Origin of the sequence: Aeromicrobium sp. Leaf245 (assembly GCF_942548115.1) — a bacterium.
Classification (GTDB): Bacteria; Actinomycetota; Actinomycetes; order Propionibacteriales; family Nocardioidaceae; genus Aeromicrobium.
In genome coordinates this window covers 112806-224432 of the sequence record NZ_OW824151.1, presented here as the reverse complement: position 1 = coordinate 224432, position 111627 = coordinate 112806, and the positions used below count along the sequence as shown (strand labels likewise).

At 71.0% G+C, this 111627-nt stretch carries 113 protein-coding genes and 2 tRNA genes (2 of these 115 running past the window's edge); 67 read left to right on the top strand and 48 right to left on the bottom strand.

The genetic code is table 11. The annotated features are described in order from the left end of the window. Nucleotides 1–330 carry the start of a glucose-1-phosphate thymidylyltransferase RfbA gene (gene rfbA, locus NBW76_RS01095; RefSeq protein ID WP_055961624.1) on the bottom strand. Its footprint begins 534 nt before the window's first position, so only the first 330 of its 864 coding nucleotides appear in the window; its start codon is at nucleotides 328–330; its stop codon lies off the left edge, out of view. A gap of 79 nt (nucleotides 331–409) precedes the next feature. On the opposite strand from rfbA, the gene rfbB reads away from it, so the two are divergent. Next, on the top strand, nucleotides 410–1423 hold the full coding sequence (gene rfbB, locus NBW76_RS01090; protein ID WP_056553683.1) for a dTDP-glucose 4,6-dehydratase: 1014 nt from the start codon (nucleotides 410–412) through the stop codon (nucleotides 1421–1423). A gap of 212 nt (nucleotides 1424–1635) precedes the next feature. Here the strand turns inward: rfbB and NBW76_RS01085 are convergent, their stop codons facing one another. Continuing rightward, nucleotides 1636–3183, bottom strand: coding sequence for a sigma-70 family RNA polymerase sigma factor (locus NBW76_RS01085; protein WP_056553656.1), 1548 nt, complete (start codon nucleotides 3181–3183; stop codon nucleotides 1636–1638). Between the two features lie 177 nt (nucleotides 3184–3360). Between NBW76_RS01085 and NBW76_RS01080 the strand changes: the two genes are divergently transcribed. After that, the gene (locus NBW76_RS01080; protein WP_156364733.1) at nucleotides 3361–4062 is read left to right on the top strand and encodes a hypothetical protein; all 702 of its coding nucleotides are present in this window, start codon (nucleotides 3361–3363) and stop codon (nucleotides 4060–4062) included. Between the two features lie 179 nt (nucleotides 4063–4241). Here the strand turns inward: NBW76_RS01080 and NBW76_RS01075 are convergent, their stop codons facing one another. Beyond that, nucleotides 4242–4562 carry a hypothetical protein gene (locus NBW76_RS01075; protein WP_055961615.1) on the bottom strand — a complete coding sequence of 107 codons (321 nt, stop codon included), beginning with the start codon at nucleotides 4560–4562 and terminating at the stop codon, nucleotides 4242–4244. Between the two features lie 67 nt (nucleotides 4563–4629). Beyond that, nucleotides 4630–5055: a hypothetical protein gene (locus tag NBW76_RS01070; RefSeq protein WP_056553663.1), complete on the bottom strand. Its 426-nt coding sequence runs from the start codon at nucleotides 5053–5055 to the stop codon at nucleotides 4630–4632. Nucleotides 5056–5282: 227 nt separating this feature from the next. On the opposite strand from NBW76_RS01070, the gene NBW76_RS01065 reads away from it, so the two are divergent. From NBW76_RS01065 to NBW76_RS01045, 5 genes are all read left to right on the top strand, one after another. Next, nucleotides 5283–7121 carry a phosphoenolpyruvate carboxykinase (GTP) gene (locus NBW76_RS01065; RefSeq protein WP_055961608.1) on the top strand — a complete coding sequence of 613 codons (1839 nt, stop codon included), beginning with the start codon at nucleotides 5283–5285 and terminating at the stop codon, nucleotides 7119–7121. Nucleotides 7122–7125: 4 nt separating this feature from the next. Beyond that, entirely contained in the window at nucleotides 7126–7422 is a 297-nt protein-coding gene (locus tag NBW76_RS01060; protein WP_056553665.1) for a helix-turn-helix transcriptional regulator, read from the top strand. Between the two features lie 150 nt (nucleotides 7423–7572). Continuing rightward, nucleotides 7573–8205 carry a hypothetical protein gene (locus NBW76_RS01055; protein ID WP_200932656.1) on the top strand — a complete coding sequence of 211 codons (633 nt, stop codon included), beginning with the start codon at nucleotides 7573–7575 and terminating at the stop codon, nucleotides 8203–8205. Beyond that, nucleotides 8202–9362: a PrsW family intramembrane metalloprotease gene (locus NBW76_RS01050; RefSeq protein WP_056553668.1), complete on the top strand. Its 1161-nt coding sequence runs from the start codon at nucleotides 8202–8204 to the stop codon at nucleotides 9360–9362. The genes NBW76_RS01055 and NBW76_RS01050 overlap by 4 nt, the downstream gene beginning before the upstream one ends. A 177-nt stretch (nucleotides 9363–9539) precedes the next feature. Further along, nucleotides 9540–10874: an HNH endonuclease signature motif containing protein gene (locus tag NBW76_RS01045; RefSeq protein WP_250246808.1), complete on the top strand. Its 1335-nt coding sequence runs from the start codon at nucleotides 9540–9542 to the stop codon at nucleotides 10872–10874. Nucleotides 10875–11225: 351 nt separating this feature from the next. Here NBW76_RS01045 and NBW76_RS01040 read toward each other — a convergent pair whose 3' ends face one another. After that, entirely contained in the window at nucleotides 11226–12392 is a 1167-nt protein-coding gene (locus tag NBW76_RS01040) for a nucleotide sugar dehydrogenase (RefSeq protein ID WP_056552097.1), read from the bottom strand. A gap of 273 nt (nucleotides 12393–12665) precedes the next feature. Then, nucleotides 12666–13109, bottom strand: coding sequence for a hypothetical protein (locus NBW76_RS01035; RefSeq protein WP_055961551.1), 444 nt, complete (start codon nucleotides 13107–13109; stop codon nucleotides 12666–12668). A 117-nt stretch (nucleotides 13110–13226) separates the two neighbouring features. On the opposite strand from NBW76_RS01035, the gene ppc reads away from it, so the two are divergent. Beyond that, nucleotides 13227–16070: a phosphoenolpyruvate carboxylase gene (gene ppc / locus NBW76_RS01030; protein WP_082481046.1), complete on the top strand. Its 2844-nt coding sequence runs from the start codon at nucleotides 13227–13229 to the stop codon at nucleotides 16068–16070. Nucleotides 16071–16154: 84 nt separating this feature from the next. Next, nucleotides 16155–16766, top strand: a complete 612-nt coding sequence (locus NBW76_RS01025; RefSeq protein WP_055961547.1) for a hypothetical protein — start codon at nucleotides 16155–16157, stop codon at nucleotides 16764–16766. A gap of 78 nt (nucleotides 16767–16844) precedes the next feature. Here NBW76_RS01025 and NBW76_RS01020 read toward each other — a convergent pair whose 3' ends face one another. Beyond that, entirely contained in the window at nucleotides 16845–18713 is a 1869-nt protein-coding gene (locus NBW76_RS01020) for a hypothetical protein (RefSeq protein ID WP_156364634.1), read from the bottom strand. Between the two features lie 195 nt (nucleotides 18714–18908). Between NBW76_RS01020 and NBW76_RS01015 the strand changes: the two genes are divergently transcribed. Beyond that, nucleotides 18909–18981, top strand: a tRNA-Arg gene (locus tag NBW76_RS01015). A gap of 42 nt (nucleotides 18982–19023) precedes the next feature. Here NBW76_RS01015 and NBW76_RS01010 read toward each other — a convergent pair. The 6 genes from NBW76_RS01010 to NBW76_RS00985 all read right to left on the bottom strand — a co-directional run bounded on the left by NBW76_RS01010 (nucleotide 19024) and on the right by NBW76_RS00985 (nucleotide 24148). Next, nucleotides 19024–19893: a glycosyltransferase family 2 protein gene (locus NBW76_RS01010; protein ID WP_056552094.1), complete on the bottom strand. Its 870-nt coding sequence runs from the start codon at nucleotides 19891–19893 to the stop codon at nucleotides 19024–19026. Continuing rightward, complete coding sequence (locus NBW76_RS01005) at nucleotides 19890–20918, bottom strand: glycosyltransferase (protein ID WP_056552091.1); 1029 nt, start codon at nucleotides 20916–20918, stop codon at nucleotides 19890–19892. The genes NBW76_RS01010 and NBW76_RS01005 overlap by 4 nt, the downstream gene beginning before the upstream one ends. Beyond that, nucleotides 20915–22039: a glycosyltransferase gene (locus NBW76_RS01000; RefSeq protein ID WP_235492844.1), complete on the bottom strand. Its 1125-nt coding sequence runs from the start codon at nucleotides 22037–22039 to the stop codon at nucleotides 20915–20917. The genes NBW76_RS01005 and NBW76_RS01000 overlap by 4 nt, the downstream gene beginning before the upstream one ends. Next, the gene (locus tag NBW76_RS00995) at nucleotides 22009–23175 is read right to left on the bottom strand and encodes a glycosyltransferase family 4 protein (RefSeq protein WP_056552089.1); all 1167 of its coding nucleotides are present in this window, start codon (nucleotides 23173–23175) and stop codon (nucleotides 22009–22011) included. Before NBW76_RS00995 ends, NBW76_RS01000 begins: the two co-directional genes overlap by 31 nt. 171 nt (nucleotides 23176–23346) lie before the next feature. Then, nucleotides 23347–23661, bottom strand: coding sequence for a hypothetical protein (locus NBW76_RS00990; protein WP_056552086.1), 315 nt, complete (start codon nucleotides 23659–23661; stop codon nucleotides 23347–23349). 4 nt (nucleotides 23662–23665) lie between these two features. Next, nucleotides 23666–24148 (bottom strand): pyridoxamine 5'-phosphate oxidase family protein, encoded by a 483-nt coding sequence (locus NBW76_RS00985; RefSeq protein WP_055961525.1) that lies wholly within the window; start codon nucleotides 24146–24148, stop codon nucleotides 23666–23668. Between the two features lie 118 nt (nucleotides 24149–24266). Here NBW76_RS00985 and NBW76_RS00980 point away from each other — a divergent pair, with 118 nt between their 5' ends. From NBW76_RS00980 to NBW76_RS00965, 4 genes are all read left to right on the top strand, one after another. Then, nucleotides 24267–24698, top strand: a complete 432-nt coding sequence (locus NBW76_RS00980) for an SRPBCC family protein (RefSeq protein ID WP_056552084.1) — start codon at nucleotides 24267–24269, stop codon at nucleotides 24696–24698. Nucleotides 24699–24869: 171 nt separating this feature from the next. After that, entirely contained in the window at nucleotides 24870–26357 is a 1488-nt protein-coding gene (locus tag NBW76_RS00975) for an MDR family MFS transporter (RefSeq protein WP_055961521.1), read from the top strand. Nucleotides 26358–26420: 63 nt separating this feature from the next. Continuing rightward, the gene (locus NBW76_RS00970) at nucleotides 26421–27140 is read left to right on the top strand and encodes a sulfite exporter TauE/SafE family protein (RefSeq protein WP_056552082.1); all 720 of its coding nucleotides are present in this window, start codon (nucleotides 26421–26423) and stop codon (nucleotides 27138–27140) included. A 226-nt stretch (nucleotides 27141–27366) separates the two neighbouring features. Continuing rightward, nucleotides 27367–29511, top strand: coding sequence for a DEAD/DEAH box helicase (locus NBW76_RS00965; protein ID WP_055961514.1), 2145 nt, complete (start codon nucleotides 27367–27369; stop codon nucleotides 29509–29511). A 90-nt stretch (nucleotides 29512–29601) separates the two neighbouring features. Here the strand turns inward: NBW76_RS00965 and NBW76_RS00960 are convergent, their stop codons facing one another. After that, nucleotides 29602–31527, bottom strand: coding sequence for a glycoside hydrolase family 15 protein (locus NBW76_RS00960; protein ID WP_056552079.1), 1926 nt, complete (start codon nucleotides 31525–31527; stop codon nucleotides 29602–29604). Further along, the gene (gene zwf, locus NBW76_RS00955) at nucleotides 31524–32933 is read right to left on the bottom strand and encodes a glucose-6-phosphate dehydrogenase (RefSeq protein WP_056552076.1); all 1410 of its coding nucleotides are present in this window, start codon (nucleotides 32931–32933) and stop codon (nucleotides 31524–31526) included. Before zwf ends, NBW76_RS00960 begins: the two co-directional genes overlap by 4 nt. Before the next feature lie 309 nt (nucleotides 32934–33242). On the opposite strand from zwf, the gene NBW76_RS00950 reads away from it, so the two are divergent. Continuing rightward, nucleotides 33243–34952, top strand: a complete 1710-nt coding sequence (locus tag NBW76_RS00950; RefSeq protein WP_156364633.1) for a hypothetical protein — start codon at nucleotides 33243–33245, stop codon at nucleotides 34950–34952. Here the strand turns inward: NBW76_RS00950 and NBW76_RS00945 are convergent. The 4 genes from NBW76_RS00945 to NBW76_RS00930 all read right to left on the bottom strand — a co-directional run bounded on the left by NBW76_RS00945 (nucleotide 34933) and on the right by NBW76_RS00930 (nucleotide 39897). Beyond that, nucleotides 34933–37410: an ATP-dependent DNA ligase gene (locus tag NBW76_RS00945; protein WP_235492843.1), complete on the bottom strand. Its 2478-nt coding sequence runs from the start codon at nucleotides 37408–37410 to the stop codon at nucleotides 34933–34935. The genes NBW76_RS00950 and NBW76_RS00945 overlap by 20 nt on opposite strands. Nucleotides 37411–37445: 35 nt before the next feature. Continuing rightward, the gene (locus NBW76_RS00940) at nucleotides 37446–38288 is read right to left on the bottom strand and encodes a Ku protein (protein WP_055961499.1); all 843 of its coding nucleotides are present in this window, start codon (nucleotides 38286–38288) and stop codon (nucleotides 37446–37448) included. A gap of 111 nt (nucleotides 38289–38399) precedes the next feature. Next, nucleotides 38400–38942, bottom strand: a complete 543-nt coding sequence (locus NBW76_RS00935) for a hypothetical protein (protein WP_056552068.1) — start codon at nucleotides 38940–38942, stop codon at nucleotides 38400–38402. A 202-nt stretch (nucleotides 38943–39144) separates the two neighbouring features. Next, nucleotides 39145–39897 carry a CatB-related O-acetyltransferase gene (locus NBW76_RS00930; RefSeq protein ID WP_056552066.1) on the bottom strand — a complete coding sequence of 251 codons (753 nt, stop codon included), beginning with the start codon at nucleotides 39895–39897 and terminating at the stop codon, nucleotides 39145–39147. Between the two features lie 137 nt (nucleotides 39898–40034). Between NBW76_RS00930 and NBW76_RS00925 the strand changes: the two genes are divergently transcribed. After that, nucleotides 40035–40994 carry a GGDEF domain-containing protein gene (locus tag NBW76_RS00925; protein WP_162239194.1) on the top strand — a complete coding sequence of 320 codons (960 nt, stop codon included), beginning with the start codon at nucleotides 40035–40037 and terminating at the stop codon, nucleotides 40992–40994. On the opposite strand, the gene NBW76_RS00920 is transcribed toward NBW76_RS00925, so the two are convergent. Further along, nucleotides 40985–41395: a DUF3817 domain-containing protein gene (locus NBW76_RS00920; protein WP_082481037.1), complete on the bottom strand. Its 411-nt coding sequence runs from the start codon at nucleotides 41393–41395 to the stop codon at nucleotides 40985–40987. The genes NBW76_RS00925 and NBW76_RS00920 overlap by 10 nt on opposite strands. 56 nt (nucleotides 41396–41451) lie before the next feature. On the opposite strand from NBW76_RS00920, the gene NBW76_RS00915 reads away from it, so the two are divergent. Further along, nucleotides 41452–42093 carry a hypothetical protein gene (locus NBW76_RS00915; protein WP_056552060.1) on the top strand — a complete coding sequence of 214 codons (642 nt, stop codon included), beginning with the start codon at nucleotides 41452–41454 and terminating at the stop codon, nucleotides 42091–42093. A 22-nt stretch (nucleotides 42094–42115) separates the two neighbouring features. On the opposite strand, the gene NBW76_RS00910 is transcribed toward NBW76_RS00915, so the two are convergent. Both NBW76_RS00910 and NBW76_RS00905 read right to left on the bottom strand, forming a co-directional pair. Continuing rightward, nucleotides 42116–43036: a short-chain dehydrogenase/reductase gene (locus NBW76_RS00910; RefSeq protein WP_056552057.1), complete on the bottom strand. Its 921-nt coding sequence runs from the start codon at nucleotides 43034–43036 to the stop codon at nucleotides 42116–42118. Between the two features lie 65 nt (nucleotides 43037–43101). Then, nucleotides 43102–43629, bottom strand: coding sequence for an SRPBCC domain-containing protein (locus NBW76_RS00905; RefSeq protein ID WP_056552054.1), 528 nt, complete (start codon nucleotides 43627–43629; stop codon nucleotides 43102–43104). A gap of 73 nt (nucleotides 43630–43702) precedes the next feature. On the opposite strand from NBW76_RS00905, the gene NBW76_RS00900 reads away from it, so the two are divergent. Then, entirely contained in the window at nucleotides 43703–44647 is a 945-nt protein-coding gene (locus NBW76_RS00900; RefSeq protein WP_056552050.1) for a 1,4-dihydroxy-2-naphthoyl-CoA synthase, read from the top strand. A 120-nt stretch (nucleotides 44648–44767) separates the two neighbouring features. Then, nucleotides 44768–45463, top strand: a complete 696-nt coding sequence (locus NBW76_RS00895; protein ID WP_056552046.1) for a hypothetical protein — start codon at nucleotides 44768–44770, stop codon at nucleotides 45461–45463. A gap of 65 nt (nucleotides 45464–45528) precedes the next feature. Here NBW76_RS00895 and NBW76_RS00890 read toward each other — a convergent pair whose 3' ends face one another. Both NBW76_RS00890 and NBW76_RS00885 read right to left on the bottom strand, forming a co-directional pair. Beyond that, nucleotides 45529–46542: a hypothetical protein gene (locus NBW76_RS00890; RefSeq protein WP_056552043.1), complete on the bottom strand. Its 1014-nt coding sequence runs from the start codon at nucleotides 46540–46542 to the stop codon at nucleotides 45529–45531. Continuing rightward, a complete protein-coding gene (locus NBW76_RS00885) occupies nucleotides 46539–46886 on the bottom strand; it encodes a PadR family transcriptional regulator (RefSeq protein WP_056552040.1) in 348 nt (115 codons plus the stop codon). The genes NBW76_RS00890 and NBW76_RS00885 overlap by 4 nt, the downstream gene beginning before the upstream one ends. A gap of 248 nt (nucleotides 46887–47134) precedes the next feature. Here NBW76_RS00885 and NBW76_RS00880 point away from each other — a divergent pair, with 248 nt between their 5' ends. The 5 genes from NBW76_RS00880 to NBW76_RS00860 all read left to right on the top strand — a co-directional run bounded on the left by NBW76_RS00880 (nucleotide 47135) and on the right by NBW76_RS00860 (nucleotide 51571). Next, nucleotides 47135–47797, top strand: a complete 663-nt coding sequence (locus NBW76_RS00880; protein ID WP_082481081.1) for an HNH endonuclease family protein — start codon at nucleotides 47135–47137, stop codon at nucleotides 47795–47797. Between the two features lie 120 nt (nucleotides 47798–47917). Continuing rightward, on the top strand, nucleotides 47918–49468 hold the full coding sequence (locus tag NBW76_RS00875) for a Re/Si-specific NAD(P)(+) transhydrogenase subunit alpha (protein WP_056552038.1): 1551 nt from the start codon (nucleotides 47918–47920) through the stop codon (nucleotides 49466–49468). After that, nucleotides 49465–50862, top strand: a complete 1398-nt coding sequence (gene pntB, locus NBW76_RS00870; protein WP_369814934.1) for a Re/Si-specific NAD(P)(+) transhydrogenase subunit beta — start codon at nucleotides 49465–49467, stop codon at nucleotides 50860–50862. Before NBW76_RS00875 ends, pntB begins: the two co-directional genes overlap by 4 nt. Before the next feature lie 89 nt (nucleotides 50863–50951). Next, nucleotides 50952–51254 carry a helix-turn-helix transcriptional regulator gene (locus NBW76_RS00865; RefSeq protein ID WP_056552032.1) on the top strand — a complete coding sequence of 101 codons (303 nt, stop codon included), beginning with the start codon at nucleotides 50952–50954 and terminating at the stop codon, nucleotides 51252–51254. Then, entirely contained in the window at nucleotides 51251–51571 is a 321-nt protein-coding gene (locus tag NBW76_RS00860; protein WP_055961454.1) for a hypothetical protein, read from the top strand. The genes NBW76_RS00865 and NBW76_RS00860 overlap by 4 nt, the downstream gene beginning before the upstream one ends. Nucleotides 51572–51587: 16 nt before the next feature. Here the strand turns inward: NBW76_RS00860 and NBW76_RS00855 are convergent, their stop codons facing one another. The 3 genes from NBW76_RS00855 to NBW76_RS00845 are packed head-to-tail and all read right to left on the bottom strand — an operon-like array spanning nucleotide 51588 to nucleotide 55048. After that, nucleotides 51588–53045, bottom strand: a complete 1458-nt coding sequence (locus NBW76_RS00855; RefSeq protein ID WP_055961451.1) for an MFS transporter — start codon at nucleotides 53043–53045, stop codon at nucleotides 51588–51590. Nucleotides 53046–53093: 48 nt separating this feature from the next. Continuing rightward, nucleotides 53094–53735, bottom strand: a complete 642-nt coding sequence (gene upp, locus NBW76_RS00850; RefSeq protein ID WP_056552030.1) for a uracil phosphoribosyltransferase — start codon at nucleotides 53733–53735, stop codon at nucleotides 53094–53096. A 56-nt stretch (nucleotides 53736–53791) separates the two neighbouring features. After that, nucleotides 53792–55048: a D-arabinono-1,4-lactone oxidase gene (locus NBW76_RS00845; protein WP_200932634.1), complete on the bottom strand. Its 1257-nt coding sequence runs from the start codon at nucleotides 55046–55048 to the stop codon at nucleotides 53792–53794. Nucleotides 55049–55253: 205 nt separating this feature from the next. Here NBW76_RS00845 and NBW76_RS00840 point away from each other — a divergent pair, with 205 nt between their 5' ends. The 22 genes from NBW76_RS00840 (at nucleotide 55254) to NBW76_RS00735 (ending at nucleotide 76830) form a co-directional block, all read left to right on the top strand. Further along, nucleotides 55254–56246 (top strand): ABC transporter substrate-binding protein, encoded by a 993-nt coding sequence (locus NBW76_RS00840; RefSeq protein WP_056552025.1) that lies wholly within the window; start codon nucleotides 55254–55256, stop codon nucleotides 56244–56246. 134 nt (nucleotides 56247–56380) lie between these two features. Beyond that, nucleotides 56381–58063 (top strand): sugar ABC transporter ATP-binding protein, encoded by a 1683-nt coding sequence (locus NBW76_RS00835; RefSeq protein WP_082480587.1) that lies wholly within the window; start codon nucleotides 56381–56383, stop codon nucleotides 58061–58063. After that, entirely contained in the window at nucleotides 58056–59087 is a 1032-nt protein-coding gene (locus NBW76_RS00830; RefSeq protein WP_200914451.1) for an ABC transporter permease, read from the top strand. The genes NBW76_RS00835 and NBW76_RS00830 overlap by 8 nt, the downstream gene beginning before the upstream one ends. After that, nucleotides 59084–60088: a galactofuranose ABC transporter, permease protein YjfF gene (gene yjfF, locus NBW76_RS00825; protein ID WP_056552022.1), complete on the top strand. Its 1005-nt coding sequence runs from the start codon at nucleotides 59084–59086 to the stop codon at nucleotides 60086–60088. Before NBW76_RS00830 ends, yjfF begins: the two co-directional genes overlap by 4 nt. Beyond that, entirely contained in the window at nucleotides 60085–61128 is a 1044-nt protein-coding gene (locus NBW76_RS00820; RefSeq protein ID WP_056552018.1) for a LacI family DNA-binding transcriptional regulator, read from the top strand. Before yjfF ends, NBW76_RS00820 begins: the two co-directional genes overlap by 4 nt. Beyond that, complete coding sequence (araB, locus tag NBW76_RS00815; protein ID WP_056552015.1) at nucleotides 61125–62831, top strand: ribulokinase; 1707 nt, start codon at nucleotides 61125–61127, stop codon at nucleotides 62829–62831. The genes NBW76_RS00820 and araB overlap by 4 nt, the downstream gene beginning before the upstream one ends. Further along, the gene (locus NBW76_RS00810) at nucleotides 62828–63502 is read left to right on the top strand and encodes an L-ribulose-5-phosphate 4-epimerase (RefSeq protein WP_056552012.1); all 675 of its coding nucleotides are present in this window, start codon (nucleotides 62828–62830) and stop codon (nucleotides 63500–63502) included. Before araB ends, NBW76_RS00810 begins: the two co-directional genes overlap by 4 nt. A gap of 19 nt (nucleotides 63503–63521) precedes the next feature. Continuing rightward, nucleotides 63522–65027 (top strand): L-arabinose isomerase, encoded by a 1506-nt coding sequence (gene araA, locus NBW76_RS00805; RefSeq protein WP_056552010.1) that lies wholly within the window; start codon nucleotides 63522–63524, stop codon nucleotides 65025–65027. A gap of 197 nt (nucleotides 65028–65224) precedes the next feature. Then, on the top strand, nucleotides 65225–65695 hold the full coding sequence (tadA, locus tag NBW76_RS00800) for a tRNA adenosine(34) deaminase TadA (RefSeq protein WP_255353956.1): 471 nt from the start codon (nucleotides 65225–65227) through the stop codon (nucleotides 65693–65695). A 226-nt stretch (nucleotides 65696–65921) separates the two neighbouring features. Then, complete coding sequence (locus NBW76_RS00795) at nucleotides 65922–67058, top strand: ABC transporter substrate-binding protein (protein WP_056552007.1); 1137 nt, start codon at nucleotides 65922–65924, stop codon at nucleotides 67056–67058. A 36-nt stretch (nucleotides 67059–67094) separates the two neighbouring features. Beyond that, nucleotides 67095–67991: a branched-chain amino acid ABC transporter permease gene (locus NBW76_RS00790; protein ID WP_055961390.1), complete on the top strand. Its 897-nt coding sequence runs from the start codon at nucleotides 67095–67097 to the stop codon at nucleotides 67989–67991. Further along, a complete protein-coding gene (locus NBW76_RS00785; protein ID WP_082481031.1) occupies nucleotides 67988–68878 on the top strand; it encodes a branched-chain amino acid ABC transporter permease in 891 nt (296 codons plus the stop codon). Before NBW76_RS00790 ends, NBW76_RS00785 begins: the two co-directional genes overlap by 4 nt. Beyond that, nucleotides 68875–69693 (top strand): ABC transporter ATP-binding protein, encoded by an 819-nt coding sequence (locus NBW76_RS00780; RefSeq protein WP_055961384.1) that lies wholly within the window; start codon nucleotides 68875–68877, stop codon nucleotides 69691–69693. Before NBW76_RS00785 ends, NBW76_RS00780 begins: the two co-directional genes overlap by 4 nt. Further along, a complete protein-coding gene (locus tag NBW76_RS00775; RefSeq protein WP_055961381.1) occupies nucleotides 69638–70330 on the top strand; it encodes an ABC transporter ATP-binding protein in 693 nt (230 codons plus the stop codon). Before NBW76_RS00780 ends, NBW76_RS00775 begins: the two co-directional genes overlap by 56 nt. Next, on the top strand, nucleotides 70327–71133 hold the full coding sequence (locus NBW76_RS00770) for an IclR family transcriptional regulator (RefSeq protein WP_055961378.1): 807 nt from the start codon (nucleotides 70327–70329) through the stop codon (nucleotides 71131–71133). The genes NBW76_RS00775 and NBW76_RS00770 overlap by 4 nt, the downstream gene beginning before the upstream one ends. Nucleotides 71134–71152: 19 nt before the next feature. Continuing rightward, nucleotides 71153–72022, top strand: a complete 870-nt coding sequence (locus tag NBW76_RS00765) for an oxaloacetate decarboxylase (RefSeq protein ID WP_056552004.1) — start codon at nucleotides 71153–71155, stop codon at nucleotides 72020–72022. Between the two features lie 2 nt (nucleotides 72023–72024). Beyond that, nucleotides 72025–73293, top strand: coding sequence for an aconitase family protein (locus NBW76_RS00760; RefSeq protein WP_200931180.1), 1269 nt, complete (start codon nucleotides 72025–72027; stop codon nucleotides 73291–73293). Then, a complete protein-coding gene (locus NBW76_RS00755; RefSeq protein ID WP_200914449.1) occupies nucleotides 73290–73826 on the top strand; it encodes a hypothetical protein in 537 nt (178 codons plus the stop codon). The genes NBW76_RS00760 and NBW76_RS00755 overlap by 4 nt, the downstream gene beginning before the upstream one ends. Nucleotides 73827–74113: 287 nt before the next feature. Continuing rightward, nucleotides 74114–74623, top strand: a complete 510-nt coding sequence (locus NBW76_RS00750) for a hypothetical protein (protein ID WP_156364631.1) — start codon at nucleotides 74114–74116, stop codon at nucleotides 74621–74623. A gap of 146 nt (nucleotides 74624–74769) precedes the next feature. Beyond that, nucleotides 74770–75882, top strand: coding sequence for an LLM class flavin-dependent oxidoreductase (locus NBW76_RS00745; protein WP_055965995.1), 1113 nt, complete (start codon nucleotides 74770–74772; stop codon nucleotides 75880–75882). After that, entirely contained in the window at nucleotides 75879–76487 is a 609-nt protein-coding gene (locus NBW76_RS00740; protein ID WP_056551998.1) for a CE1759 family FMN reductase, read from the top strand. The genes NBW76_RS00745 and NBW76_RS00740 overlap by 4 nt, the downstream gene beginning before the upstream one ends. A gap of 40 nt (nucleotides 76488–76527) precedes the next feature. Beyond that, nucleotides 76528–76830, top strand: coding sequence for a DUF2277 domain-containing protein (locus NBW76_RS00735; protein ID WP_056551995.1), 303 nt, complete (start codon nucleotides 76528–76530; stop codon nucleotides 76828–76830). A 487-nt stretch (nucleotides 76831–77317) separates the two neighbouring features. On the opposite strand, the gene NBW76_RS00730 is transcribed toward NBW76_RS00735, so the two are convergent. Next, entirely contained in the window at nucleotides 77318–78538 is a 1221-nt protein-coding gene (locus tag NBW76_RS00730; protein ID WP_082481018.1) for a S9 family peptidase, read from the bottom strand. Between the two features lie 82 nt (nucleotides 78539–78620). Here NBW76_RS00730 and NBW76_RS00725 point away from each other — a divergent pair, with 82 nt between their 5' ends. After that, nucleotides 78621–79688 (top strand): hypothetical protein, encoded by a 1068-nt coding sequence (locus NBW76_RS00725; RefSeq protein WP_055961360.1) that lies wholly within the window; start codon nucleotides 78621–78623, stop codon nucleotides 79686–79688. A gap of 4 nt (nucleotides 79689–79692) precedes the next feature. Here the strand turns inward: NBW76_RS00725 and NBW76_RS00720 are convergent, their stop codons facing one another. From NBW76_RS00720 to NBW76_RS00710, 3 genes are read right to left on the bottom strand one after another with little or no spacing between them, the layout of a single operon-like run. Beyond that, on the bottom strand, nucleotides 79693–81369 hold the full coding sequence (locus NBW76_RS00720; protein WP_304438616.1) for an AMP-binding protein: 1677 nt from the start codon (nucleotides 81367–81369) through the stop codon (nucleotides 79693–79695). A 31-nt stretch (nucleotides 81370–81400) separates the two neighbouring features. Then, nucleotides 81401–82486 (bottom strand): dipeptidase, encoded by a 1086-nt coding sequence (locus NBW76_RS00715; RefSeq protein ID WP_082481015.1) that lies wholly within the window; start codon nucleotides 82484–82486, stop codon nucleotides 81401–81403. Nucleotides 82487–82518: 32 nt separating this feature from the next. Beyond that, a complete protein-coding gene (locus tag NBW76_RS00710; RefSeq protein ID WP_056551986.1) occupies nucleotides 82519–82935 on the bottom strand; it encodes a hypothetical protein in 417 nt (138 codons plus the stop codon). Between the two features lie 83 nt (nucleotides 82936–83018). On the opposite strand from NBW76_RS00710, the gene NBW76_RS00705 reads away from it, so the two are divergent. Together NBW76_RS00705 and NBW76_RS00700 are read left to right on the top strand one after the other, a co-directional pair. Further along, a complete protein-coding gene (locus NBW76_RS00705) occupies nucleotides 83019–84167 on the top strand; it encodes a MalY/PatB family protein (RefSeq protein ID WP_056551983.1) in 1149 nt (382 codons plus the stop codon). A 16-nt stretch (nucleotides 84168–84183) separates the two neighbouring features. Beyond that, on the top strand, nucleotides 84184–85029 hold the full coding sequence (locus tag NBW76_RS00700) for a hypothetical protein (protein WP_056551980.1): 846 nt from the start codon (nucleotides 84184–84186) through the stop codon (nucleotides 85027–85029). Nucleotides 85030–85033: 4 nt separating this feature from the next. Here the strand turns inward: NBW76_RS00700 and NBW76_RS00695 are convergent, their stop codons facing one another. Then, complete coding sequence (locus NBW76_RS00695; RefSeq protein ID WP_235492842.1) at nucleotides 85034–85663, bottom strand: nucleoside/nucleotide kinase family protein; 630 nt, start codon at nucleotides 85661–85663, stop codon at nucleotides 85034–85036. 94 nt (nucleotides 85664–85757) lie between these two features. Here NBW76_RS00695 and NBW76_RS00690 point away from each other — a divergent pair, with 94 nt between their 5' ends. The 3 genes from NBW76_RS00690 to NBW76_RS00680 all read left to right on the top strand — a co-directional run bounded on the left by NBW76_RS00690 (nucleotide 85758) and on the right by NBW76_RS00680 (nucleotide 87212). Next, entirely contained in the window at nucleotides 85758–86099 is a 342-nt protein-coding gene (locus NBW76_RS00690) for a PadR family transcriptional regulator (RefSeq protein WP_056551975.1), read from the top strand. Next, nucleotides 86096–87082: a permease prefix domain 1-containing protein gene (locus NBW76_RS00685; protein ID WP_056551972.1), complete on the top strand. Its 987-nt coding sequence runs from the start codon at nucleotides 86096–86098 to the stop codon at nucleotides 87080–87082. Before NBW76_RS00690 ends, NBW76_RS00685 begins: the two co-directional genes overlap by 4 nt. A 43-nt stretch (nucleotides 87083–87125) precedes the next feature. Next, a tRNA-Ser gene (locus NBW76_RS00680) sits at nucleotides 87126–87212 on the top strand. A 258-nt stretch (nucleotides 87213–87470) separates the two neighbouring features. On the opposite strand, the gene NBW76_RS00675 is transcribed toward NBW76_RS00680, so the two are convergent. The 11 genes from NBW76_RS00675 to NBW76_RS00625 all read right to left on the bottom strand — a co-directional run bounded on the left by NBW76_RS00675 (nucleotide 87471) and on the right by NBW76_RS00625 (nucleotide 96943). Further along, on the bottom strand, nucleotides 87471–88271 hold the full coding sequence (locus tag NBW76_RS00675; RefSeq protein WP_056551969.1) for a hypothetical protein: 801 nt from the start codon (nucleotides 88269–88271) through the stop codon (nucleotides 87471–87473). A gap of 5 nt (nucleotides 88272–88276) precedes the next feature. Continuing rightward, nucleotides 88277–90523, bottom strand: coding sequence for a site-specific integrase (locus tag NBW76_RS00670; RefSeq protein ID WP_056551966.1), 2247 nt, complete (start codon nucleotides 90521–90523; stop codon nucleotides 88277–88279). 924 nt (nucleotides 90524–91447) lie between these two features. Beyond that, nucleotides 91448–91642 (bottom strand): hypothetical protein, encoded by a 195-nt coding sequence (locus NBW76_RS00665; RefSeq protein ID WP_055961325.1) that lies wholly within the window; start codon nucleotides 91640–91642, stop codon nucleotides 91448–91450. 102 nt (nucleotides 91643–91744) lie between these two features. Then, a complete protein-coding gene (locus NBW76_RS00660) occupies nucleotides 91745–92239 on the bottom strand; it encodes a GNAT family N-acetyltransferase (protein ID WP_056552128.1) in 495 nt (164 codons plus the stop codon). Nucleotides 92240–92258: 19 nt separating this feature from the next. Then, complete coding sequence (locus NBW76_RS00655) at nucleotides 92259–92471, bottom strand: hypothetical protein (RefSeq protein ID WP_156364630.1); 213 nt, start codon at nucleotides 92469–92471, stop codon at nucleotides 92259–92261. Nucleotides 92472–92586: 115 nt separating this feature from the next. Then, nucleotides 92587–93438: a hypothetical protein gene (locus tag NBW76_RS00650; RefSeq protein WP_056551961.1), complete on the bottom strand. Its 852-nt coding sequence runs from the start codon at nucleotides 93436–93438 to the stop codon at nucleotides 92587–92589. A gap of 66 nt (nucleotides 93439–93504) precedes the next feature. After that, nucleotides 93505–94155 (bottom strand): thioredoxin domain-containing protein, encoded by a 651-nt coding sequence (locus tag NBW76_RS00645; RefSeq protein ID WP_056552125.1) that lies wholly within the window; start codon nucleotides 94153–94155, stop codon nucleotides 93505–93507. 34 nt (nucleotides 94156–94189) lie between these two features. After that, on the bottom strand, nucleotides 94190–95101 hold the full coding sequence (locus tag NBW76_RS00640; protein WP_055961315.1) for a cation diffusion facilitator family transporter: 912 nt from the start codon (nucleotides 95099–95101) through the stop codon (nucleotides 94190–94192). Further along, nucleotides 95101–95829, bottom strand: a complete 729-nt coding sequence (locus NBW76_RS00635) for a cation diffusion facilitator family transporter (RefSeq protein WP_056551958.1) — start codon at nucleotides 95827–95829, stop codon at nucleotides 95101–95103. The genes NBW76_RS00640 and NBW76_RS00635 overlap by 1 nt, the downstream gene beginning before the upstream one ends. Next, nucleotides 95826–96185 carry a helix-turn-helix transcriptional regulator gene (locus tag NBW76_RS00630; protein ID WP_055961309.1) on the bottom strand — a complete coding sequence of 120 codons (360 nt, stop codon included), beginning with the start codon at nucleotides 96183–96185 and terminating at the stop codon, nucleotides 95826–95828. Before NBW76_RS00630 ends, NBW76_RS00635 begins: the two co-directional genes overlap by 4 nt. 71 nt (nucleotides 96186–96256) lie before the next feature. After that, the gene (locus tag NBW76_RS00625; protein ID WP_235492840.1) at nucleotides 96257–96943 is read right to left on the bottom strand and encodes a DUF4396 domain-containing protein; all 687 of its coding nucleotides are present in this window, start codon (nucleotides 96941–96943) and stop codon (nucleotides 96257–96259) included. A gap of 141 nt (nucleotides 96944–97084) precedes the next feature. On the opposite strand from NBW76_RS00625, the gene NBW76_RS00620 reads away from it, so the two are divergent. The 8 genes from NBW76_RS00620 to NBW76_RS00585 all read left to right on the top strand — a co-directional run bounded on the left by NBW76_RS00620 (nucleotide 97085) and on the right by NBW76_RS00585 (nucleotide 102404). After that, entirely contained in the window at nucleotides 97085–97537 is a 453-nt protein-coding gene (locus NBW76_RS00620) for a hypothetical protein (RefSeq protein WP_156364628.1), read from the top strand. 79 nt (nucleotides 97538–97616) lie between these two features. Next, a complete protein-coding gene (locus NBW76_RS00615) occupies nucleotides 97617–98198 on the top strand; it encodes a DUF305 domain-containing protein (protein WP_235499084.1) in 582 nt (193 codons plus the stop codon). A 70-nt stretch (nucleotides 98199–98268) separates the two neighbouring features. Continuing rightward, on the top strand, nucleotides 98269–99087 hold the full coding sequence (locus NBW76_RS00610) for an exo-alpha-sialidase (RefSeq protein WP_156364627.1): 819 nt from the start codon (nucleotides 98269–98271) through the stop codon (nucleotides 99085–99087). Continuing rightward, a complete protein-coding gene (locus NBW76_RS00605) occupies nucleotides 99084–99851 on the top strand; it encodes a DUF3152 domain-containing protein (protein ID WP_308200642.1) in 768 nt (255 codons plus the stop codon). Before NBW76_RS00610 ends, NBW76_RS00605 begins: the two co-directional genes overlap by 4 nt. Before the next feature lie 206 nt (nucleotides 99852–100057). Next, complete coding sequence (locus tag NBW76_RS00600; protein ID WP_156364626.1) at nucleotides 100058–101026, top strand: GNAT family N-acetyltransferase; 969 nt, start codon at nucleotides 100058–100060, stop codon at nucleotides 101024–101026. Between the two features lie 11 nt (nucleotides 101027–101037). After that, the gene (locus tag NBW76_RS00595) at nucleotides 101038–101697 is read left to right on the top strand and encodes a DUF4396 domain-containing protein (RefSeq protein WP_055965983.1); all 660 of its coding nucleotides are present in this window, start codon (nucleotides 101038–101040) and stop codon (nucleotides 101695–101697) included. Nucleotides 101698–101892: 195 nt separating this feature from the next. Continuing rightward, nucleotides 101893–102192, top strand: a complete 300-nt coding sequence (locus NBW76_RS00590; protein ID WP_055961297.1) for a hypothetical protein — start codon at nucleotides 101893–101895, stop codon at nucleotides 102190–102192. Next, the gene (locus NBW76_RS00585) at nucleotides 102189–102404 is read left to right on the top strand and encodes a hypothetical protein (protein ID WP_055961295.1); all 216 of its coding nucleotides are present in this window, start codon (nucleotides 102189–102191) and stop codon (nucleotides 102402–102404) included. The genes NBW76_RS00590 and NBW76_RS00585 overlap by 4 nt, the downstream gene beginning before the upstream one ends. A 203-nt stretch (nucleotides 102405–102607) precedes the next feature. Here the strand turns inward: NBW76_RS00585 and NBW76_RS00580 are convergent, their stop codons facing one another. Next, nucleotides 102608–102916 (bottom strand): hypothetical protein, encoded by a 309-nt coding sequence (locus tag NBW76_RS00580; RefSeq protein ID WP_156364625.1) that lies wholly within the window; start codon nucleotides 102914–102916, stop codon nucleotides 102608–102610. Nucleotides 102917–103398: 482 nt separating this feature from the next. Between NBW76_RS00580 and NBW76_RS00575 the strand changes: the two genes are divergently transcribed. Both NBW76_RS00575 and NBW76_RS00570 read left to right on the top strand, forming a co-directional pair. Further along, entirely contained in the window at nucleotides 103399–104178 is a 780-nt protein-coding gene (locus NBW76_RS00575; protein WP_156364624.1) for a hypothetical protein, read from the top strand. An 8-nt stretch (nucleotides 104179–104186) separates the two neighbouring features. Next, the gene (locus NBW76_RS00570) at nucleotides 104187–105278 is read left to right on the top strand and encodes an ImmA/IrrE family metallo-endopeptidase (RefSeq protein ID WP_055961286.1); all 1092 of its coding nucleotides are present in this window, start codon (nucleotides 104187–104189) and stop codon (nucleotides 105276–105278) included. Between the two features lie 415 nt (nucleotides 105279–105693). On the opposite strand, the gene NBW76_RS00565 is transcribed toward NBW76_RS00570, so the two are convergent. From NBW76_RS00565 to NBW76_RS00550, 4 genes are all read right to left on the bottom strand, one after another. Beyond that, the gene (locus NBW76_RS00565; RefSeq protein ID WP_056551953.1) at nucleotides 105694–106674 is read right to left on the bottom strand and encodes an aldo/keto reductase; all 981 of its coding nucleotides are present in this window, start codon (nucleotides 106672–106674) and stop codon (nucleotides 105694–105696) included. Nucleotides 106675–106733: 59 nt separating this feature from the next. Next, nucleotides 106734–107576: an SDR family oxidoreductase gene (locus tag NBW76_RS00560; protein WP_055961280.1), complete on the bottom strand. Its 843-nt coding sequence runs from the start codon at nucleotides 107574–107576 to the stop codon at nucleotides 106734–106736. Between the two features lie 43 nt (nucleotides 107577–107619). After that, nucleotides 107620–108369 (bottom strand): NADPH-dependent F420 reductase, encoded by a 750-nt coding sequence (locus NBW76_RS00555; RefSeq protein ID WP_055961277.1) that lies wholly within the window; start codon nucleotides 108367–108369, stop codon nucleotides 107620–107622. 137 nt (nucleotides 108370–108506) lie between these two features. Then, nucleotides 108507–109418 carry a helix-turn-helix transcriptional regulator gene (locus NBW76_RS00550; RefSeq protein WP_055961274.1) on the bottom strand — a complete coding sequence of 304 codons (912 nt, stop codon included), beginning with the start codon at nucleotides 109416–109418 and terminating at the stop codon, nucleotides 108507–108509. 148 nt (nucleotides 109419–109566) lie between these two features. On the opposite strand from NBW76_RS00550, the gene NBW76_RS00545 reads away from it, so the two are divergent. From NBW76_RS00545 to NBW76_RS00525, 5 genes are all read left to right on the top strand, one after another. Further along, on the top strand, nucleotides 109567–109971 hold the full coding sequence (locus NBW76_RS00545) for a VOC family protein (RefSeq protein ID WP_056551949.1): 405 nt from the start codon (nucleotides 109567–109569) through the stop codon (nucleotides 109969–109971). Continuing rightward, nucleotides 109968–110246, top strand: coding sequence for a helix-turn-helix domain-containing protein (locus tag NBW76_RS00540; RefSeq protein ID WP_056551945.1), 279 nt, complete (start codon nucleotides 109968–109970; stop codon nucleotides 110244–110246). Before NBW76_RS00545 ends, NBW76_RS00540 begins: the two co-directional genes overlap by 4 nt. A 39-nt stretch (nucleotides 110247–110285) precedes the next feature. Further along, nucleotides 110286–110561 (top strand): hypothetical protein, encoded by a 276-nt coding sequence (locus NBW76_RS00535; protein ID WP_056551942.1) that lies wholly within the window; start codon nucleotides 110286–110288, stop codon nucleotides 110559–110561. Nucleotides 110562–110612: 51 nt separating this feature from the next. After that, the gene (gene yidC, locus NBW76_RS00530; protein ID WP_056551939.1) at nucleotides 110613–111425 is read left to right on the top strand and encodes a membrane protein insertase YidC; all 813 of its coding nucleotides are present in this window, start codon (nucleotides 110613–110615) and stop codon (nucleotides 111423–111425) included. A gap of 65 nt (nucleotides 111426–111490) precedes the next feature. Further along, a protein-coding gene (locus NBW76_RS00525; protein WP_162237317.1) for an SDR family NAD(P)-dependent oxidoreductase crosses the window boundary here: on the top strand, nucleotides 111491–111627 show its 5' end (the start). Its footprint extends 760 nt past the window's final position; 137 of the gene's 897 nt are visible here — the first part of the coding sequence; its start codon is at nucleotides 111491–111493; its stop codon lies beyond the right edge, outside the window.

Sequence of the window (111627 nt, the reverse complement as noted above, 5' to 3'; positions counted from 1 at the left end):
GATGTTGTCGCCGAGCACGAGGGCGCTGTGCTCACCCCCGATGTGCTCCTCGCCGATGAGGAACGCCTGCGCCAGCCCGTCGGGGCTGGGCTGCTGGGCGTACGTGAGCCGGATGCCGAACTGGCTGCCGTCGCCCAGCAGCCGCTCGAAGCCGTCGGCCTCGTGCGGGGTGGTGATGACGAGGATGTCGCGGATGCCGGCCAGCATGAGCGTGGACAACGGGTAGTAGATCATCGGCTTGTCGTACACCGGCATCAGCTGCTTGCTGATGCCCTCGGTGATCGGATGCAGGCGCGTGCCGGTGCCGCCGGCCAGGATGATGCCCTTCACGACTCGCTCCCTCGCCACATGTCCGGACCAACGATCGCATCTGGGCGTGGTCACGGTCGCGGGCCGATACGCTCCGGCCATGCGTTCGTTCTTGGTGACCGGGGGCGCCGGCTTCATCGGCTCCAACTTCGTGCATAGCGTGCTGGAGACCACCGACGCGTCGGTGACGGTGCTCGACAAGCTGACCTACGCCGGCAACCGCGCGTCCCTGGAGGGACTGCCGGCGGAGCGCCTGCGCTTCGTGCAGGGCGACGTGGCGGACGCCGCCCTGGTCGACGAGCTGCTGCCCGGCCACGACGTGGTCGTGCACTTCGCGGCCGAGAGCCACAACGACAACTCGCTGCGTGATCCCCGCCCGTTCGTGGACACCAACCTCGTGGGCGCCTACACGCTGCTCGAGGCGTGCCGCAGGCACGACGTCCACCTGCACCACGTCTCGACGGACGAGGTGTACGGCGACCTCGAGCTCGACGACCCGCAGCGCTTCACGGAGGCGACCCCCTACAACCCGTCGAGCCCGTACTCGTCCACCAAGGCCGGGTCCGACCTCCTGGTCCGGGCGTGGGTGCGGTCGTTCGGCATCCGGGCCACCATCAGCAACTGCTCGAACAACTACGGACCCCGCCAGCACGTGGAGAAGTTCATCCCGCGCCAGATCACGAACATCCTGACGGGGCGCCGGCCGAAGCTCTACGGCGCCGGCCAGAACGTACGGGACTGGATCCACGTGGACGACCACAACGACGCCGTCCTCACGATCATCGAGAAGGGCGAGAACGGCCGCACCTACCTGATTGGTGCCGACGGTGAACGCGACAACCTCACGGTCCTGCGCACCATCCTGCGGACGATGGACCAGCCCGAGGACGCCTTCGACCACGTGACGGACCGACCTGGTCACGACCTGCGCTACGCGATCGACCCGACCCGGCTGCGCGAGGAGCTCGGCTGGGCTCCCCGCCACCAGGACTTCGAGGCCGGTCTCGCCGCGACGATCGAGTGGTACCGGACCAACACGGCGTGGTGGGCCGCCACGAAGGACGGCATCGAGCAGGCGTACGAGACGCCCGCTCCCACCGAGCCCCCGCGCTGAGGCTCACGTCGAGCCGCCGCCCGAGGCCCACGTACGGGCCCGCCTGAGGGGTCCGGCGTTTTAGACCTTCCTCCAGGTGTGGAACATTCGATGACAACCGCTTGAACGGGCGAGTAATGTTCCTGATGAAGCCCCGCTGACTCACCCCCCGAGGTCAGCGGGGCTTTCTCGTGCCCGGCGGGCCCGTCGCCCGTGGCCGGCGGTGAGGACTCTCAGCCGAGGGAGACCGAGTCGTTCGCCGGGTTCGGGTCGACGTTGTCGGGCGCGCTGACCGTCGCCGAGAAGCCCACCGGTTCGCCCGGGCTCCACCAGAACCGGATCGGCTGCGGGTTCGGGCCCGACGCCTGGCACGATCCGCCCGTCCCGATGCCGGTGCACGTCCAGCCCTCGCCGCCCCACAACGACACCTCGGTGCCGGAAGGCAGCTCGACCTGCAGCCGCGGGGTGAGCGTCGGCGACGCCACGGCCAGCGTCACCTCGTAGACGTCGCCGGGAACGGCCTCGAGCACCGAGACGGCCAGGTCCTCGCCCACCTCCACCGGTGGTGTCGTCGTCGGGGGCGTCGTGGGGACCGATGGCGTGGGTCCAGGTGACGTCGTCGCCGTGGGCTCCGGCACGCTCGGTCCAGCCGGCGGGACCACGACGGGCACGGAGAGCGCGGCAGCGAGGACGGGGACGACGGTGGTGAGCGGTGCCACGACGGGAGCCCTCCAGGGCTCCGGGGCCGGATCGTCGCGGTCGTCGGCGCGAGGGGGCGAGCCAGTACCGGGGGCGCCGGTGGCGGCCGCGCTCGGCGGGGTGGCGTCGTCGGAGGGGCCCAGCCGGGACACCCCCACGGCTGCGACGGTCACGAGCACCGCCACGGCAGCGACCCCGACGGCGATCGCCCCGGCGGTCCCGGCGACCCCCAGGGCGGCGGAGCCCGCGCCGGGTGTGCCCGAGCCCTGGGAGCCTCGCGTCCCGCCTCCGTCCACGACGAGGACCCTCGTGTCCCCGAATGCCGCGACCCCCGGAGCGCCGAGGAGAGCCGGCAGCAGCAGGAGGCCGAGGTCGGCCGTGATGCCGCCGACCAGGGCCGCCGCCTCACGGCAGTCGTCGCACACGTCGAGGTGCGCCTCCACTCTGGCGCGGGCACGCGGCCGCAGCCGACCCCGGTCGTAGGCGGGCAGCAGCTCGCGCACCTCGCGGCACTCGGGATCGTCCGTCTGGCCCAGGTGGGCCGTGAGGTACGCGTTGCGCAGACCCTCGCGAGCCCGCAGGGCGAGCGACGACACCGCGTTCGGCTTGATGCCCAGCACCCGGGCCACCTGCTCGGGGGACTCGTCGTGGATCGTCGTGTGCCACAGCACTGCCTGCCAGCGTTCCGGAAGCGTGGCGAAGGCCTGCGCCAGAAGGCTCGACTCCTCGCGCAGGGCCGTGCCGTCGGCCACCGTCGGCGCGTCGGGAGAGGCCTCGAGGTCGTCGTAGAGATCCTGGCGCGACGCGGCCCTCGACGCCGCGTAGAAGCCGTTGCGCACCGACGTGAGCAGGTAGGGGCGGAAGGCGAACTGCGGGCCCGCGCCGTTGCGCACGGCGCGCAGCACCGCCACGAACGCGTCCGACGCCAGGTCCTCGGCGGCCGGCGCGCCCGCCAGCGCACCCGCGAGGCGCACCGCAGCGGGGTGGTGCCGCTCGAACAGCAGCCCTGCGGCGTCGTCGTCACCGTCGCGGTAGCGCTGCAGCAGCTCGGCGTCGCTCGGGTCGAGGAAGAGGTCGGTCATCGTTCGCATTCAGCCGGTGAAGATGGGTCTTCTTCCAGGAGACGGTAGTGCCCTGTTCGTCACGCACCTTCGGCCGAGAACTTTTCTCGCGGTCGTGCGTGACCGGTGTGCCGGTTCCCACTCCTACTTCGTGCGACGCACCACGGCGCCGCCGCCAGGAACGAGGAGATGGTCCGCGTGAGGATCCGACCCGTCCGTTCGACGGACACCGAGACGGACGACAGCAGCGAGGCGGACGTGCAGCACGTGCGCGGCCTGCTGGCGCGGTGCTCCCCGGACGGGCACTGGCAGCCGTTGCTGGCCGGACGCCTCGGCCAGCTGCAGGCGCGTCACGGCTCGGACCTGCACGTGCTGCTCGCCTCCGTCGACGAGACGCTGGTGGAGGCGGGGCACGGCCCGGCCTCTCCTCAGGTGGCCTGCGCCGCCCTGACGGCTTGGACCGACGAGCGGGTGCGCCAGGGCCGCGGCGTCGACGACACCCTGACCGGTCTGCCGGGCGCCGACCAGCTCCGTCATCAGCTGGACGGCGGGAGCGAGCTGCAGGTGCGCCGGGTCCTCGTGGCCGAGGTGCTCCTCGACGAGCCGGCCCAGGGTGCGCGCGGACCACTGCGCGACCTGGAGTCCGAGCTGAGCCTCGCGCTGGTCCGGACCGTCCTCGACGACGGCATCGCGCCGTGCACCGTGTGGTCGCGGCTCGGCACCCATCGCCTGGGCGCCGTGGTCGACGACGGCGGCGTCGCCGGACTCGCCGCCTCGGTGGGCCGCGCCCGACGCTGGCTCGCGCGGTGGCGCGACGACGTGGACGTCGCCGTCTGGTTCGAACCGGTGCCTCCAGATCCCGGCGCGCGCGGCGCGCTGGTCAGGGACCTCGCCATGTAGGGCGAGCGGTCGTCGTCCACGGACCCGTACAGGGGTCGGGTCCGCGGTGGGCAGGTGGGAGACCTGCCCCTCGGGGGGACGGCGACCAGGACCGGCGGTGGCGCGGCCCTGGGGTGCCGATCTGGAGGATCGGCGTCAGCGGGCCCGCGCCGCTGTCGCTCCGATGGACGGGCGGCCGGTCAGCTGCCGACGTCGAACGTCGGGCTCGGCGCCGCGGCCGGGTGGTCGGTCGCGGGCTTCTTCTTCGACGGGGCGATGGAGGTCGGGCGGTCCCGCACGAACTCCTTCTCCATCCAGTGCGCACGGTCCTTGCCGGTGCGCGGGTCCCAGAAGTCGCACAGGATCAGGTCGCCACAGGTGGCGGTGGCGGTGGCCGGGACCATCTCCTTGACCTGCTCGTCGCCGTGGTCCCAGAGGCAGCCGACCCACACCGGCCGGGGGTCGAGCAGCGCCGTCACCGTCCCGGTCGGTTCGGGCTGCTCGTTGATCAGGAGACTCATGCGCCAAACGTAGGTTGCGAACACCTTTTGAACAAGTATGGGCAGGCTGGCTCGGGCTGCGCTCAGGTCAGGTCAGCTCGCGGTTGGCGAACTGCTCGAGCTTCTCGCACACGAACGACACGTGCCGGTGCAGCCAGACGGTGGCGGACGGGCCGAAGGAGTCCGAGGTCGCGTCGACCGAGTAGGTCACCAGGCTGCCGCCCAGGTGGTCCCTGAGCACCAGCTTCTCCTCCAGGTCCGCGATCGGCGTCGCGGTGCGGAGGGCGAGGCACTCGGCCTCCTCGAAGTCGGTCACCTCCACCGTGGCGTCGACGCCGTGCAGGCCGTTGTGGTGCTTGCACACGTACGACGACGTCGGCTCGAGCAGAGGACCGTCGGTGGACGTGCACTCCTCGAGCGCGCTCCACTGCGAGATGGTCTCCAGTGCCACCAGCTCGGCCCAGAGCCGCTCGCGGTCCAGGGAGGACTTGATCTGATAGCCGTCGACCAACATTCCTCGACGGTAGGGGCGGGTCGCGCATCGCGCTTCCCCACACGACGCCGACATTTCGCGTTCCGAACCACAAATTGCCTGCAACGCCAGTGCGCGGGTGACATTTCCCACTTGTTACATCCCGGTAGATGAAAAGTTCTTCAACTCCGGTACGGTCGCTCCAACCCATGGCGGGGCAGACCCGCCAGAACGTGTCCCCGAACGGGGCAACGAGAGGAAACGACACGATGGCAGACGTGGCGGCAGCGCTCGACCAGGCTGGACTCACCAACGAGCACGTGCGCGAGTACGTGCAGCACTGGGCGGGGGTGACGGGTGCCGCGCGGGTCGAGGTCGTCTCGGCCGCTGACGACGCCCGCCTGATCGAGGAGGCGCTCGAGGCCGGGGAGCTGCTCCCCGCCGGCGAGGGTCGCTACTACTCGCGGTCCTACTTCAAGGACACCGCCCGCGCCGAGGAGCGCACCATCGTCGCCACCAGCGACGAGAACGACAAGGGCATCTACAACAACTGGCGTCCGTCCTCGGAGATGAAGGACAAGCTGGTCGGCCTCATGACCGGCGCGTCCGAGGGCAAGACCATGTACGTCATCCCCTACCTCATGGCACCGAAGGGCTCGCCGCTCAGCGAGTACGCCGCCGGCGTCGAGCTCACCGACAACCGCAACGTCGTCATGCAGATGATCCGCATGGCCCGTGTCGGTGCGGAGTACGTGAACGACCTCGGTGACTCCTTCGTGCGCGCCGTCCACGTGACCGGCGACCTCGAGAACCTCGGCCAGGGCACCCCCGACGACAAGCGCTACTTCGTCACCGTCGCCGACGAGCGCACCATCTTGCACTTCGGCTCGTCCTACGGCGGGAACGCGCTGCTCGGCAAGATCGCCCACGGCCTGCGCCAGGGTTCCTACGACGGCTGGAAGAACGGCTTCCTCGTGGAGCAGTTCATGCTGCTCGGCATCGTCGACAAGGAGACCGGCAAGAAGTACCACATCTGTGGCGGCTTCCCGTCCGCGTCGGGCAAGACCAACCTGGCCATGACGCTCGCGCCCGACGCCCTCGGCGACCGCTACTACGTCGAGTTCTACGGCGACGACATCGCGTGGCTGTGGGTCGGCGACGACGGCAAGCTCTACGGCATGAACCCCGAGAACGGTGTGTTCGGCGTCGCCAAGGACACCAACGAGAAGACCAACCCGACCGCCGTGGACTCCATCGTCGACGGCACCGGCGCCATCTTCACGAACGTCGCCTACAACACCAAGACCCAGGAGGTCTGGTGGGAGGGCAAGGGTGACAAGCCCACCGACCTCGACGGCTGGGAGGACTGGAAGGGCGACGCGATCGCCGACCGCACCGGCGACGAGGTCGACGCCCCCTGGGCCCACCCCAACAGCCGCTTCACCACCACGCTGGAGAACGTGCCCAACGTGGCGAAGGACTTCGAGGACCCGAAGGGCGTCGAGATCCACGGCGTCATCTTCGGTGGCCGCACCCGCGACCGTGAGCCGCTCATCCGCGCCATCGACGACGTCGCCGAGGGCGTCTACGACGGCCTGACGCTCGGTGCCGAGGCCACGGCCGCGGCCGACGGTCTCGAGGGCGTGCTGCGCTACGACCCGATGTCGATGCGTCCGTTCATGTCCTACGGCGAGGGCGACTACGCCGCGCACTGGCTCGAGGTGTTCAGCCGCGCCGAGAAGAAGCCCGTGTTCGCGCACGTCAACTGGTTCCAGCGCGGCGACGACGGCCGCTTCCTGTGGCCCGGCTACCGCGAGAACCTGCGCCCCCTCGTGTGGCTCATGCAGTACATGAACGGCGAGGTCGAGGGTCAGCGCACGCCCGTCGGCGTCATCCCGACCCGCGACGAGCTGCTGCTCGAGGGCCTGGACGACCAGGCGCTCGCCGACCTCGACACGATCCTCACGATCGACGTCACCCGCTGGCGCGAGGAGATCGGGCACCGCCAGGTGCACCTGGAGCAGTTCCGCGACCTGCCCGAGGAGATCTGGGAGGCGCACCGTCGCGTCGCTGCCGCACTCGAGGCCGCTGCAGCCGACGACGCCTGAGCTGGTGGGCGACACCGGCGCACCACTGCACCACAGCAAGGCCGAGCTCTTCCGCACGCTCGGGCACCCGGTCCGCATCCGGGTGCTCGAGCTGCTGGAGACCCGGCCCATGGCGGTGCGCGAGCTGCTCGCCGACATCGACGTCGAGTCGTCGTCGCTGTCGCAGCAGCTGGCGGTGCTGCGACGCGTCGGGCTCGTGACCTCCACCCGGCAGGGCGGCACCGTCGAGTACGCGCTGGCGACCGATCGCGTGGCCGACCTGCTGCGCGCTGGTCGGGAGCTGCTGGGGGCGTTGGACTGACGTCCACCGCCCCGCCCGTCGGAACGGGGAGGGGCGTGAGCAGGTGGGCTGTGGTCGGCGGGCTCGAGCGCTGAGCTTCGGGTAGCGTCTCGGACGAGCCTGACGCACGTCGGGAATCCGGGGCGCTGTGGCGCCGGGGAGGGAGACCCCGTGACCTCGACGATGAAGAGTCCTGACGACTGGGTACCGGTCGAACGTCGATGGCTCGGGATGGACCGGGCGACACTCGTGCCCGCTGCGGTCGTCACCGCGCTGGTCGTGCTGGCGTTCTGGGTCCTTCCCGCGATCGACGACCATCTCCAGGTCGACGATCCGATCCGGCCCGGCGACGTCGTGCAGGTCGGCTCCGCGGAGCTGGTCCCCGCAACCGGCTGGAACCTCGTCGCCGGTGTGCGGCAGGGCGAGGCGAAGACGACCGGCATGTACCCGCAGCAGGCGGTGCTCACGTCGGGCGGGCTCACGTTCCAGGTGCTCGTCGACGACTACGACGGCACGGCCGCCGAGCTGCTCGAGCAGGTCGAGCAGAACAACGAGCAGGTCAAGGACACCGCCTTCGCGGTGAGCGGTGATCCGACCACGATCCAGAGCACCGGTGGCGACCGCGGCGCGCTCGCCACCTTCACGTCGGCCGACTCCGACGGGTTCCTGGCCGCCTACGTGTTCGACGGTGTGGGTGTGGAGGTCGTGGCCGTCGGGCCATCGAGCCTGTCCGGCGACAGCCTGGGTGACGAGGTCGCGCGGATGCTGCTGTCCATCCGGCCGGCCGAGGGGAGTGCGTCATGAGCGCCACCGACCTTGTGGGGCGCCGGAATGCGGCGATCACCGGTACCGGCTGGGGAGCGTCAGTCGGGTGGCGGCAGCCGCGCAACGCCTGTCTGTGGGTCTTCGTGGCCGTCATCGCCTACGGGCTCTGGTACACGTTCGACACCGTCCGTGTCTTGGGCGGCACGACCGGGCAACCACTCGCGATCTCGGCCATCATCTTCTCGCTGTACGGGGTGGTCTTCTGGTGGTTCACCACGCACATCGACCGGTACTCCAGTCAGCCGTTGGACCTGCGGGTCGCGGCCTTCCTGTGGGGCGGCTTCGGGGCGACGTGGACGATCGCGTTGCACAGCAACACCGCGTTGATCGGCATCCTCGGCAAGCTCTTCGGGCAGGACTTCGCCAACGGGTGGGGCGCCGGCATCGCCGCCCCGCTCGGTGAGGAGCTCGGCAAGGGCGCCGGCGTCCTGCTGCTGCTCTTCATCGCGCCCCGAGTTATGCGCACGGCCTTCGACGGCTTCGTCATCGGCGCCTTCGTCGGGCTCGGCTTCGAGATCATCGAGGACATCCTCTACGCCATCAACTCCGCAGCCGAGAGCTTCGGGGCGGACCCGGTCGGCACGAGCCTGCACACCGTGATGCTCCGGCTCGGCACTGGCTTCAGCTCGCACATCGTCTACTCCGCCATCTTCGGAGCGGGCGTCGTCTACCTCGTCGGCACCCGCGCGCAGAAGCGTCGCCTCGGCCTCGGGCTTCTCCTGTGTGCCACGTCGATGCTCCTGCACGGGACGTGGGACTCCACGCTGGCCCTCGCCGGCGGCAACTCCGTCGTGGTCGGCCTCCTGCTGCTGGCCGGGGTGATCGTCTCGATCTTCATCGTGGTGTGCGTGTTCCACCTCGCGGTCGCGGGTGAGCGGCGGGCGATGCGCGACGTCCTTGCACCCGAGGTGGCCGACGGGACCTTGACCGACGACGAGCTCGTCGCCGTGAGTGGCGCCTGGAAGCAGCGGCGACGCTTCCGTCGCGCGGGGGGCGTCAAGGATCGGCGTCGTCGCGGTCATCGGCTCGAGGCCGCCCACGACCTGGCCGACGAGCTGGGCGCGGCGCGGGGAGAGGAGACCGACCGGGTTCGCTTCGCCAGGTCGGAGCTGAAGCGCTTCGCGGCCGAGAGGTAGTGCTGGGTCGGGTCGCGGAGGATTCGCGAGTCGCCCGTGGCGGGTGTCGCCGCCATGCTTCGAGCGAGGCGGGCCAGAGGTCCTCGGCAGGGCCTGACCTTGGTCATACATTCGAACATGTACTTGTTTCTTGTCTGATCTGCCCTCTAGAATGGGGGTAGACCAGCAGGAGGAAGCATGAGCGTCGCCGCACTCGACACCCACCCGGTGCCGTCGTGCGTGCACGGACTCCACGCTCTCCTCGACACGGTCCCCACCGCGGCGTGGGACGGCCTGGACCCCGCCGAGGTCCGTCGACTCCTGGTTGAGATCGGTCGCGCCGAAGCTCGGTTGTCGGCCCACAAGATGGCCGCCGCCAGGGTGCTGGAGAAGGCCCGCAAGGCTGCAGCCAACGGTGACGGACCGCGACCGGGGACCGGTACCTCTACCGGGGCAACGATCTCGATCGACTTCGGTGGTGACCGCGGCGGGGCCGATGCCCTGGTGAACACTGCGCAGCGGATCGAGGAGCAGACCACCCTCATCGAGAACGCGCTCGCTGCTGGTGTGATCAGCACCAAGCAGGCGGACCTGATCTCTCGTGTTCTCGCGAAGCTGCCCGACGATGTCACCCCCGAGCAGCGTGAGCGGTGCGAAGAGACCCTGTTGAGGGACGCTCAGCGACTCACCTTGAAGGACCTGCGTCTGCGGGGCGCGCGGATCACCGAGGTCTACCGCAAGACCGTCGACGAGGTCGACGCCGACGAGGACGAGCTCCTCCGCAAGAAGGAAGAAGCCGCGCGAGCCAAGACCAGCTTCTCGATGTGGGACAACAACGACGGCACCGTCACCGGACGCTTCACCCTCCCCGAGGCCCAGGGCGCGATGCTCAAGACCGCGCTCGACGCGCTCGCAGCCCCGCACCAGAAGGTCGGGACCGTCAACGCTGCGACCGGGCAGATGGACGAGGTGGGATTCGGGCAGACCTACCCCCAGCGCCTCGGCCACGCCTTCGCGACCCTGGTCGAGCACATCCCGGCCGACTCCCTGCCGTCCAACGGTGGCGTGTCCGCCGTGGTGACCGTCAACCTCGATCTCGACACCCTGATGGGCGGCGTCAAGGCCGCCGGGCTGTCGGACGGCACCCGCATCAGCGCCGGCGAAGCCCGCCGGCTCGCCTGCTCGGCCCAGATCGTCCCGATGGTCCTCAACGGCAAGCCGCTCCCCCTCGACCTTGGCTCCGCGAACCGGTACTTCAACCGCAGCTCACGCCGGGCGATGGAGAAGAGAGACGGCGGCTGCACCACACCCGGCTGCGATCGTGACGCCAGGTGGACCGAGGCCCACCACCTCAACCCCTACGCCATCTCCAAGACCACCGACATCCGCGACGGGGCACTCCTGTGCCCGTTCCACCACCACCGCGCCCACGAACAGGGATGGGTCGGGAGGATCAACCCCGACGACGGCCACGTCGAGTGGAAGCTCCCAGGCTCCGACACCTGGCAACGCAACACCCGCTGGCGGCCCTGACCACCACACCCACGACACCCCGACCATTGGTCGGGGCACGCGTGCTGCACGGTCACCGCTGAGCCGCGCGGAGTGGTCTCGATACGCCTCCCCTCGCTGGCGCTCGTGGAGGCACTCGACCACCGGAGAACTCACCGATGGTCGAGCAGGGCGGGCGAGCTTGCGAGGCCGGTCCGTATCGAGGCCACTCACCGACGGTCTCGACACGCAGGGCGGCTACCGCTGAACCGCCCGGAGTGGTCTGGATACGCCTCCCCTCGCTGGCGCTCTCGGAGGCACTCGACCACCGAGTGCTGGACCGCCGGGCGTGATCTGCGCTCGACCACCGGGTCGGACTCGGGGAGGGGCAGGTCAGTCGTTGCCGAAGAGGTCGCGGGTGTAGACCTTGTCGGCCACGTCGGCGAGCTCGTCGGTACGGCGGTTGACCACGATCACGTCGCTGCGCCGCTTGAACTCGTCGAGGTCGCGCAGCACCTCGGAGCCGAAGAAGGGCTCGTCGGGGAGCAGTGGCTCGAAGACGATCACCTCGGTGCCCTTGGCCTTCAGGCGCTTCATCACGCCCTGGATGCTCGAGGCGCGGAAGTTGTCCGAGCCTGCCTTCATGACCAGCCGGAAGATGCCCACCGTCCGCGGGCCGCGGCGCAGGATGTCCTCGGCCACGAAGTCCTTGCGGGTCGTGTTCGCGTCCACGATCGCGCCGATCAGGTTCTGCGGCACCGACGCGTAGTTGGCCCGCAGCTGCCGGGTGTCCTTCGGCAGGCAGTAGCCCCCGTAGCCGAACGACGGGTTGTTGTAGTGGTTGCCGATGCGTGGGTCCAGGCCGACGCCCTCGATGATCTGTCGGGTGTCCAGGCCGGTGAGCGCGGCGTACGTGTCCAGCTCGTTGAAGTACGCCACCCGCAGCGCCAGGTAGGTGTTGGCGAACAGCTTGATCGCCTCGGCCTCCGTCGAGCCGGTGAGCAGCACCGGCACGTCGTCGTCGACGGCGCCCTCGCGCAGCAGCTGCGCGAACTCCTTGCCCTCGGCGGTCTCCGATCCCACCACGATCCGCGACGGGTGCAGGTTGTCGTGCAGTGCCCGACCCTCCCGCAGGAACTCGGGCGAGAAGATGATGCTCGCCCCGGGATGCCGCTCCCGCAGGGTCGCGGTGTAGCCCACCGGCACGGTCGACTTGATGACGATGACGGCCGAGGGCTCGGCGGCAAGGGCCGCCCGGACCACCGTCTCCACCGAGCTCGTGTCGAAGTAGTTGGTCCGCGGGTCGTAGTCGGTGGGGGTGGCCACGACCACGAAGTCGGCGCCCCTGCAGGCCGCGTCGGCGTCGGTGGTGGCCACGAGGTCCAGCGGCTTCTCGGCCAGGTACTGCTGGAGCTCGCGGTCCTCGATGGGCGAACGGCGGGCATTGATCAGGTCGACCTTCGCGGCGTCGACGTCGACCGCCACCACCTGGTGACGCTGCGCCAGGACGACGGCGTTCGAGAGCCCGACGTAGCCGGTTCCCACCACGGCGATCCTCATGTTCGCAACGCTAGGCACGCCGAGGGAACACGGCGGAGCGCCGGCGTGTCCACGGGATGACGGGTGTGCGATCTCACGACGACTGACGTACCCGTCCGCGCGACGGTCACACGCGCGGTGCCGAGCCGGCCGGCGAGCTCGGCGGAGCGAGGGTCCGACGTGGGCGAGTCGCGTCCGCCGCGCGAGCGTGCCTTGGGTATGGTCTCCCTGCCCCCGTCGCTTCTATTCACCCCTGGAGGAGGCGGCGGGGGACCTCACGGGTCCCGGAGCGGGTCAGCGCTCGTCGGGCAGCAGCAGGTCGGTCCGCTGCACGTAGCGGCTCAGCCGGTCCTGCACCAGGCGCACGTGGTCGTGCAGCCACACGGTGACCGCCGGGCCGAACATCGACGACGAGGCCGATGCGGAGTACCGCACGATCGTGCCGCGGCCGTCCGGCTCAAGCACGATGCGCTCGTTGACCACCGCCATGGGCGACGTGGTGCGCAGCCGGAGCTCCTCGGGCGGGTCGAGGTGCGTGACGACCACCGTCGCGTCGAGCTGGTCCGCTCCGTGCTGGAGGCTGCACAGGTACGACTGCGCGCGAGCGAGGAGGTCGGAGTCGGTGGACGCGCAGCGACTCACCGCACTCCACTCGCCCAGCGTCTCCAGACGCAGCAGGTTCGCCCACAGCTGTGAGCGCGTCTGCGGCGACGCGATCCTGTGCTCCTCGGCGATCATCCTTCGACGGTAGACACGGGTCGGCGCAACCGCATTCCGAGAAACGGCTGCGCAGCCTCTGCGCAAGTTCCCTGGACGCGCCACACGCCTGCAACACAGGACCGGCAGGATAGGCCCATGAGCTCCGCCAGCCCCCGCACGACCGAGCAGATCCTCGAGTCCGACCGCCGCGCGCCCGACGCCGCCCTGTTCGCGGGGGGTGTCGCCTCCGACGAGGAGCACGCCGCTCTGCGCGCGTCGGTGCGCCAGCTGACGACGCTGCTCGGCGAGGCCCTCACGCGGCACGAGGGCCCGGAGCTGCTGGACCTGGTGGAACGGGTGCGGCACCTCGCGCGCACCCCCGACGGTGGGCAGGGCGCCGCCGAGCTGCGGGAGGCGCTCGACGAGCTGGAGCCCGAGCGCGCCGTGGTGCTCGCGCGGGCGTTCGCGCTGTACTTCCAGCTGGTCAACATCACCGAGCAGCTGCACCGCTGGCAGGAGCTCACCATCGGCTCCGAAGGTCCGCTCGCCGGCACCTTCGGGCGCATCGAGGAGGCCCTGGCCGACGGCAGCCTCGACGCCGACCTGCTCACGTCGGTGCTGGCGCGCGTGGAGTACCGCCCGGTGTTCACCGCCCATCCGACCGAGGCCAGCCGACGCACCGTGCTGCGACTGCTGCGCAAGGTCGCCGAGGCGGTGCGCGAGCTCGAGGACCCCCGGCGTCCGGCGTCCGAGACCGCCACGGGCGAGCGCCGCCTGGCCGAGCTGATCGACCTGCTGTGGCAGACCGACGAGCTGCGCGTCGTGCGCCCGGAGCCGCAGGACGAGGCCCGCACCGCCGTGTACTACCTGCGCTCCATCGCCTCGGAGGTCGTGCCCGGCCTGCTCGACGAGCTCGACCGGCAGGCCGCCCGGGTGGGCGTCGAGCTGCCCGAGACGTCGCGACCGCTGCGCTTCGGCACGTGGGCCGGAGGCGACCGCGACGGCAACCCCAACGTCACGCCCGACGTCACCCTCGAGGTGCTGCACCTGCAGCACACGTCGGGGATCAGCGAGCTGGTGGCGATGGTCGACGAGCTGCTCACCGAGATGACCGCCTCCACCCGCATCGTCGAGGCCAGCACCGAGCTGCTCGACAGCCTCGCCGAGGACGCCGAGGCCCTGCCGATCACGTGGAGCACCATCCGCCGGCTCAACGCCGACGAGCCCTACCGGCTCAAGCTCAGCTTCGTGCGCGTGCGCCTGCTGCGCACCCGCGACCGGCTCGTGAACGACACCCCGCACGAGCCCGGCCGCGACTACCTGTCCTTCGACGAGATGGTGCGCGACCTGGTGCTGGTACGCCGGTCCATGCTCGCCGCCGGCGACGCGCTGACCGGCGACGGCGCCGTCCGCCGGCTCATCCGCACCGCCGTGACGTTCGGAGCAGGGCTGGCGACCATGGACGTGCGCGAGCACTCCGCGAAGCATCACGCCGCCCTGGCCGACCTCTACGAGCGGCTCGGCGAGACCGGGTACGGCGACCTCGAGCGACCGCAGCGGATCGAGCGGCTGCAGCAGGAGATGACGTCGGCCCGCCCGCTCCTCGGGGCGTCGGTCGACCGGGCCCGGCTGGGGGAGGCTGCGTCGGCGTCGCTGCGACTCATGGAGACCATCCGCGTCGCCCTCGACACCTACGGTCCCGAGGTGGTCGAGACGTACATCGTGTCGATGACCCACGACGTCGACGACCTGTTCGCCGTGGTCGTGCTGGCCCGCGAGGCCGGGCTCGTCGACCTGACCGGAGGCGTCGATGGGGAGGCGCTGGCGCGCATCGGCTTCGCGCCGCTGTTCGAGACCGTGGCCGAGCTGGAGGCCGCCGGACCCCTGCTCCAGGCCCTGCTCTCGGACCCGTCGTACCGGCGGATCGTCGCCGCGCGCGGCGACGTGCAGGAGATCATGCTCGGCTACTCCGACTCCTCGAAGGACGCGGGCATCGCGGCGTCGCAGTGGCAGATCCACCGGGCCCAGCGCGCCCTGCGCGACGTGGCCCGCGAGCACGGCGTGGTGCTGCGGCTCTTCCACGGCCGCGGCGGCTCGGTGGGCCGCGGCGGCGGACCCACGGCCGAGGCGATCATGAGCCAGCCCTACGGGTCGCTCGACGGACCGATCAAGATCACCGAGCAGGGCGAGGTCATCTCCGACAAGTACGCGCTGCCCGGCCTGGGTCGGCACAACCTCGAGGGGGCGCTCGCCGCCGTCATCGAGGCGTCGACGCTGCACCGCACGTCGCTGCTGCCCCAGGAGGTGCTCGACGGCTGGAACACGACGATGGACGTGGTCGCCGAGCAGGGGAAGGTCGCGTACCGGGCGCTCGTGCGCGACGACGCGCTCGTCCCGTTCTTCGTGGCCGCCACGCCCGTCGACGAGCTGGGCAAGATGAACATCGGCTCGCGCCCTGCCAAGCGCCCCGGCGGAGCCGGCGGCCTCGACGACCTGCGTGCCATCCCGTGGGTGTTCGGCTGGACGCAGTCGCGCATCATCCTGCCCGGCTGGTTCGGCGTCGGGTCCGGCCTCGCGGCCGCCTTCGAGGACGGCCGCGGCGAGACCCTGCAGGAGATGTACGGGTCGTGGGCGTTCTTCCGCACGTTCCTGTCCAACGTGCAGATGACGCTGGCCAAGACCGACCTCGACATCGCCGCGTCCTACGTCGAGGCGCTCGTGCCCGACGACGCCCGACACCTGCTCGACGTCATCCGCGCCGAGCACGAGCGCACGGTCGAGCAGGTGCTGCGCGTGACGGGTCAGTCGTCGCTGCTGGAGCAGGCGCCGGTGCTGCGCCGCACGCTCGAGCTGCGCGACCACTACCTGGCCCCGCTGCACGCCCTGCAGGTCTCGCTGCTCGGCAAGGCCCGCGCCGCCGGGTCGCCGTCGGCCGAGACCGAGCGGGCGCTCCTGCTCACGATCAACGGCATCGCGGCCGGCCTGCGCAACACCGGCTGACGTCGTCTGGTCGTCGTCCGCGCCTTGCGGCCTGCCGGCACGACGTCTCCGGCAGGTGAGGGACGATCGACCTAGAGTGGGACGGTGAAGCGCTCCGCGGTGGTCCTGGTCGCGATCCTCATGTCCGTGACGGCGTGCACCGGTGGGGGTGACGAGCCCTCGGCAGCCGCCCCGTCGGCCTCGGCGTCGGCATCTGCATCGGTCGGGACCGACCCCACCGCGAGGTCGGTCGACGGCGACGTCGAGGTCTGGGACCTGACCGGTGATCCGTCCGACGCCTCGTTCGGGATCGGGAAGGCCGAGCCTCGGGCCGACTACGGCGGCGACGAGCCGCGGGCCGTGCGGTTCGAGCTCGAGGGAGGGTCGATCCAGCTCGACCTCTCCGACCTGACGTTCTACCACGAGGGCGACATCTTCGCGTTCCTCTCCCGTACGGCCGAGATCCCCCCTGACCAGCTGGCGGAGGGGTACCGCGACCTGCTCGAGGCGCTCGACGTCGACCGGGCGAGCGCCGACGCGTTCGAGGCCGAGCTCGCCGGTGCTCCCACCGACCAGACCGGTCAGGTGACCGTGAGCTATCCGGACGAGATCCGCCTCGGTGACTGGACTCTCGCGGTGAGCGCTGCGATCTCGCCGGCGGTCGGCACCGGGGTCCTGACCGTCAGTGCGGGGTACAGACCTCTGCTGGTCGGCTGAGCCGGCCCCGGCGCGACGACGGCGCCGCCCTTCGCTCGTGCGGGAGGCGGCGCCGTCGTCGTCCGTGTGCGCGTGCGATCAGCGCACGTACTTCAGGCGGTACTGGAAGGCGCCTGAGACGACCGAGTCGGCGCGGGTGGTCCGATCGGAGTTGACCACGTCGTAGCGGGTGGAGAAGAAGTCCTGCGAGACGAGGATGTCGTCGTTGCGGGACTGCTTCGACAGCAGGGTCGCGACCTCCTGGGCCGACTCCGGCTCCTTCGCCGGGACCGACAGCGGGTCCTCCTCGTCGTCGTAGTAGAAGTCCTCGTCGTCCTCCCAGTAGAACGACTCCCCGTACTCCTCGTCGTCCTCCCAGCCGCTGAGCTCGTTCGCGCCGAGGATCCGCAGCCGGCCGGTGCCGTAGGCGAAGACCGAGGTCCGGATCTCCATGACGACCGACTTGGGGGTGGCCTTGGAGTACTTGTCGGCCTTGACGAGGTTGAAGCGGAGCTTGAACGGCGTGCCCTTCTTGACGGTGAGCGTGCCGCTGGACTTGAGCCGGCCCCACGCCTTGCGCGACGGGTAGTAGCGGTCGATGGTGCCGATCTTCAGCGCCTTGTACGGCGAGGTCAGCGTGTCGTCGATCGTGACGTCGTCGACGTCGAGGTTGGCGAACTCGTTCTCCTGCAGCGCCGCGATGTCGTTGGCCACGCCGTCGGCCACGTACTCGCCGAGGTAGTCCGTGACGCTGTAGCGCTGCGTGCGCTCGAGGGTGACGGGCTTGCCGTCCTCCTTGGCCGTGCCCTTGACCGTCCACGACACGAGCGACTCGCCGCCACCCAGCTGGTCCTGCGCGAGAGCCGCGTCGCGGAAGGCGTGCGTGCCGGCGATCTCGGTCAGCGCCTCCGGGTTCGGCACGGTGGACCGGTAGGTCGTGGCGGGCTTGCCGTCGGAGCGCGCGGTCGACGTGACGATGGCGGAGTCGACGGCCTGGCCGAGGCGGCCCGCGATGCCGGCGAGTCCGTCGTGGGTCAGCGCGCCCTGGGGTGCGGCGAGGTTGGCCATCTTGAACGAGCCGACGCCGTCGGCCTGGATGAACGACGTCTTCGCACCGTGGAGGGTGCGGCTGGCGTTGCGGAAGTCCATCGGGTGCCCGAAGCCGACCACGTCGTCGCCGCAGACGGCGGTGGCGGTGCCGAGGCCGTAGCTGGAGAGGGAGCCGTAGGAGTCGGCGGCGGCGAGGTTGCCGCCGGCCACGATCGGGACCTCCTCGCCGAGGCTGGCGCCACCGGCTGCGACGTCACGCGCGGGCGCACCGGCGCGCTTGGCGATCTTGGCGTACCCGGCGGCGAACTTGGTCGGGAGGGTGATGGCCGAGACCGGCGCGATGCGGCGGGCGCCCTTGCCGAGCTCGGCGCTGCTCGCACCGGCAGCCACGAGCTGCTTCTTCTGCGACGACGTCAGCGTGATGCGCTCGGCGGGGGCCGACACGTCCTCGTCGTCGAGCAGGTCGTAGAGGTCGGCGGCCGGCGTGATGCCGGCGATGGACGACGACTCGTTGCCGCCGAAGGTGTACGCGACCGCTCCGACGAGTCGCCCGTCCTCGGCGTAGACCGGCGAGCCGGAGATGCCCGACCAGACGCCGGCGTCGATGGTGCCGTCGCTCCTGGTGATGCGCGAGCCCGAGAGGTCGAACACGAGGGTGTCGCCGTCGTCGCTCTCGAGGGTGTCGATGTAGGTGCCGCTGAAGGCCTCGGGCGTCACGTCGGACCCGCGCGAGCGGCCGGCGGTGGTGAGGCCCGTGACGGTCTGGCCGGACTCGAGGTCGGCGGCGGGGAACGCGGCGGCGCACTGCTCGAAGGACGGGGGTGCCGCGGTCGCCGGGGCGGCGACGAAGGCGACGCTGCCGGCGACGAGCGCGACGCTGGCGCACATCGACGAGGACAGCAGGGAATGACGGGGCATGGGGGAGCTTCCCTCCGACGGAAGGCCCCGGGGTCGGGGCAGGTGAGGCCACCGTAGAGCCCGGCGGGGTCGTTTCTTGGGCAAAGACGCAAAATTGGTCCGGAAGGACTATGCGCCCCGAGCGTCGTGCCCACGGAACCCGATTTCCGTCGCGCCGACGCCGTCCCGTACACTCGTCTCCGTCCTTCGGGACGTGCGCCCGTAGCTCAACGGATAGAGCATCTGACTACGGATCAGAAGGTTTGGGGTTCGAATCCCTACGGGCGCGCAGATCGGCCCCGAGCGTCTCGACGCTCGGGGCCGTCGCCGTTCACAGGGCGTCGGAGACGCCGGTGGAGGCCACGCGGTAGCCGTCGTCGTCGGCGTGGACCAAGCCGCGCTGCACGAACGCGTCGAGCCAGCCCTCCATCGGCCACCAGCCCCAGCGGGCGTGGAAGACGTGGGCGTTGCGGACGATGTCGTGCAGGTGCTGCACGGGCGGGTCCTGCGTCGGGTGGTGCTGGTGGGCGGCGCGCGCCCCACCCACCCAGGCGATCGGCACGCCGGCCGCGGCAGCGCGTTGCGCGAAGTCGGTGTCCTCCCCGCCGTAGCCGACGTAGGCCTCGTCGAAGCCGCCGATGCGCCCCCACGTCGCGGCCGTCACGGCGAAGGACAAGGACCAGAACAGCCGGTGCCCGTGGGGGTCGAGATCGACCGTGCCCGGTGGGGGCGCGGGCCGCGACCGGTGCGGTCGGCCCAGCTCGGCCACGGAGCGCAGGTCGTAGCCGCCGGGAGGTGCCGGCGGCAGGTAGGCGACCGGTCCACAGAGGAGGGCGCCGTCGCAGTCGGGTCGGCGCGAGGCGACGTCGTACGCCAGGGCGAGACCGGGCGAGGCCAGGCAGTCGACGTCGAGGAAGACCAGCAGGTCCGCCCCTCGCTCGAGGGCCGTGCGGGCTCCGAGGTTGCGGGCCGCGGCCAGCGGGAGCCCGGCGTCACTGGCGTCGATCTCGACGACGTGCGGCGTGGGCGGGAAGCCGGTCCGCCACCGCGCCGGCCACGGGTCGTCCATCGCCACGACGATCCAGTCGTCGAGGAGCACCGCCGAGCGCCCGAGGGACCGGTGCTGCAGCTGCAGGTGGTCGTGGCGACCGTGCGCGACCGTCACGACGGCGATGCGGGGCGCGGCGGCGTCGAGGTTCACGCGCCCGCCCGTCCCGCGACCTCGAGCACCACGGCGGCGAGCCGCCGCGCCCCCTGCCCGTCGTTCCATCGCTGCCACGCGGACCCGTCGAGCTCGGCGACCCGGTCGAGCACGTCGGGCCAGCCGTCGTCCGCGAACTCCTGGAGCACCAGCACCGGCAGCCGGCCGTCGGCGGCGAGTGCCGCCGCGCTCGTGCGCTGCTCGTCGTGGGGACGCTCCTGCGGGATCACCACGGCCGGGCGGCGGGCCGCGGCAACCTCGGCCAGGGCGTTCTGCCCGGCGTGGGTCACGACGACGTCGGCCCGGCAGAGCGCCGCCCACGGGTCGTCGACCCAGGTGCCGTCGGGGCCGCCCAGCAGCGTCCAGGTCCAGCCCGGTGTCGACGCCCGGGCACGGTCGAGAGCCTTGGTCGTGAGCGCGCTGCCACCCGCGCCGGAGAGGACCACGACGTGCCGCGTCCCGTCCTCGGACGGTGCCGGGCCCGGCGGCACGGGCTCACGGCCGTCGAACCGGGAGAAGGCGCCGACGTGGACGAGGCGTGGGTCGTCGGGTGCCACCCCGCGCACGACGTCGGCGACGTCCGCAGGCCACGGCGCCACGAGCCGCTCGGCGAGGCCCAGGCCCAGCGTGTGGGGAGGATCCGTCCGGTCGCCGGGCTGGATCAGGGACACGACGGGGACGCCGTGCAGGCGGCACAGCGTGGCCACCTCGACCGACGTGTCGACGACGACGACGTCGGGTCGAGTCGCGTCGATCCAGCGCGAGATCGTCGACATGCGCGAGCGCAGCCCGGGGTGCCCTCGTGGGACCCAGTGGAAGGTCCCACCCGCGGTGGCGTCCTCGGGCAGCTCGAACGGGTCGGCGTCCGCGTCCGGGTCGAGCTGGACCCAGAGCTGCGGCCATCCTGTCGGCCGCGGCAGCGACGACAGCCCGGTGACCTCGGTGCCCGACGGCAGGTGGGGGAGCAGGGAGCCGGCGCGCGTCACGTGGCCACGGCCGTGGTGGTGCACGTAGTAGCCGATCATGCCGGCGTCTCCGCGACCGACGACACGGTGCTCGACGGACGCGGCGCCCCGGCGCGGCGGTACAGGTCCTCGTAGCGGCGGACCATCCGGTCGAGCGAGCAGTGGCGCACGGCGTGGGCACGCACCGCCGCGCGGTCGAGGGACGCCGCCTCGAGTGCCGCGCGCGCCAGGTCGTCGACGTCGTCGGGTCGCGCCAGCCGGCCGGCGTCCACCCCCACCACCTCGTCCAGTGCGCCGCGGGCGAACGCGGCCACCGGGGTGCCGCACGCCATCGCCTCGGCGGCCACGAGCCCGTACGGCTCGTCCCACTGCGGTGACACGAGTGCCACCCGGGCACGGCCGACCACGTCGGCCAGCTCGTCGGTGCCGAGGTGGCCGAGCAGACGCGCGTCGTCACCGAGCAGCGGCGCCACCGTCTCGGCGAAGTAGCCCGGATCGAGGACCGGGCCGGCGAGGTCGATCGGCAACCCGGCACGTCGGGCCGCGGCGATGGCGAGGTGCGGCGCCTTCTCGGGGACGATGCGGCCGGTCCACACGGCTCGGTCGCCGCCCGGGCCCGGACGCCACCGGTCCGTGTCGACGCCGTTGGGCACCACGTCGGCGCTCACCACGTGCGACCAGGCCTGGGCGGTGTGACGACTCACGGCCGCGAAGCGGGTCGTGGACGGCGCCAGCGACATCGCCGACTCCAGCCAGCCGAGCGGCGGCGTGTGCAGCGTCGTCACCATCGGCAGGCTCAGCGCCGACGCCATCGCGACCGGCAGGTGGTGCAGGCTGTTGTTGTGCACGACGTCGAAGCGCTCGTGCCCGTGGCTCACCAGGTCGAGCATGAGCGCGAGGTAGGCGTGGTGATCCTGCATCCACGTGTCAGGGTGTGCGCCGACGTCGGCGCGTGCGGCGTCGCTCGGACGGAAGCGTCGCACCGGCAGCTCCTCGACGCCGAGCGTCGGGTCCGAACCCGGCGCGGCGAACACGCTCACCCGGTGACCTCGCGCCGTGAGCGCGGTCGCGAGCGTGGCGGTGTGGGCCTCGAGGCCGCCCTGGAACGGCTCGGCGATCGGGAAGCGTGACGAGGCGACGAGGCAGACCCTCATCGCCGTCCCGCCGCGGGGAGCGTGCACGCGTCGGTGACCAGGCTGCCGTAGATCTCGGCGTGCGCGGCGGCGAGGTCCTGCCGTTGACGCAGGCGCTCCGCCGCCGTCGGCGCCGGGACCGGCGTCGAGGTGTAGGCCTCGAGCACGGCCGCCTCGAGGCTGCGTGCGTCGAAGGCGTCCTCGGTCAGGGTGAAGGAGTGCACCGGCGCCTGGTCGGCGTAGTGGCCGCAGGTCGGCGCGGCCACCGGGGTGCCCACGTCGCGGCAGAGCTCGAGCCAGCCCGAGTGGGTGCCGAAGCGGTACGCCAGGACCGACAGGTCGAGCCCGGCGAGGTGGTCGACGAGCTCGTCGTCGGAGAAGTAGTCGTGCACCCGGACGTCCACGTGGTCCGGGGCGTCGGCGAGCATCCCGGCGAGCCCGGGCTCGAACCGGGCGCCGCCGGGGTCGAGGACGTCGGTGTGCCCGTCGACCTGCAGCACGCCACCGGGCAGCCGGCCCACGGTGTCGACCAGCACGGGCAGCACCGACATGGGGTCCATGCAGGCCCGCAGGCTCTTGACGTGCAGGCCGACGCGGAACTCGCCCCCCACGCGGTCGATCCGGGTGGCGGGCGCCTCGCGCACGCGGGTGCGCCGCTCCATCTCGGCGAGGTCCACCACGTGCGGGTGCGGGAGCACGACCGCGTCCCGCCCCCAGCGGCGCCGGATCTCATCGGCCGCGCCGGGGGTGAGGGTGACGACCACGTCGGCGGCGCGCAGGAGCACGTCGAGCTGCTCGTCGTGCAGGTCCGGCGTCGGGTGGTGCGGGTTCCGCAGGTCGTGGACCGTGTGCACGAGCGGCTTGTCGTAGGTGGTGAGCGCGTGCACGACCTCCTCCAGCTGAGACGGCGCGAGCGCGTCGAAGCCGAACTGCAGGTGCATGACGTCGAAGTCGTCGTGGTGCCGCTCGATCCATCGGGGGTCGAGCATCGCCGGCGGCCACCACGGGGTTCCCGGGACGAGGGTGCCGCCGTCGGGTGCGGGGTCGAGAAGGCGTTGCACGGCGTCGTCGTGCAACGGGTCGGGCGCGGACAGGTGCTGCACGTACACGTGGGACGCGGGCACGGACGCGACGCGCAGCCACGTGGGGGTGGTGGTGGCGTCCGCGGCTCCGGTCAACGTCATGCACTCGTCCTCTCGATCGACCTCGGCGGACTCGAGCCGCCGCCCTGGGCGTACCCGCTGACGAGACGTCGAACCGCGCGGCGCCGTTGCGAGGAGGTGGGCAGAGGAAGGCCGCCCCGGGAAGGGTGCCCGGGGCGGCCTGTCGGTGGTCCTCCACGGCGAGGCCGTGGCTCAGAGGTCGAGGGTGCCCACCCAGCGTTCGCCCTCGTCGCCGCCCCAGGCGTCCCAAGCCACGCGACCGGGTGACGGGAAGCCGTCGGTGCCGTGCTTGAAGCCCTTCGCGTCCTTGTCGACGGAGTGCCGCGCGAAGTAGGCGCGCATCTTCGTGGCCTGCTCGTCGCTGAGCTCCTCGCCGTTCGCCAGTTGGTGGGCCCGGTGCCGGCCGGTGTCGGTGAAGTTCCGTCCGGCCTTGCCGTCCTCGATCCACCGCACCGCACGCTGCGCCGTCTCCTGCACGCCCTTCGGCGGCTGGTGCTCGCCGCTCATCGGCTCAGGGGTTCTCGACGACGCCGTGGTCGCTCTTGTACGGCTCGCCGGTGACCTTCGACTTCACGAGGCTGATCGCCGTGGCGACCTTGCTGCCCGGTGTGTCCCAGTACTCGGCGCGATCGACCCTGACCTTGATCAGCGTCGAGTTGCTGCCCTCGGGTCCCTCGGGGAGCCACGCCTCGGCGAAGGAGCTCCACAGCTCCTTGAGCTTGTCCAGGTCGTCGACCACCTCGGCGCGGCCGGTGAGGGCCACCCACGAGTCCGAGGAGCTGAAGGTCAGCTGCACGTCGGGACGCTTGGCGACGTCCTGCGTGTGCTCGGTGTCCTTGGCCGTGATGAACCACAGCTCGGCGGGGTCGAGGTCGGTGTCCTGGCGCGCCATCGGGATGCTGCGCAGGGTGCCGTCGTCGGTCGTCGTGGTGAACATCGCGATCCGCAGGTCGGTCAGCAGGTCGTCGAGCGTCTTCTCTTCTCCGGTGCTCATTCTCGTTCCCCTCTTCGTGGTGTCTTTCCTCCAACGTAGGTCGGGCTGCAGGGTGCCGCAGCGCGAGCGAGTCGCTCGTCGGGATGCCCGCTTCCGGATCGTCGCGCAGGCTGGAGACATGACCGAGATCAGCAGGACCTTCACCGTCGAGCCCGCCCCCGCGACCGTCCTCGAGTACCTCAAGGACTTCTCCCACGCCGAGCAGTGGGACCCCGGCACCGAGTCGTGCACGCAGAACGGCGCCGGCCCCGTCGTCGTCGGCACCACGTGGCACAACACCTCGAAGATCGCCGGCGTGAGCACCGAGCTGACGTACGAGCTCACCGAGCTCGACGACCGCCACGTGCAGTTCGTCGGCACCAACGAGACCGCCCACACCACCGACACGATCACCGTCGAGCCGCACGGCACCGGCAGCGAGATCACCTACGTCGCGAACATCGAGATGAAGGGGGCGGCCAAGCTCGCCACCCCCGTCGTCAAGCTGGTCTTCGAGAAGATCGGCAGCGACACCGAGGACGACATGGTGCGGGTGCTCAACGGGCTCTGAGCCGAGACGCCGCCGGCTGCGCCGTCGGCCGGGGAACACCTGGCCGGGTGAGGGCGTTGGAAGGTTCTGTCGGCGGAGCGTGGTGACATGGTCCGCATCGTGTTCCGATCAGGAATACTGACGTCACGGACCAGCGCACCGCGCGCACCAGCACCGAGCACCAGGGGTGGCATGACCAGCACGACCCAGCACGACGTCGACGTCGAGACGTCCGGCCCTGAGACGACCGGCAGCGGGGCACTCCCGCGCGAGCACGTGCTCGTGATCGCCACCCTCCTGGTGGCGTCGTTCGTGGTGATCCTGAACGAGACCGTCATGAGCGTCGCCATCCCCGTCCTCCAGGAGGACCTGGGCGTGCCGCCGTCGACGGGCCAGTGGCTCACCACGGCGTTCATGCTCACGATGGCCGTGGTCATCCCGCTCACCGGCTTCCTCATCCAGCGGGTCGCCACGCGGACGCTGTTCGTCGCGGCCATGTCGCTGTTCACGGCCGGCACCGCGCTCGCGTTCTTCTCGACCACCTTCGCGGTGCTGCTCGTGGCCCGCGTGGTCCAGGCGTCCGGGACCGCGGTCATGCTGCCGCTGCTCATGACCACGGTCATGACGATCGTCCCGGCTGCTCGCCGCGGCGCCATGATGGGCAACATCACCGTCGTCATCGCGGTGGCTCCGGCGCTCGGGCCCACGATGTCGGGCTTCGTGCTCGACCACCTGGGCTGGCGGTGGATCTTCGGCGTGGTCGCTCCCATCGCGCTCGCCGCGCTGGTGATCGGTGCCCGCTACGTCGTGAGCGTCTCGGCCACGGGGAACCAGCGCATCGACGTCGTGTCGGTGCCGCTGTCGGCGCTCGGCCTCGGCGGGCTCGTGTACGGCCTCGTGGGCATCGGCGAGCACGCCCAAGGATCGTCGGGCACCCCCACCTGGCTGCCGTTCGTCGTGGGCACGGTGGCGCTGGCCGCCTTCGTCGCCCGCCAGCTCCACCTGCAGCGCACCGACCGCGCCCTGCTCGACCTGCGCGTGTTCACGTCGGGCCAGTTCCGCATCGCGCTCGGCGCGATGCTCATCGGCATGTCGGCCATGTTCGGGTCGTTCCTCCTGCTGCCGCTGTTCGCGCAGCAGGCCCTCGGGCTCTCGGCGCTGCAGACCGGCCTCATCACGCTGCCCGGCGGCATCGTCATGGGCGTCACCGGTCCTTTCGTCGGCCGGCTGTACGACCGGTACGGCCCGCGGGTCCTGGCGGTGCCTGGGTCGGTGCTCGTCTCGGCCGGCCTCTGGCTGCTCGTCGACGTCGACGCGGACACGTCGCTGGCCTGGCTGGTCGGCGCCAACCTCGTGCTCATGCTCGGCCTGTCGGCCACGTTCACGCCGCTCATGACGACCGCCCTCGGATCGGTGGAGCCGCGGCTCTACTCCTACGCGAGCGCCGTGGTCAGCACCCTCCAGCAGGTGGCCGGTGCTGCGGGCGCGGCGCTGTTCATCACGATCATGACCGTGGTGTCCAGCGCCGGCGTCGAGTCCGGGATGGGCGAGGGCGCCGCCTTCGTCGACGGTGTGCGGCGGGCGTTCCTGGTGGGCGCGCTGCTCAGCCTGCTGCTCGTCGCGCTGGTGCCGTTCCTGCGCAAGCCCGACGCCGAGTCCGCCGCGCCCGCCGTGCACTGACCCCGGCCCGGAGGCCCCGCGAGGCGGTGGCGAGGCGGTGCCTAGGGTGGTCGCGTGGGGGAGATGAGCACGGTCGCGCTGGTCGTCGTGCTCCTCGCGATCGTCCTCGGTGCCTTCGTGCAGTCGACGGTGGGCATCGGTCTCGGTCTGGTCGCCGCTCCCGTGGTCACGCTCGCGGCCCCGCAGCTCATGCCCGGCGGGATGCTCATGGTGGTCGTGCTGCTGCCCATCGTGACGCTCGCCCGCGAGCGCGACGAGATCGACTGGGGCGGACTCGGGTGGGCCTTCCCGGCGCGCGTCGTCGGGACCGTCGTCGGCGTGTGGGTCGTGGCGAGCGTCGACGACCGTCAGCTCGGCATCGCCGTCGGCGCCATGGTCCTTGCGGCGGTGCTCCTCACCGCGCGCACCGTGGTCATCCCGGTCAACCGAGGAACCCTCAGTGGTGCCGGATTCGTCAGCGGTGTCACCGGGACCGCGTCGTCGATCGGCGGTCCACCGCTCGCCCTGCTGCTCCAGCGACGGACGCCCCGGCAGATCCGGACCACGCTCGCGGTCTACTTCCTGCTCGGGTCCCTGCTCAGCCTCGTCGGGCTCGCCTGGGCCGGCGAGCTCACCGTCGACGAGGCCTGGTTCGCGCTCGCCGCCGTGCCGGCGCTCGTGCTCGGCTTCGCGGTGAGCGGGCCGCTGCGGCGGCGGCTCCCGGCCCACGTCGTGCGACCCCTCGTGCTGCTCGTCAGCGGGGCGTCGGCCGTGGCCCTCATCGTCCGCTCGACGTTCGGCTGAGAGGCTCCCGCACCCCGAAACGCCCCGCACGCAGGCGTCGTGCACCGCAACGGTCTACACTTGGCCCAGCAGGTGCCGCACGGCCCGCGCTCGTGGGGATGACGCTCAGCCGCCGCCCCACCGCCGATCTCACTGGCGGGCGAGCCGCCGTACGCCCTGTCGCGGGGGACGGACCAGCCGTCCGCCGCCGACCGTGACGGACGTCCGGTCGCGGAGGAGGAGCCTGTTGGCCACACGAACCCAGCGCCAGAACCCCCAGCGCCAGAACGCGCAGCGCCAGAACGCGCAGCGAGGCAGCAACGGGCCACGGCGCAAGAAGCACGACGACGACACCGGCCTCATGCCCGTGCTCGCCAAGGCCGTGCGCGAGGTCGAGAACGCCGTCCAGCGACGCCGCGTCACCGCCACCACCCGCGCCACCTTCCAGGCCGTCGGCCTGCTCGTCCGCGAGGAGCGCGCCCGCGTCAAGACCGCGACCGACCTCACCGAGCCCCAGCGCGCCGACCAGCTCAAGCGACTCGACGGTGTGGCCACCATCCTGGCCAAGACCGCCACCCGCGAGCCCGCCCTCCTCATGCTCCTGACCGAGGAGGCCGAGGTCTCCGGCTCCACCCTGGCGCTCAAGCGCGAGCTCATGGCGGCCGCCGGCCTCGAGCTCGCCGCCGAGCCCACCCCCGATGCAGCCGTGCGCGTCGACCGCTCCGTGGTCCCCCGCTCCGTCATCGCGCGCCAGCTGGCCAACCCCTTCATGGCCCCCGACTTCACCGACGAACCGCCTCCGCGCACCGGCCCCAGCCGTCTGGCCACGTGGGAGCTCCTCGGCCCGCTGCTGTCGTCGTTCGAGCGCGCCGCGGCCGGCGCCCCGGCCTGCATGGAGCTGCCCGAGCCGATCCCGGGCATCGTGCGCGGCCCCGAGCTGATGCGCCACCAGGCCGAGCTCGTCGCTGCTGCGGCCGACGGTCACCGCACCTTCTTGCTGGCCGACGAGCCGGGCCTGGGCAAGACGGCCCAGTCGCTGCTCGCGGCCCAGGCCGCGGGCGCCTTCCCGCTGCTCGTCGTCGTCCCCAACGTGGTCAAGGCCAACTGGGCACGCGAGGCCGGGCTCTGGACGCCGCACCGCCCCGTCACCGTGGTGCACGGCAACGGCGACGACATCGACGCCTTCGCCGACATCGTGGTCGTCAACTACGAGATCCTCGACCGGCACGCCGGCTGGCTCGGCGACCTGGGCTTCCGGGGCATGGTGCTCGACGAGGCCCACTTCATCAAGAACACGTCGTCGCAGCGCTCGCGCCACGTGCTCAAGATCGCCGACCGGATCCGCAGCCGCACCTCGCGGCCGCTGATGATGGCGCTCACCGGCACCCCCCTCATCAACGACGTCGACGACTTCCGCGCCATCTGGCAGTTCCTCGGCTGGATCGACGAGAAGAAGCCGATGCCCGAGCTCATGCACGCGCTCGACGAGACCGGTCTGACCCCGCTCGACGCCGGCTTCTTCCCTGCCGCGCGCCAAGCCGTCATCGACCTCGGGATCGTGCGGCGCCGCAAGATCGACGTGGCCGCCGACATCCCCGCCCGTCGCATCGCCGACATGCCCGTCGAGCTCGACGGCGAGGCCGGGCGGTCCATCCGTGCGGCCGAGGCCGAGCTGGCCCGCCGTCTGGTGGCCCGCTACGACCGCGCCGCCGCCGCTCGCATCGAGGCCGGCCACCCGGTCGCGGAGGTCCTCGACCTCGACCTCGTGCGCAAGGTCGCCGCCTGGGAGCGCGAGGAGGCCAACGAGTCCACGGGCGAGAACGTGTTCTCCATGGTGCGTCGCATCGGCCAGGCCAAGGCCGGGCTCGCGGCCGACTACACCGCTCAGCTGGCGCGCAGCGTCGGCAAGGTCGTGTTCTTCGCCAAGCACCTCGACGTGATGGATGCCGCGCAGAAGGCGTTCGAGGAGCGTGGCATCGGCTACACCTCGATCCGGGGCGACCAGACCGCCGCGGCCCGCACCAAGGCGATCGACGCGTTCCAGAACGACCCGGGCACGCAGATCATCGTCTGCTCGCTCACCGCGGCCGGCGTCGGCATCAACCTGCAGGTCGCGTCGAACGTGGTCCTGGCCGAGCTGTCGTGGACCGACGCCGAGCAGATGCAGGCCATCGACCGCGTGCACCGGATCGGGCAGAGCGAGCCCGTCACGGCGTGGCGCATCATCGCCTCGCAGACGATCGACAGCCGCATCGTCGAGCTCATCGACAGCAAGGCCGGGCTCGCCGCGCGTGCCCTCGACGGTGAGGACACGGAGGTCGAGGCGACCGACGTCCAGCTCGAGGCGCTCGTCGGCATCCTGTCCGACTCCCTGCGCTCCCGCCGCCGCTGACCCGAACGTCTCCCCGTCTCGGACACTTCTGGGGGTGTCCGGAGCCCGAAAGTGCCCCGGACGTGTCCGAGACGGAGGGACTGGCGCGGGTCAGCCGAGGGCGCGGTCGAGGTTGATCGCGGCACTGATGAGCGAGAGGTGCGTGAAGGCCTGCGGGAAGTTGCCCAGCTGGTCACCCGTGGCGCCGATCTGCTCGGCGTACAGCCCCAGGTGGTTGGCGTAGGTGAACATCTTCTCCAGCGCCACCTCGGCCTCGCGGTGCCGTCCGGCCCGGGTCAGGGCCTCCACGTACCAGAACGAGCACAGGCTGAACGTGCCCTCGCCGTCGTGCAGGCCGTCGCCGTCGGTGTCGGTGTCGGCGACGCCGTCGGGCGCGGCGTGCACGTCGTAGCGGAACACCAGGCTGTCGGCGACCAGCTGGTCCTCGATCGCGGCGAGCGTGGAGAGGAAGCGCGGGTCCACCGGCGAGCAGAACTTGACCATCGGCATCAGCAGCACGCCCGCGTCGAGCACGGGGGCGTCGGCCTGGTCCGCGTCGGGGTCGACCTCGGCCAGGGTGAACGTGCGGTGGTGCTCGTCCCAGTGGTTCGTCAGGATCTCGTCGTGGATCGCGTCGCGTACCCGCGCCCACGCCGACAGGTCACCGGGCAGCCCTCGCTGGCGGGCCATGCGGATCATCCGCTCCACCGCCACCCAGCACATGAGCCGGCTCGTGGTGTGCGCCCGCACGTCGCCGCGGATCTCCCACATGCCGGCGTCGGGTGAGTCCCAGTGCTCCATCACCCAGTCCAGCACGCGGCGCAGGTCGTTCCAGGCGTCGTGGCTGATCCCGGGGCCGTACTTGTCGAACAGGTAGACCGCGTCGATGACCTCGCCGTAGATGTCGAGCTGCAGCTGGTCGACCGCGCCGTTGCCCACTCGCACCGGGCGCGAGTCGGCGTAGCCGGCCAGGTGGTCGAGCGCGTGCTCGTCGACCGGCGCCGACCCGTCGATGTCGTAGAGCACCCGCAGGGGTCCCAGTCGCTCGGCGTCGTCGCGCTCCTCGCCCAGACGCTCGGACAACCAGCGCGTGAACGCGTTCGCCTCCGAGGTGAACCCGAGCCGGAGCAGCGCGTACAGGCTGAACCCGGCGTCGCGGATCCACACGTACCGGTAGTCCCAGTTGCGGGAGCCGCCGATGGTCTCCGGCAGGCTCGTCGTGGGCGCCGCGACGACGGCGCCGGTCGGCTCGTGCGTGAGCAGCTTGAGCGTGATCGCCGACCGGTGCACGGTCTCGCGCCAGCGTCCCTTGTAGGTCGACTGCGAGATCCATCCTCGCCAGAACGCCGACGTCGCCACGAAGAGCGCCGACGTGTCCTCGACGCCGCACGTCTGGAACGCCGACGGCTGCCCGTCGGTGGTTCCCGTCGGGTCCTCGCCGGCGTCGAGGACCTCGAGCACGAACAGTGCGTGCTCGCCCTCGTCGAGCGTCACCTCGGCGACGACGTCGAGCCCGTCGACCTCGAGCGCCACCGTGGAGCTGATCCCGAGCCGGACGGCGGGATCGTCGCCGAGCGCCGGAGCCGACACGACGATGCCGCCGTCGACCTCCTCGACCTCGGGGTCCTGCCGTGCGTAGTGCGGTCGTGCCGCCACGCGAGAGCGCACGACCGACCGGCCGCGCACCGCGGTGACACGCCGCACGAGTCGTTGGCGGTGGTCGGCGTCCTCGGCCTTCAGCACCGGCATGAAGTCGTGCACCTCCACGACGCCCTCCTCGGTGAGGAAGCGCGTGGCGAGGATGGCGGTGTCGGGGAAGTAGAACTGCTGGGAGCGCACCGAGCCGTCGACGGGGCTGAGCTCCCACGACCCTCCCTTGTCGGCGTCGAGCACCGACGCGAAGACGCTCGGTGCGTCGAAACGGCCCGGGCAGAACCAGTCGATCGTGCCGTCGGTGCCCACCAGTGCGGCGGTCCGCAGGTCGCCGATCAGTCCGTGGTCCGCGATCGGCAGCGGTGGCGTGGTCGGGCGAGTCACCGCAGGTGCCAGCCGCGCTCGCCCGCGAGATCGAGTGCCGCCTGGGGTCCCCAGGACCCCTGGGCGTACGTCTGCACCGGTGGCGGGTCCTCCAGCACGGGCGTGATGACCTGCCAGAGCCGGTCGACCTCGTCGCCCCGGGTGAACAGCATCTGGTCGCCCTGCATCACGTCGAGCAGCAGGCGCTCGTACGCCTCGAGCGGCCGGTGCTCTTCGTCCTCGTCCTCGGCGTCGGGCAGCGTGAGGGTGGCGGCGGCACGCTCGAGCTCGAACGTCGGCCCGGGGCGCTTCACGTTGAGGCTCGCCGTCACCTCGGGCACCTCGCCCAGCTCGAGGACGAGACGGTCGTCGCCGTCCTCGCGCGACTCGAACAACGGCTCGGGTGCGCGGAAGAACAGCGTCACCGTCCGGCGGGTCGCCGCCATGGCCTTGCCGGTGCGCAGCAGGAACGGGACACCGCGCCAGCGGTCGGTGTCCACGTGCACGCGCACGGCCACGAAGGTCTCCGTCGTGGAGTCGGCGTCGACCCCGTCCTCGTCGGTGTAGCCCTCGTACTGCCCGCGCACCACGTCGTCGGGGGCCAGCGGCTGCACCGCCTCGAACGCGGCGGCCTTCGCGTCGCGCAGGTGGTCGGCGTCGATGCCGTCGGGCCGCTCCATGGCCAGGAAGCCGAGGACCTGCGACAGGTGCGTGGAGACCATGTCGCGCAGTGCACCGGTGGCCTCGTAGAACGCGCCCCGGCCCTCGATGGTCAGCTCCTCGGGCACGTCGATCTGCACGGCGCACACGTGCTCGGCGTTCCACGACGGCTCGAGCAGCCCGTTGGCGAACCGCAGCGCCAGCACGTTCTGCACCGCCTCCTTGCCCAGGAAGTGGTCGATGCGGAACACGGCGTCCTCGCCGGCGACGTCGTCGAGCGTGGCCTGCAGCGAGCGCGACGACTCCAGGTCGGTGCCGAACGGCTTCTCCACGACGATGCGGGCGTCGTCGGCGATGCCCTCGGCGCCCAGCATGCGGATCATCGGCTCCATCGCGGCGGGTGGCACCGACAGGTAGACCAGGCGACGGGCGTCGTCGCCCAGCTCGGACTCGGCATCGCGCACCGCAGCCGCCAGGGCGCTGCCGTCGTCGGCGTCCGACGTCTGGAACGTCACGCGGGAGACGAACGCGTCGGCGACGTCGGCGTCGAGCTCGTCGACCGTGTCGCGCAGACCGTCGAGCACCTGCTGGGCGAAGTCGCCGTCGGGCTCGTGCCGTCCTGACCCGATCACCCGGTAGTCGGCGGGGAGGCGGCCGGCCGCGGCCAGGCGGTACAGGCCGGGGAACAGCTTGCGACGGGCGAGATCGCCGGTGGCGCCGAAGAGCACGACGACGTGCGGCGGCAGGGCGGTGGGGGAGTCAGGCACGACACGTCCTCGCGTCGGGGGAGCAGGGGCACCACCCACGCTAGGAGCGGGTGGGTGATGCCGCATGGCGACCGCGGCGGAAGGAGCGCGTCCGACGAGGAGGAATCGGACGCCCCGGCGCTTCTCGAGGGCTCCGGGACGTCCGTCCGGGCATCGCGCCACACCCCTGGAGGCGGGCGTGCCCAGGGCAGCATATCCGAAGTTGGACTTTCGTTCGTGTACGGCGCCTCGGGGTGGTCGCTACGATGACGCTCCGACGATGCGTCGACGACGCCTGGACGCCGTCCGGGACCCGGGGGAGGGGTGGCCGTGAGCGACGCCGAGATGGACGGACCCGACTCGGACCGCCTGTGGGGTGCGGAGTGGTGGGAGCGTCTCGCCGACGCGCGTGAGCGGTGGCGCGAGGCTCACGTCGGGACGGCACGGACCCTCGACGGGGTGGTCCGCACCGCCTTGTTCGTCGCCTTCGCCGTGCTCGTCGTGACGGTCAGCGTCTCGCCGGTCCTGCGCGCGGGACTCGGTGCGTGGCTGGGCGGAGCCTGGCTGGCGCTGCTGGGCTTCGTGCTGCTGCGCACCAAGACCATCGCCTGGTCGACGTACTGGTGGATCTTCACGGTCGCGCTCGGCTGGTCCTTCGTCGCGAGCGTCGGTCTGGGTTCCCTGGCCTCCTCCGTCTCGGCCAGGGGCGCGGAGGCCGCAGGTCCGGCGGTGGGCATCGCGTCGATCGGCGAGGAGGCGCTGAAGCTGGCGCCCCTGCTGCTCATCGCGGTCTTCGCCCCAGGACGGGTGCACCGCTTCTCGGTGGCCGACTGGGTGCTCGTCGCCCTGGCGAGCGGCGCGGCCTTCACGGCGGTCGAGGAGTTCATCCGACGGGTCGCGAGCATCGGTCTCGAGGGTGGCGGCGTCCCCGACAGCTTCCTGTCGTTCGGGGTCTCCGGGCTGCAGCTGGCCTACGACGGGGCGGTGGCCTACCCCGGCCACCACGCCGCCACCGGCATCACGGGTGCAGCGCTGGGGCTGGGCATCGCGCTGGTGCGTCGGGCACGGCGCGACATCGGCTGGCGGAGGGCGGCGCTGCTCGCCGCCGGGGTCGCGCTCCCGGTGCTCGTGTGGTGGCTCTTCGTCGTGCGGCACGCCGCGCTCAACGCCTTCGGCGTCGGCGTCGACCTGCCGGGGCCGATGGCCTTCACCGAGGCGCTGCTGCCACCTGCGTGGGGACGCACGCTGACCGTGCTGCTGGTGCTCCTGCTGGTGCAGCTCGTCGACGCCCGACGCCTCGCCCGCTGGCGGGACGCCAGCCTGGAGGACGGTCCCACCCCCGCCTGGCTCGACCGGCTGCTCGACACGACGGAGCGCTGGCGCGCCGCGGACGGCCCCGCACGGTACGGAGCCCCCGTCGTGGAGAGCGCCGGCCACCTCGGCCACGTGGTCGGGCGCGACGTCCGCCAGCTCGCGGAGGTCGTCGGGAGCCAGGATGGGACGAACCGATGGTCGATCCTGCGGTCTTCTCGTACGCTCTTGGCCATGCAGCGAGAGATGCGACAGATCGTCCAGCACCTGGATGGCGCTCCGTCGCGTCCTTCGGTGGTCCGCTCGGTGGCCCTGGTGGCCCTCGTCGCGCTCGGTGCGGTGACCCTGCTCGTGGCCCCGGCGGTGGCCGACGACGTCCAGGCCGCGGCCGACGCCGGCCAGGCCTGGATGGCCGGCCTCCTCCAGCAGCTCGACCAGTGGTGGAGCGGCGCGAGCTTTATCGACCAGGTCCTCTTCACGAGCGGCACGGTGGCCGCCGCGAGCCTCTCGTCGGCCGCGCTCGGGCGGTCGCCCGGCTCGCTGCGCGAGACGACCCCCGTGGGTGCCGTCGCGGCGCTCGGCCACGGCGCGCTGGCCGCCGGCCTTCGGGTCACGGGGTCCTCGGCCAACGCCACGTCGCCGTGGGTGGCCGAGACCGACCGCTACCTGGCCGATCCCACCGGCTGGCGCACCGCCCAGATGATCCGACTCAGCGCGCCGGGAGCCTGACCGGCTGCACGTCGGCCACGGTCTTGTCGTCGCGCAGCCCGCGCCACACGGGGTGGCGCAGGTGGCCGGAGTCGGTCCAGCCTGCCGACGTCACCTCGCCGACGATCGTGGGCTCCACCCACACGGCCTCGCGGGCGACGTCGCGTGGCGCCGCCACCGTCGCCTCGTCACGACGTGCCTCCTCCAGTCGTGCCGCGAGGTCGGCCAGCGTGCGCTCGGCGAACCCGGTGCCCACACGACCGGCGTAGACGAGCGTGCCCTCGGCGTCGGGAACGGCGACGAGGAGCGACCCGATGCCGCCGCCGCGACCTCCCTTGCCGGGTCGCCAGCCGACCACCACGACCTCCACGTGCTGCTCGTGCTTGAGCTTGACCCAGTGCGCCGACCTCGCGCCGGGCCGGTACCGGCTGGTGCGACGCTTCGCCACCACGCCCTCGAGTCCCAGCTCCCGGCTGGCCTCCATCGCGGCCTCCAGGTCACCGTCGAAGGCGGCCGGCACGTCCACGCCGTCGGCGTCGTCGAGGTCGAGGCCGAGCAGCAGCTCGCGACGCTGCTCGTAGGGCAGCCCGGTCACGTCGGCACCGCCGAGCCTGAGCAGGTCGAACCCGACGAACCGCACCGGCACGCTGCGGCGGGCCGCGGTCACCTCGCGCGGCTTCGTGAGCCCGATGCGCTGCTGGATGCGTCCGAAGGAGGGGGCGCCGGCGTCGTCGAGGGCCACCACCTCGCCGTCGACCACGGTGTCGTCGAGGTCGAGCGTCTCCAGCGCCTCGGTGATCTCGGGGTAGGTGGCGGTGACGTCGCGACCGCTGCGCCCGACGAGCCGCACGGCGCCCGCGTCGCACGTGGCCACCACGCGCACCCCGTCCCACTTCATCTCGAACGCCCAGGCGGCCGCGTCGGCGTGGGCGTCGAACGTGCCGGCGCGCGTGGCGAGCATGGGTGCGACGGTGTCGAGCCGTCCGGGGTCCGGCGACGCCCCCTCGTCGGCGCTGTCGTCGGCGCTGTCGTCCGGGCTGTCGTCGCTGCTCGCCTCGTCGCTCTCCGCGCTCTCCTCGGCCGGCGCGCGGGCCGGGTCCATGCGGTGCATGAGCCAGTTCTCCCCGGTGCGGATGAGCGCGAACCGCACGCTGCCGCCGAGCCCGCCGCCTGCGCTGCCGTGCAGGGTGGCGATGACCTCGCCGTCCTTCCACTTCTCGAGCGTGTACGTGCCGTGGTCCCAGATCGTCACCTCGCCCGCGCCGTACTCACCCTTCGGGATGGTGCCCTCGAACGTGGCGTAGTCCATCGGGTGGTCCTCGGTCGGCACCGCCAGGTGGTTCTTCCCGGGATCCTCGGGTGGACCCTTCGGCACGGCCCACGACACGAGCACCCCCTCGCGCTCCAGTCGCACGTCGTAGTGCAGCCGGGTGGCGTGGTGCTCCTGGACGACGAAGACCGGCCCGTCACGGTCCGGGTCGGCGCTGTCGTCGGCCGGAGCGTCGGCGGGGACGGGCTCGGGCGTGCGGCTGGGGTCGCGCATGGACCGGTAGACCGTCAGGCGGTCGGGCGCTGCGGTCCCGGACGCGGCCGCGTCGATGTCGCTGCTCCCCGCCCCCAGGCCGGAGAGGGGGTCGTCGGAGCGCTCCAGCACCTCGGCCATCGTCAGGTGCCGCAGGTCGGGACCGAGCTCGTCCCAGTGCCGTGGCGCAGCGACGAAGGGGCCCTCGCCGTCCGGCGCCGCGCGGCCACGCAGCGAGTAGGGAGCGATCGTGGTCTTGGCCTGGTTGTTCTGGCTCCAGTCCACGAGCACCTTGCCGTCGCGCAGTGACTTCTTCATCGACGAGACCACGAGGTCGGGCATCGCGTCCTCCAGGGCCGCGGCGACCTGCTTGGCGAAGGCGTTCACGTAGTCGGGTCCGTGCTCGCCGGTGAGCCGGGCGTACAGGTGCAGTCCCTTGCTGCCGCTCGTGACGGGCCAGGCCGTGAGCCCCACGTCGTCGAGCAGCTCGCGCGCGGCGAGTGCCACCTCCACGCACTCGGCCAGACCCGCCCCGGGACCGGGATCGAGGTCCAGCACCAGGCGGTCGGGATGGCGGGGCGTGCCGTCGGCGTCGACCCGCCACTGCGGCACGTGCAGCTCGAGCGCCGCCACCTGCCCCAGCCACGCCAGGGTGGCCGCGGAGTCCACGATCGGGTACACGTTCACGTGGCTCTTGTGCCGTACCACCACCCGGCGCACCCAGTCCGGCGCCGAGTCGGGCAGGTTCTTCTCGAAGAAGAGCTCACCAGGATGCTCGGTGTCCCCGACGCCGTTCGGCCACCGTTTCCGGGTGGCCGGACGACCGGTCGCCCACGGCAGCAGCCGGTCGGCGACCGCCACGTAGTACGAGATCACCTCGGCCTTGGTCGTGCCCGACGCCGGGTAGAGCACCTTGTCGAGGTTGGTGACGCGCAGGCGGCGACCGTCGACCTGCACGGTCTGGGACGACCCGCGACCCGCCACGACCGCGGTCAGGCCTTCTTGCGGGCGCGCGGCTTGGTCGCGTCTCCCGAGCCCTGACCACGCCGCTCCTTGCTGCGCTCGACGCTGCGCTTCAGCGCCTCCATCAGGTCGACGACCTCGGCGTCCTCGCCCTCGTCGTCCTTCTCGCCGAACGTGGCCGCGGTGTCGATCGTGTCGCCCTGCTCCAGCTTGGCCTCCACGAGCGTGCGCAGCTGCTCCTGGTAGTCGTCGGTGAACTGCGACGCGTCGAAGTCGGCTGCCAGGGAGTCGACCAGCTGGGCGGCCATGTCGCGCTCCTTGGCGCTGATCCGCGGCACCTGGTCGAGCACGTCGAACTCCGCCTCGCGGATCTCGTCGTCCCACAGCATCGTCTGCAGCAGGAGCGTCTTGTCGCGCACCCGCAGCACCGCGAGCCGCGTCTTCTGCCGCAGCGCGAACCGCACGACCGCGCTGCGGTCGGTGTCCTCCAGGGCGCGCCGCAGGAGGGTGTAGGGCTTGATGGCCGTCTTGTCCGGCTCCAGGAAGTAGGCCTTGTCGAGCCGGATCGGGTCGATCTGCTTGGCCGGGACGAACTCCACGACCTCGATCTCCTTGGCCGTCTCGGCCGGCAGCGAGGCGAAGTCCTCCGGGGTCAGGACGACCGTGTTCTCGCCGTCGTCGTAGGCCTTCGCGATGTCCTCGTAGGCCACGACCTCGCCGCAGATCTCGCACCGGCGCTGGTAGCGGATGCGGCCGCCGTCGTCCGCGTGCACCTGGTGCAGGGACACGTCGTGGTTCTCGGTGGCGCTGTAGACGCGCACCGGCACGTTGACCAGCCCGAAGCTGATCGAGCCCTTCCAGAGCGAGCGCATGAGACCAGTCTTCCCTAGGTGGACGGAGTTGGGGAAGGCGCGCGGCCGGCCCGCACGCACGTCGGGCCGGGACCTCGGCGGTCCCGGCCCGACGTACGGGTGCTGCTACGGCTACTTCGAGCCGGGTCCGTCGACCGCGTCGAGCGAGTCGGCGGTGGGGGCGGCGCTGGGGGGCGTCGAGCCCGACGGCGGACGCGGCGCGGGCGCCGGAGCCGGCTGGTACGGCGGCGGGGGCGGAGCCTGCTTGCCCTTGAGCGTGGCGAAGGCGGCAGCACCGGCGCCGGCGATCAGGCCCAGGCCGACGATGCGACGCAGACGACGCTTCTTCTTCGGCTTGACCTCGTCGGGCAGGCGGTCGGCCACGCGCTTCGGCAGCTTGTCGTAGGTCTTCTCGTTGAGCTCGGGCGTGCGCTCGAGCAGCTCGTCGCGCAGCTCCGGGAGGCGCTCGCGCAGCTCGGCGACGCCGTGGCTGGCCTTCGCCGCGACGATGTCGCGCACGTCGGCGGCACCGGACTGGGTCTTGGCGACGACGCTGTCGCGCACCTCGGGAGCGTGGTCCACGAGCTGCTGGCGGACGTCGTCGGCCTGGGCGAGGAGGTCCTCGAGGCGGCTCTGGAGCTTGTCCTTGACGGTCTTGTTCTTCCTCAGCGGCATGCTGACACGGCTCCTCGGTGGTCGATGGTGCTTCTCGCTGTCGACACTATCGCCGGTGCCCCTGCGGTGCACCCTGTGGCGGTGCCGTGTCGGTTCTCCGCCCGCGGCCCGGAACCCCCGCCGGTGCCGTTTCTCCGCCCGCGGCCCGGAACCCCCGCCGGTGCCGTTCTCCGCCCGTGGTGCGGAACCCCCGCCGGGCGGTTCAGCCGCGCAGGCGACGGGCCGCGCGACGCCAGCGCGACGCGGGGGCCGGCGCGGTCGGCTTGACGATCTCGACGAACCCCGGCGCGTAGGGTTCGAGGCCGGCGTCGACGCGGCGGCCGATCTCTGCGGCGGCCGCACGGGGGTCGGCGAAGGGGACGCCGCTCAGCTGGTTGGGGGAGAAGCGCCACCACTGCAGCCGGAGCAGCTCGTCGACGACGTCGTCGGGGAGCCGGCGGCGCAGGACCCTGGCCGGCAGCCCGGCGGCGATCGAGTACGGCGGGAGGTCCTTCGTGACGACCGCGCCGGCGGCGACGACGCAGCCGTCGCCGATGCGCACGCCCTTGAGCACCACCACGTTGGCACCCAGGTGCACGTCGTTGCCGATGACGGCGGGCTCCTCGCCGCGGGTGCCACGGAACGAGGTCCGTCCGTCCGCCTCCGGGTCGACCGTCTCGACGGCGTCCGCGCTCGGGTGCCACCCCCAGGTGCTGGCGCGGTACTGGAAGGCGGAGGCGCTGAGCCACGTGGTGGGGTGGCTGATGGCGCCGAGGATGCTGCCCGGCCCGATCTCGCCGTACCGACCGACGTCGGCCGACTGGATCTCCACGATCTTGCCGAACTCGGTGAAGGCGCCCACGTGCGTGTCGGAGCGGATCGTCAGGGCCCCGATGATCCGCACGGGCGGCTCGGCCAGGAACCGGGCGCCGTTGGACCGGTTGATCCGCTGGGCGCCGCGCGCGTGTTGCTCCACGGCGTCAGGGTATCGGCGCCCGGCAGAGGCTTTGGTCCCCCGTCCGGCCGTTCCGGCCCCGGTGCCTTCGCTGATCGGTGATCATGGACCCCGACGATCGGGGCCGAGCGGGTCGGGGTGGGGAAGCAGGGGTGCACGTGCCAGGTTCCGTCGCCCTCGCCGGCCGCACGTACCCGGCGATGAGCGTGGCCACGGTGCTGCTGAACCTGATCGCCGTGGCGATGCTGTCGCTGACCCTGCTCACGTGGCGACCCGACAACAACCCGAGGTCCGTGCTCGTGGCGCTGCTGCTCACGTCGGCCGCGGCCCTGGTCTGGACGCTGGTGCGGGGCGTGCTGCTCGAGCAGCGTGACGTGGCCGTGATGGTCGCCCTGGCGTTCGGGGCCCTCGCGGCGCTCACCTGGGGGACGGATCGCGAGCTGGCGGCGTTCGCGAACGGCTCGAGCGCTCCGATGCTCTCGGTGTTCGCGGTCTGGTTCCTGGCCATCGGGTTGGCGCGGGTGATCGCGTACGCCGGCACGGCGGTGTGGGGACTCGCGATCGCCAGCCACTCCGACGAGACGTTGCTGGTGCCTGCCGTCACCGTGGCCGTGCAGGTGGTGGTGGCGACGGAGGTCCTGGGCAGGCTCCGGGCGCGACTCGACCTGCTGGCCCGCACCGACGAGCTCACCGGAGCCCTCAACCGGCGAGGTGCGCACGCCCTCGTGACGCAGCACCTGGCGCGCAGGGCGCGACTCGGCACGCCGCTCACGGTGCTGGCGCTCGACGTGGACGACCTGCGCGCGATCAACAACCGGGACGGTCACCCGGCCGGGGACGCGATGCTGCGGGCGATCGTCGACCACCTGCGCTCAGGGCTCCGACCCGGCGACGAGGTGGGCCGGCTCGGTGGTGACGAGTTCCTCGTGGTGCTGCCGGGCGCGGATCACGGGGTGGGTGACGTCGTGGCCCGACGGCTCGCCGAGGGAGCGCCGGCCTCCTGGTCCGTCGGGGTGGCCGAGGCGCGGGCCGACGACGACCCGGCGGCGCTGCTGGCCCGGGCCGACGCGCGGATGTACGAGCGGAAGCAGGCCCGGCGGGGCCTGGATCAGGCCTGAGGCGTGGGGGCGGACGTGGTCCGGGAGTCGACTCGTGCCGGGCGGCCGAGGAGCCCGCGTCGGTCGGCCAGCACCTCGAACACGACCGTGAAGAACGGCGGGATCGCGGCGAGCAGCGCGAGGACGAGTGTCTTGAAATTCCAGCCGAAGGTGCGCCAGGCGACGAGGGCGGACGCGCAGTAGGCCACGAAGAAGGCGCCGTGGATGGGGCCGGAGATCGGGACGCCACCCTCGATGCCGCTGTGCGGGTCGTCCTGGACCACCCACTTGAAGAACATCGTGACGAGCAGGACGGCCCATGACACGGCCTCGGCGAACGCGAGGGCGCGGAAGGTCGGTCGGACCCAGGCCGGGTGGGTGCCGTCGGGGGAGGGGGCATCGGTGCGGCTGGCGGCGTTCACGGCGGCCAGGGTAGCGGCGCAACGCAAAAGAAACACCGGCGTGGTGAGATGTGCCCATGGCCTACCTGCTGCGCGTGGAGCTGCCCGACGTACCGGGCTCCCTGGGCGCGATGGCGTCGGCGCTCGGTGGTGCAGGTGCCGACATCGAGGCCATCGAGATCGTGGAGCACCGCTCCGACGGCAAGGCCGTGGACGACGTGCTCCTCGAGCTGCCGCCCCAGGTCATGGCCGACGCGCTCATCACGGCCTGCCACGAGCTCGAGGGCGTGCGGGTCCACTGGATCAGCCGCTACAACGCCGGCGCGAACCTCAGCATGGACCTCGAGGCCGTCGAGGCGTTCACCGCCGAGCCCGCGCACGCGATCGAACGGCTCGTGGAGGTCGTGCCGCCCACCTTCCGCACCGACTGGGCCATGGCCGTGCACCGGGTCGACGGGGAGGCGGCCGTGCTCAGTGCCTCGCCCTCGGCGCCGAAGCTGGTGCCTGACGCGGCGTCGTGGCTCTCGATCCGCAGCTCGCGTGCGCTCGACTCCGTGGACGCCTGGTCGTCGACGTTGCTCGCCGGCACCCAGGCGAAGGACCGCAGCGGTCAGGTGTTCGTCGTCGTGGTCGGACGCCACGGCGGACCGGAGTTCCTGGCCTCCGAGCTGGCCCGGCTGGGCCACATGGTGAGCCTCGCCGGGTCCGTCCAGGCCTGACGCGGCTGGGCCGGACGGGCTGTCAGGGGCCCTCGGGCTCCTCGACCACCGGCTTCTTGGGGTCGGTCAAGGGGACGTGGGCGTGCTGGAAGCGGCCCAGCGCCGCGACCTCGCGCTCGAGGTCGGGCACGTGCTTCTTCAGCTGCGGGCGCATGACGGCCCAGCCGATCGGGGAGTTCACGAGCGGCTTGGTCCAGTTGGCCACGACGACGCCGCGGCGCACGTAGACGCGGGTCTTCCGCTTGGCGAGTCCCGCGACGATCGCGTCGACGCACTCGGCCAGCGTGGTGGTGGCGTTCGCCGGGAACGGGAGCTTGCCGCGGATGACCTTGAACGTCGGCAGGTCGGCCTCGGCGCCGCGGACGATGTCGGTGTCGATCCACGACGGGTGGGCGACGCCGACCTTGACGCCGAGGTGCGCGACCTCCTGGCGGGCGACGAGCGCCAGCGACTCGGCGCCGGCCTTGCTGGCGTTGTACGACGCGAGGCCGGCCAGGTTGGTGAAGGAGGCGAGGGAGGCGACGACGAGCGCGTAGCCCTTGGACTTCTCCAGGTGCGGGATCGACGCGTGCAGGGTGCGGTAGACACCGTTGACGTTGATGTCGATGACCCGCTCGAAGGAGTCCTCGTCGATCTGGCGGACCGTGCCGTACGAGGCGATCCCGGCGTTGGCGAGCACGTGGTCGATGCGGCCGAAGTGGGCGGCAGCGGCATCGATGGCGGCGGTCATGGCGCGGCCGTCGCGGGCGTCGGCCTCCCACCAGGCCGCCGCAGGGCCCAGCTCGGTGGCGAGCGCCTCGAGCAGCTCGGGCTCCAGGCCCAGCAGCGCGACGCGGCCGCCCTTCGCGACGTAGGCCCGCGCGACCCCGGCGCCGATGCCGCGCGCCGCACCGGTGACGACCAGGACCTTGCCGGAGAAGCCCTTGCGGGCGAAGAGTGCCATGCGGTCAACATACCGACGGTATCTGAGTTCGTCACGCAGGTGTGACGCATCGTGCGACGTGGGAGTCACCGGGGTCGGTCGGGGGTGAGCGTGTCCTGGAGTGCGCGGTAGTGGTCGTGCGTGGCGGCGAGGTAGGCGTCGAAGTCCAGGTCGTCGGGGTCCGCTCCGGACGCCGAGGTCACGAGCCGGTCGAGGTACCACTCCCAGCCGGGGCCGGTGTGCTCGACGATCGAGACGTCGTGGATCCGCTGGGCGAAGAGGAGCGTCGTGGTGCCGTCGGACTCCCGCAGCTCGAGGTCGAGGTACCAGGCCCCGCCCTCGTCCACGACGTCGACGGCGAGGTGGGTCGGGGCGTCGCACGCGCGGATCTCGAAGCGGGACGGCTCGGCGGCGTCGCCCTCGGCGTTCATCTGAACCGTCACGAAGCCGTCGGCCGGGTCGCCGGTCCAGGTGCCGAACCAGCGGGCCAGGCGGTCGGACTCGGTGACCGACGCCCAGATGTCGTCGATCGGGGCGCGGAAGGTCCGTTCCCAGACGAGGTGGTCGTCGGTGCCGCGTCGCTCGTGGCGACCGGTGGGGGTGGGTGCGGTCATGCCGACTCCTCGGGGGCGTCCATGCAGACAGGTCAGCAGACACGGGTGCGGCGGTCAACGATACGTTCGCGCCATGAGTGCACTGCCCGGCGTGTCCGAGACCTTCGACCCCTCCGCGTGGAACGAGGTGGCCGGCTTCGAGCACCTGACCGACGTCACGTACCACCGCGCCGTCGAGCACGGCACGGTCCGCGTGGCCTTCGACCGCCCCGACGTGCTCAACGCGTTCCGCCCGCACACCGTCGACGAGCTGCTGCAGGTCCTCGACCACGCACGCACGTCGGCAGACGTCGGCTGCGTGCTGCTCACCGGCAACGGCCCGAGCGAGAAGAACGGCAAGCGATCCTTCTGCACCGGCGGCGACCAGCGCATCCGCGGCCGGTTCGGCTACCAGTACGAGGACGTGTCGGCGTCGGGGTCGGACACCGGGGCCGAGGAGCCCAGCCCGGTGGACAAGGCGCGGCTGGCCCGCCTGCACATCCTCGAGGTGCAGCGGCTCATCCGCTTCATGCCGAAGGTCGTCGTCTGCGTCGTGCCGGGCTGGGCGGCCGGCGGCGGTCACAGCCTGCACGTCGTCTCCGACCTCACCATCGCGAGCGCCGAGCACGCCCGCTTCAAGCAGACCGACGCCGACGTCGGCAGCTTCGACGGTGGCTTCGGCTCGGCCTACCTCGCCCGCCAGGTGGGTCAGAAGTTCGCCCGCGAGATCTTCTTCCTGGCCGAGGAGTACTCCGCCGAGGACGGCGTCCGGATGGGCACCGTCAACCGCGCGGTCCCGCACGCCGAGCTCGAGGCCACGGCGCTGGAGTGGGGCCGCATGATCAACGGCAAGAGCCCCACCGCGCAGCGCATGCTCAAGTACTCCTTCAACATGATCGACGACGGACTCGTCGGCCAGCAGGTGCTCATGGGCGAGACCACCCGCCTGGCCTACATGACCGACGAGGCGCAGGAGGGCCGCGACCAGTTCCTCGAGAAGCGCGACCCCGACTGGTCGGAGTTCCCCTGGTACTACTGAGCCGTCCTGGACGGGGTGTCGCGGGTCACCACACCAATACGTGATCGACATGGTGGCGAACTAGGGGTACTTCCACCCGCCAAGACATGGCGGGTGCCCCCCATCAAGGACGTGGCTCCAATGAGCACCCTGCACCCCACCAAGAAGTTCTTCGCGAGCCTGGCCGTCGTGGCCGTCGCCGCACTCCCCCTCGCCGCCTGCAGCTCGGGCTCGGACTCCGGCTCCTCGTCGGACAGCAGCTCCTCGAGCTCGACGCCTCCGAAGGCCGTCGCCTCGATCACCGCGCTGACCGGTGAGGACACCGCCGTCGCGCTCGACACCGGCTTCACCGACGCCCTCGAGTCCCTCGGACTCACCCCGGGCACCGTCGGCGACGGCGCGCTCGAGGACGGCTCGCTCGTCTTCCCGATCACCGGCGGCAACGTCGAGGTCTTCACGCCGGGCGAGGTCTCGCCCTACGTGATCGGCCAGATCCAGCACGAGGGCTCGGGCTTCTCGCTGACCGCCGGCGACACCGAGGTCGAGATCACGAACCTGAACGTCGACCCGGGCGCCTCGCGCGTCTACGGCGACGTGGCGGTCAACGGCGAGACTGCCGTGACCAGCGCCTACATCTTCACGCTGAACGGCAGCACGCTGAAGCCGCTGCAGTCCGAGGGCGACACGGCGATCCTCGAGGGCACCCAGGTGCTCATCAGCCCGGTCGCCGCCGACCTGCTGAACCAGACGTTCGACACCGACGCGGTCACCCCCGAGCTGCTCGTGGGCATCGCCAAGATCACCGTCAACACCACCTCGGGTGACGACGGCAACTGACCTCCCGGTTGGGAGCATGACGGCGGGCAGGACTCTCGGGTCCTGCCCGCCGTCATGTCCGGACGTCAGTGCGCGGGGCTCGGCCTCCGGTGCAGCGCGAGACCCAGCGACAGGAGGCCCGCCCCGACGAACACCCAGGTCGACCAGTCGACGTTGCCGCTGACGACGTTGGTCACCACGACCGCGGCCGCGAAGATCGCGAACAGCAGGTGCCAGCGACGCTCGGACCGGTCGCGGTAGACCACCGTGCGGAGGTCGGCCTCGGCCAGGGCGAGCGCGTGCACCTGCGGCGGACCGAACGACTCGAACGGATGCTCGCCGGTCTCCTCCGCGTGGGCGCGCGTCTCGGCCGTGAGTCGACGGGCCGTCTCGCGCGGCATCTTGTGACGTCCGCGCAGAAGCCACTCCATGCGGGTGAACCAGCGCTCGGCGGGCCAGGTGCGGGAGCTGTCGTCGATCGCGGGCTTGCGCTCGGGCAGCCTCCACCAGACCACGAGCAGGACAGCGCCGATCGCCGGGAGCGTCAGGGTCGGCACCGAGCCGAGGCTCCGCTCCCGGTCCAGGAGCTCCATCGCCGCGTAGACCGCCACGACGACGAGCGCGAGGCTGGCGAGCACCCACGCGCCGGTGGCGACCGGTCGTCCCGACCGCCAGGCCAGGCCGGCCGTGCCCAGCCCTCCCGCGCCGAGGACCAGCGCCGCGAAGACCGCGGCCCCGGGGGCGGTGAGGTCGGTGCTCCAGCCCTCGCTCACGAGCCTGGCGATGCCGAGCGCCATCAGGAACCACCCCGCCATCGCCAGAAGCGTGCGTGGGAGGTCGGACCACGTGCCCTCGTCGAGGTCGCCGGCCGCACGCTGCTCCGGGGGGAGGTCCTGGGCGAAGGTCTCCGCCGCGTCGCGCGCCGGGCCGAAGAGCTCCTCGGCCGTGCCGCCGGAGTCGACGACGGCCTCGTGCACGACGTCGAGCCAGCCTCGGATGTCGTCCTTGCGGGCGGCCGTGGCCCAGGCTGCGTGCCAGGTGAAGGTGTCGGCCCAGTCGCCGTCCTGCTTCTGCGGCCAGGTCAGCTCGGTGGCGCTCATCGGGTGCTCCTCGTGGTCGTGGGGGCGATCGCGGCGGCCACCCGGGAGGCGAAGTCGCCCCACGCGTCGCTCATGGAGTCGAGGCGAGTACGGCCGGCGTCGGTGAGCGCGTACTGCTTGCGGCCGGGGCCGCCGTCGCCCGCGACCCACTCGGCTCGCACCAGGTCCTGCGACTCCAGCCGGTTGAGCACGGGGTAGAGCGTGCCGACCTTGAGACCGAACAGGCTCAGCTCCTCGAGTCGTTGCGCGATCGCGTAGCCGTGCAGCGCGCCGTCGCGCAGCGTGAGGAGGGCCAGGAAGGGCAGGGCCCCGCGCAGCCACTCGGCCTCCGACGGTTCGCTCATGCCGCGACCGTAGATGCGAGTAGTTCGAGGAGTCAAGTAGTCAGGATCATGAATAGCCGCGTGGTGGGCCGTGCGACCCGCGACCTGACGCGCTGGCGACGGTCCGTCGTCGGTGGATCGTCGCCGACGCGTCGAGACGCCGGGGGCATGACGTTCTGGTGAACGACGGCGTCGGTCCCTTCCCCTCGGACGGCTGCCGTGCCTACGGTCCTCTCGACCTGACCAGTGACTTCGGGGGGAGTCCCACCATGTCGGTGCCTGTCATCGCGCCTGCTCACCACTCGTCCGACCTCGTGCCACCGCGGCGGCTTCGCACGCTTCTCGTCGCGCTCGCCACCACACTCGTGGCGACCGTGCTCGTGGCCCCGGCCGCGTCGGCCTCGCCGGAGACCCAGCTGGCCGAGCTGACCGTCCGGTCGGAGGCCGGCGGGACCACGTACGACCGTGACGCCTTCCGGCACTGGATCGACGCCGACGGCGACGGCTGCACCACGCGGGCCGAGGTGCTGAAGGACGAGTCCTCGACGTCGACCGGCCACACCGGCACGTGCACCATCACCAGCGGGTCGTGGACGTCGGCCTACGACGGGGTGCGCTTCACCGACGCGGGCGGCATGGACATCGACCACATGGTCCCGCTCAAGGAGGCGTGGATCTCTGGCGCCTCGGGCTGGAGCGCGACGAAGCGCGAGGACTTCGCCAACGACCTGGGGGACGGGCGCAGCCTCATCGCCGTCTCCGCGTCGTCGAACAGGTCCAAGAGCGACCAGGACCCCGACTCCTGGATGCCCCCCGCGACGTCGTACCGCTGCACCTACGTGTCGGACTGGATCGCGGTCAAGCACCGTTGGGGCCTGGCCGTCGACTCCGCCGAGAAGACTGCGCTCCGGGAGGTGCTCGCAGGCTGCTGAGCAGGGTCCGGATGCGACCACTCGTCCCGCGCCACCTGCCGCTCGTCGCGCGGATCCGCTCCCTGAGACACGCGTCTCATGAGGTGGTCGCCCCCGAGGCCCTCCGCTAGTGTCCGCGGAATGAGGATCGGAGTGGTCGCCGAGTCGCGCCCAGGGGAGACCCGGGTGGCCGCGACTCCCGCGACGGTCGTACGTCTGGAGAAGCTCGGCTACGAGGTGCTCGTGGAGTCCGGCGCGGGTGCCCGCGCGGCCTTCGCCGACGCGGCCTTCGCCGAGGCCGGTGCCTCGGTCGTGCCCGGAGCCGACGCCTGGTCCGCCGACGTCGTGCTCAAGGTCAACGCTCCGACGACCGACGAGATCTCGCGGCTGAACGACCACGCCACGCTCGTCAGCCTCATCGCGCCCGCGACGAGCCCGGAGCTGCTCGAGGCCCTCGCCGCTCGTCCGCTCACCGTGCTCGCGATGGACGCCGTGCCGCGCATCTCGCGCGCCCAGTCGATGGACGTGCTCTCGTCCATGGCCAACATCGCCGGCTACCGCGCCGTCGTCGAGGCCGCGCACGAGTTCGGCCGCTTCTTCACCGGCCAGGTCACGGCTGCCGGCAAGGTCCCGCCCGCCAAGGTCCTCGTGGCCGGCGCCGGTGTGGCCGGGCTGGCCGCCATCGGTGCTGCGTCGAGCCTCGGCGCCATCGTGCGCGCCACCGACCCCCGCCCCGAGGTGGCCGACCAGGTCAAGTCCATCGGAGGCGAGTACCTGGCCGTCGACGTGGAGGTCGAGAAGTCCACCGACGGCTACGCCAAGGCCACCAGCGAGGAGTACGACCGACGCGCCGCGGAGATCTACTCCGAGCAGGCCGCCGACGTCGACATCGTCATCACCACGGCCCTCATCCCCGGCCGCCAGGCGCCGCGGCTGCTCACCGAGGCCGACGTGGCCGCGATGAAGCCGGGCAGCGTCGTCGTCGACATGGCCGCCGCGCAGGGCGGCAACGTGGCCGGGTCCGTGGCGGGCGAGAAGGTCGTGACCGCGAACGGCGTGACGATCCTCGGCTACACCGACCTGCCCGGTCGCCTGCCGACGCAGGCCTCGCAGCTGTACGGCCAGAACCTCGTCAACCTGCTGACGCTGCTCACGCCCGGCAAGGACGGTCAGCTGGTCCTCGACCACGACGACGTCGTGCAGCGCGGCGTGACGGTGGTGCACGAGGGCGACGTGCTCTGGCCCCCGCCGCCGGTCCAGGTCTCCGCCGCCCCGGCTCCGACCGCCGAGATGCCGGCCGTCAAGGAGGCGCCCGCCCCGAGGCCCGGCCTGACGCAGCGCGGCAAGTACCTGCTCATCGCCGCGGGCATCGCCGCGCTGTTCCTGGTCAATGCGTTCGCACCGCCGCCGCTGCCCGAGCACTTCTTCGTGCTCACGCTGTCGATCGTCATCGGCTACTACGTCATCGGCAAGGTCCACCACGCGCTGCACACCCCGCTGATGAGCGTCACGAACGCCATCAGCGGCATCATCGTCGTCGGTGCCCTGCTGCAGATCGGCGTCGGTGAGGGTGCCGACAACGAGTGGGCCATCCGCCTGCTCGCGTTCGTGGCGGTGCTGCTCGCGTCCATCAACATCTTCGGCGGCTTCGCCGTGACCCGACGCATGCTCAGCATGTTCTCGAAGGGCTGATCGCTGTGACCGCTGAGAGCATCGCCACCGCGGCGTACATCGTCGCCGCCCTGCTGTTCATCCTGAGCCTCGCGGGGCTCAGCAAGCACGAGACCGCGTCGTCGGGCGTGGCCTACGGCATCGCCGGCATGGCCATCGCGCTCGTGGCCACGATCATCCTGGCCGTCGAGGACGCCGAGACCGTGGGCATCGTCCTGCTCGTCGGTGCCGTGGCCATCGGTGCTGCGATCGGTCTCTGGCGGGCTCGCGTCGTCGAGATGACCGGCATGCCCGAGCTCATCGCGCTGCTGCACTCCTTCGTCGGTCTGGCCGCCGTGCTGGTGGGCTGGAACGGCTACCTCGAGCACCCCGAGTACCCGCTCGAGTCGCTGGAGCGGATCCACTCGGGCGAGGTCTTCGTCGGCGTCTTCATCGGTGCGGTCACGTTCACCGGCTCGATCGTCGCGTTCCTCAAGCTGAGCGCCCGCATCAAGTCCGCGCCCCTCGTCCTGCCGGGCAAGAACTACCTCAACCTCGGCGCGCTCGTGCTGTTCTTCGTGCTGACGGTCGTGTTCGTCGCGAACCCGAACATCTGGCTGCTCGTCCTGGTCACCGCCCTGGCGCTCGCGCTCGGCTGGCACCTCGTGGCGTCCATCGGTGGCGGCGACATGCCGGTCGTCGTGTCGATGCTCAACAGCTACTCGGGCTGGGCCGCGGCCGCCGCCGGCTTCCTGCTGAGCAACAACCTGCTGATCGTCACCGGCGCCCTCGTCGGGTCGTCCGGCGCCTACCTCAGCTACATCATGTGCCAGGCGATGAACCGCTCGTTCATCTCCGTGATCGCCGGCGGCTTCGGCATCGAGGCATCCGCCGGCGACGCCACGGACTACGGCGAGCACCGCGAGATCGACGCCGACGGCGTGGCCGAGATGCTCAAGGACGCGTCGAGCGTCGTCATCACGCCGGGCTACGGCATGGCGGTGGCCCAGGCGCAGTACCCCGTGGCCGACCTGACCCGCAAGCTGCGCGAGCGCGGCGTCGACGTGAAGTTCGGCATCCACCCGGTGGCGGGCCGCCTGCCCGGCCACATGAACGTGCTGCTGGCGGAGGCCAAGGTTCCCTACGACATCGTGCTCGAGATGGACGAGGTCAACGACGACCTCGCCGACGTCGACGTGGTGCTCGTGATCGGCGCCAACGACACGGTGAACCCGGCCGCGGCCGAGGACCCGACGAGCCCCATCGCGGGCATGCCGGTGCTGCGCGTCTGGGAGGCCAAGAACGTCGTGGTGTTCAAGCGCTCGATGGCCGCGGGCTACGCCGGCGTGCAGAACCCGCTGTTCTTCCGCGAGAACTCCCAGATGCTGTTCGGCGACGCGAAGGACCGCGTCGAGGACATCCTGCGCGCTCTCTGAGCCAGGCCCACCCGTACCCGCGGGTGGGTCTCGTTCCCGAGTTGACATGCAGGTATTGCCATATGACCATGTCTGCATGAGTGAGCCGGATGCCTGAGCGGGGTGACGTGGCGGCGTACGACGCCGTCGCTGCGCTGTTCGACGCGATGTCGACACCGCTGCGCGCCGCCATCGTGCACCGGCTCTGCGAGGGGGAGCAGACCGTGGGCGAGCTCGTCGCGTGGACCGGGCGGTCCCAGCCGCTCGTCTCCCAGCACCTGAGGATCCTGCGCACCGCGCACCTCGTCGACGGCGAGCGGCGCGGCCGCGAGGTCGTCTACTCCCTCACCGACGAGCACGTGGCTCACGTGCTCCTCGACGCCTTCCATCACACCCAGGAGAACCACCCATGACCGTCATCGACCACCGCGAGGCCGAGAAGCACGACCACACCCACGGACCGGGCTGCGGCCACGACGCCGTGGTGCACGAGGACCACGTCGACTACCTGCACGATGGCCACGTGCACCGTGAGCACGAGGGTCACTACGACGAGTGCGCCACCTGCTCGTGCGCCCACTGCTCGGACAGCTGCGCGACCTGCGTGTGCGACGACTGCACGTGCGAGACCTGCAACCACAACGTCTGCTCGTGCGCCCACTGCTCCGACAGCTGTGCCAACTGCGTGTGCACCGACTGCTCCTGCAGCACCTGCAAGCACGCCGCCTGACGCTGGACGGCGGCGCTCAGGCGCCGGCGAGGCGCCGCGACGAGCGCAGCGCGAGGACGGCGGCGGCGAGCGCGAGGGCCAGCACGGCCAGCGCCACGAAGAGGGCCACCCGGATGCCGGTGTCGCCGCCGGACCCGCCCGCCACCACCTGGTAGGTGGTGGCCAGGAGGGCGGCGCCGAGCGACGAGCCGATGCGCTGGCCGGTCTGCAGTGCACCGCCGGCCGCCCCGCCCATGCGCGGCGGGACCTCCTGCAGCGTGAGGGTGATGTTCGGCGACACGACGGCGCCACCGCCGAGGCCGGCCAGCAGCAGGAACGGGGCGAGCGCCCACCACAGCTCGTCGGTCGCCCGACCGGGCGCCACCAGGGCGGCCCCCAGCACGCCGACCATCATGACGATGAGAGCGCCGACCGTGAGCGATCGTCCGACCGTGCTCACCAAGCGACCCGCCAGCGGCGACGTGATGGCCGAGCCGAGCGCGAAGGGCGTCAGCAGCAGCCCGGCGTGCAGGGCGCTGACGTCGCGCGAGCCCTGCAGCCACACCGACGCCACGAGGAACACACCCGTGAAGCCGGTGAAGTAGACCGTGCCCACGAGCATCCCGTTGCCGAAGCCGGGAAGCCGGCGCAGCAGGTCGAGGTCGAGCAGGGGCTCGTGTCCGCGCCGCTTGAGGCGGTGCTCCCAGGCGCCGAAGGCCCAGCCGAAGAGCGGCACGCCCACCAGCAGCACGAGCGGCCAGCGCGCGCCGGACTCCAGGCTCACCAGCGGGTACAGCAGGCACAGCACCGAGAGGCCGAGCAGGACGGCGCCCGGGACGTCGATGCGCCCGGGCCCGCCGTCGGCCTGGCGGCCGGGGACCATGCGCGCGACGGCGATCGCGGCGACGAGCCCGATCGGCACGTTGACGAGGAACAGGAGTCGCCACCCGAGGTCCTCCCCGACCAGCCCGATCACGAGCCCGCCGAGCAGCGGCCCCGTGGCCGAGGCGATCGAGACGGTGAGGCCGAAGTACCCGAACGCCCGTCCACGCTCGGCGCCGGAGAACAGCTGCTGGATCAGCCCGGAGCTCTGCGGGGTGAGGAACCCTGCCGACGCACCCTGGAGCAGCCGCGCCACGACCACCAGCTCGGCCGTGGGCGCGAGACCTGCCGCCGCGCTCGAGGCCACGAAGCCGGCCAGCCCGATGAGCATCAGCCGGCGCCGGCCGTAGGCGTCGCCGAGCCGTCCGCCGGCGACGAGGGTCAGGCCGAACGTGAGCGCGTACCCGGACACCACCCACTGCACGGTGCCCGGCGTGGTGTCGAGACCCTCCTGGATCGACGGGATCGCGACGTTGACGATCGTGACGTCGAGCAGCGACATGAACCCGACCACCAGGGTGACGGCGAGGATGCGCCAGCGCTGCGGGTGCGGGCCCTCGTCCTGCGGGGACGTCGACGGTCCTGCGGGGACGTCGACCGGATCCTCGTGCACCTGCTCAGCCTGCCGGAGGAAGCGGTGGCGCGCAGCGTGGGTGTCGCGTCAGTCGGCGACGCCGTACAGCCGGTCGCCGGCGTCACCGAGACCGGGGACGATGTAGCCGTTCTCGTCGAGCCGCTCGTCGAGGCCTGCGACCACGAGGTTCACCGGCACGCCGATCTCCTCCATCTCGCGCTCGATGCGCGCGACGCCCTCGGGAGCGGCCAGCAGGCACACGGCCGTGATGTGGTCGGCGCCGCGGTCGACGAGGAACTGGATGGCAGCCGCCAGGCTGCCGCCCGTCGCGAGCATCGGGTCGAGCACGTAGCACTGGCGGCCGGACAGGTCGTCGGGCAGGCGCTCGGCGTAGGTGTCGGCCTCGAGGGTCTCCTCGTTGCGCACCATGCCGAGGAAGCCGACCTCGGCGGTGGGCAGCAGGCGCTGCATGCCCTCGAGCATGCCCAGGCCCGCGCGCAGGATCGGGACGACGAGCGGACGCGGATCGGCCAGGCGTACGCCCTGGGCCTCGGCCACGGGGGTCGTCACGGCGACCGTCTCGACCCGCACGTCGCGCGTGGCCTCGTAGGCGAGCAGCGTGACCAGCTCGTCGGCGAGCCGTCGGAACGTGGGGGAGTCGGTGGACGCGTCGCGCAGCACCGTGAGCTTGTGGGAGACGAGCGGGTGGTCGGCGACGTGGACGTGCATGCGTCGAGCCTAGTGCCCCGGCGATCCACCTTCGCCGCTCGATTCGGGCCGACGGGTCAACCGTCGAGCAGCACGCGCTCGAGCCAGGGGTTGACGAAGGTGCGGTCGGGGTCGAGACGGTCGCGCAGGGCGCGGAAGTCGTCGAGGCGGGGGTAGGCCCGGCGGACGTCGAGGGTGAAGTGCTTGCCCCAGTGCGGTCGGGGTGCGAAGGGGGCCAACGCCTCCTCCACCACGCGCGCCGCGGCGTCGGCCAGGACGGTGTCGCCGACCCACGTGAAGTGGAACGAGCAGGTGGTCTGCCCGAACTGCGGACTGAGCCACAGGGTGTCGGCGGCCACGGCACGGATCTCGGCGACCTGCAGCGCGACGGCGAGGTGCTCGCCCACGGCGCGCACGGCGCGGGCCGCGTCGGCCGCGTGCTCGAACGGGACGTGGAACTCGGACTGCACCTCGTCGCCCACGCTGGGCAGGAAGCCGGGGCGGAAGTGCGGGAGCCGTTCCACCCACGGTCCGGGGACGCCCTGCTGGGCGGTGCAGTGCACGGGGTCGAGGCCGGGGATCGGGTGCTGCTCGCCGGTCATGGGCGCGAGCCCCGTCGCCGTCAGGTCGAGCTCGGGGTCGCCGTCGCGGGACTTGACCCACACGCGGTCGGGCGAGCCGTCCCACAGCGTGAAGACGCTGACGCTGCGGCCGAGCGCCAGGACGGACGCGAGCCGGTCCGGCAACGTCTCGGGGTCGCCGTCGAGCAGCACCACCTGACGGTGGTCGGCGGCCGGGACGACGTCGAGCTCGAGCGCGGTCACGACGCCCAGCGCACCGAGACCGACGACCGTGCCGTCGAAGTCGGGCTCGCCGCGACGCACCGTGACGACGTCGCCGGAGGCCAGCACCAGCTCGACGGCGCGCACCTGGGTCGCGAGGTTGCCCGTGCGGACGCCGGACCCGTGGGTGGCGGTGGACACGGCTCCGGCGACGTTCAGGTGCGGCAGGGAGGCGAGGTTCTCGAGCGCCAGGCCGTGCGGCTCGAGCGCGACCGCGAGCTGCGCGTGGGTCAGGCCCGCCCCGACCCGGACCCACGTGCCGTCGTCACCGACCTGCAGCTCGTCGAAGGCCGCGACGCTCACGGCAGCGACCTCGGCACCCGCGGCGGCGTCGGGCAGGTCGTTGAAGGTGTGGGCGGTCCCGACGGGCCGCAGGCGCGTGGAACCGGCCACGAGCTCGCGCAGTGCGTCGAGGTCGTGGGGACGTTGCTCGCGGGCGAAGTGGTAGGGCACCGTGCCCGACCAGCTGGTTCGGCGTGGGTCGTGGGTCACGCTCCATGGTCGCACGCCCCCGGTCAGGTTGTGAGCGCTCACAATTCTTTGGCGAAACCCTTGACCCGGCGTGTTGTGAGCGTTAACAATCGGGCAAGCAGTGATGCAGGTCACGTGATCTGGCATCGGAGTGTGATCGGTTGTCCGCCCGCCACACGACCCCCCTGGCGCCCGGAAGGGCGCCGACCCACATGGAGGTAGTGCAATGTTGAAGAAGGTCATCACCGTGACGGCAGGGCTCGCCCTGCTGGGAGGCATGACGGCGTGCGGCAGCAGCTCCGACAGCGGCGGATCCGACGGCGGGAGCGACGCGATCACGATGGGCTTCGCCCAGGTCGGCGCCGAGAGCGGCTGGCGCACCGCCAACACGAAGTCCGTCCAGGAGACCGCCAAGGCCGAGGGGGTCGACCTCAAGTTCTCCGACGCGCAGCAGAAGCAGGAGAACCAGATCAAGGCGATCCGCTCCTACATCCAGCAGAAGGTCGACGTGATCGCCTTCAGCCCGGTCGTCGAGACCGGCTGGGACGCGGTCCTGCAGGAGGCCAAGCGCGCCAAGATCCCCGTGATCCTGACCGACCGCGCGGTCGACTCCGAGGACGAGTCGCTCTACGCCACGTTCCTCGGCTCCGACTTCGTAGAGGAGGGCGAGAAGGCCGGCCAGTGGCTGGTCGACAACGCCGAGGACGCCGACGTCGACGGCAACGGCGACATCAACGTCGTCGAGCTCCAGGGCACCACCGGCGCCGCACCGGCCATCGACCGCAAGGCCGGCTTCGAGGACGTCACGTCCTCCGACGACGCCATCAAGATCGTGGCCTCGCAGACGGGCGACTTCACGCGTGACGGCGGCAAGAAGGTCATGGAGGCCTTCCTGCAGTCCAACGACGACATCGACGTCGTCTACGCGCACAACGACGACATGGGTCTGGGAGCCATCGAGGCCATCGAGGCGGCCGGCAAGAAGCCGGGCGAGGACATCAAGATCATCACGGTCGACGCCGTGAAGGACGGGATGACCGCGCTCAGCGAGGGCAAGATCAACTTCATCGTCGAGTGCAACCCGCTGCTCGGCCCGCAGCTGATGGACCTCGCGAAGAAGGTCGTCGCCGGTGACGAGGTCCCGAAGCGGGTCGTCACCGAGGAGGGGACCTTCACCCCCGAGCAGGCGAAGGACGTGCTGGCCGACCGCCAGTACTGACCGCCTGAACGACCCGACCCGGGCGCGGGGGTCGCTGCCACGACCCCCGCCCCGAGTCGCCCCACCCGGCCGACCGGTCGACCCGCCATCCGATCGACCCCGCCCGGCCGATCCCCCTTGTCCCGAGGAGTGACATGAGTGCAGGCACCGCCGCAAGAGCGGCCGCCCCCGCCCCCGGCGCCACGCCCGACGTCGACCCCGTGGTCGTGATGACCGGCATCGAGATCGGCTTCCCGGGGGTCAAGGCCCTCGACGGCGTGGGCCTGCGTCTGTATCCCGGTGAGGTGCACGCCCTCATGGGCGAGAACGGCGCCGGCAAGTCCACGCTGATCAAGGCGCTCACGGGCGTGTACTCCATCGACGCCGGCTCGATCCGCGTCGGGGGCACCGAGCACCGCTTCTCGGGACCGACCGAGAGCCAGGCCGCGGGCATCAGCACGGTGTACCAGGAGGTCAACCTCTGCACGAACCTGACGGTCGCCGAGAACATGCTCCTCGGCCGCGAGCCGCGTCGGCTGGGCCGCATCGACACCCGCGCCATGAACCGGCACGCCGGCGAGGTGCTGCGTCGGCTCGGTCTCGACGTCGACCCCGCATCGACCCTCGGTCGCCATCCCATCGCCGTGCAGCAGCTGGTGGCGATCGCGCGCGCGGTCGACGTCGAGGCGAAGGTGCTCGTGCTCGACGAGCCCACCTCGAGCCTCGACGCCGACGAGGTCCGGGTGCTCTTCGACGTCGTGCGCACGCTGCGTGACCAGGGCGTCGCCATCCTGTTCGTCTCACACTTCCTCGACCAGGTCTTCGAGCTGTCCGACCGCATGACGGTGCTGCGCAACGGACGGTTCATCGCCGAGCACCGCACCGCCGCGCTCACCCAGCTCGAGCTCGTGCAGGAGATGATCGGCCGTGAGCTCGAGGTGCTCGAGCGCCTCGACCGCGAGCCGGCCGACCCCGCTGCGCCTGCCGCCGAGCCCGTGCTGAAGGTGCTGGGGCTCGGACGCAAGGGCGAGCTGCAGGCCACGGACCTCGAGCTGCACGCCGGCGAGGTCGTCGGCGTCGCCGGCCTGCTCGGGTCGGGACGTACCGAGCTGGCGCGGCTGCTGTTCGGTGCCGACGTCGCCGACGAGGGCGAGGTGCAGGTGGGAGGGCGCACCCGTTCGTGGCGCACCCCCCGGCACGCGATCGGGGCGGGCGTCGCCTTCTCCAGCGAGGACCGTCGCGCCGAGGGCGTCGTGGGCGACCTCACCGTCGCCGACAACATGATCCTCGCGCTGCAGGCCTCCCGCGGCTGGCTGCGCCGGGTGCCGCAGGGGACGAGGGACGAGCTGGTCCAGCGCTACATCGAGACGCTCGACATCCGCCCGGCCGACCCGAACGCCCTCATGCGCAACCTCAGCGGCGGCAACCAGCAGAAGGTGCTGCTGGCCCGCTGGCTCATCACCGAGCCACGGCTGCTGGTGCTCGACGAGCCCACCCGCGGCATCGACGTGGGCGCCAAGGCGCAGATCCAGCAGCTCGTCGCCGAGCTGGCGCGTGAGGGCATGGCCGTCGTCTTCATCTCCGCCGAGCTGGAGGAGGTGCTGCGCCTCTCCGACCGGGTGGTCGTCATGCGCGACCGCCGCAAGATCGACGAGCAGGTCAACATCGACCTCGAGGTGTCCGACGTGCTGCACACGATCGCCGGAGGCGGTGAGTCGGCGGTCTCGCTCGAGGTGGTCACCGACCGCGGTCCCGACACCGCGGTGCAGGAGGGCAAGCACGTGTCCGACCAGCCCGCACACGGCCCCGCCGACCCGAAGGGAGCGACCCGTGCCTGACGTGCGCACGCTGCTCCGCAGCTCTCTCGTGTGGCCGGTCCTGGCCCTGCTCGCCCTCGTCGTGCTCAACGTCGTGGTGAACCCCGGCTTCCTCTCGATCCGTCTGCAGGACGGGCGCCTCTACGGCAGCGTGATCGACATCCTGCGCAACGGTGCCCCGGTGCTCCTGGTGGCACTGGGGATGACGCTGGTCATCGCCACCCGCGGCATCGACCTGTCGGTCGGCGCGATCGCGGCGATCTCCGGGGCCGTGGCCTGCGTGCAGATCGCGGGATCCTCGCAGGAGTCGGCCGCGGCCACCGCCATCGTCGCGATGTCGATGGCGCTCGCCGTCGCCGTGCTGCTGGGCCTGTGGAACGGTTTCCTCGTCTCGGTGCTGGGCATCCAGCCGATCATCGCGACGCTCGTGCTCATGACCGCCGGGCGTGGTCTGGCCATGCTCGTGACCGACGGGCAGATCACCACGGTCAACAACCCGACGTTCCGACTCATCGGTGCCGGCTTCTTCCTGGCCGTGCCCGTCGCGGTGCTGGTGGCGCTCGTCGTGTTCGCCGCCACCGCGATCCTGACCCGGCGCACCGCGCTCGGCATGCTCATCGAGTCGGTGGGCATCAACCCCGAGGCGAGCCGTCTCGCCGGTGTCCGCAGCCGCACCATCATCTGGACGGTCTACGTGTTCGCCGCGTTCTGCGCCGGCATCGCGGGCCTCATGATCGCCGCGAACACGAGTGCGGCCGACGCCAACAACGCCGGCCTGTGGATCGAGCTCGACGCGATCCTCGCCGTGGTCATCGGCGGCACGTCGCTGGCCGGTGGTCGGTTCTCCCTCACCGGCACGTTCGTCGGCGCGCTGTTCATCCAGACGCTCGCGACGACGATCCCGACGATCGGCATCCCGGCCGAGACGAACTACCTGTTCAAGGCCGTGGCCGTCATCGCGGTGTGCCTGCTGCAGTCGCCCCAGGCGCGCGGCGCCCTCGCGGCCCGACGATCCTCGACCCGCGCGAAGGCAGGTGTGGCATGACCACCGCGACCGTCTCCACCGGCTCGGCGCTGGACCGGCTGAAGGGATACCGCCCGCCGGACCGCTACCTGCCGGTGATCGCCACCTTCGCCGTGTTCGTCGGCATGTTCGGCCTCGGGTCGTCGCGCTACGAGGGCTTCTCCTCGCCGCAGGTCGTCGCGAACCTCTTCGTCGACAACGCCTTCCTCATCGTCCTGGCCGTCGGCATGACGTTCGTGATCCTCACGGGCGGCATCGACCTCAGCGTCGGCTCGGTGGTGGCCCTCTCGACCATGGTGGCCGCCTCGACCCTGCAGGCAGGCTGGAACCCGGCGCTCGCGATCATCGCCGTGCTGCTCACCGGCACCGTGATCGGCCTGGGCCACGGGCTGGTGATCCACTACCTCGGCATCCAGCCCTTCATCGCCACGCTCGCGGGCATGTTCCTCGCGCGGGGCCTGTGCTATCTGATCAGCGTGGAGTCGATCCCGATCCGCGACCCGTTCTTCTCCACCCTGGCCTCCGGCACGGTGACGCTGCCCGGCGACGTCTACGTCACCTGGACCGCGCTGCTGGCGCTGGCCGTCGTCGGGATCGCCGCGTGGGTGCTGCACCTGACCCGCTTCGGACGCACGGTGTACGCCGTCGGCGGCAGCGAGCCGTCGGCCGTCCTCATGGGCCTGCGCGTGGCCCGTGTGAAGGTCGGCGTGTACGTGGTGAGCGGCTTCTGCTCCGCCCTCGCCGGGCTGCTGTTCTCGCTCTACATGCTGTCGGGCTACAGCCTGCACGCCGTGGGCATGGAGCTGGACGCGATCGCCGCCGTGGTGATCGGCGGGACGCTGCTCGTCGGCGGCCGTGGCATGGTGCTGGGGTCGTTGCTCGGCGTGCTCGTCCTGGGCACCATCCAGACCTTCATCTCCTTCGACGGGACGCTCAGCTCGTGGTGGACGAAGATCTCGATCGGCGTGCTCCTCCTGGTGTTCGTCGTCATGCAGCGGTTCTTCACGAGGAGGCAGGCATGACGCTCAAGCACGAGGGGCCCCGCACCCCGGTGATGGCCGACGTGGCCGCGCTCGCCGGGGTGTCCCACCAGACGGTCTCGCGCGTGGTGAACGGTCTGCCGCACGTCGGCGAGGCCACTCGCGACCGCGTCCTCGCGGCCATCAAGGAGCTCGACTACCGGCCCAACACCGCGGCGCGCACGCTCGTGACACGGCGTTCGTCGATCATCGGCATCATCAGCACCGAGACCGGGCTGTACGGGCCGAACAGCATCCACCGCACGGTCGAGGAGGCCGCGCGCGAGGCCGGCTACTTCGCCGGCTCGGTCGGGCTGAAGACCATCACCGCCGACGGCCTGCAGGACGCGATCGAGCACCTGCGACGCCAGTCCGTCGAGGGCATCGTCATGATCGCCGCCCAGCACGAGGCGCTCGACCTCATCCGCCGCCAGGACCCGGGCGTCCCGCTCGTGGTGGTCGAGGGCGACCTGACGCGGGCCAAGTTCGCGGTCGGCGTCGACCAGCACCTCGGCGCGAGCGAGGCCACCCGGCACCTCCTCGACCTCGGCCACACGCGGATCGCGCACGTCAGCGGCCCGCGAGGCTGGACCGAGGCCGAGGCTCGCGCCCAGGGGTGGCGCGACGCGCTCGTCGCGGCCGGGCTCGAGCCCGGGCCGTGCCTCGAGGGCGACTGGACCGCCGAGTGCGGCTACGCGCTCGGGCTGGAGCTGGCCACCCAGCACGACGTCGACGCGATCTTCGTGGCCAACGACCAGATGGCCATCGGCGTGCTGCGTGCCCTGCACGAGTCCGGACGCTCCGTGCCGGCCGACGTGAGCGTCGTCGGCTTCGACGACTCGCCGGAGGCGGGCTACCTGATCCCGCCGCTCACGACGGTCCGGCAGGACTTCCCGGCCGTCGGTCGTCGCGCGATCGCCGTGCTCCACGCCGCGATCGTGGGCGAGGACGAGGACCTCGACCGGCTCGTGGCGCCGCACCTCGTCGTGCGTTCCAGCACGGCGCCCCGTCCCACCGGGGCTACCGCAGGAGGACAGGGATGAGCGCCGCGCGCGAGACCTACGTGGTGGGCGTCGACTACGGGACCCTCTCGGGCCGTGCGCTCGTCGTCCGTGTCAGCGACGGCGCCGAGCTGGCCTCGGCCGTGCACGCGTACCCGCACGCGGTGCTCGAGCGCACGCTGCCGGCGAGCCTCACCGGCGGCGCCGACGTCGACCTCGAGCCCGACTGGGCGCTGCAGGTGCCGCAGGACTACCGCGAGGTGCTGCAGGTCGCCGTGCCCGCCGCCGTGCGCGAGGCGGGCATCGACCCGGCCGACGTCGTCGGCATCGCCACCGACTTCACCGCCTGCACCATGGTGCCGACGCTGGTCGACGGCACCCCGCTGAACGAGGTCGACGGCCTCGCCGACCGGCCCCACGCCTACGTCAAGCTCTGGAAGCACCACGCCGCGCAGGGCCAGGCCGACCGCGTCAACGGCCTGGCCGCCGAGCGTGCCGAGCCCTGGCTGGCGCGCTACGGCGGACTCCTGTCCTCGGAGTGGGAGCTGGCCAAGGGGCTGCAGCTGCTCGAGGAGGATCCCGACCTGTACGCGCGGACCGAGCGCTGGGTCGAGGCGGCCGACTGGATCGTGTGGGAGCTGTGCGGCACCTACGTGCGCAACGCCTGCTCCGCCGGGTACAAGGGCGTGCTGCAGGACGGCGCGTACCCGTCGAGCGACTTCCTGGCCGCGCTCGACCCCCGCTTCGCGGGCTACGTGACCGACAAGGTCGAGCAGCCCATCGGCCAGCTCGGCGACCGCGCCGGCACGCTGACCGCCCGCGCCGCCGCCTGGACCGGACTGCCCGAGGGCATCGCCGTGGCCGTGGGCAACGTCGACGCCCACGTGAGCGCCCCCGCGGCCCAGGCCGTCGACCACGGCCAGATGGTCGCCATCATGGGCACCTCCACGTGCCACGTGGTGAGCGCCGGCGTGCTGCGGGACGTGCCCGGCATGTGCGGTGTCGTCGACGGCGGCATCGTCGCCGGCAGCTGGGGCTACGAGGCCGGACAGAGCGGTGTCGGTGACATCTTCGGCTGGTTCGTCGAGCACGGCGTGCCGCCGTCCGTGCACGAGGAGGCGGCCGCGCACGGCCGCTCCGTGCACGAGCACCTCACCGCCCTCGCGGCGGAGCAGGAGGTGGGCGAGCACGGTCTCGTCGCCCTCGACTGGCACAGCGGCAACCGCTCGGTGCTGGTCGACCACGAGCTCTCGGGGCTCGTCGTCGGCCAGACGCTGGCCACCCGGCCGGAGGACGTGTACCGCGCCCTCATCGAGGCCACCGCCTTCGGCACACGCACCATCATCGAGGCCTTCACGTCCTCCGGCGTCCCCGTCGAGGAGCTCGTGGTGGCCGGGGGGCTGTCGAAGAACCGCCTGCTCATGCAGATCTACGCCGACGTGACGCGCCTGCCGCTGTCCGTCGTCGGGTCCGAGCAGGGCCCAGCACTGGGCTCTGCCCTCCATGCCGCCGTCGCGGCCGGCGCGTACGCGGACATACGCGCCGCCGCGAAGGTGATGGGGTCGGTGCAGCGCGGTGTGTTCACCCCGGACGAGGACGCCGCACTGCGGTACGACGTCCTGTTCGGCGAGTACACCGCGCTGCACGATCACTTCGGTCGAGGCGGGAACGACGTCATGCACCGGCTGCGCGCGGTCCGTCGCGACGCCGTCCGTCGTCGCCACGCCCGGAAGGATCCGTCGTGACCGTCACCGCCGACGTGTCGGCAGCGATCACGACGCTCCGCGAGCAGGTGTGCGCACTGCACGCCGAGCTGACCCGCTACGCGCTGGTGGTCTGGACCGCCGGCAACGTCTCGGCGCGCGTGCCCGGTCACGACCTCATGCTGATCAAGCCCAGCGGCGTCTCCTACGACGACCTGACGCCCGAGAACATGGTGCTGTGCGACCTCGACGGCGAGGTGCTCGAGGGCGACCTCGCGCCCAGCTCGGACACCGCCGCCCAGGCCTACGTCTACCGGCACATGCCGCACGTCGGGGGCGTGGTGCACACGCACTCCACCTACGCCACGGCGTGGGCGTCGCGGGCCGAGCCGATCCCGTGTGTGCTCACGATGATGGCCGACGAGTTCGGTGGCGACATCCCCGTCGGACCGTTCGCGCTCATCGGTGACGACTCCATCGGCCGCGGCATCGTCGAGACGCTCGAGGGCAGCAGGTCCCCGGCCGTGCTCATGCAGAACCACGGCGTGTTCAGCATCGGCAAGGACGCCCGCTCGGCCGTCAAGGCCGCCGTCATGTGCGAGGACGTGGCCCGCACGGTGCACGTGGCCCGCCAGCTGGGCGAGCCCGTCCCCATCGCCGAGCAGCAGGTCACGAGCCTGTTCGACCGCTACCAGAACGTCTACGGGCAATAGCCCTCGAGGGAGATCACGCATGAGCAAGCAGGAGGCCCGTGAGGTCTGGTTCCTCACCGGGAGCCAGTCCCTCTACGGCGACGAGACGCTGGCGCAGGTGGCCGAGCAGTCGCGCGAGGTCGCGGCCATGGTCGACGGCGACGACCGGATCCCCGTCCCGGTGGTCTGGAAGCCGGTGCTCACCACCGCGGACGCCATCCGGCGCGTGGTGCTGGAGGCCAATGCCGACGACGCGTGCGTGGGCCTCATCGGCTGGATGCACACGTTCTCCCCGGCCAAGATGTGGATCCAGGGCCTCGACGCGCTGCAGAAGCCGTTCCTGCACCTGCACACGCAGTGGCACCGCGACATCCCGTGGTCCACGATCGACATGGACTTCATGAACCTCAACCAGGCCGCCCACGGCGACCGGGAGTTCGGCTTCGTCCAGACCCGGCTCGGTGTCGCGCGCAAGACCATCGCCGGTCACGTGAGCGACCCGGCGGTCGGCGAGCGGATCGCCACCTGGGCGCGTGCGGCCACGGCGGCGCGCGACCTGCGCAGCCTGCGGCTGGCTCGCTTCGGCGACAACATGCGCGACGTCGCGGTCACCGAGGGCGACAAGGTCGAGGCGCAGCGCCGCTTCGGCGTCTCGGTCAACACGTTCGGCGTCAACGACCTCGTCGACGTGGTCGACGCGGTGGAGCCGGGTGCCGTCGACAAGGTGGTCGCCGAGTACGAGGACCTCTACGACGTCGCCGCCGACCTGCGCGCCGGTGGCGAGCGGCACCACCTCCTGAGCGACGCCGCCCAGATCGAGGTCGGCCTGCGCCGGTTCCTCGAGGACGGCGGGTACGGCGCGTTCACCACGAACTTCGAGGACCTCGGCGGCCTGCGTCAGCTGCCGGGCATCGCGGTGCAGCGGCTCATGGCCGACGGCTACGGCTTCGGCGGCGAAGGCGACTGGAAGACGTCGGTGCTGGTGCGCACCACCAAGACGATGACGGCCGGGCTGCCCGGCGGCACCTCCTTCATGGAGGACTACACGTACCACCTCGAGCCGGGGAACCAGAAGTCCCTGGGCGCGCACATGCTCGAGGTCTGCCCGACCATCAGCTCGCAGCGGCCGTCGGCCGAGGCGCACCCCCTGAGCATGGGCAACCGCGAGGACCCGGTGCGTCTGCGCTTCGTCGCCGACCCGGGCGAGGCCGTGGTCGTCGGCCTGGCCGACCTGGGCGACCGGTTCCGCCTGACCGCCAACGACGTCACTCTCGTGGCTCCGGACGAGCCGCTGCCGAACCTGCCGGTGGCGTGCGCCGTGTGGCAGGCGCACCCGAACCTGCCCACGGCGGCAGAGGCGTGGCTCATGTCGGGCGGTCCGCACCACACGGTGCTCACCACGGCCGTCGGCATCGAGGCGTTCCAGGACCTCGCGGAGATCCTGCGCACCGAGCTCGTGCACATCGACGCCCACACGACGCCGCACCGGTTCCTGCAGGAGCTGCGCTGGAACGCGGCGTACTACCGCCTGGCCGACGGGATCTGACGCCGGCCAGCCCCGGGGCGACGCAAGGTTCTGCGTTGCTGCGCGGACGACGCAAGGTTCGGCGTCCGAGCACCCGGGCTCGAAGGATGCTGCGTTCGTGGCGGGATCCCGTCGTCGACGCAGCATCCTTCGACGTCTACCCCGCGAAGGCAGAATCGTGCGTGCCGGCGCGGCCCGCAGTCTGGGACGATCAGGGAGTGACCGAGCCAGCCGCGTCGTGGGACGACGAGACCGCGATGCGTCGCGCCCTCGAGCTCGCGCGGGAGGCGCTCGTGTCGGGTGACGTCCCGGTGGGGGCCGTGGTGCTCGACCCGGGCGGTCGTGTGGTGGGCGAGGGCCTCAACACGCGCGAGCGCGACGAGGACCCGCTCGGCCACGCGGAGCTCGTGGCCCTGCGCGCGGCGGCCGCGACGCTGGGTACCTGGCGCCTCGACGGCTGCACGCTCGTCGTGACGCTCGAGCCGTGCACCATGTGCGCGGGCGCGGTCGTCTCCTCCCGTGTCGCCCGCCTCGTCCTCGGCGCGTGGGACGACAAGGCGGGAGCCGTCGGCTCCCTGTGGGACGTCGTGCGCGACCGTCGGCTCAACCATCGCCCCGAGGTCGCGTCGGGGCTGCTGGCCGACGAGTCCTCCGCCCTCCTGCGCGACTTCTTCGCCGCCCGCCGCTGACGGATCCTCCGGTCGACCGGGGGGTCTGCGTGCTCGGTCGCGCCCCACCGTCCCTCGATTCCCATCAGGTGATGGGAATCGCGAAGCCGGGCGGATCGACTGGACGGCCGATGCAAGGACGTCCGACCAATGTCGAGGAAGGTCTTGACATGAGCCAGGTCACATCCATAACGTCATCCGGATAGCGGTACGCGTTCCGCAATACGGAACCTACAGAAGGATGGCCATGACGATCACCCCCCTCGCTCGCCGACTGGCGGCACTGTCCCTGACGCTGGTCACAGCGACAGCCCTCACCGCCTGCGGCTCCTCCGACGGCGCCGGCTCCGACTCCGACGTGAAGGTCGGGCTCATCGCCGCCGAGCAGGGCCCGTTCGCCTTCGCCGGCTCGTCCTACCTCAAGGGTGCCGAGCTCGCCGCCGAGCTGGAGGGGGTCGAGCTCGTCGTCGAGGAGGGCTCGGAGGACCCGGCCAAGAGCATCACCGCGTTCAACAAGCTCACCGGCCAGGAGGGTGTCAGCGAGGTCGTCTGCTGCATCTCCAGCGCCGTGGCCGGCGCGATGAAGCCGCTCGCCACGCAGAAGAAGGTGCCGCTGGTCGTCTACGGCGCCACCACCCCCGACCTGGAGGACCCGCCCTACGTGCTCCGTCCCGCGCTGCTGCCGCAGCAGGGCATCGCGCCGGTCGCGGCCCAGCTCGTCGAGGAGCTCGGCATCGAGAGCGCCGTGCACGTGACCGCCAGCGACAACGACGGCCTGGTCGCGCAGAGCGAGGCCGCCCGCAGCTCGACGGAGGAGGCCGGTGCCGAGGACCTGGGCACGGTCAAGACGCTCGTCGCCGACACCGACTTCAGCGGTGCCGTGACCGAGATCCTGTCCAAGGACGCCGACATGGTGACCGTCTACACGCTCGGCGAGGCCGCGGCCACGATCACCAAGGCCCTGCGCGAGAAGGGCTACGAGGGCGTCATCCTCGCCAACAACGCCGTCGCGACGGGCCCGCTGCTCAAGTCCTTCGGCGAGACCCTGGCCGACACCTACTACTCCGTGGAGTACACGCCGGCGAGCGAGAACGCTTCTGCGCAGGAGTTCACGAAGGCCTACGAGGAGAAGTACGACGAGACGCCGGACCTGTTCGCCTCGCAGGGCTACGTCGCGGTCAAGTACGCCGCCAAGGGCGCGGCCGACGCCGGTGACGGCGCCGACGCCGCTGCCGTCGCGAAGTCGCTGGCCGCCATCTCCGAGCTGGAGTCCCCGTGGGGCCCGCTGACCTTCGAGAACGGGCAGGGCACGAGCGAGGACTTCCAGATCGTGCAGATCGACGACGCCGGCGTCCCGCAGCTCTGGAAGGGCGCGGGCGCGTGATCCACGACCACCACGACCAGGAGAGGAGGCGATGACATGGACGTCCTGGCACAGCAGATCCTGAACGGGCTGGCGCTCGGCTCCGTGTACGCCGTCTTCGGCGTCGGCTTCGGCCTCATGCTCGCCACCCTCGGCGTGCTCAACGCCGCCCACGGGACCTTCGCGACCTGGGGAGCCCTCACGGTGCTCTTCCTCGTCAACGACGCGGGCATCGGCTTCTGGCCGGCGCTCATCGCCGGGGTGCTCGTCTCGGGCCTCCTGGCCGTGGTGGTCGACTTCGTCGCCTTCCAACCCATCCGGCGACGAGGGGGGGACCTGCTGCCGGCGCTCATCACGAGCATCGGTGTGTGGATCTTCCTCCTCGCGCTCGCCCGGATGGTCACGGGCGCCACGACGTCGCGCTTCTCGCCCGACGCGGCCCCGAGCGGCTCGATCAGCTTCCTCGGCCTCACCCTGGGGCGCACCCAGCTGGTGAGCCTGGTGGCCGTCGCGGTCGTCGGCATCGGCCTCTACGCCCTGCTGCACCGCACGAAGGTCGGCGCTGCGATGCGGGCCGTGGGCCACTCGCCCATGGCGGCCTCGCTGGGTGGGGTCAACCCCGTGCTCATCGTGGCCACGACCGCCTTCCTCTCCGGAGCGGTCGCCGGCCTGGCCGGCATCACGATGGGTCTCAACACGAGCACCGTGAACTTCATGCTGGGCGAGGCGCTGCTCCTCAAGGGCTTCGCGGCGGTCATCATCGGTGGCTTCGGCGACGTGCGCGGCACGGTGCTCGGCGGGCTGCTGATCGGCGTCGCCGAGGTGCTGACCGCGCAGTACGTGTCGGGCAGCCTGCGCGACGCGGTGACCTTCGGGCTGCTGCTCGCCTTCCTGGTGTTCCGGCCGCGGGGCCTGTTCGGCTCCGCCACCGCGATGCAGACCGTGAGGGCATGATGGGCGGCCTCTGGGACCAGTACCGGACCGTCGTCGAGTTCGCGATGGCCAACGCGCTGTTCGCGCTCGGCAGCTGGATCGCGATGTGGGCGGGCGTGTTCAGCCTCGCCGGCGCCTCGTTCGGCGCGGTCGGCGGCTTCAGCGCCGCGTACCTCGACCTGCACATGGGCGCGGGCATCGTCGTCCAGCTCCTCGTCGGCGCCGGCCTCGGCCTGGCGGTCGCCGCGATCCTGTCGGTGCTCCTGCTCAAGCTGGAGAGCCACTGGATGGCGATGGCCACGGTGGCGCTGGTGCTCATCACCCGCGTCGTGGTGCTCTCGGCCGAGGAGTACACCGGCGGCAGCGTCGGCACGGGCGTGACCCGCAAGATCGACCTGATCACGGTCGTCGTCCTGGTCGCGATCGTCTGCTACGCCCTCGCCCGCCTGCGCCGCTCGCGGTACGGCATGGCCGCCCACGCGGTCCGCGAGGACGCAGCGGTCGCCGCGGCCCTCGGCGTCAACCCGTTCACCGTCCGCGCGGTCGCGTTCGCGGCGAGCGGACTCGTGGCGGGCATGGCCGGGGTGGTGCTGGCCAACCTGCTCCAGTACATCGGCCCGGACACGTTCTTCATCACGCTGGCCTTCACCATGGTCGCGGCGATGGTCCTCGGCGGCACCTACCACTGGGCCGGACCCATCGTGGGCGCGATCGTCTTCGTCGGCCTGCCCGAGGTGGTGCGCTCCTACGTCGACGGGGTCGACGAGCTCATGACCGGTGCCCTGCTGGTGCTGATCATGGTCTTCATGCCGCGCGGTCTCATCGACCCGCGACGCCAGTGGGTCCGGCGGCTGCGTCGGACCGACGACACGCCCGTGGCCGAGCCCGAGCCGGAGGTGGCCCGATGAGCGACGCACTGCTGACCATCGAGGGACTGACCAAGCGGTTCGGCGGCGTGACCGCCGTCAACGGTGTCGACATGGTCGTGCCGCAGGGCACCGTCATGGGGCTCATGGGTCCCAACGGCGCCGGCAAGACCAGCCTCGTGAACCTGGTGACCGGCTTCTACACGCCGGACGAGGGCTCGGTCCTCTTCGAGGGCGACGAGATGGCGGGCCTGGCGCCGCACCAGATCAGCCGACGCGGCATCACCCGCACCTACCAGAACGTGCGGCTGCTCAGCGGCTTCAGCGTCCTGGAGCAGGTGGTGGCGGGCATGTACGCGTCGCGGAAGGCGTCGTCGCTGTCCAGCCTCGTGATGTGGCCGGGCGAGCGGCGGGAGCGGCGCGAGTGCCTCGAGCGCGCCGACGCCCTCCTCACCCGGGTAGGCGTGACGGAACGGCGTGAGCTGGCCGAGACGCTGCCCTACGGCACGCAGCGACGGGTGGAGATCGCTCGTGCTCTCGCCACCGACCCGCGCCTGGTGCTCCTCGACGAGCCGACGGCGGGCATGAACCGCGAGGAGTCCGTGGCGGTCGGTGAGCTCATCCGCTCGGTCCGCGACCAGGGCCTCACGGTGCTCGTCGTCGAGCACAACATGCGGCTGATCCTCGACTACTGCGACGCCGCCTACGTCATGAGCTTCGGCGAGGTGCTGTCGCACGGCACCCCGCAGGAGTGCGTCGACGACCCCGCCGTCCAGAAGGCCTACTTCGGAAAGGAGAACGATGCTTCAGGTATCCCGGCTCTGCGCGAGCTACGGAGCGATCCGCGCCGTCCGTGACGTCAGCCTGGAGGTCCCCGAGGGGAACCTCGTGGCCGTCCTCGGCGCCAACGGCGCCGGCAAGTCGACGTTGGTCCGATCCATCGCGGGTGTGCACCGCGAGAAGACCGGCGACATCGTCCTCGACGGCAAGCCCGTCCAGAAGCTGCCGCTGCACCGCATCACGCGGCTGGGCCTGGCGCTCGTCCCCGAGGGTCGGCACGTCGTCTCGCCGCTCACCGTGGCCGAGAACCTCGCGCTCAGCACCTTCTCCGGACGGTCCCGACCCGAGCTGCTCGACCGCGTCTACGAGCTCTTCCCGCGGCTGGCCGAGCGCCGGACGCAGCAGGCCGGCTCCATGAGCGGCGGCGAGCAGCAGATGCTCGCCATGGGCCGTGCGCTCATGACCGACCCGCAGGTGCTCCTGCTCGACGAGCCGTCCATGGGTCTGGCCCCGTCGGTCATCGACGTCATCTACGGCGCCATCGCGGCCCTGCACGCCGAGGGCCAGAGCATCCTGCTCATCGAGCAGGACGCCACGCGGGCGCTCGAGGTGGCCGACCACGCGTACCTGCTGCAGCGCGGCGAGGTGCACATGTCCGGCACGCCGGAGAAGCTGGCGCACAGCGAGGACATCCAGAAGGCGTACCTCGGATGAAGGACGTCACGGGACCGGCGGGCAGCGCCGACGAGGTGGACCCTCGCAACTACGTCGCGTCGGTCATCAAGTCGTGCAACGTCGTCGAGGTGCTCGGCGGCGGCGACAGCGAGTACAGCCTCGGGGAGATCGCCGCGGCGACCGGCATCGGCAAGACGACCGTGCACCGGCTCCTGTCGTCGCTGCAGATGGCCGGCTGGGTCGAGCGCGGTCCTCGCGACGGCTACCGGCTCAGCATCCGCATGCTCAAGCTCGCGCACGCGTCGCAGCGCCAGTTCAGCATCCGCAACGAGGCGCTGCCCCACCTGCGGTCGCTCGCGGGCCACTTCGGCGACACCGCGTTCCTGCTGGTGCCCTCGGACGAGGGGGCCGTGGTCGTCGAGATGGTCGAGGGCGAGAGCCCCCTGAAGGTCAACACGGTCACCCTCGGCACCGTGCTGCCGTACCACGTGGCCGGCGGGCCCACCGTCATGGCGGCCTGGGACGACACCATCCGCGAACGGGTGCTCTCCGCACCACGCAAGCGCTACACCGACAAGACCGACGTCACGCGCGACGCCCTGGAGACGAAGTTCGCCCGCATCCGCGAGCAGGGCTACGTCTTCGCCGACGAGGACCTCAACAACGGCGTCGCCGTCGTGAGCGCGCCCGTGTTCGGTCCCACCGGTGCCCTCAGCTGCACCCTCAGCCTCGGAGGCGCCGCCCAGGGCTTCGGCCCGGACCGCCTCGACCACATCGTCACCGCCGTGCGCGAAGCCTGCGCGGCGCTCTCCGAGCGCCTCGGGGCGCCCGCGCCTCGGTGACACGAAGGAAGGAAGCACGATGACGAACCACTTCAGGAGCCAGCTCGCCGACGGGCTGGTCTACGCCCCCGGCGTCTGGGACGGCCTGACCGCCCGGATCGCCGAGCAGAGCGGCTTCACGGCGCTCTGCGCGTCGGGGTTCGCCATCTCGGCGTCCCTCGGCCTGCCCGACGCCGAGATGTACTCCATGTCGGAGAACCTCGACGCCGTACGTCGCATCCGCGGCGCCTCGCGCCTCCCGGTCGTCGCCGACATCGACACCGGCTACGGCAACGCCGTCAACGCCGCCCGCACCGCACGCATGTTCGCGGACGCGGGCGTGTCCGCGGTCTTCATGGAGGACCAGCTGGCGCCCAAGCGCTGCCCCGCGGCCACGAGCGGCGCACCGACGCTGCTCCCCGCCAAGGAGGCGGCGGGCAAGGTCCGCGCCGTGCGCGACGAGGTGGGCGACGAGCTCGTCCTCATCGGGCGCACCGACGGCATCGGTGACGACGCCATCCGTCGCGCCGTCGCCTACGTGGAGGCCGGCGCCGAGATGATCATGCCCATCTCCAAGGGCTTCCCCGACGCCGAGTCGTGGGCCCGTCTGCACGCCGAGGTGGGTGTGCCGCTCATGTGCTCGCTCACCGCGTGGACGTGGACGGCCGAGCAGTTCACGAGCGAGGTGCTGCGCGAGATCGGCGTCGGCCTCGCGCTGCTCCCGACGCAGATCCTGCTCGCGGCCACGACCGCCACCCGCGCGTCGCTCGAGCGCCTGTCGGCGGGCGAGCCGCCGGCCGACGTCAGCCGCGACTACATGGAGCACGCCGACTTCCTGAAGCTCATCGGCTTCGACGAGGTCCTGCACAAGCAGTCCCTGTACATGCCCGAGACCCTCGAGGAGGCGTGACCATGGGACAGACCATCACGCAGAAGATCCTGGCCCGCGTCGGCGACCGCGACGCGGTGACCCCCGGCGAGAACTACCCCGTCCGCCCCGACTACATGATCGCGTACGACTTCCCGGGGTACACCGACCGCTTCTTCAAGCAGATGCGCGAGGACTTCGGGGTCACGAAGGTCGCCGAGCCCGACCGGTACGTCCTGTTCATCGACCACATGCTCACCAACAAGAACGAGCGCGAGGCCGAGGTCCACCAGGTCACCCGCGACTGGGCGCACGAGAACGGCGTGCACTTCCACGAGGGCGAGGGCATCGGCCACCAGGTGGCCGCCGAGCTGGGCTACGCGATGCCCGGGTCGTTCCTCATCCACTTCGACGGCCACATCTCCAGCCTCGGCGCGTTCGGTGCGCTCGGCATGGGCGTGCGCCGCGACCTGCTCGAGGGCTGGGTCACCGGCGGCATCCACCTGGACGTCCCGGCCAGCACGCGCTTCCACCTGACCGGGTCCTTCGCGCCCGGCGTGGAGAGTCGTGACCTGATCCACCGGATCATCTCCGACATCGGCGCGGACGGCGTGGCCTTCCAGGTCATGGAGTACACCGGCCCGGGTGCGGAGTCGATGGCCCTCGGCCAGCGCCAGGCCCTGTGCGGCATGGCGATGTTCGCCGGCGGGGTGTCGGCGATCTTCAACCCCGACGAGATGAGCCTCGAGTACAGCCGCAAGGTCGCCCAGCGCGACTTCGAGCCGCTCTACAGCGACCCCGACGCCGAGTACACGGCCCGCTACGACATCGACCTCGACGCCCTGAGCCCGCAGATCGTCATGCCGGGGTCGGCGCGTGCGTCGAACACCCGCGACGTGGCGGAGGTGCACGGGCAGAAGATCCAGCGCGCCTTCATCGGCTCCTGCGCGAGCGGCCGCATCGAGGACATCCGGGCCGCGGCCGGGATCCTCAAGGGCGAGAAGGTGGCGCACGGTGTGGAGCTCAACGTCGTGCCGACGTCGCGTCGCATCTACGAGCAGGCCGAGTCCGAGGGTCTGCTGGACACGCTGCGTTCCGCCGGCGCCCACGTCGTGGAGTCCACCTGCGACTTCTGCTTCGGCTACGCGAAGCCGCTCGAGGCCGGCGAGGCCTGCGTGTCGACCGGGGTGCTGAACATCTCCGGTCGCATGGGCAGCCCCGACGCCGACATCTACATGGGCTCGGCGACGACCGTCGCGGCGAGCGCGCTGACCGGTCGGCTCACCGACCCGCGCGAGGTGGTGAACCCGTGACCGCGACGACGGCCGCGCCGCAGGTGCTGCCCGACGTGCTGACCGGTCGCGTGGCCTGGATCTTCGGCGACGACCACGACATCGACCTGATGATCGGCGTGCAGAACATCAAGTACACCGACCCGGAGCACCTGCACAGCGTCTGCATGAAGGCGTACGAGGAGGACTTCACCGACAAGGTGCGCGAGGGCGACTGGCTCGTGGGAGGACGGAACTTCGGCTACGGGCACCCGCACTACGTGGCGATGACGGCGATGCGCAACGAGGGCATCGTCGGCGTGGTCGCGGAGTCCTTCTCGCCGGGCTTCTGGCGCGGCGAGGTCAGCAACGGCATGCCGCTGCTGACCGTGCCGGGCATCTCGACGTCGGTCGAGCGCTGGGACGAGATGGAGGTCGACTGGCGGGCGGCCACCGTCACCGTCCGGGCGAAGGACCTCGTGCTGCAGGGAGAGGTCCTCAACGACCGGACGCAGGACATGATCGCCGCCGGCGGTCGGTACCAGCTGCTCCTCGCCGAGCACGGCCGCTCGTAGCGGTCCGCCTCCGCCCCACCCGTCCCTCGATTCCCATCACCTGATGGGAATCCCCCACTCTCCATGGAGGACCCTCCATGGTGAGTGGGGGAGGACCAGGGTGAGCTCGCGATTCCCATCAGGTGATGGGAACGGGCGGGTCGGACGGACCTCGCCGAGGCGCCGTCCTCGGAGGTGATTCCTACTTCCGTCGTTCCCGGTCCGAAGGGGTGCGACCGGTGTCACAGTGACGTGGTCATGTCCACCACGGGAGGGAGAACCGTGAACACCACCATCATCGGCCGCACGTGTGCGGCGGCCGTCATCACGCTCATCGGCGTGGCCGGCGCGACGGCGCCGGCCAGTGCCGACGACGCAGCTCGAGCTGCGACCCGGCCGTCGTCCAGGCCGCGCTCACGAAGGCCGAGGCCGACGCGCGCGCAGCGCAGAAGGCGTACGTCACCCACACGCGGACCGCCATGAAGGCGCTCGTGAAGCAGGTCAAGGTCGACGAGACCGCCGAGGCGCGTGCGGCGGCCAGGAAGGCCGGCCGTCTGACGGCGGCCGCCGCGAAGGACCCCGCGCTGCGTGATGCAGCGAAGGCGGCGCGGGCGACGGCGCGGGTGGAGGCCAAGGAGGCCGCACGCGCGCAGCGGGCGTCCTTCGCGACGCTCCAGCGCCAGGTCAAGGCCGACCGCGCGACGCTCAAGGCGGCCTGGAACACCGCGAAGGCCGACCTCGCGACGCAGAAGCAGATCGCCGAGGACTGCGCCGAGGTGCCCGAGCCGCCCGTGGTCGAGGCCCCCGCGCCCGCCTGACCCGCGCTGGGTGACGCCACCGCCGCCGCCGCGTGCCTGAGATTCCCAGGTCGACCTGGGGATCTCAGGCACGGCGTGACCGGGAACAAGTTGAAGGTTGAACTAGTTGATGGGAGTATCGAGGCAAGGAGGCTCCCATGAGCAGCATGCAGTTCGGCATCTTCACCGTCGGTGACGTCACGCAGGACCCGACCGACGGCACGACGCCCACCGAGAACGCGCGCCTCAAGGCGCTGGTGGAGATCGCGAGGAAGACCGAGGAGGTCGGGCTCGACGTCTTCGCGAGCGGGCAGCAGCACAACCCGCCGTTCGTCACCACCTCGCCGACGACGCTCATGGCCTACATGGCCGCGCAGACCGAGCGGATCGTCTTCTCCACGGCCATCGCGCAGATCACCACGAACGACCCGGTCAAGCTGGCCGAGGACTACGCGGTCCTGCAGCACCTGTCCGACGGGCGCGTCGACCTCATGCTCGGGCGCGGCAACTCCGCCCCCGTCTACTCCTGGTTCGGGCAGGACCCGACGCGCGCGGTGGAGCTGACGGTCGAGAACTACCAGCTGCTGCGACGGCTGTGGGACGAGGACGTCGTGGACTGGGAGGGCCAGTTCCGCACGCCGCTGCGCGGCTTCACGGCCACGCCCCGCCCGCTCGACGGCGTGCCGCCGATGGTGTGGCACGCGTCCATCCGCACGCCCGAGGTGGCCGAGCTGGCCGCGTACTACGGCGACGGCTACTTCGCCAACAACATCTTCTGGCCCAAGGAGCACTACATCCGGCTGATCAACTTCTACCGGCAGCGCTTCGCCCACTACGGCCACGGCGAGCCCGAGCAGGCGATCGTCGGGCTCGGCGGCCAGGTGTTCATGCGCAAGAACAGCCAGGACGCGATGCGGGAGTTCCGCCCCTACTTCGACAAGGCGCCGGTCTACGGCCACGGCCCGAGCCTGGAGGACTTCACCGCGCAGACGCCGCTCACCGTCGGCAGCCCGCAGGAGTTCATCGAGAAGACGCTGACGTTCGCCGACTACTTCGGTGACTACCAGCGCCAGCTGTTCCTCGTCGACCACGCCGGTCTGCCGCTGAAGGAGGTGCTGCACCAGATCGACATGATCGGCGAGGTGCTGCCCACCCTGCGTGCGGAGTTCGAGGCGCGACGTCCGGCCGGCGTCCCCGATGCGCCCACCCACGCGTCGCGCGTGGCGGCGCGAGACGCGGCGGAGGCCGAGCGGGACCTCGACGCGGGAGCCCACGCATGACCCGCGTCGTCATCGTCTCCGCCGGGCTCGGCTCGCCGTCGACCACGCGGCTGCTCGCCGACCAGATGGCCGCGGGCGTCCGTCGAGCCGAGCCGGGTGCATCCGTGGAGGTCGTCGAGCTGCGACCGCTCGCCCATGACGTCGTCGACGCGACGCTCACCGGGTTCGCGTCGCCGCGTCTGCAGCACGTGATCGACCAGGTGGGCGCGGCCGACGCCCTCGGCTTCGTCACGCCGATCTTCCAGGCGTCCTACGGCGGACTCTTCAAGTCGTTCGCCGACGTGCTCGAGCCCGACCAGCTGATCGGCAAGCCGGTGCTGCTCGGCGCCACCGGTGGCACCGCGCGCCACTCGCTGGCCGTCGAGCACGCCATGCGTCCGCTCATGGCCTACCTGCAGGCCGTGCCCGTGCCGACCGGCGTGTTCGCGTCGCCGCACGACTGGAGCGCCGAGGGCGAGGGTGCGCTCACGTCGCGCGTCGACCGCGCCGTCGGCGAGCTGATGTCGCTGCTGGGCGGTGCGGGTACCGGACGCACCCGCGAGGACGAGATCGACCTGTTCAGCGAGACCATGCTGCGCATCTCCGATCCGAGCCGCGGCGCCTGAGGACCTTCCGCGTCCCGCCCGCCGGGGCTACCGTCGGAGGATGTGCCGCAACATCCGCGTGCTCCACAACTTCGAGCCGCCGACCACTGACGACGAGGTGCGCGAGGCCGCCCTGCAGTTCGTGCGCAAGGTCAGCGGGTCGACGAGACCCTCGCAGGCGAACGCCGAGGCGTTCGAGCAGGCCATCGACGACATCGCGGCCGCCACGCGCACTCTCCTCGACGGCCTGGTGACCAAGGCGCCGCCGAAGAGCCGTGAGGCCGAGGCGCTGAAGGGTCGCGCGCGCCACGAGAAGCGCATGGAGCGTGAGGTGCGGATCCGCACGGGGGTCGGGTCGGCGTAGGGCGAGTCGCGCGGGCACTCGGCACTAGGCGCTCGGCGGCGAGGCTGCGCTGCTGACGGTCGGGCCTGGGGTGGGGCTGCGCTGCTGTGGGTCGGGCTCGGGGTGGGGCTGCGCTGCCGCAGCTCGTCGTCGACGTGCTCTCCGAAAGGCCTCGACGGTGCAGGGGCCGTCGGCGCGACCGAGCCCGCCGGCCGCGCCCCCATCGGTGGATCCTCAACCTCAGGAGCGGCGCTGCGGTTGAGGATCCACCGATGGGGGGTCCGGGCGGGGTGGGGTGGTGGATCCTCAACGCCAGAAGGGTTGCTGCGGTTGAGGATCCACCGCTCGGGGTGGACCAGCGCGACGGAGGCCCGCAGGCCCGGCCGACGCGCTGGGAGTCACCCGGTCGAGGCCCTCTCGGAGACCGAGCCCCACGACCGCCCGCGCCGGCGCAGCCCGACGAAGCCCGGCAGCGGGCAGGGCGCGACGCTCCCGAGGCCCGTCTACCTCAGAGGTGCTCGACGAACCACTGCGTCGTCAGGTCGCGGCCGACGAGGTCGCCGAACGACAGGGTGCCGAGACCGCCGCCGGTCGTGTGCTCCTGGCCGGGCAGCTCGACGTAGCGCGTGGTGGTGCCGGCCTCCTGCGACGCGCGGGCGAAGTCGCGCACCGGCCCCGGCAGGATCAGGTGGTCCGCGCTGCCCTGGTAGATCAGCAGCGGCGGGTTGCCACGGCCGAGATGGTTCACGGAGTCGGTGAGCGCGTACCGCTCGGGGTACTCCTCGGGCGGGCCGCCGACGTACTGGTCGCCGTAGGCGCGGCCGAGCCCGGACTGGTCGTAGGCGGCCGAACCGTCCACCGCGGGGTAGCCGGCGACGACCGCGGAGACCTCCGGGAGCTCGCCGCGGGTCCGGCACGACGGGTCGAGCTCCTCGAGGGCTCCGAGGTTGGCGGCGTTGATCGCCAGCTGCCCCCCGGCGGAGTCGCCCATGGTGCCCACCCGCTCGGGGTCCAGGCCGACGCCGGGACCCTCGGTGGTGACCCACGTGAGTGCACAGCCGACGTCGGCGACGGCGGTGTCCCACGTCTGACGTTCGGGGCTGGCCAGGCGATAGCTGACGTCGAGCACCGCATAGCCCCGCTCGAGCAGCGGCGGGTAGTACGGGCTGGGTGCCGGGGCGCCACCCGTGAAGCCGCCTCCGTGCACGTAGACGACCACCGGGACACCGTCGCCGTCGCCGGTCCCGTCGGGGAGGTAGAGGTCCGCGTCGAGGTCCGTGCCGTCGACCGTGCCGACGGTGACGCTGCGATCGGGGGCGACCGTCCCCTTCAGGAACGGGACGACAGGAGCGAAGACCCCGACGTCCGCGCCCGCCTGCCTGGCGTCGACCACCTGGTACGACCACAGGCCGAGCGACGACGCGAGCACCGCCGCGGCCACCACGGTGGCCGGTCGCAGCAGGCCGCTGCCGCGGGCCCGACCGATGGCCAGGAGCAGGCCGAGCAGGATCGCGACGAGGACGACGTTCCACACGCCGAGTGCGTCGCGCCACACGCCTGTGGCGAGGACGACGTACTGCACCGGCCAGTACTGCAGCAGCGGGACCCACCACGACGGTGACGTCCACGCCACCAGCTGGCCCAGGGCCGCCACCGCGAGGAGCAGGGCAAGGACGACTCGGCCGAGGGTGTACGGAACCGCACGCAGGCGTGAGCTGGCCTTCTGCACGTCGTCCTCTCGTCGTCCGTCCCGGGTCTCGACGCTACCGCTGTTCTCGGCCGACGTCGCCGCGAGCGCCTACGGTGAGGAGGTGGCTCCCGTCCCGTACCGACTCGTGCCGGCACCGCCGTCGCGGCGTCTCTCCGAGCGCTTCTTCGGACGGTTCCGGCGCGTCGGACTCCGCGGCGTCCTGGCCGACCTCGACCGTCGGGGCAGCCGCGCCGAGGTCCCGGGGGAGGCCGCGGTCGGCGGCATGCAGTGGGAGGAGCGCGACGCGACGTCGCAGCGGTGGTGGCCGCAGGGCATCACGACGTCGGCCGACGCCTACGGCCCCGACCCGCAGTCGGGCACCTTCGAGGGTCGCCCGGTCGTCGTCGTCAGCTGGTACGCGCACGGCGTCCTCGGCTGGTTGACGCTGGGCTCGCGCATCTCCGTCATCGACCACGCCGACGACGCCGCGCCCCGCTACCGGCACGTGCTGCTCGTGGCACCGCGTCGGGTGCTCGGTCTGCACCTGCTGCGTCCCGTGCGGGTCCACGCCGGGGGCATCGTCTGGTACGGCGACCACCTGTTCGTGGCGGGCAGCTCCGGAGGCGTCCGCGTCTTCGCCCTCGACGACGTGATCCGCGTGCGCAACCGGTGGCGCACCCGCGGCTACCGGTACGTGCTGCCCCAGCGGACCCACTACGCCGCCGACACCGACGCCGGTGTCCGACCGATGACCTACTCGTTCATGTCGCTCGACCGCCGGGGCGACGTCGACCACCTCGTCGCCGGCGAGTACGGCCGCAAGGGCGGCAGCCATCGCATGGTCCGCTACGAGCTCGACCGCGACACCCACCTGCTGCGCTCGGGCGAGACCGAGCCGGCCGTGCCGATCGAGGTGCACGACGCGGTCGCGCCACGCATGCAGGGTGCCGTCCTGGTCGACGGCACGTGGGTGATCACCGCGAGCGCGGGCGAGGACAACCCGGGCGACCTGTGGATCGGGCGGCCCGGTGCCCTCACGCGCCGCCGAGGCGTGCTGCCCACCGGGCCCGAGGACATCACGTGGTGGCCGCAGCGTGGGCAGCTGTGGTCGCTCACGGAGTGGCCCGGCCGTCGCTGGGTCTACGGCATCGACGCCGACACCTGGGTGCGGCCGACGTCGCAGGAGTGACGGGTCAGAGGCCCAGCAGTGCGCGGGCGTCCTCGCGCATCTGCACCTTGCGCACCTTGCCGGTGACCGTCATCGGGAACTCCTCGACCACGTGCACGTAGCGCGGCACCTTGTAGTGCGCGAGGCGTCCGGTGCAGAAGTCCCGGACGGCCTCCACGGTGAGCGGCTCGGAGCCGTCGCGCATGCGCAGCCACGCCATGAGCTCCTCGCCGTACCTCGCGTCGGGCACGCCGACGACCTGGGCGTCGAGGACGTCGGGATGCGTGATCAGGAACTCCTCGATCTCGCGCGGGTAGATGTTCTCGCCGCCACGGATCACCATGTCCTTGATGCGTCCGGTGATGCTCAGGTAGCCGTCGTCGTCCATGACGGCCAGGTCCCCGGTGTGCATCCAGCCGTCGGCGTCGATGGCCTCGGCCGTCTTCTCCGGCTCCTGCCAGTAGCCGATCATCACCGAGTACCCGCGCGTGCAGAGCTCGCCGGCCGTGCCGCGTGGCACGACCTCGCCCGTGGCCGGGTCGACCACCTTCGTCTCGAGGTTCGGGTGGACCCGACCGACGGTGCTCACGCGTCGTTCGACGCTGTCGTCGGTGCGGGTCTGCGTGGAGACCGGCGACGTCTCGGTCATGCCGTAGCAGATCGAGACCTCCTCGGCTCCCATCCGCTGGATGACCTGCTTCATGACCTCCACGGGGCACGGCGAGCCGGCCATGATGCCGGTGCGCAGGGCCGACAGGTCGTGGTCGTCGAAGGACGGGTCGGCGAGCATCGCGATGAACATCGTGGGCACGCCGTAGAGCGACGTGCACCGCTCCTCGGCGGCCGCGCGCAGGGTGGCGGCGGGGTCGAACATCGGCGCCGGGACCACCATCGTCGCGCCGTGCGAGGTGGCCGCCAGGTTGCCCATCACCATGCCGAAGCAGTGGTAGAAGGGCACGGGGATGGCGATGCGGTCGTCGGACGTGTAGTGCAGCAGCTCGCCCACGGCGAAGCCGTTGTTGAGGATGTTGCAGTGCGAGAGCGTGGCGCCCTTGGGGAAGCCGGTGGTGCCCGACGTGTACTGGATGTTGATCGGGTCCGTGGGGTCGAGGGTGGCCTCGATCGCGTCGACGTCGAGGTCGCTCGCGCGGCCGGCGTCGAGCAGCGCGTCCCACGAAGGGGTGCCGATGAGCAGCACGTCGGTGAGGCCGGGGTGGTCGGGACGGACCTCGTCGATCATGTCGGCGAACGAGCTGCCCTTGAGCTCGGGGACGGCAACGATCGCGCGCATGCCCGACTGGCCGACGACGTAGCCCAGCTCGTGCGCGCGGTAGGCGGGGTTGACGTTCACGAGCACCACGCCGAGCCGGGCCGTGGCGTACTGCACCAGGGTCCACTCCGCGCAGTTCGGTGCCCAGATGCCGACCCGGTCGCCCTTCTCGATGCCGAGCGACGCGAGGCCGCGGGCCACCACCTCGACGTCGGCGGCCAGCTCGCGGTAGGTCCAGCGTCGGCCGGTGGCGCACTCCACGAGTGCCTCGGCGTCGGGCACCCGCGCGACGGTGGCGGCGAGGTCGGCGCCGATCGTGGTCTCCAGCAGCGGCACCTCGGCGCTGCCTGCGGTCTGGCTGAGTCGCTGGTCCATCGTGTCCCCCCACGTGCCGGCCGACGTGACGTCCGAGCCGGGTGTGTCCTGGCTCACGTCGAGTCTGCCACGCGCTCGGTGGGACGACTCAGGACGTCGCGTCGAGCACCCGCAGCACGTTCTTCCCGGTGAGGCGGGCGAGGTCGTCGGCCGACCACCCGCGCCGAGCGAGCGCGTCGAGCAGGACCGCGTGACCGGTCACGTCCCCCATCGCCTCGGGGAAGAGCTCGAACCCGTCGTAGTCGCCGCCGAGTCCCAGGTGGTCGACGCCGACGACCTCGCGGGCGTGCTCCACGTGCGCGACGACGTCGTCGACGGTGACCCGCGGCATGGGGCCGGCGTCGGTGGGGTCGACCTCACGGTGGGCGAACCAGGCGCCGAAGTCGGCGTTCACGAACGGCGGCACGTAGGTGACCATGAGGACGCCACCGTTGCCGGGGAGCCGTTCGAGGACGTCGTCGGGGACGTTGCGCGGGTGGTCGGTGACGGCCCGGCACGAGGAGTGGCTGAAGATCACCGGCGCGGTGGTGACGTCGAGGGCGTCGTGCATCGTCGTGGCCGCCACGTGGGACAGGTCGACGAGCATGCCGAGCGCGTTCATCTCGCGCACCACGTCGCGGCCGAAGTCGGTCAGGCCACCGTGCTCGGGCTCGTCGGTGGCGGAGTCGGCCCACGGGGTGTTCTCGTTGTGGGTGAGGGTCATGTAGCGCACGCCCAGAGCAGCGAGCTGTCGCAGGACGGCGAGGGAGCCGTCGATGCTGTGGCCGCCCTCGGCGCCGAGCAGCGACGCCAGGCGGGCCGAGGCCCACGACTCGCGCACGTCGTCGCCGGTGCGGCAGAGCGCGAGCCGGTCGGGGTAGCGCGCGACGAGCCGGTGCACCCAGTCGACCTGCTCGAGCGTGTACGTGACGGCGTCGGCCCCGCGCTGGGAGCAAGGTGCGTAGACGGACCAGAACTGGCCGCCGACCCCCGAGCGACGCAGCCGGACCAGGTCGGTCTGGAACGCCGGGTCCTCGCCCGCTGCCGCGCGGTCCAGGTCGAGCCCGTCGACGGAGTAGCCGGCGCTCTCGCGCATCTCCCAGGCGAGGTCGTCGTGCCCGTCGATGAGCGGCGCGATCGCCACGGCCTCGCGGGCTGCCGACTCGGTGAGCAAGGATCCGAGAACGTCGTCCATGGGACCACGGTAGACAGCGCGACGGCCCCGGCTCAGCCCCCGGGGCAGGTGTTCGAGCCGCCGCTGAACGCCACGCAGCCGTTCGGCTCGCCCGACGGCGGATCGGGTGCCGTGCGGTCGCGCCAGTCGCGCGCCACGGCTGGGCCGATGAGCAGCACGGGCACGAGCGCCAGCGCCACCGCGACGCCCAGTCCGAGGGCGGCGGCGACGCGTCGGTTCACCAGGGCCGCGAGGAGCCCCATGGCCGGCAGCACGGTGGTCAGCCCGATCGCCACGGTGGCTCCCACGAGGACGCGCGTCTCCTCCGCCGGACTGAGCCCTCCGCCGAGGGTGAACCCGGTGGCGACGGCGTAGGCCCAGGCCGCGAGGCCCGCGACCCAGGAGACCCAGGCGAGCGCGAACCCGCGCCTGAGCCCGCGGTCCGTCGACGTCGGGCGGTGCTGCGCCACGGTGCCCCCTCGGCTCGGTCGAGCCGACGGTCCCCCAGCCCCGACCGGGTGTCAAGGTCCCGGGGGAGTGGCACGCTGGCCGCATGCACCCGCTGCACGAGCTGACCCTGACTGACTTGCGCCGCCGCACGAGCATCAAGTGGACGATGCACGACCCCGACGTCATCCCGATGTTCGTGGCCGAGATGGACGTGCCGCTCGCCGAGCCCGTGGCGCGTGCGCTGAGCGACGCCGTGACCCGCGGCGACACCGGCTACCCGCAGCCGCGCGTGTACGCGGAGGCCCTCGCCGACTTCGCCGCCGACCGCTGGGGCTGGACCGGGCTCGACCCGGCACGCACGCTCGCCGTCGCCGACGTGATGGTCGGCATCGAGGAGGTGCTGCGGCTCACCGGCGCCGCCGACGTGCCGGTCATCGTGAACCCGCCGGTCTACCAGCCGTTCTTCGACGCGGTCGGTCACGTGGGCCGACCGCTGGTGGAGGTGCCGCTCGGCGACGACGGGCGTCTCGACCTCGGCGCGCTCGCCGCCACGTTCGCCCAGCGCCCCGGCGCCACCTACCTGATGTGCAGCCCGCACAACCCCACTGCCGTCGTGCACACCGCCGAGGAGCTGGGCACCGTTGCTCGGCTGGCGCACGAGCACCGGGTCCGGGTGGTCGTCGACGAGATCCACGCGCCCCTCGCCCCCACCTCGGGGCGGGACGTCTTCGTGCCCTACCTCTCCGTGGACGGCACCGATGACGCCTATGCCGTGCTGTCGGCGTCGAAGGCCTTCAACCTCGCGGGCGCCAAGGCGGCCGTGGTGGCCGGGGGTGCGGCCACCGCCGACGAGATCGCCTCGGTGCCGGAGATCGTGAGCCACGGTCCGAGCCATCTCGGCACCCTTGCCCACGTCGCGGCGCTCACCGACGGCCGACCCTGGCTCGACGCCCTCCGCGCCGACATCGCGGAGAACCGGGCGCTGCTCGGTGACCTCGCGGCGGAGCACCTCCCGCGCGCCGGCTTCCTCGCCGGCCCCGGCACCTACACGGCTTGGCTCGACCTGCGCCCCTACGCCCTCGGCGCGGATCCTGCTGCCGTGCTGCTCGAGCGGGCCCGCGTCGCGCTCGCCTCCGGCCTCGCGTTCGGCGGCTCGTCCGGTGTCGGTGACGGTCGCGCGCGCCTCACGTACGCGACCCCGCCCGACGTGCTGCGCGACGTCTTCGGCCGGCTCGGCGCCGTGCTCGACTGAGAACGGGGCTCGACCTATGGCGCAGTTCGTCGCACCGGCCGCCTGGGGTGCGCGCAACGGGCCAGGCATCGTCCGCCGCGCCCTCGACGCCGGGCGCACCTGGCGGGCGGTGCTGCTGATGCTGGGCACGACGCTGTTCTCGTCGCTCTTCACCGTCGTCTGGGCGGTCACCGTGGCCATGGGACGCCCGCTGCTCTCGCTGGTCTTCGGCCTCGCGTGCTGGAGCGGCTGGGTGGTGGCCGTCGACGTGGTGGGGCGGTGGATCCGTGCGCCGCACGCCGACGACGGACCGGTGCTCGCCACGGCTCCCTCCGGACGTCCCGCCACCGCATGGCTCCGGCCGGGGTGGGCCCTGGCGCGACCGTGGGCCGTCGTCGCGGCGTTCTCGATCGTGGTGGTCGGCGAGGGCGTGGCCTGGGTGCTCGGGGACAGCAGTGCCTGGACGCTCCTGGGCGCGGGGTTCGTGGTCCTCCTGCTCGTGCCGAACCTCTGGATGGCGCGGCGCGGGGTGCAGGCGGGTGGGCTGTTCCTGACGGCCGAGGGCGTCGAGCACGTGTGGGGGCCGGCGTCCACGCGGGTGTCGTGGGAGTCGCTCGAGATCGTCGACCCGCTCGGCCTCGAGCGGACACCCGGCCTCGAACGAGTGCGACGAGGGGAGTGGTGGTGCGTGGACACCACGGACCGCAGCGGTCGTGCGATCCCGATCCCGTCCGCCTACCTGGGCGACCGCACCGACGTGCTGCGCCGCCTGCTGATCGACCACGCCACCCGGCCCGCGCAACGCCACGCGCTCGGGACGAGTCCGTCGCTCGAGTGGGCGGCGACCGTGGCGGGGCTCCCTGGTCGGACCGCACCCGGCTGAGCGGTCAGGGCGACGGGACGACGAGGTCGGCAGTCCCGCTCCGGGCCAGCACCCGCCGCGCGTTGGGCTCGTCCACCTCGTCGACCCACGCCTGTGCCGCCTCGCGGGTCTTGCCGTGCTTGACGTGGCGGTCCACGAGGCGCGACCGACGACGACCGTCGTCGAGGTCGACGAACCAGACCTCGTCCAGCTCGGCGCGCACCGCGGGCCACGGGTCGGCGTCGTCGAGCAGGTAGTTGCCCTCGGTCACGACGACACGGTGCGACGGTGCCACGGTGATCGAGGCGGCGATCGGCTGCTCGAGGTCCCGCTCGAAGCCAGGGGCCAGCACGTCGTTGCCGGTCTCGGCGCGCAGGCGTCGGAGCAGGTTCAGGTAGCCGTGCGCGTCGAACGTCTCCGGAGCGCCCTTGCGGTCGAGCAGGCGGCGTTCGGCGAGGGCGAGGTCGGCCAGGTGGAAGCCGTCCATCGGCACGCGCACGGCCGGCCAGCCGTCGGCGGTGAGCCGGTTGGCCAGCCGCTTCGCGAGCGTGGACTTGCCGCTGCCCGGGGCGCCGACGACGCCGACCAGCACGCGGGGTCCCGCAGCGGCGTCGGCCAGGCGGGTGACGCGCGCGGCGAGGTCGTCGAGGTCCACGTCCGGCATTCTCCCGCATCGCTCACCGGCAGCCGTCCGAAGCACGATGATGTGTGATCTAGACATACTGTGTGTCACACAGTAATGTGACGGCATGACCCGGGCCGACCACCTCCGCACCCACCTGCAGGAGCTGCGCCGCGGCACCGTCGTGGTGGCCAGCCTCGCCGCCCTGCGCGAGCCCGGCTACGGCTACGGCCTGCTGCAGACCCTCGCCGACGCCGGCTTCAGCGTCGACGCCAACACGCTCTACCCGCTGCTGCGGCGTCTCGAGGACCAGGGCCTGCTGACGAGCGAGTGGGACACCACCGAGTCCCGGCCCCGCAAGGTCTACCGGACGAGCCGCGACGGCGAGCAGCTCCTCGCCGCGCTGCTGGCCGACCTCGACGCCGTACGCACCTCCATCGAGTCCCTCACGGAAGGGCATCTGCCATGACCACCCAGACGACCACCCTGACCGACCGCTACGTGCACGCCGTGCTGCGCTCGGTGCCCGAGGACCGACGCGACGACATCGGCCGCGAGCTGCGAGCGTCGATCGCCGACATGGTCGAGGCGCGCACGGACGCCGGCGAGCCCGAGGCCGGCGCGGAGCGTGGTGTGCTCACCGAGCTCGGCGACCCGGGCCTGCTCGCCGCGCAGTACGCCGACCGACCGCTGCACCTGATCGGCCCGCGCTACTTCCTCACCTACTGGCGCCTGCTGCTCAGGCTGCTGGCCTGGATCCCGGCGACGGTCGCGGTCGTGGTGGCGGCGGTCAGCCTGATCACCGAGCCCGACGCGGCGTCCGCGATCGGCGACGGCGTGGCGGCTGGGATCCAGGTGGCGCTGCACGTGGCCTTCTGGACGACCCTCACGTTCGCGATCCTCGAGCGGGTCGACATCGACCCCGGCCTGCCGGGCTGGACCGTCGACTCCCTGCCCGAGGCGCCGCAGGAGCGCGACGTCTCCCTGGTCGACACGGTGGCGTCGATCGTGTTCATCGCCTTCTTCATCATGGTGCTGATCGGCCAGAACTTCCGCAGCTGGGTACAGGGCCCTGACGGCGACGACGTCGCGGTGCTCGACCCCGACCTGTGGTCCGGCTGGCTGCCGTTCCTCATCGGGGTGCTCGTGCTGAACATCGCGCTCGAGGTGTGGCGCTACCGGGTCGGCCGCTGGACGTGGCCGCTCGTGGGTGCGATGGCCGTCGTGTCCGCCGCGTTCGCCCTGCCGGTCGCCTGGCTGGCGTGGGACGAGTCGCTGTTCAACCCCGCCTTCGTCGACGCCGTGGGCATGAGCTCGCAGGTGCTCGAGTACGTGAACCTCGGCATCGTGGTGGGTGCGCTCGTGACCATCGTCGCCGAGGTCGGCGACGCCGCGTGGAAGGCCCACAAGGCGACCCCGCTGACCTCCGGCACGGCCCCGATCGCCCGCTGACCTCGCTGCGGTCGCCCTGCGGTGGTCCGGTAAGGTACCCCGCGGTGGCGTGTCCGAGCGGCCGAAGGTGCATCACTCGAAATGATGTGTGGGGTCAAACCCACCGTGGGTTCAAATCCCACCGCCACCGCCGAGGGGTACTTACACAACTGTGCCCTAGTAAGTGACGAAACTCCGCCCCAGATGTTGATCTGGGCGGAGTTTCGTGCTTTCGGGAGCTTCTTGGCACTGGTTGGCGCCGGCAGTCGCTGTGTTGGCCCGTGCGATTGCGTCGAGAGCGGGCTCGTCTCGGTCCCTAGCCTTTGCTCAGCAACACGTGTAGCCCTCGGGCCAAGGGCCGTCGGGCTGGGTCGTGCGGGTCGTCAGGTTGTGCAGGTGGTCGCCGCGTTCAGGCGGCTGTTTGGTCCTCGCGGGGAGGGCCGGTGGTCGCTTCGGTGAGGGGCAGGCCGTCAGCTCCGGCTTCGATGAAGCCGTGGTCCGTGAGGTCCACCTTGGTGAGTGGGTCGGCCGTCCATCCGTTGCGCTTGGCCCAGCTCAGCAGGACCCTGAGGTTGGAGGCCGTGACTTGGAGGGCGAGGAGCAGCGTGGTGCGGATGAGTCCGGTGTGGAGGGTCCAGCCGCGCTTGATGCCGCCGCCGTCTGATGCCTTGAGCAGGCCGAAGCTCGACTCCACGCGGCTGCGCCGGGCGTAGGACTCGATCCACTCGTCGGAGCCCCAGTACAGCTCCTGGCGAAGCTTGAGACCGACGTTCTCCGAGACCGTGATGGTCCTCTGACGACAGGCCTTGGGAATGGGCTGCCCGGCGGGGTGGACGCACTCGGGTGTGTCGGCGGGCAGGTGGAGCGACTCGGGGTAGCCGGCGCAGCGGAGCTTTCCCGCTCTGGCGGGCGACTCGTACCGGTAGTTGCCGCCGGCAGTCTTGCCGTGGCGCTCGAAGCGGTAGGTGGCGCGCTCGGCAATGAGTGCGCGGAACTTCGTGACCTCAGCGACGAGCGCCGCGCGCTTGGCCTTCTTGCGCTTCGTGGCGTTCTTCCGTGCCGGTCCCACGGAGAGGTTGGTCGGTCGGGCGATTCGTACCAGGTGGTCAGGGATGGACGCGGCGTGCGGCCAGCCGTCGATCATGACGTAGCCGTCCGTCGGGTGGGGGCGAGCGCCACGGTCGTTGTCGTGCATGTCCATGACCTGCATGACGCCTAGGTCCGACAGGACCTTGGCCCAGTTCTCGACGACGGAGAAGGAGAACGCTCGGTCCGAAAGGATCTCGGCGATGGGGTTGGGTGTGAGGTGGCGCGCCTCGATGACGTCGACGGTCTCCTGCAGGCCGTCGGAGTTGGCCGGGAGGATCCCAGCGCGAGCGCCACATCATCGTGATCGGCCGGTGGGCAGTACTGGAGCAGGTCGGTGAGCGTGCGTGCCGAGCGCAGGCCCGCGGCTTGGAGAAGGTCGGCGAGTGCGACAGGTGAGCTCATGACAGCGACCAGCCAGGTGTGCCGGAGCCTGGCGGTCTTGATCGTGTAGGTCTTGCCCTCGGCCTTCGCGCGACCCACCACTCGCGAGACCATGTTGATGGTGGTGGCGACGTCCGACACCACCAGCGCGTCGCCGCTGAGGCCATGCGCATCGTGGGCTGCGAGAGCGCGTTCCAGCAGCGGCACGTAGGCGGTCCGCACGGGAACGGTGCGTGACCGGTTGCCGCTACCGGCGACGGTGACGACGGTGATCTGGGTGCCGGCCACCATGACGGTGCTGATGTGGCAGCGACGCACCCCGCGCAGGTCCTGGGCGTCCAGCCCGGCGCCGAGTGCGAGCGCGAAGACGAACGCGAGCCTGCGTTGGGACTGCAGGCTTGGCTGGTGCCATGCCAACCGGACGAACTCCTCGCACTCGGCCTGCGTGTAGGGGGCGCCAACCTCCTGGTGGGACAACGAGACGGGTGCGCGGTGCGGGTGAAGCTTCTTGTTGATGCGTCGAAGCACTGACCGGGCGCCGCTCCGGGACGCGTCGGACCACGACGACGCAGCCAGGTAGGCCTCGATGGTGTCGGACTCGAACATGCCGTTCAGGTCGAGTGGGCGCTTCGGGTCGCGGCTGCCGCGGGTGGCGTGCCAGTAGAGGAACGGGCTCACGTTCGCGCAGATGTTCTGGGCGTTGCGGGAGCTGCTGGGCTGGTAGGCGTAGACGAGGCGCTCGGCCACGTCGCGGTTGGTGTCCCACACGCCGCGCTGTGCCTTGAAGAGCGGGACGTACCTGGCGACCGCCGCACGTACGTCGTCGCTGACGGCAGACGAATCGGGAAGAACGGCGCGCGTTCCTTCTTCCTCGACGGTCGCTGCCCGCGTGGCACGTGCGTGGGCGTCGGTGGCCGCGGCGAGAAGTGCACGGCGGGACTTGGGTGCCTTCGAGACCGGAGAGGATCCGGCTGCGGAGGAGGTGGTCACGGTTACCCCCAGGGGATGGTCGCTTACCTCGGCCAACGCCACCAGAGCGTCGGCACCCCAGACCGTGCTGCCCGCCATGCCCTGTGCAGTGACATCTCGGGCTTCGGCGATGTTCTGCGCGATGTAGTCCAACGTGAACTTCCCGACCAGCGGTGGCTCGGCCAGGCGCCGCGCCGCTGCGAGGGAACTGACCGGCACCGGGAGCATCACGAGCGATGCCAGGAACGGGTCGTAGACCTTCGACCGGCTGCGAAGCGGGGCGTCGACCGGGACGGTTCCTTGGGCGCGCCCTAGCGCGAGCAAAGTCTTCTGGTGGTGGGCTTTCGCGTGCTGGCTCTTGAACGGCGTCCGTTGGATGTGGGCTGTGATGTTCTTGACCGTCACCAGCTCGTCCAGGACCGGGGTAGTCGTGCCGCTCCAAACGCGGACGTCGCATAGGAAACCCACCAACGCGCTGACACGTTGATCAACGGCGTCGATGGTCGTCGGCATCGAAGCGGTCACCAGAGTCCATACCGCCGGTCCGGCCAGCTTCCACTTCGCCCCGTCGAGCCGACGAGGCGTGTACTGCTTGATGCGCTGGCGGACCTTGGTGGCGGCCTGTGCCTGAGGCGCGTTCGGGACCGGTGGGAAATCGAAGGTCGGGCTGGTCGCTGTCAGGTCTAGGACGGCTCGCTTCGGAGCGAGCTTCTCACGCACGCCGATGGCGCGCGCAGACGTGCCCAGGGACTCGATGCGCGCGCGTCGGGTGGACTTCGCGCCGAGGCTGGGGTCGGAGTACGCGTCACGGATACGGCCCTCCGTCAGCAGCACGGACAGGTCTGGAGTCGTGGATCGGTCCCATTCAGATGGGCCCGCCAGATACCCGACGAGGTTCTGCAGCTGAAGACGAGCCGCGTTGACCGTCTGCGGTTTCGCGGCCAGGACACAGTCGCGGACGATCTCGCCTGCGAGGGCCCAGGCTGCTGCGTCAAGCAGTCGCGGCTTGTACGCCGTCACCATCCGGCTTACTTCGTTCGGAACCCTCCCTCCAGACGGAACGGGGCCTGCGCCAGGGGTGGGTGTGAGCTCTCCGGGGAATTCGTTCATGACCGGACTCGTCCCGGACGTCTGACGCTTCTCAATCGCGCACGGCCGAAAGCGGACGAACTCTGCGCTGGAGCATCAGCCGAGTTTGTGCGGCCGAGTCACTGCGCCCACCGGTCGGACGACGGCTTGCTGTCCGCCGCTGAGCTACTGGAGTAGGAAGAGTTGCTAGGTCCAGTCCGACAAGCCGTCAGGGCGGCACCCGCTGCTGCACGGGGCTTGGAGCTTGCCGTTGCCGGGGATGTGAAGAACCTCTTGTAAGCCACGGGAATCCGTCGCTTCAATGTCGTGCCTCGACCGAGCGACGGTGGCTCGTCCACGCCCAGGTCTGGAAGGGGGAGCCCTCAAGTGCGGACCGTCGCGAGGGTAGGTACCGCTCACCCCACGGCGCGATGTCGATCTGCGCGCCGCTGGACCGCTCGACCGCCACGGCGCGGGTCGGAGACCAGCACCTGCTCCGGGATGTGGCCGGACAGCAGAGCGGCGGGTTCAGTGAGCCAAGCCCAGGTCATCCATGGCGACAGTCCAGCGTCCCGGAGGAGGGCTACGTGTGGAGACAGTTCGGGTCGTAGGTCGCCGGTATCCGTGAACTGGAAAGCCGGGTAGACGGGACCACCGGCGTCAACGAGGACCAAGACGGCGCTTCCTTGGCTCCGCGCCCAGGCTGCGGTGGTGGCGATGCTGGAGTCGTCCCGACGGGACCGCAGCGCTTCGAGGTCCAGTGCACCGGACTCAAGCAGACGCGCCTGGAAGTCACGAAACGCTTGGTGCCACTTCTCAGTCGGGTCGGTCACCGTTCCATCGTGGCTCCGGCCACCGACAGACTCAGTGGACACGGACTCAGCTCAGGACGGTGGTGCCGCCATCGGGCCGGTACTCGACCATGCGTCCGTCCTCGTCTAACGCGACGGTCGTGATGCCCCTCGCAGCGAGGATGTCGCCGAAGTGGGCCTTTTCCACCGCACGGACGATCGCCTCGCCGATGGCGTCGTTCTTGGCCAGTTCTGCGCCACTTCTGCGCGGGACAACGCTCATGCGTTCAGTCTGCTCCTGTGCCGCTCGCGGATCCAGAGGCCTGCAGTTGACGCACCTCACGTCTCGGCAGCAGCTTCGCGCTGGATGCACGCGGCACTACGTTCAGTCGCTGCCCGTGACTGAGCTTCGGCGTTCGACCAGGACCGTGTCGCGCCAGCGTCCGGCCGCCGGGCCGACGGTGGCTTTGGCGACGCGTTCGCGGATGCCGATGGTCCGGAACCCATGGCGTTCGTGGAGCTTGAGGCTGGCGGTGTTCTCGGTGAAGATACTGGACTGGATCGTCCAGATGCCGGCTTGTTCGGTCGAGGTCGTGAGCGCGCCGAGCAGCAGCCCTCCGATGCCGGTACCGCGGACACCAAGTGCGACGTAGACCGAGTGCTCGACCACGCCGGCGTACACCGCACGTGCGGACACAGCCACGCACGCGGCCCAGCCCACGACCGTCCCGTCAGGTGCCACGGCGACGAGGCGGTGGTCGACCAGCCGGGAGCTGTCGAACTGCTCCCATGTGGGTGCTGTCGACTCGAACGTCGCATGGCCCGCTTCGATGCCAGCAGAGCAGATGCGCTCGACGTGTGGCCAGTCCTGCACGGTCATCGGCACCACCACAACGTCTTCAGCCGCTGGTGCCATCGTGTCCACCTTCCTCGCCCAGATGCTGGCGTCCCAGTGCGGTGATGGCAACGACCTTGTCGACCGCACGCACCAGGTCCAGGTTGTCCAGCTTCCACAGGCTTTGCGACACCATGGACGGCAACGCCTGGACGACCAGCGGTCGCAAGGAAGGGTCCCGGTCCTTCCAGCAGTCCGCTATCTGCGCGGCGGTCATCGGCCCGCACTCGGCCAACGCCTCGAGCACCGCCGCCGTGACGAGGTCATGAGGCCGGCGATGCGTCCGAAGTGCTCGTGGTCGCGCGATGTCGCCGAGCTGCGGGCTGTGGGTGTCACAGGCTGGGTCGACCCAGCGTGATGAGTTCGGGTGCGGCCGGCGCACCGCAGCAGCCGCCGTCGGCCGCAGCTTGGTCGTCGAACGTCCCTGCACCACCGCAGACGCCGGTGTCGGGCAGGGTGAGCTCGACTCGGGCGGCGGCTTCGTGGTCGCCTGCGATGGCTGCTGCGACCGAGCGCGTCTGCTCGAACCCGGTCAACGCCACAGCCATCAGTGCTTCCACGGCCTTGGCAGCTGCGAACCGCCTGGACAGCGCTTGGGTGAGCGCCGCCAGCCCCAGTGGGATGGCGATCAGCACGATGAACGCGTGCAGGAACGGTCCGGGCTCGACGATGTCGGCCAGGTCGGACCCGACGAACAGGTACAGGTAGACAGGCAGCAGCACCAGCTGCAGGAGCATCAGCAGCGGTGCCGCGGCGACAAGGCGGTCCTCCGCTCCCCCGGCCAAGCCGGAGAACACGATGACGTAGTCGATGCACGGGGTCAGCAGGACCAGCAGGACCCCGACCAGCACGGCCTGGTCGTCGCCCAGGAACTGGATCAGACCCCACACGACCAGAGGCCCGGCGAGGAAGTTCAGACCGAGCACGGCCCCGAGGAGGCGGACGTCGCGGAAGCTGGCAGCCATGTCCAGGAACGGGACCTGCAGGAACGTCGCGAACAGCAGCGCAGCAAGCACCGGTTCGATCGCGTGCTCCAAGGACGCCCCCGCACCTTCGGGTGCGGCGAGTCCAAAGGCGACTGCTGCTGCGATGGCAACCAGGTACAGGGCGATCTGGTGCTTCTCGGCGGCATGGACCGCGCGCTCGAGCGATGACGCGGTCGCGTCCGGACGGCTCATGCTCATGCGTTCACGCATGAACCGACGTGCGCCGGGGCAGCGGTGCGACCTGTAAGAAGGTTCACCGGTGTCCTACTTCGCGAGGGCGCCGTCGATGGCGTCGATGAACTCGTCGGTCGTGGACGGGGTCAGGGGTTCGCCGTTGAGGAAGAACGACGGTGTACCGGTGACGCCGAGCCGCTCCCCGTCTGCCACGTCCTTGGCAACGCGCGCTGCGACATCGCGGCTGGCGACGTCGGCGTCGTACTGAGCCATGTCGAGGCCGAGCTCCTGGGCGTAGCTGCGGAACAGGTCGGCCTTGGAGTCTTGGGACTCGCCCCACTCGGCCTGGGTGTCGTACATCCGCTTGTACATGTCCTCGAGCTTGCCCTGACGGGCGGCGGACTCCACCGCATACGCGGCGTTGTTCGCGTTCGTGTGACTTGGGATCGGGAAGTAGCGCAGGACGAACGTGACCTGGCCGTCGTACTGCTCGCGAAGCTGCTCGACGAACGGGTACGCGGCACGGCAGGCCTCGCACTCGAAATCGAGGAACTCCACGAGCGTGACCTTGCCGTCGTCGGCGGTGTCGAGACGGTGACTGTCAGCGCGAACGGTGATGTTCTCGCGTTCAGTGGCGTCGGCGGGTTCGGTGCCGGCGAGGTTCTGGTACACGAACGCCCCGCCGAACAGGGCTACTGCGATGAGCCCGAACAGGATCGCGATCTTGGTCTGTCTGGTCATGCTCTTCATCGGTCGTCTCGTTCCTGGGTGTGGGTCACCAGTCGATCTCGTGGCACTCGCGTGCTGCGGTGCGTTCGACCTGGAGGGTGGCGTGCTCGATGGCGTAGGTGGTCTTCAACGTGGTGCGGGCGTGTTCGAGGATGCGGGGGAACTCGTCGGTGTCGTCGGCGACGAGGTGGGCGGTGGCCACGTTCATGCCCGACGTGAGGACCCAGATGTGCAGGTCGTGGACGTTGGTGACTCCGGGGATGGCGGCCAGGTCGTCAGCGACGGCGTCGATGGCCATCCCTTCTGGGACGTGCTGGCCCAGGACGGCCAGGACCTGCCGGCCGAGGATGACGGCGCGGACGGCGACGAACGCGCCGATGGCCACGGCGACGACCGTGTCCCACCATGCCTGCCCGGTGGTCGCGATGAGGATGCCGGCGGCGACGACGCCGACGGACCCGGCGGTGTCGGCGACGACCTCGAAGTAGGCGCCCTTGACGTTCAGGCTCTCCTTGGACCCGGCCCGCAGCAGGAGCATCACGACGATGTTGACGACTAAACCGAGCCCGCCGACCACGACCATGGGCCCCGAGGAAACGTCGGGGTCGCTGCCGATGCGGCTGATGGCCTCGATGACCACGTAGACCGACACTGCCAGCATCAGCAGGACGGTCAGGCCGGACGCGAAGACCTCGGCCCGGTAGGACCCGAACGAGCGGCGGCCGGTCGTGTCCTTGCGGGTCGCGATCTTGGTCGCGGCCAATGCCGCGCCTAGGGCGACGACGTCGGCTGCCATGTGGCCGGCATCGGAGATCAGGGCCAGTGAGTCCGCGAGCAGGCCGTAGACGAGCTCGACGACGAAGAACGTTGCGATGAGGCCGAAGGCGATGGCCAGCTTGCCGCGGTAGCGGGCTCCGGCGTGTCCTGCCGGGGGCCCGTGGCTATGCCCGGATCCCATCAGGGCTTGCTGTCTGTGCCGAGCTGCAGGACCTGGGGTTCGGCGGCCGGTGCGCAGCAGTGGTCCTGGCAGTCGGTGCAGCCGCATCCGGCGTTGTCGTCGCTGTCTCGGCTGATGGGTGAGCAGCAGCCGTCGCCGCGCCATGCCTCGAGTCCTTCACGCACGGCGACGCCGGCGATGATGAGCCCGGCGATGGGATCAGCCCACGACCAGCCCAGCGTGGCGTTGAGGACCAGACCGACCAGGAGCACCGCGGACAGGTACGTGCACAGCAGGGTCTGGGTGCCGTCGGCGACGACCGCGTTCGAGCCGAGGGCCTTGCCGGTGCGGCGCTGCGCGTAAGAGATGAACGGCATCACGACCAGCGACACCGCTGCCAGGACGATGCCCACGGTCGATGGGTCGGACTCGGCGCCGGTCAGCAGGCTGCGGATGGACTCGAACCCGACGTAGGCGGCCAGGGCGAAGAACGAGAACGCCAACAGTCGCAGCGCCTGCTGCTCGCGGGACTCCGGGATTCGGTGGGAGAACTGCCACAAGATGATCAAGCCGCTTGAGACCTCCACGACCGAGTCCAGGCCGAACCCGACCAGCGCCACGGAACCGGCCACGACGCCAGCGGTGATGGCAATGACGGCCTCGACGACGTTGTACGTCACAGACAGGCCGGCAAACATCTTGGCGCGACGTCCGAGGCGCTGCTTGGTTGCCAGATCGAGGGTGCTCATCGGTTGACTCCGTAGGTCGGGCACAGGGTGACGGCGAAGCCGGTCAGGTCCAGCAACGTCTCGGCCGCTGCCAGCAGCTGGGTCGTCGCTTCTGGGTGGGTGACGCTGAACACCGACGCTCGGCCTTGCGGTCGGGAGGTGACAAGACCGCACTCCTTCAGGCAAGCAAGGTGCTTGGAGACGGTCGACTGGGCCAGGCCCAGGTGCTCGGTCAGCTCAACTACCCGGTGCTCGCCGGACAACAGGTGCTGCAAGATCACCAGGCGCGAGCGGTCACTGAACCCGTGAAAGAGGCACGCAGCAGCGGTCAGAGGCTCTTCGGCTGTCGCAGCGGCTGTATCCAATGTCATCGTCATGCGGCGATGATAGCGCAGTCTGGTGAGCTCCGGGTAAGGTCAAGGCGCCGACGGGCGGACGCCTTGGTGGTTCAGCGGTCGAGCAGTCCGGCACTTGCGGCCGAGTGCGAGTCATTTCCCGCTCCGAGGTCGTCAGCGATCGACACGACGAGTCCGCCGAGCATGAAGGCGACGATGACCGCGACCAGGGCGTTGGTCGGGATGGACGGGATGAAGCGCCGGAACCCGGTAGCCGCGGGGGCGGCCTGGTGGTACTCGTGCGTCAGAGCGTGGCCCTTGCCTCGCTGGAGCAGGTACCGGTTGACCGGGTAGGCGGCGAAGAACGCCACCGTGAGCGAGATCATCATCCCCACCCAGAACAGCACGTTGACCAACCCGGCGTCCATGGCGCCGGGGATGACAGCCATGACCAGGTTGTCCACGACTTCCATCGTCGCGATGGACAGCGTGTCCGCGGCCAGCACCACGCTCAACGCAGCACCCACTCCCAGGCCGGCCTTCACCAGCGGCAGCGAGGACAGCGAGAAGCCGAACACGAACGCCAGCGCCACCGAGATGACGATGGTGACGCCGTTGGACAGGCCCGCCGCGGTCCCGATCATCAGACCAAGGATCTCTCCGATGGCGCACCCGGTCAGGCAGTGCAGTGTCGCGCTGGCCGCCATCGAGTTCACGCCACCCCCATGACCGCTGTGCCCCGCGTCGCCGTGGCCGGTGTGGTCCATGTCGTGGTGGTGGTGTGTGCCGTGCTGGTCCATCGCGTCCTCCTGAGCCCTTTGTCTGGTCACTCAAGCATACCCCCGGGGGGTATAGGTCTCTGGTGGCGAGTGTTCGAGACCACGATGGCCTGTTCTCGTTCTGTCGGGCCGGTTGGAGCGCGGGTCCGTAGGATGAGGCTGATGTCGTACACCGTTGCACGCGTGAGAGCGTCCGTCGGCCCCCGGTGGCTGATGGCGCTGCTGGCGCCTGCGCTGATCCTGGGCATCGTGTTGATGCACAGCCTTCTGCTCGAGCCGGCGTCCGGTGGCGGGCACGACGCTCACGCCCAGATGGCTTCGTCGGCGACGCCGGCGCATCACTCCGACGTCGCACAGGTGGCCATGGTGGCCGCTCCGGACGGCGGCGATCCGATGGGTCAAGGCACCGAGGGCGGCATGGCCGACTGCAGCGGCTTGATGGCGATGTGCCTGGCTCTGCTGGTCTCGTTCGTCGCGTTGATCGGGTGGCCCCGTGGGGTGTTCCGGTGGGTGCTGTGGCAGCGCCCGCCGCCGACATCGGTACGGCTAGGAACGCTACGCAGTGCGTTCGAGGCCATGACGGCGCGACAACGCACCACTGTCATCCGCTGCTGACAGGCAGCTTTCGGCGTGATCCTGCGGGTTCACGCCGTTCAAGCGACCCCTGTCGAGCAGACCCCAAGGAGAACAGCTCGTGCGTACCCGAATGAAGGTGGCGACCCTGGTCGCCGTGGCGGCAGCAGCCCTGACCGCCTGTTCCAGCAGTGACGACTCGTCGGCCGATGCCGACTTCAACAAGGCGGACGTCTCGTTCGCCCAGGACATGATCCCGCACCACCGCCAGGCCACCGAGATGGCAGCGTTGGCCAAGACCCGCACCGACACCGCCGCAGTGCTGGAGCTTGCCGCGGACATCGAGGCCGCCCAAGGCCCGGAGATCGACACGATGACCGGCTGGTTGAACAAGTGGGGCAAGGACGTCCCCGCCGAGGGCGACGACATGGGCGGGATGGACCACTCGAACATGGGTGGCGACTCCAGCTCGATGCCGGGCATGATGAGCGACGACCAGCTGGCCGAGCTCGAAGCGTCCTCCGGCGCGGGGTTCGACCAGATGTTCTTGACCATGATGCTGGCGCACCACGAGGGTGCGGTCCAGATGGCCAAGGCTGAGCAGAGCGACGGCAAGAACGCCGACGCGAAGGCGCTCGCGGGCACGATCCGCAAGGACCAAACCGCCGAGATCGCCACGATGCGGGACCTGCTCGGTTCCTAGGAGCCGACACCTCGGCCCGCGCTCACCCTGGCAACAGGGTGTGGGCGCGGGTCGGACGGTCAACGACGCCATGACTCACACACACCTTCCCGCTCGGGTCGGCGCGACAGCGCTGACCCTGATGCTCACCTTGCTAGCTGCCTGCTCGCAGCCAGCCCAAGACGCCCCGACCGCTCTAGCGTTCGGGCACGTCCACGGCCTCGGCCCCAACCCAGCAACCGGCGAGCTGTGGATAGCGACCCACGACGGCCTGTTCACCCTCGACGACGGCAACCCCCAACGGGTCGAACAGGCCCCGCACGACCTGATGGGCTTCACCGTCACCGGTCCCGACCAGTTCGCCGCCAGCGGACACCCCGCAACCGCCGGCGCGACCAACCCGATGGGACTGGTCACCAGCAGCGACGCCGGCCGCACCCTCGACCCGATCAGCCTGACCGGGCAGGCCGACCTGCACGCCATCGACACCACCGGAACCAGAGTCGTGGCCTACGACGCGGTCACTCAGACCGTTGTCGAGTCCACCGACAACGGACGCGCCTTCACCCCGCTGGCGCAGCTGCCGGCCATTGACGTGGCAATCGGCCCAGACGACAGCGTCTTGGTCACCGGCGCCAACTACACACTGGGGCAGGTCATTGGCGGTCAGACCGAACGAGTCAGCACTGCGCCGCCGCTGGTCTACATCGACGGCGACACCACGCTGGCCGGGATCTCGCCGGCCGGGCTCGTGTGGTCCTCGGTGGACGGTCAGACCTGGAAGGGCCGCGGCGAGCTGCCCGGACAGCCGCAAGCGCTGACGGCCAACGACGACGCCTGGTACGCCGCCACCACGACCGGCATCTACGAGAGCACCGACGACGGGGCCACCTGGAAGGCCATGCTGTGAGCGGCGCTCGGCGGCGCCACCCGACCAAGAGTGAGCTGACGGTTCGGCGGCTATCGGTAGCCGTGGCCGCACTCGCTGCGGCGACGTTGCTGGTGGCCGCCGGCGTCGCAGGCCGGACGGCACCGCCACGTCCCGACCCCGCCGCCCGGATCGCCCCCTCCCTCAGCACACCACCAGCCCCCGCAACACCTGCCACCAAGGCGCCAGAGCCAGCCGCGGCGAGGCCAACGCCAGCCCCTGATCCCACGACCGTCCCCAAGGCGGCCGACGGCACGTTCACCGCGGCCACGAGCACGGGTGAGCGCGTGGGTGAGGCCGGCACCGTCATCACGTACCGGGTGGAAGTTGAGGACGGGCTTGGGCTGAAGCTCAGCCGGTTCACCCGCGCCGTCGACGCCACCTTGGGTGACCGACGGGGCTGGACCGCCACCGGCGAACGTTCGTTCCGTCGCACCCCAGACGCGGCTTTGCGTGTGGTGCTGGCCAGCCCGGCGACGACCGATCGCCTGTGCGCGCCGCTACGCACCCGGGGTGAAGTGTCGTGTCGCAACGGCAACGACGTGGTCATCAACGGCAAACGGTGGGTCCAGGGCGTCGACTCCTACGACAACCTGGGCAAGTACCGCCAGTACGTCATCAACCACGAGGTCGGACACGCCCTCGGGTTCAACCACCAACCATGCCCTGCGCCTGGCGCCAAGGCACCGGTCATGCTCCAGCAGACCCTGGGCCTGGACGGATGCGCGGCGAACCCATGGCCATGACCTGCGACCCACGCCCCGGGTCCCTGACCCCGAAGGACTTCACCCTGGACTCAGCGTCCACACGAGCGGCCTCCGTCCACACGACAGGACGCTTTGGGAACCACGATCTCGTCCTGCGGCCGCCACAGCTTCTGGACGGCCCAAGTTGGCGCCACACGTGTCTGCGCGAAGCCGACCGCCTCCAGCCGTCGATCGGGTCTGCGGACGTGGACTGGGACGCGTCGGTGTCGCTGACCTCGTGGGCCGACAAGGTTGCCGCTCAGCGGGCCGCGGCACGCGCCGGGCGGCTGGTCCCTCTCGTCCTGGTCAACGGTGGCGGAGATGTCCTGGGCGAGATCTCCTTCGCCATCGACCCCCGCACCGGTGTCGCCGAGCTGTCGATCTGGTTGTCCGCGAACACATCAGCACCAGCACGCGCGTGGGCGTGGCGCACCGCCCTGACCCACGTGGTCGGGCTGCCGGCCACCATCCACGGCGTCGTCGCACCCGTAGCAGTCACCAACCCAGCCCCGGGGCGGATGCTGACCGAGCTCGGCTTCACCCGACGCGCGACCGCCAACCAGCTTCGCCCGTACGACGGCGTCCCGACCGACCACGACATCTGGTGGCTCCCCCGCACCACATGGGTCGAGACGGCGCCTAGCCCGCCGACGCGAGTGGCCGGCCGGGCACGGGTGGCGACGCTCTCTGCGTTCGCCCCGATGTTGTTGCCGTTCGCGCGAGTGGCCGTTCGACGCGGCCGACGGGTCCTGCACCGCTCCACAAAACCATCGGCCCAGCTTCCACATGCCCACGAGCACGGGGTGCGTCTACCCCACGACGGCTTCGGGACCGTCACCATAGACGGCTCGCCCGCCGGAGTCGCGGACATACGGCACGACCACGGGTCATCAACGCTCGAAGTCTGGACCGACCTCAAGGACCTCGACACCGCACACCGAGTAGCCCAGGCACTACAAGATCTCGCGGACACCACAGGCGCACGGCGCCTGGCATGGAGCGTCCGACCTAGCTCAGTCGAGCAGGCCGCAGCAACAGCCATCGGGCTCGCCCTCGAGGGGCACACGTCGCCACCGGTGTGGGCTCGCGACGACCCGCACGAGCTGTGGGCTCGAGCGCAGAACCGACCACACCCCACCCCAACCGCCACCAACCCTCAACCGAAGGAACCCTGATGAATATGAACATGACCAACAACGTCCCGGACTGGCTCACACCCATCGCCTGGGCGTTCATCGCCCTTGCGGTGCTCAGCGCAGCTCTCATCGCCATCGACATCTACGGCCGTGGACGCCGGCACCGCACCGTCGCCACCGAGGTCGTCTGGGTGTGCTCTGGTCTCTACCTCGGACCCGCAGCACTATGGCTGTACTTCAAGAGCGGTCGAGCTCCTGCCCGCACCGGCCACGTCGACCGCGACTCCGCAGCGTCGGCGGCGAGCGTCAGCCTGCCCGGCGGGGCGGCCAGCGCCGTTGCGCACCTCGTCGGAGTGCCCCTGGTCCTGGCCTCGGGCCTGACCATCGCGGGCATCGACCTGTGGGTCATGCTGCTGGTCATCGGGGCACTGGCCATCGTGCTGCTGTTCACGTTCGAGCGAACCGCCGCGACAGGGTTGAGCGTCGGCGCCGCAGCAGGCGCAGCGGTGCTGACCGTGCTGGCGTTCGACATCGGCATGGCCGGCTGGATGCTGCTGCTGCACTTCAACGAGTACATGCCCCCCGCTTCGGAGGGGTCGTTCTGGTTCCTCATGCAGATCGGCATCGTTCTCGGCCTGGCCACCGGCTACCCGGTCGCCGCGGTCCTGGCACGCCGCAACGGTGCCGCCACAGCAGCCATCACGCGGTAGACACCACGACGACCGCGCATGAGATGGGCCGCGCCGAGCATGCACCCGGCAAGGACGCGGACCTGGCGCTGCGGACCACGCCGACAGCCCAGACATCACCGCGTCCACGGCGACTGCCTGGACGCGATCGGGGCGTCTACTGGTGACGGCGGTGGCACAGTAGGAAGCGAACCCGCCGGCCAGGAGGAGCGTCCGATGCGCGTTGAGTTGTTGTACTTCGATGGATGCCCGAACTGGACGGTCGCCGACGGGCGGCTGTCCGAAGCGCTTCGGGCCGCGGATCACGAGGACGTCATCGTGGAGCGTCGCCGGGTCGAGACCGTGGAGGAGGCAGAGGCGGTGGGGTTCTTGGGGTCTCCAAGCATCCGCATCGACGGCATCGACCCGTTCGCGTCCGGTACCGAGCACGTGGGGCTCGCCTGCCGGGTCTACACCACACCGACAGGGCTCAGTGGCACACCCACCACTGACCAGCTGATCGCGGTGCTGCCGTGAGACGCGCGGTCCTCGTCCTGATCGGGGCCTACGTCCTCATTGCAGCCGGCAACAGGATCGCGGAGCACCTCGGCGCGATGCGCTGCGGCTGCGCTGAGGACTGCTGGTGCCGCAAGCCCGGCCTGAGCCTGTTTCGCTGGGTGTTCCCATGGGAGCACCGGTCCGCGCACGCTGCCGAGGACGACACCGAACTCGACTCGATGCGCAACTGAGCCGTAGCCGTGGCCGAGGGGCAGAGCTCGCGAGGAGCCGACCAGAGGTGCCCGCAAGCAGACGCCGGAAGCTCTACAGGTTCCGTCAAGTGGGTCTACGGTTGGGGCGAACTACCGGCTCGCTCGGTGCCGCCTGTGGGCGCAGTGAGCGCCAGAAGGGTGGGGTGAGCACGAATGCTCACCCCACCCTTGGTCGTTCGGTCTTAGGCTGCCTGGGGCAGCTCCAAGTTGATCTGCACCTCCGCCGCGATGGCCTCGCACAGGCTGCACCCGGGAGTCAGGACTCCCGGCGGGTGCTCGTAGGAGAGCTCCTCCACGGCCCAGAGTCCGAACTGCTCCTCGTGCAGGTCCGGGAACTCGTCCTGGATCGTCTGCTCGAGCTCCAGCTGCAGCGACCACAAGGCGGTCGCGTCGTCGAGGGAGTGCGACCGGTGCTCGGCCGCGGTGATGGCGACCCGGCGCCGCATCATCAGCAGGACGTCCCTGCGTCGACGCGCCTTGACGTCGCTCAACCGGATGACCCCATCGGGGACGTTCTGACTCCAGTCGTTTGTCTTCATTTGTGGCCCTCCAGGGGCGTGGGCGCTGCCTCGGACCTGGATGTCCTCGGTCATGCGCGGAGTGGCCGAAGCCCTCACGCAGCACGGTGACGGCGCACCGGCCTCACGCAATGACGGGAATGGTTGAGGCCAAGTTCGGCGCTAAAACGTTTCCGCGACACCGCCGTCGTGAAGACGGCCAGGTCATCATCGAGACCTAGGTCATCTTCTCCAGGCAGATGGGCGACCGCCTGGAGATGTGTTCGAGGAGGTCAGGCGCGGCAGGCGCGTCGCGTGGACCGTTCGGTTGGGTAGGGAGCGAAGGTGCCGTGGCGATCCTTTGGATGCTGGGAAGTCGAAGGTTAGGGTTTTGAGGAGGTCGCGCTATGTCGAACATCCTCAAAGTGACGAAAGTGGACCAAAAACTGAAGTTGTGATGTACAGTCGTAGGTCAGGTGGCGAAGACGACGAACGGACTGCAGATGAACAGCACGGGATCCTTTCTCGAGACGGCCTTCGGTGGAGACGCGGCGAAGATCGAGCGCGCATTCGTGGCGGCGGGTGTTGAGGCGCACAACCGCTCCTTGGAAGCGAAAGTCGCGTCCCAGCTGAAGACGAACCATGCCTACGGAGGTACCTGTTGGCTCGCGCTTGCTGAGGAAATCGTCGATCGCGTCGGGTCGGAGCTGGAGGGTGCGCACGTGGTGCCAGTGCCCGGAGCGCCGTACTCCATCCTCATCAAGGACGGCTATGCCATCCTGCCGGTGAAGGTCATCGAGGGCGGTACACGCGACGGCCGAATGCGTGCCAGCGTCTCGGATCTGCGGGCTCGTCTTGCCAGCGTCAACAAGCCTGGAGTCGAGCAGCAGTCTCTCTTCGACGCTGATCAGGACAACAGCGATGCCGCAGGCGAGGTGGTCGTGGCTGCGCTGGAGGAGCTGGAGAGGGAACGGGCATCGGTGGAGGCCATCGCGTCCGTGCTTGTTGTAGCGGCGTTCCAGTGTGGCCCGAGCACCGGCTTGAGGGCTGTCCAGGTAGGCATCGCAACGTTCGACGCCGATGGGTTCATCGACTTCACCGACAGTCAGAAGCTGTCGCTACTCGACACCCCCATCCCCTTCCCAACCGTCGCATCCGTCAAGGGCGATACGTTCGACACGGCCCCTCGTCCGATGCCGCGCCTCGAACTCCAGGAGGAGCCCGCGCTCGGCGGAGAAGTTTCCGAGCAGAAGTAGTAGGAGCGATGTCGAACAGCATCTTCTTCGAGCCCGGGCGCCTCCGGCAGGCCCGGGAAGTCGCCCTGCTGAACAAGAAGGAGGTGGCTGAGGCTAGTGGGGTCTCGGCCGCCGCCATCGGGCAGTACGAGGCCGGCATCTCGACCCCGCGCCCGGACACTCTGATCCGGCTGGCCGATGCACTCGATGTACCCGTCGAGTTCTTCGAGCCGGGGCGCCCCCTCCAGGCTCTGGACACGAGCGACACCTACTTCGAGAGCCTGCGCGCGACCACGGCCAAGCAGCGCAACGCAGCCACGTCGTTTGCTGAACAGGTATGGGAGCTCTCGCACGCGCTCGAGACTCATGTGCGGTTCCCGCAGATCGATCTGCCCAACCCTCACAGTCCCGCGGACATCACCTACACACCGGAGGCCGCGGCCCGCGCAACGCGCGCCTCGTGGGAGCTCGGTAGCGAGCCCGTCGGGCACCTCGTGGCGCAGCTGGAGTCGCGGGGCGTCATCTGCTGCCTTGCGCCGCAGACACCCGCCGGGGTGGCGCGTATCGACGCCTACTCGACACTGAAGTTCCCTCGTCCTGTGGTCGTGCTCACCGCTGATCGGGCCGACGACATTCTTCGTCACCGGTTCAGCGCGGCGCACGAACTCGGACACCTAGTTCTGCACCACGGGGTTCCCTCTGGCGAGACCTGGCTCGAGCGTCAGGCCGATGCCTTCGCGGCTGAATTTCTGACGCCGGCCGTCAAGCTGCGTGAAGAACTGCCCGGCCGTCTCCACTTCCCGACTCTGTACAACCTCAGCGAACGGTGGGGAGTCTCCGTCACGAGCCTCATCTTCAGGGGCAAGGAGCTAGGCATCTACTCCGAAAGCACGGCTCGTCGCGGGTACATCCGATTGGCGCAGGTCCCTCAGACCGCACGCCCTATCCGGGAGTACGACGGCGAGGTTCCTTCAATGCTGCGTGCGGCGTTCGAGCTCGCCGAAGCGCGAGGCGTCACCGCCGGGACCCTCGCCGCTGAGCTTCGTTGGAAGCCCCGACGCGTCCGGCAACTTCTTGGCGCGGTCGACGACCCTCGGCCACAACTGCGCGTGGTGCGTTAGAGGGTCGCGCAGCGTAGGGCTGGCGGCGTGGCTCCACCCTCAGGCAGACCACACTTCGTCGCCCACCACGCTCGGTTGGCGGCGCGCAAGGACAACCTCGGCGACACGCACCCGCGAAGGTGTCGGGTCTGGCATTCCAGATTGAACGCGAAATGTGTGGTCAAACGGCAAAAAATGTGTGACAACTCTCGGCGATCCAGAATTCTGGCCCGTGGTTAGCGCGTTTTGGAGTTGTGTAAGTACCCCGCCGATGACGAAGGCCCCGAGCGTTCTGTGCTCGGGGCCTTCGTCGTCCCCGGGTGCTGGGGATGTGGGAGGAGCGACGGCTCCCACCGCCACTGCCGACGACGAACCCCCGGTTGGGACTGGATCTCCCGTCCGTCCGGGGGTTCGCCGTGACCTCACCGAGACGAGCTCATTGGTCGATCGACGCCATGTTCGCGTCGTCGTGCCGGGCTCCGGACGGTGCCTCGAGCGACTCGAGCCGGTGGATCTGGTCGGCGGCGAGCTGTACCCGGTCGGCCGCCGTGTTCTCCTCCACGCGGGCGACGCGTCGGGTCCCGGGGATCGGGGCGATGTCGTCGCCGCGGGTGAGGATCCAGGCGAGAGCGGTCTGGGCCGGCGTGGCACCGACCTCGGCGCCGATGGCCTTGACCTCCTCGACGAGACGGAGGTTGCGCCGGAAGTTCTCCCCGACGAACCGCGGGTTGGTCTTGCGCCAGTCGTCGTCCGCGAAGTCGTCGACCGAGGTGATCTGCCCGGTCAGCAGGCCGTGTCCGAGCGGCGAGTACGGCACGAAGCCGATGCCGAGCTCGCGCAGGAGCGGCAGGATCTCTGCCTCCACGTCCCGCGTCCACAGCGAGTACTCGGTCTGCAGTGCCGAGACGGGGTGCACGGCGTGGGCGCGACGGATGGTGTCCGGTGACGCCTCGGAGAGCCCGAAGTGCAGCACCTTGCCCTCGGCGACGAGCTCGGCGACGGCGCCGGCGGTCTCCTCGATCGGGGTGCCGGGGTCGACCCGGTGCTGGTAGTAGAGGTCGATGTGGTCGGTGCCGAGGCGTCGCAGGGAGCCCTCGACGGCGTTGCGGACGTTGGCCGGGCTGCTGTCGATGACGCCCGGGCCGTCGCCTGCGTGGGAGACCAGGCCGAACTTGGTGGCGATCCTGACGTCGTCGCGGCGGCCCTTGACCGCCCGGCCGACGATCTCCTCGCTGAGGTACGGGCCGTAGATCTCGGCGGTGTCGACGTGGGTGACCCCGAGGTCGAGCGCCCGGCGGATGGTGCGGATCGACTCGGCGTCGTCGAGGCCGCCCTCTGAGGTGTACGTGCCGGCCATGGTCATGGCACCGAGACCGATGCGCGAGACGTCGAGGCCGTTGAGGGAGAGGTGCTTCATGGTTCCTTCGTCCTGGGAGGTGGTGCGGGCTCATGCCCAGCGTGGTGCGGAATGGAGGGCTAGCCGTCGTGACCCAGCGACGCCGACAGCTTGCGGTGGGCGTCGGCCTGGTCGAGGAGGGTCTGTGCCTTGGCCTCGGTGGCGGCCACGGCGTCAGCTCCGGCGATGAAGCGCATGGGGGGCTCCTCGAGGGCCGCCAGGTCGACGATGGCCCGGCCGAGCTTGGCCGGGTCGCCGCCCTGCTGGCCGTCCATGCCCTTCCACGCCTCGACCGTGGCACGCGTGGTGTCGGCGTAGTCCTCGATCGAGGGCTCGGCGTACTGGGTCGACTGCGGGCTGAGCAGCTCGGTGCGGAAGAACCCGGGGACCACGGTCTGGGTGCGGATCCCAAAGGGCGCGACCTCCGACGCCAGAGCCTCCATGAACCCTTCGATCCCGAACTTCGACGCGGCGTAGGCGGTCTGGAAGACGCCGTTGACGACGATCGCCGCGGTCGACGACACGGTCACGATCAGCCCCGATCGCTGGGCGCGCATCTGTGGCAGAGCGGCGCGGATGGTGTGGGTCGGCCCGAACAGCGTGGTCTCAAGCTGCAGACGGAACGCCTCGGGGGCCATCTCCTCGAAGAAGCCGGCCTGGAAGCTGCCGGCGTTGTTGACGAGCACGTCGAGGCTGCCGAAGCGCTCGACCGCGGCGGCGACGGCTCGTTCGGAGGCCTGCGGGTCGGTGACGTCGAGGGCGACGGCAAGGAGGTGGTCGTGCTCGCCGAGTGCCTCGGTGATGCTCTCGGCGCGGCGTGCCGTGGCGACGACGGCGTGTCCTGCAGCGAGGGCCGCGCGGGCGATGTCGGTGCCGAGGCCGCGTCCGGCGCCGGTGATGAGCCAAGTCTGCTGGTCGGTCATGGGATGTCCTTCGTGTTGGTGTTCGTGTCGTGAGAGAGGGGGATCAGGCGACGTCGGGGAAGAAGCCGCCAGCGGGGCCGCGTACGGCGCTCGCCACCAATGCGTCGACCTGCTCGGCGGACTGCGGGATCACCGGGGCTGCGAGGAGCCAGGCGACGAGCTCGTCGAGGGTGAGCCTCTCGGTGGGCCAGGCGGGCATGTAGGGGTCGCAGTAGGCGGGGGTGCCGGGCTCGGTGCGCCAGCTGTCGGCCAGGCCGCCGATGTCGAGGGCGTCGTAGCCGAGCGTGTCGAGCAGCTCGGCGGCACGCGCCTTGGCCGCTGCGTCCTCACCGGCGATGGGGAGGGTCACGCGGTCCTCGTCGCCGGACGGGCGCGCGCCGTTGCCCAGGCTCGCGAAGGTGATGTTGTTGAACGCCTTGACCACGTGGGAGTGCGCGAGGTGGGACTGCACGAGCTCGCTCGCGGTCGAGGAGCCGTCGGCGAGCGCCTCGATCCGGCCGTCGCGCTGGGGGTAGTAGTTGGTGGTGTCGAGGACAACCTTGCCGGCGAGCGCGTCAGTGGGCAGGTCCGTATGGGCATTCAGCGGGATCGCCGCGACCACGACATCGGCGTCGTGAGCGACATCGGCGACGGTCGCCGCCCGGGCTCCTGGACCGAGCTGCTCCACGAGCTCGGTGAGTGTCTCGGGACCGCGGGAGTTGGCGAGGACGACGTCGATGCCGGCAGCGATGGCGAGGCGGGCGAGAGTTCCGCCGATCGCGCCGGTGCCGATGATGCCGAGGACAGAGGTCATGGTGCTGGTCCTTCTGGGAGGTCAGGCCGACCGATCGGCCGCAGTGACCACGACACCACCGTCATCCGCAGCGCGGCAGTCCCGCTCGTGAGGGTCACCGCCGGTGACTCCCTCGTGCGCGGACGGCGGTGCTCGTCTCAGGACCGCCGAGTGACCTTGTCGGTCTCGTCCGCGGTCCAGCTGGAGAGGAGTGCCACGGCGTCGTGCGACGGCGAGCCGGGCTCGGCGGTGTAGGCCACCACGGACGTCACGGAGTCGCCGAGGGGGAGCGTCTCGAAGGGCAGGTCGAGGTCGCCGACGATCGGGTGGTGGAACCGCTTCACGCCGTGGGAATGGATCATCACGTCGTGTGCGGCCCACCGGACGCGGAACTCGTCGCTGCAGGTCGACAATCGCCCCACCAGGTCCGAGACGTCACGGTCGTGCGGGTCGCGGCCCGCCTCCGCGCGCAGGATCGAGACGGTGTCGCTCGCGACCTTCTCCCAGTCGCGGAAGTAGCGACGGGCGTCGGGCCCGAGGAACACGTACAGCGCGGTGTTGGGGATCTCGCCGTCGTAGTCGTACACGGGCGAGAACAGTGCCCGTCCGGCGGCATTGGCGGCGAGGACGTCAAGGCGACCGTTCATCACCATCGCGGGCGAGTCGCTCATGGAGTCCAGGAGGCGTTGGATCGCGGGGCGCACCTGCACGGGGCCGGAGGGTTTCCGGCGTGCGGCCGCGCGCCGGGGTGCACTCGCCGCGCGCAGCAGGTCGAGCAGGTGGGCGCGCTCGGCTGCATCGAGCTGCAGCGCGTGGGCCACGCCGTCTATGATGCTGTCGGAGACGCCGGTGGCGTCGCCGCGCTCGAAGCGGATGTAGTACTGCGGCGAGACGCCGGCCAGCACGGCGACCTCCTCGCGACGCAGGCCGGCCACGCGGCGACGCTCGCCCCCGAAGGCGGGCAGGCCCGCCTGCGCGGGGGTGATGCGGGCACGTCGCGTCGAGAGGAACTCGCGGATCTGGGCGCGGAGCTCCTCCCGGGGGTCGGCGGGACGGCCGTCGGTGGTCATCGGACCAGCGTACGAGTCATCCTCGGCCCGTGGGGGTCCCTGTCGGTGACCGTCACGATGGTGGTCTCGTGCGGCGACCGCCGCGACTCGGCCCTCGAGCTGGGGGAGGCCTTGACGGCGCACTTGCATTTTGCAAGTATCAAACGGCATGAGCCTCTTCATCACGTGCCCGGTCGAGAGCGTCGAGCGTGCGACGGCCTTCTACGCCGCCCTCGGCTGGACCCTCAACCAGGAGATGTCCGACCACAACGTGTCGTGCTTCGAGATCGGGTCCGCGCAGTACGTGATGCTCGGCAGCCGCGAGATGTACGCGGCCGTCGGCGGCGTCGAGGAGCTGGTCGGTGGCGCCGACACCCCCTCGAAGGTCACCGTCTCGTTCGACCTCGGCAGCCGCGAGGAGGTCGACGCGCTCGTGGAGCGTGCCGCCGGTGCGGGGGGCCGGATCGGGGACATCGACGACTACCCGTTCATGTACCAGCGCCAGTTCGACGACCTCGACGGCTACCACTACTCGCCGTTCTGGATGAAGCCGGACGCCGATCCCGAGGCGTGAGCGACCTCGCCGCGGCGCTCGGCGTCGTCGGGTCCCGGTGGGCCCTGCTGGTCGTGGAGGCCCTGCTCGACGGACCCCGCCGCTATGGCGACCTGCAGCGCGACCTCCAGGCGCCGACGAACATCCTCGCGACACGTCTGCGCGAGCTGGAGGCGGCCGGCGTCCTGACGCGCCTGCCCCTCAAGCACAACACCCGGGCCTACCAGCTGACCGAGCGCGGACTCGCCCTGCGCGACGCGATCGAGGCGCTCGGGCGGTGGGGCGAGGAGATCTAGACCGGGCGGGCGCCGTGCGCCGGGCACTATGCTGACGGCATGCGAGAGACCGCGATGCTGAGCCGGGTGGCCGGGCTGTTCGCGTTCGTCCTCTGCCTCACGGCGACCGGCGAGTCCACCACCACGGTGGGCGTCGCGGTCGCGATCGCTGCGGCCCTGCTCGTCGCCGCGAGCTCGCGCGTGGTCGTGGCTCACCGCGCAGGCGGAGTCGGGGTGGTCCGCGGCGAGGTCGCGGCCCTGGTGCCCGTGCTCTCGTCGCGCATCGCGGACCCGGTGCGTCAGCCGGTGCGTCCGCGCGCTCCCGGTCTGGTCTGAGGTCGCCTTCGGGCGACGCGCCCGATCCGATCCTCAGACCAGGAGATGTCCATGCTCGACCCGTTGAAGCACGTCCTGTCCACCCTCATGTCCACCGCCCACGCCCTTGCCGAGAACCTCGGGGCCGACCCCGGTGGTGCCGTCGGCTGGTGCCTCAGCATCGCCGCGATCGTGGTGGTGGTGCGTGGTCTGCTGCTGCCGCTCACGGTCCACCAGGTGCGCAACGCGCGGCGCATGGCGGTCGCCAGGCCCCACCTGCAGGAGATCGCCCAGCGCTACAAGGGACGCACCGACCCCGACAGCGTGCGCGCCATGATGGAGGAGAGGCGCGCCCTGTCAGCCGAGCGCGGGGTCTCGAGGCTCGGGTGCCTGCCCGTGCTGGTGCAGCTGCCCGTCTGGTTCGCGCTGTACCACTTGATCTCCGACGTTGCCGCCGGCTCGGCCGTCGGGTCGATGGACGCCGACCAGGTGGCGCTGTTCGACCGCGCCCAGCTGTTCGGCGCCGGCCTGGCCGACAGCGGCGTGCTCGGACAGGACGGCCCGCACCTCGCCGTGGTGCTGACCCTCGCCGTCGTGGCCGCGGCCGTGTCGTTCGCGACGCAGCACTTCTTCGCCATGCCCAACACGACGACGGACGGCATGCCGGAGGCGGTGCAGCAGGCCACGCGCCTGATGCCCACGCTGTCCTCCGTCGGGCTGCTGGCGGCGGGCGCCTTCGTGCCGGTGGGGCTCCTCGTCTACTGGGTCTTCAGCCAGGTGTGGACGCTGGGTCAGTCGTTCGTGGTGTGGCGCTGGTTCCCGACGCCGGGCACGCGGGCGGCGGAACGATCGTCAGCGCGACGGACGTCGGCCGTCGAGGGCTGAAGGGCGACGGTGGCACGATGGGTCCGGCTCGTCCGCCCGGAGGAGCCGGACCCGAGGAGTCGAGCATGGCGCGACACCACCAGGACCTGAGCGTCGTCGACGGTGCGACGGTGCTCGTCACCGGCGCCAACAGCGGCATCGGGTTCCACGCCGCCCGGCAGCTGGCCGGCGCCGGTGCTCAGGTGGTCCTGGCGTGCCGCGA

Bases quoted from the DNA above. Each gene is read 5' to 3' on its own strand.
- rfbB (WP_056553683.1), top strand. From the start codon at position 410: ATGCGTTCGTTCTTGGTGACCGGGGGCGCCGGCTTCATCGGCTCCAAC.
- NBW76_RS01085 (WP_056553656.1), bottom strand. From the start codon at position 3,183: ATGACCGACCTCTTCCTCGACCCGAGCGACGCCGAGCTGCTGCAGCGC.
- NBW76_RS01075 (WP_055961615.1), bottom strand. From the start codon at position 4,562: ATGAGTCTCCTGATCAACGAGCAGCCCGAACCGACCGGGACGGTGACG.
- NBW76_RS01070 (WP_056553663.1), bottom strand. From the start codon at position 5,055: ATGTTGGTCGACGGCTATCAGATCAAGTCCTCCCTGGACCGCGAGCGG.
- NBW76_RS01065 (WP_055961608.1), top strand. From the start codon at position 5,283: ATGGCAGACGTGGCGGCAGCGCTCGACCAGGCTGGACTCACCAACGAG.
- NBW76_RS01050 (WP_056553668.1), top strand. From the start codon at position 8,202: ATGAGCGCCACCGACCTTGTGGGGCGCCGGAATGCGGCGATCACCGGT.
- NBW76_RS01045 (WP_250246808.1), top strand. From the start codon at position 9,540: ATGAGCGTCGCCGCACTCGACACCCACCCGGTGCCGTCGTGCGTGCAC.
- NBW76_RS01040 (WP_056552097.1), bottom strand. From the start codon at position 12,392: ATGAGGATCGCCGTGGTGGGAACCGGCTACGTCGGGCTCTCGAACGCC.
- NBW76_RS01035 (WP_055961551.1), bottom strand. From the start codon at position 13,109: ATGATCGCCGAGGAGCACAGGATCGCGTCGCCGCAGACGCGCTCACAG.
- ppc (WP_082481046.1), top strand. From the start codon at position 13,227: ATGAGCTCCGCCAGCCCCCGCACGACCGAGCAGATCCTCGAGTCCGAC.
- NBW76_RS01020 (WP_156364634.1), bottom strand. From the start codon at position 18,713: ATGCCCCGTCATTCCCTGCTGTCCTCGTCGATGTGCGCCAGCGTCGCG.
- NBW76_RS01005 (WP_056552091.1), bottom strand. From the start codon at position 20,918: ATGATCGGCTACTACGTGCACCACCACGGCCGTGGCCACGTGACGCGC.
- NBW76_RS00995 (WP_056552089.1), bottom strand. From the start codon at position 23,175: ATGACGTTGACCGGAGCCGCGGACGCCACCACCACCCCCACGTGGCTG.
- NBW76_RS00990 (WP_056552086.1), bottom strand. From the start codon at position 23,661: ATGAGCGGCGAGCACCAGCCGCCGAAGGGCGTGCAGGAGACGGCGCAG.
- NBW76_RS00985 (WP_055961525.1), bottom strand. From the start codon at position 24,148: ATGAGCACCGGAGAAGAGAAGACGCTCGACGACCTGCTGACCGACCTG.
- NBW76_RS00980 (WP_056552084.1), top strand. From the start codon at position 24,267: ATGACCGAGATCAGCAGGACCTTCACCGTCGAGCCCGCCCCCGCGACC.
- NBW76_RS00975 (WP_055961521.1), top strand. From the start codon at position 24,870: ATGACCAGCACGACCCAGCACGACGTCGACGTCGAGACGTCCGGCCCT.
- NBW76_RS00970 (WP_056552082.1), top strand. From the start codon at position 26,421: ATGAGCACGGTCGCGCTGGTCGTCGTGCTCCTCGCGATCGTCCTCGGT.
- NBW76_RS00940 (WP_055961499.1), bottom strand. From the start codon at position 38,288: ATGCGCTCGCTCTGGAAGGGCTCGATCAGCTTCGGGCTGGTCAACGTG.
- NBW76_RS00935 (WP_056552068.1), bottom strand. From the start codon at position 38,942: ATGCCGCTGAGGAAGAACAAGACCGTCAAGGACAAGCTCCAGAGCCGC.
- NBW76_RS00915 (WP_056552060.1), top strand. From the start codon at position 41,452: ATGGCCTACCTGCTGCGCGTGGAGCTGCCCGACGTACCGGGCTCCCTG.
- NBW76_RS00910 (WP_056552057.1), bottom strand. From the start codon at position 43,036: ATGGCACTCTTCGCCCGCAAGGGCTTCTCCGGCAAGGTCCTGGTCGTC.
- NBW76_RS00905 (WP_056552054.1), bottom strand. From the start codon at position 43,629: ATGACCGCACCCACCCCCACCGGTCGCCACGAGCGACGCGGCACCGAC.
- NBW76_RS00900 (WP_056552050.1), top strand. From the start codon at position 43,703: ATGAGTGCACTGCCCGGCGTGTCCGAGACCTTCGACCCCTCCGCGTGG.
- NBW76_RS00895 (WP_056552046.1), top strand. From the start codon at position 44,768: ATGAGCACCCTGCACCCCACCAAGAAGTTCTTCGCGAGCCTGGCCGTC.
- NBW76_RS00890 (WP_056552043.1), bottom strand. From the start codon at position 46,542: ATGAGCGCCACCGAGCTGACCTGGCCGCAGAAGCAGGACGGCGACTGG.
- NBW76_RS00885 (WP_056552040.1), bottom strand. From the start codon at position 46,886: ATGAGCGAACCGTCGGAGGCCGAGTGGCTGCGCGGGGCCCTGCCCTTC.
- NBW76_RS00880 (WP_082481081.1), top strand. From the start codon at position 47,135: ATGTCGGTGCCTGTCATCGCGCCTGCTCACCACTCGTCCGACCTCGTG.
- NBW76_RS00875 (WP_056552038.1), top strand. From the start codon at position 47,918: ATGAGGATCGGAGTGGTCGCCGAGTCGCGCCCAGGGGAGACCCGGGTG.
- NBW76_RS00865 (WP_056552032.1), top strand. From the start codon at position 50,952: ATGCCTGAGCGGGGTGACGTGGCGGCGTACGACGCCGTCGCTGCGCTG.
- NBW76_RS00860 (WP_055961454.1), top strand. From the start codon at position 51,251: ATGACCGTCATCGACCACCGCGAGGCCGAGAAGCACGACCACACCCAC.
- upp (WP_056552030.1), bottom strand. From the start codon at position 53,735: ATGCACGTCCACGTCGCCGACCACCCGCTCGTCTCCCACAAGCTCACG.
- NBW76_RS00840 (WP_056552025.1), top strand. From the start codon at position 55,254: ATGTTGAAGAAGGTCATCACCGTGACGGCAGGGCTCGCCCTGCTGGGA.
- NBW76_RS00835 (WP_082480587.1), top strand. From the start codon at position 56,381: ATGAGTGCAGGCACCGCCGCAAGAGCGGCCGCCCCCGCCCCCGGCGCC.
- yjfF (WP_056552022.1), top strand. From the start codon at position 59,084: ATGACCACCGCGACCGTCTCCACCGGCTCGGCGCTGGACCGGCTGAAG.
- NBW76_RS00820 (WP_056552018.1), top strand. From the start codon at position 60,085: ATGACGCTCAAGCACGAGGGGCCCCGCACCCCGGTGATGGCCGACGTG.
- araB (WP_056552015.1), top strand. From the start codon at position 61,125: ATGAGCGCCGCGCGCGAGACCTACGTGGTGGGCGTCGACTACGGGACC.
- araA (WP_056552010.1), top strand. From the start codon at position 63,522: ATGAGCAAGCAGGAGGCCCGTGAGGTCTGGTTCCTCACCGGGAGCCAG.
- NBW76_RS00795 (WP_056552007.1), top strand. From the start codon at position 65,922: ATGACGATCACCCCCCTCGCTCGCCGACTGGCGGCACTGTCCCTGACG.
- NBW76_RS00790 (WP_055961390.1), top strand. From the start codon at position 67,095: ATGGACGTCCTGGCACAGCAGATCCTGAACGGGCTGGCGCTCGGCTCC.
- NBW76_RS00785 (WP_082481031.1), top strand. From the start codon at position 67,988: ATGATGGGCGGCCTCTGGGACCAGTACCGGACCGTCGTCGAGTTCGCG.
- NBW76_RS00780 (WP_055961384.1), top strand. From the start codon at position 68,875: ATGAGCGACGCACTGCTGACCATCGAGGGACTGACCAAGCGGTTCGGC.
- NBW76_RS00775 (WP_055961381.1), top strand. From the start codon at position 69,638: ATGCTTCAGGTATCCCGGCTCTGCGCGAGCTACGGAGCGATCCGCGCC.
- NBW76_RS00770 (WP_055961378.1), top strand. From the start codon at position 70,327: ATGAAGGACGTCACGGGACCGGCGGGCAGCGCCGACGAGGTGGACCCT.
- NBW76_RS00765 (WP_056552004.1), top strand. From the start codon at position 71,153: ATGACGAACCACTTCAGGAGCCAGCTCGCCGACGGGCTGGTCTACGCC.
- NBW76_RS00760 (WP_200931180.1), top strand. From the start codon at position 72,025: ATGGGACAGACCATCACGCAGAAGATCCTGGCCCGCGTCGGCGACCGC.
- NBW76_RS00745 (WP_055965995.1), top strand. From the start codon at position 74,770: ATGCAGTTCGGCATCTTCACCGTCGGTGACGTCACGCAGGACCCGACC.
- NBW76_RS00740 (WP_056551998.1), top strand. From the start codon at position 75,879: ATGACCCGCGTCGTCATCGTCTCCGCCGGGCTCGGCTCGCCGTCGACC.
- NBW76_RS00735 (WP_056551995.1), top strand. From the start codon at position 76,528: ATGTGCCGCAACATCCGCGTGCTCCACAACTTCGAGCCGCCGACCACT.
- NBW76_RS00715 (WP_082481015.1), bottom strand. From the start codon at position 82,486: ATGGACGACGTTCTCGGATCCTTGCTCACCGAGTCGGCAGCCCGCGAG.
- NBW76_RS00705 (WP_056551983.1), top strand. From the start codon at position 83,019: ATGCACCCGCTGCACGAGCTGACCCTGACTGACTTGCGCCGCCGCACG.
- NBW76_RS00700 (WP_056551980.1), top strand. From the start codon at position 84,184: ATGGCGCAGTTCGTCGCACCGGCCGCCTGGGGTGCGCGCAACGGGCCA.
- NBW76_RS00690 (WP_056551975.1), top strand. From the start codon at position 85,758: ATGACCCGGGCCGACCACCTCCGCACCCACCTGCAGGAGCTGCGCCGC.
- NBW76_RS00685 (WP_056551972.1), top strand. From the start codon at position 86,096: ATGACCACCCAGACGACCACCCTGACCGACCGCTACGTGCACGCCGTG.
- NBW76_RS00675 (WP_056551969.1), bottom strand. From the start codon at position 88,271: ATGCAGGTCATGGACATGCACGACAACGACCGTGGCGCTCGCCCCCAC.
- NBW76_RS00670 (WP_056551966.1), bottom strand. From the start codon at position 90,523: ATGGTGACGGCGTACAAGCCGCGACTGCTTGACGCAGCAGCCTGGGCC.
- NBW76_RS00665 (WP_055961325.1), bottom strand. From the start codon at position 91,642: ATGAGCGTTGTCCCGCGCAGAAGTGGCGCAGAACTGGCCAAGAACGAC.
- NBW76_RS00660 (WP_056552128.1), bottom strand. From the start codon at position 92,239: ATGACCGTGCAGGACTGGCCACACGTCGAGCGCATCTGCTCTGCTGGC.
- NBW76_RS00655 (WP_156364630.1), bottom strand. From the start codon at position 92,471: ATGACCGCCGCGCAGATAGCGGACTGCTGGAAGGACCGGGACCCTTCC.
- NBW76_RS00650 (WP_056551961.1), bottom strand. From the start codon at position 93,438: ATGAGCATGAGCCGTCCGGACGCGACCGCGTCATCGCTCGAGCGCGCG.
- NBW76_RS00645 (WP_056552125.1), bottom strand. From the start codon at position 94,155: ATGACCAGACAGACCAAGATCGCGATCCTGTTCGGGCTCATCGCAGTA.
- NBW76_RS00640 (WP_055961315.1), bottom strand. From the start codon at position 95,101: ATGGGATCCGGGCATAGCCACGGGCCCCCGGCAGGACACGCCGGAGCC.
- NBW76_RS00635 (WP_056551958.1), bottom strand. From the start codon at position 95,829: ATGAGCACCCTCGATCTGGCAACCAAGCAGCGCCTCGGACGTCGCGCC.
- NBW76_RS00630 (WP_055961309.1), bottom strand. From the start codon at position 96,185: ATGACGATGACATTGGATACAGCCGCTGCGACAGCCGAAGAGCCTCTG.
- NBW76_RS00625 (WP_235492840.1), bottom strand. From the start codon at position 96,943: ATGGACCAGCACGGCACACACCACCACCACGACATGGACCACACCGGC.
- NBW76_RS00620 (WP_156364628.1), top strand. From the start codon at position 97,085: ATGTCGTACACCGTTGCACGCGTGAGAGCGTCCGTCGGCCCCCGGTGG.
- NBW76_RS00610 (WP_156364627.1), top strand. From the start codon at position 98,269: ATGACTCACACACACCTTCCCGCTCGGGTCGGCGCGACAGCGCTGACC.
- NBW76_RS00595 (WP_055965983.1), top strand. From the start codon at position 101,038: ATGACCAACAACGTCCCGGACTGGCTCACACCCATCGCCTGGGCGTTC.
- NBW76_RS00590 (WP_055961297.1), top strand. From the start codon at position 101,893: ATGCGCGTTGAGTTGTTGTACTTCGATGGATGCCCGAACTGGACGGTC.
- NBW76_RS00570 (WP_055961286.1), top strand. From the start codon at position 104,187: ATGTCGAACAGCATCTTCTTCGAGCCCGGGCGCCTCCGGCAGGCCCGG.
- NBW76_RS00565 (WP_056551953.1), bottom strand. From the start codon at position 106,674: ATGAAGCACCTCTCCCTCAACGGCCTCGACGTCTCGCGCATCGGTCTC.
- NBW76_RS00560 (WP_055961280.1), bottom strand. From the start codon at position 107,576: ATGACCGACCAGCAGACTTGGCTCATCACCGGCGCCGGACGCGGCCTC.
- NBW76_RS00555 (WP_055961277.1), bottom strand. From the start codon at position 108,369: ATGACCTCTGTCCTCGGCATCATCGGCACCGGCGCGATCGGCGGAACT.
- NBW76_RS00550 (WP_055961274.1), bottom strand. From the start codon at position 109,418: ATGACCACCGACGGCCGTCCCGCCGACCCCCGGGAGGAGCTCCGCGCC.
- NBW76_RS00545 (WP_056551949.1), top strand. From the start codon at position 109,567: ATGAGCCTCTTCATCACGTGCCCGGTCGAGAGCGTCGAGCGTGCGACG.
- NBW76_RS00535 (WP_056551942.1), top strand. From the start codon at position 110,286: ATGCGAGAGACCGCGATGCTGAGCCGGGTGGCCGGGCTGTTCGCGTTC.
- yidC (WP_056551939.1), top strand. From the start codon at position 110,613: ATGCTCGACCCGTTGAAGCACGTCCTGTCCACCCTCATGTCCACCGCC.